Genomic DNA, 115,343 nt, shown 5'->3' on the forward strand with positions numbered 1-115,343 from the left:
GTTCTTTTTCTCAGACTCATTGTTATCAGCAACAAACGTTTTTAGAGAGTATAGCTATCTTGTAAAAAAAGTAGTGTTTAATGTGCAGATTTTGCCAACATCAAAGATTCTTTCAAACTTATATACACATTTATTTTTTATTATGATTGGTTTTGGTATTACCTCGCTAAGTGGTATTTACCCCACATTACAAAGTTTACAGTTGATTTATTATCTGTTCTGTCTGATTATTTTCTTGACAGGTGTGACCTGGCTTACTTCATCTACACAGCCATTTTTGCCAGATATCATGCAATTCATCAATGTAGCAATGCAAACGATCATGTGGACTCTGCCCATTTTATGGCAGCCTTCAGGTTGGATCGAAAAAGTATTGAAATTGAACCCACTGTATTACATTATTCAAGGCTATCGTGATTCATTTACTGGTGGCGCTTGGTTCTGGGAACATTGGCAGTATGGCTTATATTTCTGGGGTTTTACAATTGTTCTTTTATTAATTGGTTCAACTGTATTTAGACGTTTGAAACCACATTTTTCTGATGTACTATAACATAGCACTGAAATAAAATTAATTGTGGATTGATAAGCACAAGGAGAGTAAACAATGTCAGATTATGCAATCGATATACAGAATATAACAAAAACATATAATATGTACAAAAAACCTTCTGATCGTTTTAAAGAAGCGCTGAATCCAATGAAAAAAACGTATCATGATCTTTTTTATGCCTTAAAAGATGTCACAATGCAAATTGAAAAAGGAGAAATGATCGGCTTTGTTGGAGAAAATGGTTCTGGTAAATCAACGATCCTTAAAATCATTACGGGTGTTTTGACTCCAACTTCAGGTTCAATGACAATAGACGGAAAAATTTCTGCATTATTAGAGTTAGGCTCGGGTTTTAATCCAGAATACTCTGGTTATGAAAACATTTTTCTAAACGGAATGGTTCTTGGTTTTTCCAGAGAAGAAATGGAAGAGCGCGTAGACGAAGTCATCAAGTTTGCTGATATTGGTGATCATTTATATCAACCTGTAAAAACATATTCTAGTGGGATGTTTGTTCGCTTGGCTTTTGCAGTAGCAATCAATGTCGATCCTGATATTTTGATTGTTGACGAGGCTTTAGCAGTTGGCGATTTAGAATTCCAACTGAAATGTATGGAGAAATTTACTGAAATCAAAAATTCTGGTAAGACGATTCTTTTTGTTTCCCATGATGTTAACTCTGTTCGTCGTTTTTGTGACCGGACATTCTGGTTGAAAAATGGCGAAGTCGTAGAGTATGGTGATACGATGGATGTTACCACAAATTACGAAAACTTTTTAAAGAAAAAATCGATCAAAACAGTTGATCGTGAAAAAACAATTCAAAATGAAGAAACTGTCCCTGATATTATTGAGGTCGATAAAGCGACATTATTAAATTATGCACTGGAACCATTAGAGATCGTTACACAAGATGAAAAGGTCATTGTTAAATTGGAGTACACGGTTAAGAACGATACAATAAAATCACCTGTTTGTGGGGTTGCGATCAGAACAGTTGATAATAATTATGTGTGCGGACTAAACACATTGCTAGATAGTGTTAAAATCCCTTGGAAAAAAGGTAAAAATGTCTTTTACTTGGAATATGGGAAAATGTCTCTATTAACAGGGGAATATTACTTTGATATTGCATTCTTTGAAGAACACGCCACAGTACCGTTGGTCTATAAAACGAAATACCTGAACATGTTTATCAGTGGGCGCTATGCAGGAGAAGGCATTGTCATTTTAGATCATGAATGGAAGGACACTGTTGAAGATGAAATATGATTTTAAAATGGAAGTTGATAAGGGTACCAGTGTTGGTAAAATCGTTGCCCAAATTAAAGAGAATAGCCGAGTATTAGAATTTGGACCTGGAAATGGTCGGATGACAAAATATTTGATGGAAGAAAAAAATTGCTATGTAGCAATCGTTGAGCTAGATAAAGAGTTATATGAACACGTTAGCGAGTTTTCTAATGACGGATTCTATGGAAATATCGATGAAGAAGCTTGGACGAAACATTTTGAAGGTCAAACTTTTGATTATATTATTTTTGCGGATGTGTTAGAGCATTTGATGAATCCAAAGAATGCATTGATGAAAGTCAAACCTTTCTTAAGTGCAGAAGGTCAAATCTTGATCACTTTCCCGAATATTGCTCATAATTCTGTTTTGATCGATCTTTTCAATAATAAGTTGGATTGGCGCGAAACAGGGTTGCTAGATGCAACACACAAATCCTTCTTTGTTCAAAGCGGTTTTGAAAAACTTTTTGAAGAAATTGGTCTATTTATTGCTAAAGAAGATTTTACGATCAACGAAGTTGGGTATAATGAACTGGAATCTAACTATGAAGACTTGCCGGTGGAAGTTCGTGCTGCATTCAAAGCACGCCCATTTGGGGAAGTCTATCAGTATTTTTACGCACTTTCTGCTGAAGTTGTAGAAAATCCAATTCGTACAATACCTGAAAACTCAAGTTTCAGAAAAAATATTCATTTCTTATATGATTGTGGCGAGGAAGACCAAAAAGAATTCGATGTTCAGTTGAATAATGTGTCGGGTGAAAATAAAACATTTACGATCGATATACCTGAAAACATTAAATTATTGAAAATTTTTCCAAGTTTAACAGGTGTAGTAGTCAATGTAGATTTGACCGTTGATGGAGAGACCATTCAACCCAGTGCAACAAATGCCGTTTACAATAAAGAGGCACGGTATTTCTTTTCCGATGATCAAGTGCCTGTTATGGAAATAAACGACCAAAAGATTGCTGGTAAAACGATAACAATCACAGTTGATTACAAGTACGAAGGCAATTTTTCGGACACGATTCATGGGTTGATCGATTATGCAATTGCACAGCAAGCAGAGATTGAGCAGTCAAAAAATACGGAATTAATGGTGAGCGAAAAGCAAATGACAAACTATAAAAAAGTAACAATCAGTAAATTTGATTCACTTGTTTCACTTAATATTGATGACATCGTTCGTCATGTTGAAGAGAAAAAGACTGTAATTCGTGGCTGGGCGTATTCTAAAGAAGATAAGTTACCAATCAACTTTAAAGTGTCAGCTGAATTAACTGTTGAGTATTCTGTAACAAGAGAATACCGTCGAGATGTTATTGATATGTTTGAGCTAAAGGGGGATCAAGAATATGGTTTTGTGATTGAAGTCTTAGATTCAGAAGATCAACCAAACTATATCTTGAATATTTCTGCAAATAATGGACGAAAATTGCAATACCGTTTAGAAAAACCAAATATGATTCAACCAGGCAATAAAATTCAACGAGCAATGCGTTCTGTTCAGACAAGAGGACTTATTGGTTCAATGAAATGGTACTTCAAACGTCAAGAACAACAGGAAACGCCAGTTGATCCATCAGCAATTTTAGAAGAAATCAAAACATTTACTTTCCAACCTAAAATTTCTGTAGCTGTTCCAGTTTACAATGTCGAAGAAAAATGGTTAGATGCTTGTGTCTCTTCACTTCAAAATCAGTACTATGAAAACTGGGAGTTATGTTTAGCGGATGATGCGTCACCAAGCGCCTACATCAAACCAATGCTAAAAAAATATGCAGATGCAGATGATCGGATCAAAGTCATTTACCGCGAAGAAAATGGACATATTTCAGAAGCGACAAATTCAGCTTTAACGATCGCAACTGGTGATTATATCGGTTTTATGGATAACGATGATGAATTAGCGCCGCAAGCGTTATATGAAGTTGTCAAAGCGTTGAATGAAGATCAAACAATCGATTTTATTTATACGGATGAAGACAAAGTCACTGAGAGTGGTAAACGATTCAACGCATTTTATAAATCAAAATGGAATTCCGAATTGATCTTAAATCACAATTACATTACTCATTTTGTAGTAGTGAAGCGTTCATTACTAGAAAAAACGGGTGGGTTAAAGACTGAATTTAACGGTGCTCAAGACTATGATTTTGTTTTACGTGCGACCGAAAATGCAGAAAATATTGCTCATATCCCAGGTATGATGTATCATTGGCGCGCGATTGAATCTTCAACAGCTTTGAATCCTGAAAGTAAAGGATATGCTTATGTTGCTGGACAACGTGCAGTACAAGCAGCAATGGATCGTCGTAATATTAAAGCAACGGTTGAAATAGCGGAGTTTTATGGTTCATATAAAATCAATTATATCTACGAAACAACACCTAAAGTATCTATCGTGATTACGAATGACACTGCTGATATCAATGATTATTTGAAGAAATTGTTAGAAAAAACCATTTATGAGAATTACGATATTGTGTTACCAAAGCAAATGAAAGAAAATGTTCATTCAACTAGTAATAAACTTGTTTATAGTGACGGACAAACAAGGGATGAATTAGTTCAAGCAAGTACAGGCGAATATACGATTCTTTTAGATGCGGGGCTAGTACCAACGAAAAGCAATTGGCTGGTTGAGATGATGAACATGATCCAACAACCAACAGCAGGAATTGTCACAGGTCGAATTGTTGATTCTCGTTATCGTATTGAAAATATCGGCATGTCTATTGACGTAGAGAAAAAACGATTAGTTTATCCAGAACAAGGTACGCCAGGTAAGAGCTTAGGGTATTATTACCGTATTGTGTTACCAAGAAACGTTCAGGCAGTCTCTGAAAGCTGTATGATCTTCAGAAAAGCTGATTACCTTGCTGTTTCTGGTATCAATGAAGAATTAGGCCAAGACTTTATGGGTGCGGACTTATCCTTGAAAGTTGCGAAACAACTAGATAAAAAAATTGTTTATTGTTCTTATGCGATCTTTAAAGCAGAAGAAAAAAAACAGACGAATGATAAAAAAGGTAATTTTAAATCATTGACTGATAAATGGTCGGAACAAGATTTAATAGATGTTTATAAAAATCCAAGACATCAATAAGATCAGACCTTTCATTATAAAAAACACCATTATTCATGTAACTTTAGTTGCATTGAGATAATGGTCATTGGACCTCTAAATATAAGGAGCGCAAAACATGAGCGATGAGATAAAAATCATTATTGATAGCATCTATCGGGAGAAACAATCCAATAACTTAACGATAACTGGCTGGGCTTTGAATACAAATTCAAAGTCCGCACCAGTTATTTCAATCAACAATCAAGAACAAGTCACATTTTATGATATCAAACGAGTTTTAAGAGAAGATGTTAATCAGATCTATGAGGTAGATACTACAGTTTTAGCTGGATTTGAAATAAAGCTAGAAGGGATCCAAAAGAAAACGAAATTGGAAGTGCTTTTTACTTCAGAGTCCGGCCAAGCAAGTAAATCAGAATGGATCGATTTAGCGAAAAAACATCCTCTGATTCCTGGTACTGAAGATAAGCTAGCAAGATTGATGATTAAAGTACATAAAGGTGTCAGCTACTTAAAAAGAAATGGGCTCAAAAGCACGATTCAACGTGTAAAGATCGAAAAAATCAGAAATCAGTCTTCTTATCCAAGTTGGTTAGAAAGAACAGAGCACTTTGATTTTGATCAAATAAAATCAAAAATCAATGCATTTCAATATCAACCTAAAATTTCGATTGCAATGCCTGTTTATAATGTTGAGGAAAAATGGTTACGTCGCTGTATTGATTCTATTTTGATTCAAGATTATCAAAACTGGGAACTATGTATGGCTGATGATGCTTCTACGGATCCTAAAGTAAAAGAACTTTTGACTGAGTATAGTCAATTGGATGAACGGATCAAAGTTGTTTTTAGACCGTCTAATGGACATATCAGCGAAGCAACAAACTCTGCCTTAGCATTAGCGACAGGAGAATTTGTGGCGTTACTAGATAATGATGATGAGCTGCCAAGAATTGCTTTTTATGAAGTGGTCAAGGCTTTAAACCAAAATGCTGAATTGGATTTGATTTATAGTGATGAAGATAAGATCGATATGGAGGGAAACCGTTCTGATCCTGCCTTTAAGCCAGATTGGTCACCAGATTTACTATTAGGAACGAACTATATTTCTCATCTTGGCGTATATCGAACAACGATTCTTAATGAAATCGGCGGTTTTAGAAAGGGCTATGAGGGTTCTCAAGATTATGATCTAGTTCTTCGTTTTACTGAAAAGACAACAAGCGAACGGATCAAACACATTCCGAAAGTTTTATATCACTGGCGGATGTTGCCGACATCAACAGCAGTTGATCAATCGTCAAAAGGATATGCATTTGAAGCGGGATTAAGAGCGGTTCAAGATGCTTTAGTCCGTCGTGGGATCAAAGGTCATGCAACTCATGGGCGAGCGAACGGCTTATATGATGTTTATTACGATATTGAATCAGAAGAATTGGTTTCGATCATTATTCCGACTAAAAATGGCTATAAAGATGTTAAACGTTGTGTGACTTCGATTATTGAAAAAACAACGTATAAGAATTATGAAATCATTATTGCTGATAATGGCAGTACGGATGAAAAAATGAAAGAACTCTATGATTCATTTAAACAACAACTTAACGAGCGGTTTCAAGTAGTTGTGATCGATATTCCATTTAACTTTTCTAAAATCAATAATATTGCTACTAAAAAAGCAAAAGGAACCTATCTGTTGTTCTTAAATAATGATACTGAAGTAATCAATGGTGATTGGCTAAAATTAATGGTTTCATTTGGTCAGCAAGAACGAATTGGTTGTGTGGGAGCAAAATTATTGTATCCAAACAATACAATTCAACATGCAGGTGTGATTTTAGGCTTAGGCGGTATTGCCGGACATGGACATTATGGTTATCCCCATGGAGACTTAGGGTATTTTGGTAAATTAGCTTTGAATGTTGATTATCTAGCAGTGACAGCTGCATGTCTATTGATGAAAAAACAAGATTTTGAGGCAGTTTCGGGTTTTGATGAAGACTTTACCGTGGCCTTTAATGATGTCGATCTTTGTCTAAAAGTTAAAGCATTGGGACGCGATAACGTCTGGCTTCATGAAGCCGAACTTTATCATTTTGAATCTCAAACAAGAGGGTATGATGATAAAGGCAAAAAGAAAAAACGGTTTGAAAAAGAAAAAGTGATGATGGAAAACAAATGGGCTACTTTGATTGAAGATGATCCGTTTTATAATCCTAATTTGACGAGAGAAATACCTAATTTTTCATATAGAGACTAGCAAAAACTAGCTTGTCTTTTGTGATGTTTTGAATGGAGTATGTTATGGAGAGTCGTATAATAAATCAAACAAATACTACGCAAAAAAAACTAGCTTTGTTTATAGATCAGATAATTCGAGCTCGATTTTGGATTGCAATAGCTGTTTTTATTTTTATGCTTGTTTTTAAATTACATGGAAGCTCATTAAATATGTGGGATACTTATGTTTCAGATAAAACAGGTGATAATAGTGGATTGATTGCTGGAAAACCAAGAGCTGTTAGATCTGATGAATGGCTCGTTCAGACGCCGTTTAGTTTATCTCAGACACAAACAGGCTTGAAACAGCATAATGAAGTGATTACGATCGATGGGCAAGATATGATCGTTGGCTATAATTCTGCAGCAATTGATGTAGCGACGATTGCTAAACCTTTTTCGTGGGGGTATGTCCTACTAGGAAAAGAATATGGGCTTTCTTGGGTATGGGGGATTAAATTAATTGGAATGATCCTATTTTCATTTGAAATCGGATTGATTTTGACTAAGAGAAATAAGTATTTAGCTTTACTCGCAAGTCTTTGGATTCCTTTTTCTTCAGCAATTCAATGGTGGTTTGTCTCGCCAGTCGGGGATTTGATCTTTTTTACATTAGGATTTTTAGTAGGTATATATAATTATTTTTATTATCATAAAAGTAAGGGAAGGCGGTTGTTCTTCTCACTACTTGCTACAATCTCTATTTCGGGGTTTGTGCTTGTTTTATATCCAGCTTTGCAAGTTCCGTTGGGATATCTTATTTTGATTCTTTTAATTGGGTTCTTTTTTGAGTTTTATAAAAAAGTTAAATTGGATAAGTTTGATGCTTTATTCATTGGTGGAGCTATTACGGCAACATGTCTAATTATTGGCATTTCAATCTACTCATCATGGGAATCGTTGCTTTTAGTGATGAATACAGTTTATCCCGGGAAAAGAGTGAGTGTTGGCGGCGATTTTCCTAGGAAAGATATTTTGTTATTTTTAACCAATTGGAAAATGCCATTTATGGATGTTACTTATACAAATAGTTCAGAATTAAGTAGTTTTTATCATTTATTTTTTGTTTTTTTACCAATGGCGCCGATTATTTTCTTTAAGAAAATAAGAGAAAATCTTTATGGTTTTTTACTTTTTTTCTATTGTGTATTTAGTTTATTATGGATGAGTTTTAGTTTTCCTTCGATCCTTGCTAAAATTACGTTATGGTCCTATGTTCCTTCTGTACGGGTGATTGTCTCTTTTGGATTTGCTTCGGTATTATTGAGTTTATGGTTTATACAATACCTTTGGGAAAAAGAGTCATTTAAATCTTTACTAATAGGAAGTGTACTATTTTTCAATTTAGCATTGTATTTCTTTGCACTTTATACAGGTAATTTACGCTTATACATCAGTAAGTGGGCAATCATAGTTATTTTACTTTTAGCCGCTTTTTTAATTATTGCACTCTTTAAAAAATGGAAAGTAAGTTTCTGTTTTGTTTTGGCAGGGATAGTATTGATAACAGGGACTCCTGTTAATCCATTAGCACAAGGTGTAGCGCCTGTTTATGAAAAGAAAATTGCGCATGAAATTCAACAAATTGAGAAAAAAGATCCAGGTCAATTATGGGCAGGTGAACGTTTGATGTATGGGTATCTTCCTATGTTAGGTGTTCATACATTTAATGGTATTGCTTTTACGCCTAATTTAGATTCTTGGAAAATCTTAGATCCTGATAAAAAGAATGAGGATGTTTATAACCGATATGCCCATATCAACGTTGAAATCACTAATAATGAGCCAACGTTACAATTACTACAGTCAGATGCAATTGTTGCAAGATTGAATCCACAGGTAATCAAAGAATATGGCATAAAATATTTGATTACCTATAAAGAAATACAAGATCTTTCAACCTCGGATGTAAGATTTGTTCAGCTGTATGGACCGGACAAGGATGGCGCGTTTATTTATAAAGCACGCTATTAAGAAGTAGAACTAAATAGGAAGAGGCTAGAAAATGGACAAACGATTAAATAGGGTAAGCAACATGATATTATTAGCAACGATTGCGGGTTCATACTTAATGTGGGTAGTTGGAATCGATACAACATTAACATCGTTTATGTATAGTAATAGCTTGTACCTCCTAATAGTTGCAATTGGGCTGATCTTATTTTTAAATATAAAAAAAATGGAAAAGAACGACTGGGTTACTATTGGGTTTGCAGTTGGCATTTTTGTCTTTTACACGCTAACTTCTTCTATCAGGCATAGTAATCGATTTATCAATGCGGGGCTTCCTATGATTATACTGCTGGTTCTTTGTTTTAAACTTTGTACATTTGATAAACTAGATAAAAAAATTCTACTAGGTATCACTGGTATTTCTCTAACATCGATATTGTTTAGATTATTGGTAGAATTGCCTAAATTGGTTCCTCTAAATATGATCGGAAAAACTAACAATAAAATCGAAGCCATTTGGATCAATACGAATACTATCGGAGCTGCTATTTTGTTTTCTGTACTTATGGTAACGGTATTGATTAAAGCAACTACGACTGGGTACTATAAATTGCTTGTTGTACCAATTTATAGTGCTGGACTGATTGGCATTTGGGCTGTTGAGTCAAAAACATCACTGATGGTGTTGATCTTGTTTATTTTGATTGATAACTTAATCCCGAAAACGTTTCTTCAGAAAAATAAATGGTGGGTTATGCTATTTTCAGGAATGTTTTTACTTGCCCCTGTAATTTTTTACTACTGTGCTCAATCAGAATCGCTAAATCTATTTACGGGTAGAGAACGGATTTGGAATGAATTTTTTACTAAATGGTTTTCTGATAAACAACATATGTGGATTGGGATGGAGCCGTTTACGGCGTCTTGGAAAGCATTAGGAACGCATAATAGCTTTTTAAATATGTTAGCTAATTATGGTATTATAGGCTACGTGCTTATTGTTGGCTTCTTCTCTTATGAATTGGTTCGACTGATGTTGTCTAAAAAAGTATACTCAAAACTACAAGTAAGTTTATTGCTAGCATTTCTAATTATATGGGTTCATTCATTTATGGAAGACATTATGACAGCATACCATTGGATGCCAGTAGTCTATAGTTTTATAGGAATCGCTTTACAAGACTCTAATGACTCATTACAACTAGAAAAAAAATAAATTTAAAGATGAAATAGACAGTTTTCCATTCTTTTCAATTGAAGAGAATGGAACTTGTTTTGTAGTGAGAGTTTTTTTTTGCTGGTTAATATGGTAATATGATTGTTGAAACTTGCGTATTCGAGTTTAATATTGTTGATTTACTGGGTTTAATGTAGATCTTTTTTTTTAGGAAGGAAGAATAGAATGTCATCAAAGAATGAATGGAATAATGCAAAACGAATTGCGATTATTATTGTGGATGTTTTGGTCTTCAATTTTTCAGTATTAGTTGGATTTTGGATTAAATTTGGATTTAATATTCCTTCATATAATTTCGTCTCATATGAAAAGTCTGCTATTTACATTTCGCTATTTTTTATTTTTTTGAATTTGTTATTAGGTGCATACGTTTTTTATAATCGTACAATCAATGACATTATCTTCGTAACAGTTATTGGGCAGTTTTTAACAATTCTATTTATAATGACCATAACATTTGCTGGTCGTTGGTTTACTTTTCCCAGATCAGTATTAGTTTATACATTTATTGTAAGTATTTTATTGCTGAGTCTTTGGAGGATTCTAGTCTACTTTTTATATTTGAAAGTTAGTTCGATAAAGAAAGTAGTTATACTAGGTACAGAAGAAAGTGTTGTCTCTGCTGCTCAAAATTTTGTTAGTCATAAGAATAAAAAACATCAAGTTACGACTGTGATTATTGATCATTACTATGAAAATTTAACGAAGTTACTAGATCAAATAGATATTGTTTATATTTCGAGTCACATTGATGAAAACGAAAAATTTGAAATTTACAAACTAGTAACGAAGGCAGAAAAAAAACTATTTTTAAATACTAGCTTTGAAAACTTGATTATGTTGAAACCTAATATGATGAATTTTGAAGATGAAAGTATTATTGAAGTTTCTGACTTCCGAATTAAAGGTGAGGATAATTTCATCAAACGTTTATTTGATATTATGTTATCTTTTGTTTTATTAGTGATTGCATCTCCTTTGATGTTGATAGCTGCGATTCTTGTGAAAGTAACATCCCGTGGACCTGTTATTTATAAACAAACTAGAATTACATTAAATCAAAAAGAATTCCCTATTTTAAAATTTAGAACAATGTCTGCAACAGCAGAAGCAAAATCAGGTCCAGTGTTGTCTACAAATAATGACAGTCGTGTCACTGCCGTTGGTAAATATTTAAGAGCATTAAGGATAGATGAATTGCCTCAGTTGATCAATGTGATTCGTGGGGATATGGCTATCGTTGGACCAAGACCGGAAAGACCTTTTTTCGTTGATCAATTTAATAGTGAAAATCCACAATACTATTTAAGACACAACGTTAGAGCAGGAATTACAGGATATGCTCAAGTGTATGGAAAATATGCTTCTGATTATAATAGTAAGTTGAATTTTGATTTATTATATATAAAAAACTACTCTTTGATGCTAGACCTAAAAATACTACTTCAAACAATCAAAATATTATTTGATAAGGTATCTTCTCAAGGGGTAGAAGAAGTTGAGCGCAGCAAAAAAGACTTTTCCTTTTTTAGTGAAAATAATATCGATGTATTTAAATGAAACGAGTGAAAAAAATGCAAACAATAGCTGTTAGTGTATTAATGTCGATTTATATAAAAGAGAAGCCAGAATACTTTATTCAAGCTATGGAAAGTACTATTGTACAGACTGCTCAACCAGAAGAAATCCTTTTAGTTAAGGATGGCCCATTAACGGATGAGTTGGATGGAATTATTCAGACTTATCAAGAGAAGTTGGGGAATCAATTAACGGTGATTTCCTTGGAAAAAAATCAGGGACTTGGAATTGCTTTGGCTATTGGTGTAGAAAAATGTAGAAATTCTTTGATTGCTCGAATGGATACAGATGATATTATGGTAAAAAAGCGATTGGAAATACAATATCAAGAGTTTTTGAAGAACAATGATTTAACTATCCTAGGTTCCAATATCATCGAATTCGAAGGAACTCCAGATAATGAACTTGCGAGAAAAAGTATGCCTGAAAGTGATGAGCAGGTTAGAAAATTTTCAACCAGAAGAAATCCATTTAACCATATGACTGTAATGTTCAAAAAACAAGCTGTGATCGAAGCAGGGAACTATCTACCATTACCTGGTTTTGAGGATTACTATTTATGGGTAAGGCTTTTGAAAAGAGGGAATCAAGGGCAAAACTTGCCTGAATATCTAGTTTATGCTAGAACTGGGTTAGATATGTACAATAGAAGGGGCGGCTTAAAATACCTTCTGCCAGGGATAGAGGCTAGAAGGAAAATTTATCAGGATGGGCTAGGAAGCTTGGGTGATTTTTTAACAGTTTCAGTATTTCACACGGTTATTTGTATCATGCCAAATAAATTACGTGGATTAATCTATAAGAGAATGCTTAGAAAGTAGCATTCTCTTATAGATTTTTTTAGTATCAAATTAATGATATAGTTGTATTACCTGTATCTTACTAATTATGTATACAACTTGAAAATTGACGTTAATTTAATACAGAGATATGATCTGTCAATCTGTTTAAAGTAGGTCTAGCTTTTCATATTAATGTATTGAAATAACACATGTGAGAAAAATTAACGATTATTGCAGAGCTGAATGTAGCAATTTATAGTGCAAAAGTGCTAAAAATGATGGTCAAGTTGCAAGTTTTCATATTTAAATTCTCATTAATTTTGTGTGAAAATGGGATCAGTTTCAGAAGTAGGCAACAGTATATATCAAAATAGAAGGAATTAACTTTTATATTCTCAAATCTAGAAAATAACAGAGCTACTTTACAGTTATATTAAGATAGTTGGCAAGTTATTGAAACTTACTAATAGATATGAGAGAATGAACAAGGTGTAATTTGTAAAAATTCAGGCGTATTGAGGAGCTTAGAGTTAAAGCATGAATGATATAGAAAATACAGAGCAGATTAAAAAGATTCAGCAAATCAATTTGGAAATGGCTAAATATTTTGTAGGATTTTGTGAAAAATATCAGTTACTTTGCTATTTCTGTGGCGGTGGCTGTATCGGAACAGTTAGAGATGCAGGATTCATACCGTGGGATGATGATTTAGATTTTTTTATGCCACGTAAAGATTATGAAAAGCTATATGATTTGTGGACAGAACATGCTGATATAGAAAAATATTCGATTTTGAGACCTTCAAAAGCGTTTATTGATCATAATTCATTTACAACGATTCGAGCGAATCATACGACGTTTATTAAACCTTATCAACAACATTTGGACATCCCACATGGGTTGCCTATTGATATCTTCCCCTTAGATGGTGCACCACATTCAGCAATTAAAAGAAAAGTCCAAAAAACTTGGGCACTTATTTATGCATTATTTTGCTCACAAGTTGTTCCAGAAAAACATGGGGGCATAATGGCATTAGGTAGTAAAGTATTGTTGAAGTTGATTCCTACCAAAAAAGGTCGTTTTATTATTTGGTCATTTGCCAAGAAACAAATGTCTAAGTATGATTTTGATACTTGTGACTATGTCACTGAACTTTGTGTTGGGCCTAGGTACATGGGAAATATATATAAGAAAAAAGATTTTGCTAGAGCTGAGTATCTCCCATTTGAAGATACATATATGCCTGTACCAGTAGGGTATGATAATTATCTAACTCAAGTCTTTGACAATTATATGGAATTGCCAGATGAAAAAGATCAAGTTTCTCATCATGAAGCAGTTTTGATCGATACTGAGCACACGTATAAAAATTATAAAGGAACACACTATTGCACGGAAAGTTTGAAGGAGGAAATATAAATGATTACAGCATTGATTATTGCCGGTGGAGTGGGCAAAAGAATGGGGCAAGATATTCCAAAACAATTCATTATTGTAGAAGATAAACCGATTATTATTTATACTTTGGAATCTTTTCAAAAACATCCGATGGTCGATAGAATTTTGGTTGTTTGTAAAAAGGGCTGGGAAGATACATTACTTGCTTATGCAAAAGAGTACCATATCGATAAATTAGCATGGATTATTGAAGGTGGTAATAGTGGTCAAGAGTCTATCAGGAATGGTGTCGATTTTCTTAAAGAACACTCAAAAGCAGAAGATACGGTCGTTATTCACGATGGGATTAGACCATTGGTGGATGAAATTGTTTTATCAGATGTTATTGTAAAATGCAAAGAGTATGGTAACGCAGTAACCTCATTGCCATATAATGAACAAATTTTTGTTAAAGAAACAGAAGGAACAACAAAACAATATATTAATAGAGAAACATTACGTAGAGTATCTACACCACAAGCATACCAATTTGATAAACTTGTTTGGGCTTACGAGAAGGCTTTTAGAGAAGAAATTGGTATTTCAGAGTCATCATATACAAATACTATGATGGTCGATCTTGGAGAAACTCTTTATTTTGCCGTGGGGTCTGATAAAAATATTAAATTAACTACACAAGATGACCTACAACTATTTAAGGGATATCTTCGAATGAAAGAGGAATAGGAGAAAAATATGTTTTCAAAAAATGCTTATTACCAAGCCGATATTGAAAAAATTGTTTCTGCAGGAATTGATTGGAAAAAGCTTCAAGGTAAATCTTTTTTAGTTATTGGTGCATCTGGGATGATAGGAACCTTTTTGATTGATTGTTTGATGAAACAAAACATCGAAGAGAATTCTAACATCTCGATTTTTGCTATGGGTAGAAATGGTCAAAAGTTAGAAGAACGGTACTTAGATTACAAAGAACATCAGAATTTTCATATTTACGTTGGCGATGTGACTGAGCCAATAGAGCTTAGCCGAACAATTGATTATATAATTCATGGAGCAAGTAATACACATCCAAAAGCTTATTCGAATGATCCTATCGGTACTATTATGACAAGTATTCAAGGAACTCAACAAGTTCTTGAATTTGCTAAAAATACCGAAGCTAGTAGAGTTCTATTTTTATCTACGGTTGAAATCTATGGCGAAAATAGAGGAGATATCGATGCGTTTACAGAAGAGTATTGTGGATATATCGACTCTAACACCTTGAGAGCCGGTTATCCAGAAGGAAAGCGTGCAAGTGAAGCATTGTGTCAAGCTTACATTAAACAATATAATATCGACATCGTTATTCCTCGGTTAAGTCGTATTTTTGGACCTACTATGTTGACTGGTGACTCAAAAGCGTCTTCTCAATTTATTATGAATGCAGTTAATCAAGAAGATATCGTCTTGAAAAGTGAAGGAAATCAATATTTTTCGTATTGTTATGTCGCTGATGCGGTACATGGAATGCTTTATCTATTATTGAATGGCCAAAAAGGAGAAGCTTATAATATTGCAAATCCTGCATTCAATCTGACATTGAAAGAACTCGCAACGAAGCTTGCTGATTTGTCAGGGACAAAACTGATTTTTGATCTTCCAGATCAAGAAGAAGCATTGGGGTATTCTAAAGCTACAAAAGCACTTTTAGATATTTCTAAAAGTGAGAATATAGGTTGGCATCCACTTTATGAATTAGAACAAGGGTTGGAACATACAATTAAAATTATAAGAAATGAGCGAGTATAGCATGTGTATGATTAGCATTATAGTGCCAGTGTATAATGTGGAAAAATACTTGCATAAATGTGTGGATTCCATATTAAGCCAAACGTTTTCTGATATTGAAGTTATTTTAGTCGATGATGGATCGACCGATAAAAGTGGTGAGATTTGTGATCAATATGTAGTAAAAGATCAACGAATTCGAGTTATTCACAAAAAAAATGGCGGTTTAAGTTCAGCTAGAAATATTGGATTAGATATAGCCGTTGGAAGATATATAGGATTTGTTGATAGTGATGATTATATAGCAAATGATATGTATGAGATTTTGTATGATCAGTTGATTGAAAGTAATGCGGATTTATCCTGTGTAGGAATGATTGATGTATATGAGAATAGAACCTCAGAGCTAAAACAAAATAAAATAATTGAGTTAGTAGATCAAAAACAGGCTATAAAATTAGTAGTTGATGGCAAAGATATATTTGCTTATGCAGTAAATAAGTTGTATAAAAGAGACTTATTTAACGATATACGATATCCAGAAGGAAAAATAGTAGAGGATGCTTTTATCATTATTGATTTATTATTGCTGTGCGAAAGAATAGTTATAAATTCTGAACAGAAATATTTCTATTATAGAAGAAATGATAGTATCACGGGAGCATCATTCTCGGGAAAAAATTTAGATATAATTGAAGCTTGGACTAGAAATGAAAAATTAGTTAATAGTTATTTTTTAGATCTAGAGAATGAAACACATAGGCGACTTTGTTGGGCATATTTTTTTGTTTTAGATAAAATCGTAATAGCAAATCAAGAAAATGTATATCCAGGAACAAATGAAATTATACAATTTTTGAAAGAAAACAAATCTTTTATTTTAAAATATCCTGGATTTACTAAGTCAAGAAAAATAGCTATCATTTGCTTGTCTATTAACTTAAAGTTATATAAATACTTAGCAGTTAAACAAGAAGAAATATTAAATAGAAAACATCAATAATGTACAATTATACGTTTAGAAGGGAAAGAACTTGATGAAGAAAAGTCGTATGGAATATTCGGTGTTAAATTCATCTATTTCAACAGTAATATTTGTATTGAAATTGCTGATTCAATTTATTACACGGACTTATTTTATTAGGTATTTAGGTGTTGAATATTTGGGGCTAAACGGACTGTTCTCTAATATTCTTAGCTTACTTTCCTTAGCTGAGTTAGGTATTGGAACTTCTATTATCTATTCATTATATAAACCGTTAGCGATAGAAGACAAACCGCAGATTAAAGCTCTAATGAAATTGTACGAAAAAGCTTATAATTGGATTGGCCTGATTGTTGCTGTGGCTGGGATGGCTGTAGTTCCATTTTTACATAACATGGTTAATACAACGGATCATTTAGGGAATATTACGCTGATTTACCTTCTTTTTCTGTCAAATTCAGTTTTAAGTTACTTTTTTACCTATAAGCGATCATTAATTATTGCGGATCAAAGATCTTACATAGTAAATATTAATGATTTTATATTTGTAGTGATTACTAATATTGTGCAAATTGTATCACTGTATTTTTATCAAAACTTTATTTTGTATTTATTGATTCAAATCATTTTTACACTTGCTAGCAATATTAGTATTTCACTTAAAGTTTCTAAAGACTATCCTTATTTGAAAGAGCAAGAAAAGGCTATACTTTCCACTGAGACTAAAACTCAAATTAAAAAGAATGTTATTGGTAATTTGAGTTCTAAAATTGGTGGGGTTGTTGTTATGGGAACAGATAACATAATGATTTCATATTTTGTTGGCCTTGCATCAGTTGGTCTATATTCAAATTATTTAATGATTGTCAATAGTGTACAAAACTTATGCAAGCAAGTGACAAATTCAATTACTGCCAGTGTAGGAAATTATGTTGTAGAAGGGGATAGAAAAAAACTTTTAAGCTTATTTAAGCAACATTTGTTTGTTAACTATACATTGATATATTTTTCTACAATCGTATTGTCGGCTGTTCTTAATTCCTTTATTCACTGGTGGTTAGGAGATAAGTACTTATTATCAATGGTTACGAGTGGTTTAATTATTTTTAACTTGATTATACAAATGTTTAGAAATACTAGTTTTGTATTTATTGATGCATTTGGTTTGTATTGGAATCAGAGATGGAAGGCAGTAATTGAAGCATTAATTAATTTAGTACTATCTTTAATTCTTTTAAATGTTTTTCATTTGGGGATAAACGGTGTATTGATTGGTACAATCGTTTCATCATTATGTTATGTTATGTGGTATGAAGCATACGTAATATTTAAATATGGATTAAAAGCTTCTATGAAGATATTTATTCAATTGTTTTTCTCGTATTTATTATTTTTACTGTTTGTAATTGGAATTGTAGTTTATCTGCAAAAATTTATCTTAATAACTGGTTTGATTGGTATTTTTGTTAAAGCCTTTTTGGCTGTAATTATTGGATTAGTTTTATTTATGTTAAGATATAGAACAAATGAAGAGTGGCTATACTTATTGGGTATAATAAAACGTTTGTTTCTAAGAAGAAGGTAGGATATTTTTATGAATATTTGTATTGTTGGTCCATCATTTGGGTATGGTGGCGCCAATATGGTGGCATCTAGGATCGGTAAGGAATTAAGTAGGTACCATAATGTCTATTATTATAGCTTTCGCTTCGAAGGAAATTATTTAGATATTCCAGAAGAATCTTTATTCTTCTATAAGAAAAAGAGAAATGGAGTAATTGAGAAAGCTAAGAAGGCCTGGGAGTTACTAAGGAATTCAGGAGAATTTACACCAGATAAATATGTGAAGGCAGAAATTTCTTATTTGAGTAATCTAATAAGTGAGAAAAAAATTGATTTTGTTATTTTAAATTCATTTAACTCTGCAACCCTTTTTGCTAAGGCTTTAAAAGAAAGATTTCCTGATATTCCAGTTGTTTCTTGGATGCATGAATCAGTAGAACATAGTTTTAACATTTTAACAAAAAGATATCCGAAAGCTTTTATTGATGGTATTAGATGTTCTGATACAATAGTCTGTTTAACGAAACAAGATTATGAAAAATTTACTCAATACAATGATAATGTAGAAATCATCTATAATCCTGTATCATTTGAAAATGAAGAAGTCTCAGATTTAACTACAGATACTATTTCCTTTGTGACTAGATTAGATATCAAGACTAAAGGTTTAGATGTTTTGGTCAAGGTTGCAAACCGTTTACCAAAAAAATGGTCGATTGAGCTTGCCGCAAATTCAAGAGATAATCAATTGCAGTTATTTCAGAAATTATTAGATAAAGAAAACACTGAGAATAATATTCATTTTGTAGGGCCAAAGAAAGGTCAAGAATTAATAAATCACTACTTGAATAGTTCCATTTTTATCTCAACATCAAGATTTGAAGCTTTGCCGCTAGTATTTTTAGAGGCTATGTCATGTGGATTACCTATTGTTTCTTTTGATCATAGTGGAGCAAAAGAAATCTTAGGTAATGGTAAGTATGGTATCTTGGTACCTAGAATGGATGACGAAAAGATGGCTTTAGAAATAGAAAGATTAATAAAAAATACATCATTAAGACAAGAATATCAACAATTATCATTGGAACGAGCTGAGGACTTTAGACTTGATAAGATCCTAAATCAATGGTTAACTTTAATTGAAAACAGAGGAGAAAAAAATGGAATACACCTTAGAAAAACTGAACAAGATTAATCACTATAGAGTAATATATTTGTTTATATATTTTATTGCATTATTAGTTCGCTCAGTCAACGCTTATAGTTTGCTACCATCTAAGATTGATAGTTTAGTATTTTCAGTTTTAGCCTTCATTGGAGTTATGTTTATCTGCAGTGACTTCTTATTAAAAATAAAAAATAAAGAAACAATAGAATATAATCGATTGTTAATCGCTTTTTTACTTATTTTTTTACTATCAAGTATTGTCAATATGAAATATGGGCTAGGAAGTAACTTAAAGTTGTTAGCTTGGAATGCAATTTTAATTTTTAACGTTTATGAGTTTTCAAAACAAAATGTTGAATTAACTTTCTTCTATTCAATAATAGAGCGTATACTGATTGTTTGGTTATTTTTGATGAGTTTGATTTCTATAGTTATGTATTTTATCCAATTCGGATTTGTTCGCTATGGGGATGGTGTCTTAGATAGACTTAGAATTGGCTTCTTAGAATCAAGACTTTTTGGTGTTTTCGGAGATCCCAACTACGGAGCTGTGATGGCGCTAATTGCAATTATTTTTTCTATATACTATCTTATTGAAAAAAAAGCGACAACACTAGTTATTCAACTATTCTTGATCTTCAGTGTTCTTTTACAGGTTGCATATATTATTTTATCTGGATCAAGAGCAGGCTTACTGACAAGCTATACAGTATTTTTTATGGCTGCATTTATTTTCTTGATGAAAAATAAAAAAATGGGTATTAAAAATATTTTTCTTAAAGTTATAGTGTCTATCGTAGTCTCGACCATCGCTTGTGCAATAATCTTTTTTGGTGTAACAGCATTTAAACTTTTGCTAGAAAAGTTACCAGTTCTTTTAGGAACACCAAAAAACATTAGTGAAAATAGAATTAGTTTAATGAGAGACGATGTACAAAGTAACTCCGATATTTCTAATATGAGATTTTCGATTTGGAAGAGTGCATTTGAGACCTTTAAAACAACTTGGCTTTTTGGAACATCTCCCAGAAATTTAGTTGCATATGCCACTGAAGTATTACCAAATACATTTATCGCACAAAGAAAATTTGTTGCTCATAATACTTATCTAAATATTTTAGTTTCAACGGGAGTTCTAGGGGCACTCTCTATGTTTACTTTCTTTATTCAAAAGGCATTTTATGTTGTAAAAGAGCTTTTTACAAACGATGATCTGAACTCTTCGTATTTTTTACCGTATACATTAGCAATTATCTCACTAGGGATTTCAGGATTTTTTGTCAATGAAATCATTTTAGTTAATACGGTTGGAGCATTTATCTTTTGGTTATGTTTAGGAAGACTAAGTGGCTTTTTAAATAAAAGATAGACAAAAATGATGGAGGAAAATAAAATGGAAAGCTTAGAATTGAAGCAAGTAAAGCAAATAGCACTAGATATACTTATCTATATTGATAAAATTTGTAAAGAAAATGATTTAAACTATGCTATTTTTTATGGAACGTTACTAGGTGCTGTGCGTCATAAGGGATTTATTCCTTGGGATGATGATATTGATATAGTTATGTTGAGACCTGACTATGATAAATTAATTGAGATCTTGTCAAAAAAGGATGACTATCTACTTTTAAATCCTTTAACTAGAGAAAATTATCGTTATACGTTTTCTAAGCTAGTAGATAAAGATACAAAATTGGTTTCTTCACAATATTATAATGGTGAAGATCCCGATTTAGGTATTTTTGTAGATATATTCCCTCTGGATGGTTTACCAAATGATCCAGCCTTGATTGAAGAATATGGGAATGAAATGGAAATGTACAGAGTTAATTTTATGGATACTTTAGGTAATACCTATGCACGTTCATTTACGAAATGGAAAAGTCTGGTTAAAAGAGTAATGAGAAAACCTCGCCAAATGAAATTGTTGAAACAAGGTAATTTCAATTATTGGAGAAAAAAATATGATGACTCTTCATTAAGATACCCGATCGAATCAAGTCAGAAGTGTGGGCATCTAGAATATATTTTGTTTAAGCGTGGTGTATTTCCGACAGCTTGGTTTTCTGATTTTATAGAGATTGAATTTGAAGGATATAGATTTCAAACAATTAAAAATTTTGATGATTTTTTATCCCTTTGTTATGGCGACTATATGAAGTTACCACCAATTGATGAGCAGCAGTCAAATCATTTATATAAAGCTTATTACAAGTAACCATAAGTGGAATAAAGCGAACTGAGAAGTTTGATTTTTTCGGTAGTAACAATATCATGTCAGCAGTTATTCTATTGCTGTTAATAATAGCGACTAATATGCTCTACAATAGTAATAAGAAAATACAATCAGAAAATATTGAAGGGAAAGAAAAGATGAAGCGAATAATATTAATTAATTGTCTATTTCTGTCGGCTCTTAGCCTGAGCGGACAGACAGTTGCTAGCGCAGAGAGTGAAAGTAGGAACCAAAAAGATAAAATAGTAGATGAGAGTTCATACAAAGCTGAGACTGAAAGTCAATATGATTCGACCATGGAAAGCTCTTCTAGTGAAAGTCATGAAGAATCAACTCAAGAAAGTGTAGAACCTACAAGCCAATCTTCTGATATGACTTCAGAAACTGAAGAGACAAGAGAAGTAATAACGAATGAAAATAATCATCAAAAAGGAGAGTTTGCTTTTAAAGATCCTTCTTCTAGAAGCAAAAGAAGCGTAGCACCTGATGATGTTTTCGCAGATAATATGAATCTTCCAGGAAAAACATTTATTGACGTATCAAGTCATAACGGAAACATATCAGTTGCAGAATTTCAAACAATTCGGAGTTATGGGGTTATTGCAGTTGCCGTTAAACTGTCTGAAGGTACAGGGTATATTAACGATTACGCAATGGGACAAATTGCGAATGCTAAGGCTGCTGGATTACAAGTATTTGCCTATCACTTTAGTCGATACAGATCAGAAGCAGAAGCACGTGCAGAAGCAACTTATTTTGTTAATGCAGCTAAAAGTTTTGGTTTACCAAGTAATACAATAATGATTAATGATGCAGAAGCGCCAGATTTAACTGATTTCGGAAGAAATGCACATAATAATTCTTTAGTTTTTAATCGACGATTAAAGGAGCTAGGGTATTCAAATGATGCTTTGTATGTTGGGAAATGGTGGATAACAAATGGTTATATCAATACGAATGAATTTGAAAAAAGTCGAGTTTGGGTTGCACAATATCCTTATACACCAACCGCGGATATGACTTGGAATAATGATCATGGGGCATGGCAATGGTCATCACAAATGTACTTTCCAAAATTAGCTAACTATCAACAACGCCCTTTTGATATGTCAGTAGCCTACTCTTCATTTTATGGAAGCACTGGTATTGATTACAGTCAATATTTTACTGAGAATCCCGCAAAAGTTATTTTACGTGGCAACGATTTTTATTATTCTGATACAGATTTTAAGAATAAAGTTGGCTCAGTCTCAAGTAATACGCCTATAGATGTTTTGGCTATTGAATATTCAAGTTCAGGTGTTCCACGTCTAAAAACAGTAAATGGATACATAACTGCAAATAAAAAATATGCTGTAAAAGTTTCTAGTGAACTACATAATTACTTTACAGAAAATCCAACAAAAATTATTTTACGCGGTGATGATTTTTATTATTCAGATGTTAACTTTAATAATCGCTTAACGAAAGAAAGTAGGAATAAAGTAATTGATGTTGTAGGTATAGAGTATTCCGATAGCGGGATTCCTCGTTTAAAGACAGTGAATGGCTATCTAACTGCAAATAAAAGATATGTTACTAGAGTAGCTGACAATATAAATGATTATTTTGTAACAGCCTCAAAAAGAGTTGTCTTAAAAGGGAACGACTTTTATTTTGCAGATGTAGATTTTACTAAAAGAAATGAAACAGCTAATGCCAATGAACAAATAGAAGTTTCAGGTATAGAATATTCAACTAATGGGATTCCAAGATTTAAAACAACTAAAGGCTATATTACGGCTAATAAAAAGTATGCTATTCAAATTGTGGATAATTTCTCAGATTATTTCTCTGAAAATCCTAGTAAAGTAGTACTTCGTGGAGATGATTTTTATTATCAAGATGCAGATTTTACTACAAAATTAGGTAAAATGAAAAAACAAACAATGATAGATGTAAATGGCATAGAATATTCAAGCAATGGCTATCCTCGATTAAAACTGGAAAAAGGGTTAATTACAGCCAATAAAAAATATGTTATAAAAGTAGCTGATAATATAAATGAGTATTTCACAGAAAACGTGAAAAAAGTTAAGTTGAACGGAAATGATTATTTTTATAATGATGTGAATTTTAAAGAAAAAGCTGGATCTCTTTCAAAAAATCAAGTTATTGATGTTATTGGAATAGAATACTCAGATACAGGGATATCTAGATTAAAAACGAGCCATGGTTATATTACAGCAAAAAAAATATACGTTACATTGGTGGCGTAATAGATTAAAAAAGAGGTATATTAAATGAAACGCATTCTAATCACTGGTGGTGCTGGATTTATTGGCTCTACCTTAGCAAATTTTTATAGCAAAGAACATAAAGTTACTGTCATTGATGACTTGTCAATGGGGAGTATAAGTAATTTAGATTCATCTGCTAATCTTTGTTTTATAGAAGGTAGTGTAACGGATCGTGAATTGATGGAAAAAGTACTAAGCAAGACCCAGTTTGATTATATTTTTCATTTAGCTGCAATTGCAAGTGTAGCAGATTCAGTAGCACGCCCGTTAGAAACACACCAAATAAACTTTGATAGTGTTTTCCAATTGTTAGAATTAGTAAAAAATAATCAATTTGAATTAAAACGCTTATTATTTGCTTCATCTGCTGCTGTTTATGGAGATGAACCCACCTTACCAAAACAAGAAGAATCTGTTATTAGACCATTGACACCTTATGCAATCGATAAGTTTGCAGCAGAAAAATATGTGGTTGATTACTATCATTTATATGGTGTTCCAACAAGTGCTGTACGTTTCTTTAATGTTTATGGTCCTAAACAAAATCCTGAGTCACCTTACTCTGGTGTTATTTCAATTATGATGGATCGCTACAAAAAGTTATTAAATAAAGAAGCTATAGATTTTACTGTATTTGGAGATGGAACACAGTCGAGAGATTTTGTGTTTATTGAAGATGTCATTCAAGCATTAGACCTTATTGCAACTTCACAAGATTCATTAGGAGAAGTGTATAATATTGGTACTGGCAAGGCAATCAATTTGAACGAACTAGTTTCTATTGTAGATAACTTTTTAGGTATTAATTTACCAATTTGTTATGAAGATGAACGTTCTGGAGATATTAAACATTCCCTTGCGGATATTTCTAAAGTAACAGAAATAGGGTACGAACCTAACTATACAGTTAAAACTGGACTTGAAAAATACGTTTCTTATGAACTTAATAACCTTAACGGAGAAGATTCGAAGAAATAGGTTTAACTAATTAAATAGAACAGTGAAACAGGCGAGATGAGTAATTCTCGTCTGTTTTTTTAGAGTTATTTTAGAGCCGTTAAAAATTATTTAATTGTTTGATACTCGTTCCTATGAATGATACAATGATTTCGATTGGAGGTATACGTATGACTCAAATAATCGCCCATCGTGGCAGTAAAGGAACGCATCCAGAAAATACTTTAGCCGCGTTTAAAGAAGCTGTTCACGTTGGATCTGACGGCATTGAATTAGATGTTCAGTTATCAAAAGATCATCATCTGATCGTAATCCATGATGAGACCGTTGATCGCACTACGAATGGACATGGAGCAATTGCCCAGCTAACATTGGCAAAGCTGAAACAGCTTGATGCCGGTGGCTGGTTTAAAGAAAATCCGATGTTTCAAGAAATTCCAACTTTAGAGGAAGTAGTAAATTTACTTAAACAAGAAAACTTTACAGGTTTGTTGAATATTGAAATCAAAACAGATAAGATACATTATGAAGGGATTGAACAAATGATTGTTCAGCTCATGAAAAATCAGAATTGGCCCTTTGACTATATGTATTCAAGCTTTCATTTTGAAAGTCTGGAAAAAGTCTGGGTAATAGAAAAAAATAAAAAAATTGCTTCAGTCTTTGAAATTTCTGATGCAGATGCAAAACGTGCATTACAATCCGCCTTTATCGAAGGGATACATCCCAAAATCGATTGGGTATTGAAACATATAGATGATCTAATTGATTTTCCAAAAGCGATTCGTCCTTGGACTGTCAATCAGGAAGAACAAATGAAGCTGTGCTTTAGTCATAGCTTGGCTGGAATCCATACTGATTATCCAGAAAAAGCATTACAAATTCGTCAATCGATAGAAAATAAGGGATGAACAAATTGAAAAAAGTATTAGTTATTGTAGGGCCAACTGCTGTTGGGAAAACGGCTCTAAGTATAAAATTAGCAAAAAGTTTAAATGGAGAAATAATCAGTGGAGATTCGATGCAGGTTTACAAACATTTAAATATAGGGACAGCCAAAGTAACAGAAGAAGAGCGAGCTGGGATTGTCCACCATCTGATTGATTGTAGAGAATTAACTGAGACATACTCTGTGGCAGATTTTCAGAAGGAAGGTCGTCAAGCCATCGATACGATTACTGCAAAAGGTAAGTTGCCAATCGTTGTGGGCGGTACAGGGCTTTATATCCAAGCACTATTATATGACTTTGAGTTAGGTGCTAAAGATGAATCGACAGAAATCCGTGAAAAATATCAACAGTTGGCTGAAACATACGGGAATCAGCGTTTATGGGAAGTATTGAAAGAAAAAGATGAGCTAGCTGCTGAAACGATCCATTTTAATAATCAGAAAAAAGTTATCCGAGCGTTAGAAGTCTTTGATAAAACGGGGCATAGTATTTTGGCACCTAAGGAAAAACCTGAACGCTTGTATGATTATTATCTGATTGGATTAGAAACGGATCGAGCGCATCTATATGATAGAATCAACGCACGAGTTGATTTAATGCTTCATCAAGGTTTGCTGGAGGAGGCGGAATTATTATATAAAAACCAACCTCAGCAATCGATTCAAGGAATTGGGTATAAAGAGTTTTTTCCTTATTTTGCAGGAGAAGAAACGTTAGAACAAGTAACGGAACAAGTTAAGCAAAATTCAAGAAGATATGCGAAAAGACAACTGACTTGGTTTAGAAATCGCATGAAGACTAGCTGGTGGGATTTGGTGCAAGCACCTGAAACTATTTTAGAATTAGAAAAAGAAATAGTCGCCTGGCTGGAATCTTCGGAAGGATAAAAAATGGATAAAATAGCAGAAAAGGTCATTTTGGTTGGCGTTGAAACAGAAGGAAATTATACGCGATTCGAAGCGTCCATGAAAGAATTAAAAAATTTAACGAAGACCGCACAAGGCGAAGTCGTATTTTCATTAACCCAAAAACGACCTCGGGTAGACTCACAGACCGTGATCGGTAAAGGAAAAGTAGAAGAACTCGTTCAACTGATTGATGCATATGAAGCAGATATTGTCATTTTTAATCATGAGTTGACACCAAGACAAAATCAGTTGATCGTTGAAGCTGTAGGCATAAAAGTAATCGATCGAGTCCAGCTGATTTTAGATATTTTTGCGATGCGGGCCCGTTCGAAAGAAGGCAAATTACAAGTTGAGTTAGCTCAGTTAAATTATTTGCTGCCACGATTGATTGGGCAAGGGAAACAATTGTCTCGACTTGGTGGTGGAATCGGTACAAGAGGTCCTGGGGAAACGAAACTCGAATCAGATCGTCGACATATTCGCAATAAAATCATCGCAATCAAACGTGAACTAAAAGAAGTGACAGCCCATCGGGAGCGAAGCCGACAAAAACGTCAAGCATCTGATATTTTTCAAATTGGTTTGATTGGCTATACAAATGCAGGGAAATCAACCATTTTAAACCTGCTGACAACAGCTGGCGCCTACTCAGAAGATCAATTATTCGCAACGTTGGATCCTCTAACGAAAAAATGGCAACTTCCCCAGGGAATGATCGTAACCTTAACAGATACCGTTGGATTTATTCAAGATCTGCCAACACAGTTGATCGAAGCGTTTCAATCAACCTTGGAAGAAAGCCGTAATATGGATCTGTTACTGCATGTCGTTGACGCAAGTGCAGAGGATCGTTTACAGCATGAACAAACAGTTGTTGCATTACTGAATGATTTAGCGTTAGAAAAAGTTCCTGTTTTGACGGTTTACAATAAGAGTGATCAAATTGATGATGCTGATTTTGTTCCAACGTTGTTCCCTAATGTCTTAGTTTCAGCCAAAAGTACTTTAGGAAAAGAACAACTGACAAGGGCTGTTAGAGAGATGATGATGGAATTGTTAGTACCATATGAGTTTGAAATCCCTTCAAGTCAAGGACAGCAGCTAAGTGAAATGACTCGTCATACATTGCTTTTATCAGAAACGTTTGAAGAAGCTGAAAATGCGTATCATGTTAAAGGGTTTGCTAAAAAAAATTCTAAGTGGGTAAGAGCGTTGGAAGAATAAATGCTTGGAAGTATTCAAGACTAATAAACTTCATAACTTAGTATGGTTTTTTTTATTATGGAATGATACACTAAACAGAAAATGATAAGTTTAAGGCGGTATTTTGATTTGCAAAAGTTTATAAAAAATAATTATGTGTTTTATGTTGGCTTGTTTGTTTTGGCAGTTATATATCTTTCAAATTTCGATGTAGATTTGAGTTCAGATGACGGTTGGTTTATGACAGTACCTAGAGAGTATAGTTTTTTAGGATTTCTTCAATGGCGCTACTATCATTGGTCTGCACGACTGTTTCCAGAAGCGATGTTGTATCTGATATTTTTAGTTCCTCTAATTGTCCATCATTTAATCAGTGCTTGTGCTTGGCTGCTATATAGCTATTCTCTCGTCCGAATAGTTGTAGGAACTATTAATCGAAAGAATTTTTTAGTGGCTTTTTTATCACTTGGATTTATGAATATTTTGGTCATGAAGGATTCAATTTTTTGGATTACAGGAGCTATTAATTATCTTTGGCCGTTAGCGTTAGGTTTATTTGCTATGATTCCTTATGCAGATAGTTTTTTTAGAAATAAAAAAACAGCTATCTGGTTATATTTAGTTCCAGCCTTTATTTTCTCTTTTTCAAATGAACAGTTGATAGCATGTGTTATTGGTGTTGTTTTGATTTATCATGGCACTATGTTGGTCATGAAGAGAAAGGAAAATTATTTTCTATATATCCCAACGGCATTTTTTGTTACCGGGTTTAGTTTTATGTTTCTAGCGCCTGGAAATAAGGGGAGGATGCAGCAGGAAATCGGGATGTGGATGCCTGATTTCAAAGAGTTATCTCTGTCTTCTAGAATTTTACGAGGTAGTTCATGGTTGTTTGAAGGTTGGCAGACGAAATTGTTATTGCTGTTTATCGTTATACTGGTGATTTCCCTTTTTATCGATTCTTCAAAACTGCTAGCTAAAATCACTACAGGATATACTGTGGTTTTAGGGCTGCTACTGTATAATTTTCCTAATAAATTAACTAATTTTAAACTTATAAATGAAAGTGGCTGGATTGGCCAATTGAAGTCAGGCAACATTCTGAATGGGACTGTTATAGGTGCAATCTTACCTTATCTATTGTGGACTGGATTCTTTGCTTTGGTTATTGGATTTTCTTTATCAATTGCGAAGCAAAAGGTTTTTATAGGGTTAAGTTATAGCGCCTCATTATTATCCTCGATGTTAATGTGGTTTTCACCAACGATGTATGCATCTGGTGCTAGAGTGTTTATGTGTTCCTCAGTTTTTCTACTGATTATTCTATTTCTACTTTATCAGCAATTTAGAGCGGTCAATGAGGAAAATAAAAATAAACAACTATTGTTTTACGCTTGTTTTATACCGGGGATAAACTTATTTTCAGTGCTTTTTTTAAGGTGAATGAACAGTTAGTCTATCACTTGGTGAAAAATGGTACTTAAGGAAGAAACATTTATCTATGGTTTCAGAAGGTAAGGCAAAAGTATTTTTTACTTTTACCTTACTTTCTTTTATTTTAATACAAATTAGATGAAAAAGACTTATTATAAAGGATTTACTGTGTTTTTTTAGTTTTATGTCAGAAAACCTAACATAAATCATTGACAATAGAAAAAAGTCTTGCTATCCTATATCTAATCTATTAGCTAAGTAGGCTAGCTTCGTGAAAAAAAGAGAAAATCAGTCTGTGGGAAAAAGCGCCTTAAACCTATTTTCTTATTTTTCGATCGAAATTGAACGAGCCTGTTACACATTTAAACAAAGAGAGGGGGGTGGATATGAGAGAGAAGGAACTGAGAAGATCAATGTCGGTTTTTCCAATTGGTACAGTCATGAAATTGACTGATTTATCAGCACGTCAAATCCGATATTATGAAGAGCAGGATTTGATTCATCCAGAAAGAAGCGAAGGAAACCGTCGCATGTATTCACTAAATGATATTGATGTCTTATTGGAAATCAAAGATTATTTATCAGATGGTCTAAACATGGCAGGGATCAAACGCGTCTATGAAATGAAGTTGGAAGAACAAATGCATGCGCAAGAATCAACCAAACCGCTAACGGATGAAGATGTTCGGAAAATTTTATATGACGAACTTATTTCTCAAGGTGGACTTACTCAACAAAATCCATTCCAATCCAGAGGACCAAAATTGTAATAGTTGAGATTCATACAAAAAATGAAGGACGTGAAGGAATAATATGACAACGAAACAAAACACAGTAGAAGATATCAAACGAATTGCCAAAGAAGAGAATGTTCGATTTTTACGATTAATGTTTACAGATATTATGGGAACAATCAAAAATGTGGAAGTTCCAGTGAGCCAATTAGACAAAGTATTAAGTAACAAAATGATGTTTGATGGGTCTTCTATTGAAGGTTTTGTGAGAATTGAAGAGAGTGACATGTATCTGTATCCAGACGTATCAACATGGATGATTTTTCCATGGGAAAGTGATCACGGGAAGGTTGCACGTCTGATTTGTGATATTTATAATCCGAGTGGCGCTCCGTTTGCAGGAGATCCTCGTGGAAATTTAAAACGAGCACTTGCAGATATGGAAGAACTTGGTTTTACTTCATTTAATCTTGGACCTGAACCAGAATTTTTCTTGTTCAAATTAGATGATGATGGGAAAATCACAACAGATTTAAATGATCGAGGCGGTTACTTCGACTTTGCCCCAACCGATCTTGGCGAAAATTGCCGTAGAGATATCGTTCTTGAGCTAGAAAGCTTAGGCTTTGAAGTGGAAGCGTCTCATCATGAAGTAGCACCGGGGCAACACGAGATCGATTTTAAATATACAGATGTTGTTGAAGCGTGTGACAATATTCAAACGTTTAAATTAGTGGTTAAAACAATCGCTAGAAAACATGGACTACACGCAACATTCATGCCAAAACCTTTATATGGAATCAATGGTTCAGGCATGCATTGCAACATGTCATTATTCAAAGGAAACGAAAATGTTTTCTTTGATGAAAATGGTCCAATGCAACTAAGTCAAACTGCATATCATTTCCTTGGTGGATTGTTGAAACACGCACGCGCTTATACAGCAGTTTGTAATCCAACCGTCAATTCTTATAAACGTTTGGTACCTGGTTACGAAGCGCCAGTATATGTTGCTTGGAGCGGGCGTAATCGTTCACCACTAGTACGTGTTCCAGAATCACGTGGACTTTCAACTCGTTTAGAATTACGTTCAGTTGATCCTTCAGCAAATCCATATTTAACGATGGCAACTTTGTTACAAGCGGGGTTAGATGGTATCAGAAATGAGATCGAACCCCCAAAGGCTGTGGATCGTAACATTTATGTGATGAATGAGGAAGAGCGAAAAGAAGCACAAATTCATGATTTACCTTCAACACTGCATAATGCTATTAAAGAATTACGCAAAGATGACATAATGGTCAATGCATTAGGAGAACATATTTTTGTAAACTTTGTTGAAGCCAAACGCATGGAGTGGGCTGCTTTCCGTCAAACCGTTTCTGAATGGGAAAGAGAACAATATTTAGAGCTGTATTAATCATTGAGTGGCTAAACCAGAAATTGGTTTAGCCGCTTTTTTATAGAGATCAATCAGTTAAAGTCAAAAAAGTGTGCTATAATTATAAATGAGAATCATTATCAATTAAACTTGAAAAGGAGAGAAACTCATGATTGTTCAAACTGTTGCATTTGTAATAAAAAAAGAGGGTAGAGAAAGATTTGAAGGCAAAACAAGTAAAGATGTTGCTTCGATGCTAGAATTTCCTGGTTGTTTATCAAGTGAATGTTGGTTTTCGGAGGATAAGGATACCTGTGAGTTTATGTTAGTTTCCAAATGGGAAAGTAAAAAAGATTTTCAAAATTGGCTAAAACGCCCAGAACACTTGCAGGAACATCGTGATGCACATAAAAACAAAGAGACCAAGTCGTCCATTGTTTTAGAAAAAACGAGAAAAAGCTATGAAGTTTCGGCTTAAAAATAGTAGGAACCTGAAACAAAAAATTGTTTTGGTTTTTTTTATATTCCTGAATTGTTCAAATAAATGTGATTTTAATCAAAAAGCGGGTATAGTAGAATTCAAATGAACGATAAGGAGAAAAGATATGCAGGATTCAAAATTCTCTTCGATGACTCTTAAAAAAATAGAAAACGTTCAGCAACAAGGCTGGGATGATGCTGCTCTTGCTATCTACATAAAAAAAAGAGAAGTAAATGCATTAGAAGCTGATCAAGCAATTTTTTTAATTGGTTCTGAGCTCTATACAGAAATGTTCGATCAAAGTCAGCTTTCGGCTCATGTCAAAGTAATGTTAGTGATTAACCATTTGGGTGGCTATCAAGATGAATTAGGTGATTTGCAATTTACAGCTTCAGAATATAATTTTTGTGATCAAATGCCGCCAGGGGCACCTTTTTTAGATAGCTATGCCAAGGCTGTTCAGTGTGCTTATCCGAACGGTCTGTTCATTGCTTCGACAGATAAAAAATTATCAAAAATAGCACTCAAAAAGAAATACGCAAAAGAAACAAAAATCCATCAGTTCAGAAATCAACTAGATAAATCTAATGTTCAGTATGTGGAAAACTATAAAGTCAGACATGGTTTGAAAAATGATGAAACAGCCATCAAAATGATTCTTGGGGATAACTGGCTGTATGCGGATCCTCAATATCATAATCGGGCCCATTTAGGCAGTGATATCATGATAGATGATCTTACAAAAGGAAGAAGAAGCTTAGCTAAAAAAGGTTTAATCAAGAAAATCAGAAATCATGGTTTTTACCGCAAAATTTTATCTACAGATTATCATAGTGAGTTTATCATGGATGAGCAAGGCCGACTCTTAAGTCAATGGACTAAACAAATAAAATCAAAAGCTCAACTTGAAAGTGCGATCGTCAATGGCGAATCGTTTAACTACGGAGAACGACCGGGGCTAGATCAATATCAGACACACGATAAACTTGATGGAAAACCGCCAAGATATTTTGACACAACTAAGCGAAATGAACTGAAACAAGATTGGCTCTCACCGATAGATGATTGGTTTTACCAGCTAGTTAGAAGATTATCAGAAAAAGGATTGAAGTATCAAAAAAGAACAAGGAATAAACGTTAAGGTTAGAATCCAATCTTTTATTTTTCACAAAAAATCTTTTTAAACTAAAGAGAGAAAGCTAAATAATAAATAAGTTTGTGAAATATTTTCACAAACTGTTTTAAATTTGAACGGCTTCCGTTATAATGGAGAAGAATATGCGTGCAACTATTCTACTTTTAGATAGAAGGATGATGACGATTATAATGAGAAAAATGAAGACGATGGATGGAAATACAGCAGCCGCATACATCTCCTATGCGTTTACTGAATTAGCCGCTATTTATCCAATTACACCCAGCTCAACAATGGCTGAACTTGTTGATCAGTGGTCAGCAGAAGGCAAACAAAATATTTTTGGACAACCTGTTAAAATCGTGGAAATGCAATCAGAAGCAGGTGCTGCTGGCGTTGTCCATGGATCACTAAAAACGGGTGCGTTAACGACTACATATACTGCTTCACAAGGTTTACTATTGATGATTCCAAATATGTATAAGATTGCCGGTGAACTGTTGCCGTCAGTCTTTCATGTTGCTAGCCGAGCTGTGACGACCAATGCTTTAAACATTTTTGGTGATCATGGAGATGTAATGGCGGCCCGTCAGACTGGTTTTGCTATGTTAAGTGAAAGCAGTGTACAAGAAGTGATGGATTTATCTGCAGTTGCTCATTTAGCTTCGCTGGAGTCTAGCGTTCCCTTTATCAACTTCTTTGATGGGTTTCGGACAAGTCATGAAATTCAAAAAATCGAAGTATTGGAGTACGACGAACTAGCACCATTAGTAGACCAAGAAAAATTAGCCAACTTCCGCAGTAGAAGTATGAATCCAAATCATCCTTCAGTTAGTGGTACAAACCAAAATCCAGATATCCATTTTCAACAACGTGAAACAATCAATAGCTATTACGAACAAATTCCAGCTATTGTGAAAAAATACATGAATGAAATCAACGAACTTAGAGGAACAAACTACGATCTAGTGACATATTATGGAGCTGAAGATGCAGAAGAAGTGATTGTTTCAATGGGATCTGCGGCTCAAGCGATCGAACAGACAATTGATTACTTAACAAAACAAGGCAGAAAAGTCGGCTTCTTAAATATCCACTTATATCGCCCGTTTCCTATTGAAAACTTTTTAGAGAAAATTCCTAAAACAGTTAAAGCAATCGGTGTAATGGATCGAACCAAAGAACCAGGAGCTGGCGGAGAGCCTTTACTTTTAGATGTTCAAAGTGCGATGTATGAATCAGAGCTGCGCCCAATGATTATTGGGGGACGTTATGGACTAGGCTCAAAAGATGTTTTACCAAATCAAATCGTTGCAATCTATGATGAGTTATTAAAAGATAAAAAAGCAGCAAAATCTCGTTTTACGATCGGGATCGTAGATGATGTTACTTATACATCACTTGATTGCGGTGAAGCGTTAGATTTAACCAATCCTAAAACGTATCAAGCAAAATTCTGGGGCTTTGGCTCCGATGGGACAGTTGGTGCAAATAAATCAGCAATCAAAATCATTGGTGATCATACTGATAAGTATGCCCAAGGCTTCTTTTATTACGACTCTAAAAAATCAGGTGGGTTAACCGTCTCTCACTTGCGTTTTGGTGAAACACCGATTCGTTCAACCTATTTGATTGAACATGCCGATTTTGTTGCGTGTCATACAGCAGCGTATTTAAATACGTATGATTTAGTAAAAGGCTTGAAAAAAGGCGGTACTTTTTTACTTAATACCGTTTGGAATGATGAACAATTAGAACGATTCTTACCGACTAAATTGAAACGTTATTTAGCTGAGAATGAGATTGAATTTTATACGATCAATGCTGTTAAACTAGCAAGTGAAGTTGGTTTAGGTGGACGGATCAATACGGCAATGGAAACGGCATTCTTCAAATTAGCAGATATCATGCCGTTTGATGAAGTCTTGCCGATCTTAAAAGAAGAAGCATTTAAAAGCTATGCTAGAAAATCGATGTCTGTTGTCGAAAAAAATGTTCAAGCCATTGACCGTACTGTGGAACTGTTGCATAAAGTTGAGGTTCCAACTGCTTGGAAAACGATTGAAGTAAAACCGAAAATTCGCCAAGCAAACGTAACAGATTATGTCCATGAAATCGTAGAACCGATCAATCGTCAAGAAGGCAATGAACTTGCTGTTAGTGCGTTTATTAAAAATGATATGACAGATGGACGGATGCCACTAGGAACAACGGCTGTGGAAAAACGCGGGATCGCTGTTGAAGTACCGGAATGGAATAGTGATCGTTGTACGATGTGTAATGAATGTGCATTTGTTTGTCCGCATGCGGCTATTCGACCATTTTTAGTAGATGACGAAGAAATGGAAGAATCACCAGCTGGCTATATTGTTAGAGAAATGCGTGGAGCACATGGCTTGAAATACCGCATTCAAGTTTCTGTGGAAGACTGTACTGGCTGTGGACTTTGTGTGGATGCTTGTCCAGCTAAAGGCAAAGCCCTAGTCATGAAACCATACGAAGAACAAAAAGAACAAGCTATGAACTGGGCCTTTTCTATGACGTTGAAACAAAAAGAAAATCCAGCAAAACCAAACACAGTTTTAGGAACACAATTCAATAAACCTTTATTAGAATTTTCGGGTGCTTGTTCTGGTTGTGGTGAAACACCTTATGTGAAACTATTGACTCAAATGTTTGGTGATCGCATGATGATTGCAAACGCAACCGGCTGTTCTTCCATCTGGGGTGGGGCGGCACCAGTCGCACCTTATACAACCAATGATGCAGGTCAAGGACCAGCTTGGTCTAACTCATTGCTAGAGGATAATGCAGAATTTGGTTATGGAATGCTTTTAGCCAGTCAAACACGTCGTGAACATTTAGCAATGAAGATGAGTGAAGCCATGGAAGATGTTTCACCTGAATTGAAATTGTTGATGGAAGACTGGATCAATCATATGCACACAGGTGAAGGAACACAACAGCGTGCAGCAAAACTAAAAGCTGCTTTGCTTGCTGAAAAAACTGGGCAACCTTTATTAGAAGCAATCTATGCAGATAATGATTTATTTGTAAAAAACAGTCAATGGATGATTGGTGGAGACGGCTGGGCTTATGATATTGGCTATGGTGGGATCGATCATGTGCTTGCTAGCGGGGCAGATGTGAATATGCTTGTTTTAGATAATGAAGTCTATTCTAATACAGGTGGGCAGACATCAAAAGCCACACCAGCATCTGCAATTGCTAAATTTTCGGCTAGTGGGAAATATGTTTCTAAAAAAGACTTAGGAATGATGGCAATGACTTACGGGAATGTCTATGTAGCTCAAATTGCCTCAGGTGCTAATCAAATGCAGACTATCAAAGCTTTTGAAGAAGCAGAACGGTTCCCAGGTCCATCAATTATCATCGCCTATACACCATGTATCACTCATGGCCTAGCCGGTGGTATGAGTAAGACTCTGGAAGAAGCAAAAGAAGCAGTTCATTCTGGTTATTGGTCCTTATATCGCTATAATCCAGAGTTGAGAGAATCAGGAAAAAATCCAATGACTTTAGACTACAAAAAACCGAATTTTGAAGAGATGCAAAGTTTTATGCGCAAACAAGTTCGCTTTTCTTCATTAGAATCTACACAGCCAGCGTTCGCAGGTAAACTTTTTGAGAAAACGGTCGATGATGCCAAAAATCGTTTTTACAATTATGCTCGTATGGCTGGTCAAGAGGAAAAAATTCGGGCAAAATTAGAAAAAACAACGGATGAATCCGTTACTGAAAAAGCACCTCGCGTGAAGAAAGAGCGCGTAACTGATCCGGAAGCTGAAGCAAAAAGAGCGGCGAGAAGAGCAGAGCGTGCGGCAAAACGCGGAAAAATAGAAGAATAAATAATGGATTTGATTTAGAATGGAAGAATTTAGGCAGCTAAGTCTAATTCTTTCATTTTTTTTAGTTAAATTTTTCTATCGATTGCGCTCATCCTGTAACCAAGTAAAAGATTATGGTATACTAATTAAGAAATCTTCAGAGAGAAGTGAGGTTTATGATGTCTTTTCAACTTAGTCAATTATTTGATTTAAATTATTGGCGGCAATTGATCTCATCAGATTTCTTGTCGCGTGATTATATTATTAATGTTATCGATATTCTGGTAGTCTGGTATCTTGTCTACAAGTTGATCATGCTGGTTAAAGGAACGAAAGCGGTTCAGTTGTTAAAAGGGGTCGCTGTGTTCATTGTGATTCGAATATTGAGTGAAATTATTGGACTACATACGTTATCTTGGTTGATGAATCAAGTCATCATGTATGGTGTTATCGCAGCAGTAGTGATTTTTCAGCCGGAAGTTCGGCGAGGCTTGGAACATCTTGGTAGGAGCTCATTTTTCCGTACGAGTAAATCTGAGCAACAGGAAGATGAAAAAATGGTACTTGCGTTTGATAGGGCAATTCAATACATGTCAAAACGAAAAATAGGTGCCTTGATCACGGTAGAACGAAATACAGGCTTAGATGAATATATCGAAACTGGAATCGATTTGGATGCGGATATTTCAGGGGAATTACTGATCAATATCTTTATTCCAAATACACCGTTACATGATGGCGCTGTGATCGTCAAACAAGGGAAAATTGCTGTAGCAAGTGCTTATCTGCCTCTATCTGAAAGTAATCTGATTCCCAAAGAATTTGGTACTCGCCATAGAGCAGCGGTTGGGATCAGTGAGGTTAGTGATGCTGTGACCATTATCGTGTCGGAAGAGACCGGGGATGTTAGCTTAACCTTGAACAATGATTTGATTTCTAGACTCAGCCGAGAAGAATACTTAAAAATACTTAGAGCAGAATTAGTACCTAAAGAAGAAGGCAAAGATAAAAAGAACCTTTTGCAGCACTTTCTTGAAGGTGTATCGAAAGGGGCGAAAAAGAAATGAAAAAGCCCTCCCAAAGTAATTGGTTTTCGAGTTTATTAGCCTTATTGTTTGCCTTGTTGTTGTTTTTTAATGCCAATGCATCTGGGAGCATGTCCAATGTGTCTGGTACAAATCAAATCTACGATGAAATGCTTTATAATATTCCAGTTCAAGTAGAGTATGATCAAGATAAGTATTTTGTTTCTGGCTATGAAGAAACGGTTAATGTTCATTTGAGCAGTGCCAATCGAATTCAACTGAATTTGGAATCGAATGAAGATACTAGAAATTTCCAAGTGGTCGCTGATTTGACTAAAACACCACTAGGGACTTCTGAGATTCAATTAAGAGTCAAAGGCTTGAGTACGGCTGTGAAAGCTGAAATCGAACCAAAAACAATTACTGTAACAGTAGAGAAAAAAGTAACAAAATCATTTAGTGTAGAAGCACAAATACCAGAAACAATCGAAGCAGAAGGTTATAAAGTGGGAAAAGTAGCTGTAAGTCCTAAAACGGTCGAGATCACGACCGGAGAAGAGACTGCTAAAGCAATCAACCGTGTAGTGGCACCGTTATCCAATGTTAAACAATCAGTTGATACGATCAAACAAACAGTGAATGTTCAAGCACTTGATAGTAAAGGACAAGTATTAAGTATTGAAAACCCGGCACCGCAAGTCAAAGTGGTTGTTGATTTATCACTACCATCAAAAGAAGTCGGTCTAACAATTAGTGCCACTGGTTCACCACCGTCTAGCGTTGAGCATTATACTTTTACTCTTTCAGAGCAAAAAGTTGAAATCAGAGGAACAAAATCTGTTTTGGATGCGATCAATACAATAGAGCTACCCGTTGATGTCAGTAATATAAAGTCATCAATGAAAAAAACAATAAAGATCCCAACAAATGCTGATTATATTGTTTCTCCTGAGGAAGTAGAAGTAACAATCAATCCAGTTTTTGTAGGAACCAATACTAGTTTTTCTGAAACAAGCGGAGGACAAAGTTCAACAACAGCAAGTTCAAGTCAAATGATACCGAATCCTTTGCCGTCAAGTGAAAGCCCAGCAAGTTCGTCCAGTACATCGAGCACATCAAGTTCGACTAGTAGTGAAAGTACTGTGGCAAATGATATAGAAAACGGGAGTAGTTCAGAGCCAGTGAATTAAGTTGATTGATTAAAAAATTAGGATTCTTTTGAAGTTGATTCAATAGAGTACTTGAGACTGTTTAGTAAGTAGAAGGAGAGTTATAATGGGTAAATATTTTGGAACAGATGGTGTTAGAGGCATTGCCAATAAAGAATTAACACCAGAATTAGCATTTAAATTAGGCCGCTTTGGCGGATATGTTTTAAGCCAGCATGAAGATTCAACTCGTCGACCAAGAGTATTGGTCGGTCGTGATACAAGGATTTCAGGACAATTATTAGAACAGGCTTTAATTTCAGGTTTGTTATCTGTTGGGATCGAAGTGTTCCAATTAGGGGTAATCTCAACGCCAGGTGTAGCTTATTTAACAAGACTGCAAAAAGCATCAGCAGGAGTTATGATCTCAGCTTCTCATAATCCAGCAGAAGATAATGGTATCAAGTTTTTCGGTTCAGATGGGTTTAAATTGGTCGATGATCAAGAGCTTGAAATCGAAGCATTACTAGATGCCGAAGAAGATAACTTACCGCGACCTTCAGCAGAAGGTTTAGGATCACTGGATGAATTTCCAGAAGGACTACTAAAATATTCGCAGTTTTTAGTTCAGACAATTCCAGATGACTTGGCTGGTTTGACTGTTTGTATCGATGCAGCAAATGGTGCAACTGCAACGTCTGTCAATCGTTTATTCGCAGATTTGGAAACTGATTTTTATACTATGGGGACAAGCCCAAATGGTTTAAATATCAATGACGGTGTAGGCTCAACACATCCTGAAACATTAGCGGAAATGGTTGTTGAAAAAGGGGCAGACGTAGGTTTGGCTTTTGATGGCGATGGTGATCGAATCATTGCAGTTGATGAATTAGGTAATATCGTTGATGGCGACAAGATCATGTTTATTTGTGCGAAGTATCTTGCTGAAAAGAACCGTTTGAAAAAAGATACGATCGTTACAACTGTCATGAGTAATTTAGGCTTCCATAAAGCTGTTGAAGCTGCTGGAATGAAAGATGTGATTACTCAAGTTGGTGATCGTTATGTTGTTGAAGAGATGCGTAAAAATGACTATAATTTTGGTGGAGAGCAATCAGGTCATATGATTTTCCTTGATTACAATACAACCGGGGATGGCATGCTTTCAGGTATTCAATTATTAAATGTGATGAAACAAACTGGTAAAAAACTATCAGAGCTTGCTTCTGAGGTAACTGTTTACCCACAAAAACTGGTGAATATCAGAGTAACAGATAAACATGGTGCGATGGATGTGCCAGCAATCAAAGAAATCGTTGAATTGATGGAAACAGAAATGAATGGCGATGGTCGTATTTTAGTTCGTCCTTCTGGGACTGAGCCATTATTACGCGTGATGGCTGAAGCACCAACGCAAGAGAAAGTTGATTATTATGTGGATAAAATCGCTACTGTTGTAAAAGCAGAAATTGGCGTAGGCTAATCAATAGTTAAAGAGATAGGCTAAGATATGGCTCAGAGAGTGATACCTTAGCCTATCTTATTTGTTTAAAAAAAAAACGAATAATAAAGGATTTATTTTAGTAAACGTTCGATAACCTTATTGACAGAATAAACAGAAAAAGGTACTATGTTTGAGAATTGATAAGAAAGAGTCCTTTGCTTTCAATCAATTCTTTGAATAAAAAATTGAGGTATGAGACTACTCTAGAGAGGGGCAATTTAATGGGGAATTATTTAGTATTACAAACAGATTTTGGACTTGGTGATGGAGCTGTCAGTGCAATGTATGGTGTTGCTCACATGGTAAGTGATGATATTACCATTGGTGATTTGACCCATGAGATCCCTCCTTATGATATTTGGGCGGCATCGTATCGTTTGTATCAAACGGTAAAATATTGGCCGCAGGAAACCGTTTTTGTTTCTGTTGTTGATCCTGGTGTGGGCAGCACGAGACGAAGTATCGTAGCAAAAACAATTTCTGGACATTATATCATCACACCAGATAATGGGTCGTTAACGCACATCGCTCATTATCAAGGCATCAAAGAGATTCGGGCAATTGATGAAGTAACCAGTCGTTTGCCACATTCAGAAGAAAGCCACACCTTTCACGGTAGAGATATCTATGCGTATAATGGGGCACGTTTAGCGAGTGGAAAAATTTCTTTTGAAGAGCTAGGAAATATTGTTGCCAACGATTCTATCCAAGCATTGCCTTTGATTGAAGCCAAGCATAGCGAGCATATCTTAGAAGGCAGTATTGATGTTTTAGATATTCGCTTCGGTTCTTTGTGGACAAATATTCCTTTAGCGTTTATGAAAGAAGAAGAAATCACTCATGATGATCAACTACAAGTTACGATTTATCATCAAGGGAAAAAAGTTTACCAAAACATTATGAAGTTTGCAAAATCTTTTGCAGATGTGAATATTGGGGAACCTTTAGTTTATGTTAACTCATTGGTCAATATTGGTGTGGCAGTCAATCAAGATTCATTTTCAAAACTGTATCATATCGGAACGGGGACCGATTGGACCATCCAGTTAAGAAAAGCACCAAAAATTATTTTTGAATAGGAGTGGGGATAAATGAAAAAAGATTTTTCAGTAAAAACAATCGTCGCAATTGGGATTGGATCAGCAGTATTTGTTATTTTAGGTCGTTTTGTTGTGATTCCAACCGGATTTCCTAACACAAACTTAGAAACAGCTTATCCATTTTTGGCATTAATTTCTGTTATTTTTGGACCTGTAGCAGGCGGCTTGATTGGTTTGATCGGTCATACGTTAAAAGATTTTACAACATATGGCAGTGCATGGTGGAGTTGGATCATCTGTTCTGGTATTATAGGGGTAATCTATGGTTTAGCTGGAAGAAAAATCGATCTTCAACATGGTGAATTCAATAAAAAAGACATTATTTATTTTAATATTTATCAAGTAATTGGAAATGCGGTTGTTTGGGGACTGATTGCACCGACCTTGGATGTGTTGATTTACAGTGAGCCAGCAAGTAAGGTCTATACGCAGGGTGTGATTGCTGTAGTCTTGAACATCATCGCTGTTGGAATCATTGGAACCTTATTGATGGCAGCTTATGCGGCAACTCGCACAAAAAAAGGTAGTTTAACAAAAGATTGATTATATAGTAAAATGAAATTAGCATAAATATAATTTCTGAAATAAAATTAAGGGCGAGAAAAAGCAAGCTTGATTTTTTAAGTTTAGTCCTTTTCTTGTCCTTTTTACATAGAATAAAGGAGCGGCATCGATGAAAAAACCACTGATAATATTTGACGATTTTACTTTTCAATATCATAGTCAGGCTGAACCAACATTACATAATATTGATTTAACGATTTATGAAGGGGAAAAAGTCCTTGTCGTTGGTCCAAGCGGCAGTGGCAAATCAACTTTTGCTCAATGCATCAACGGCTTGATTCCCTATAGCTATGAAGGGGAAATAAGCGGATCTGTCAAAATAGGCGACAAAGACTTAACCAAGACTAGCTTATTTGATTTATCATTTGATGTTGGAACAGTATTGCAAGATACAGATGGTCAATTTATCGGGTTAACAGTAGGAGAAGATGTTGCATTTGCTTTAGAAAATGATGAAGTTTCACAAATGAAGATGCATGAAGAAGTCGATCATTGGACTAAAATAGTCGGCTTAAATGACTTTTTACATCATCGACCGCAAGATTTATCTGGTGGTCAAAAGCAACGAGTATCAATGGCAGGTGTTTTGATTGATGAAGCACCAATTTTATTGTTTGATGAGCCGTTAGCAAATCTTGATCCTAAAGCAGGAAAAGAAACGATTGCTTTGATAGAAGAGATCCATCAAAAGACCAAAACGACTATTTTGATTATTGAACATCGCTTAGAAGATGTTTTGTATCGTTCGGTTGACCGTGTGATTGTTTTTAATGAGGGAAGAGTGGTAGCAGATTTACCAGCTGATGACTTATTAAAAACAGAGATTCTAACTGAACAAGGAATTCGAGAGCCACTCTATATAACTGCAATGAAATATGCTGGTGTAGACTTAGAAACGGTTGAACAGCTGTCTAACATTGAAAAAGTTCAAGCACCAAATTTAAAAGAGCAAATGGAAAACTGGATGACCAAACAAACCAGATTTTCAGAGCAAAAAAACTTACCAGCATTATTAGAATTAGAAAAGGTGACGTACCAATATAATCGAAATAATCAGTATGTTTTAAATGAAGTTTCAGTTGCGTTTAATCGTGGAGAAATGCTTAGTATTGTTGGGAAAAATGGCGCTGGTAAATCTACCTTGAGTAAAGCTATTTGCGGATTTGTTACACCTCAATCGGGCAAAATGAGCTGGTCAGGTACCGATTTTACACTGTTTTCTATCAAAGAACGTGCGGATAAAATTGGCTTTGTTATGCAAAATCCAAATCAGATGATTTCTAAGAAAATGATTTTTGAAGAGGTTGCTCTAGGGTTGACATTAAAAGGAGTCTCAGAAGCTGAAATCAATGAGCGAGTTGAAAAAGTCTTGAGAATCTGTGGGCTACATTCGTTTCGTCATTGGCCAATTTCGGCGCTGAGCTTTGGGCAAAAAAAACGCGTTACGATTGCGGCGATTTTAGTTTTAGAACCTGAAATGATCATATTGGATGAGCCGACTGCAGGACAAGATTTTAAACATTATACTGAAATGATGACATTTTTAGAAGAGCTGAATCAAATGGGCGTCACGATTGCAATGATTACTCATGACATGCATCTGATGCTGGAGTATACAGATCGAGCGTTGGTATTATATGATGGTAAAATTATCGCTGATACAACACCAGTAAAGGTTTTAACAGATTCTGAGTTAGTAGAACGAGCTTCTTTAAAAGAAACAAGTTTATTTACTTTTGCCCAACATTTAGGGTTGGATGATCCGTTTTTATTTACAGAAAACTTTATGACGTATGATCAGGAGGTGCGTTTGAAATGAATGAACATCAGATGTTAGGCTACATTCCTGATAAGACAGTTATTCATAAGTTAAATGGAACAGCTAAACTGATTTTTCTGATTCTATTATCGATTGCTTGTATGACAACCTATGATACCCGATTTTTGATAGGTATGACCTTATTTTCACTGGTTTTATTTAAGCTATCAAATATCAAGTGGCATCAAATTTCCTTCGTTGTAAAATTTATTTTTGTTTTTTCATTATTGAATATCATTGCAGTTTACCTGTTTGCACCAGAATACGGAGTAGAATTATATCAGTCTAGAGCGGTTATTTGGGAAGGGATTGGGCGATTTACCCTGACGCAAGAGCAATTATTTTATGAGTTCAATCTAGTTCTAAAATATTTTTGTACGATTCCGTTAGTCTTGATTTTTCTGTTAACAACGAACCCAAGTGAGTTTGCTTCTAGCTTAAATCGAATCGGGGTTAGTTATAAAATAAGTTATGCTGTAGCTTTGGCAATTCGTTACATTCCAGATATTCAAGAAGATTTTGTCAATATCTCTCTGGCGCAACAAGCTCGTGGTTTTGAGATGTCTAAAAAAGGGAAACTTATGCAACGAATCAAAGGAACGGCTCAGATTGTTTTTCCTCTGATCCTTTCAAGTCTAGATCGTATTGAGACGATTAGTACAGCAATGGAGTTGCGGCGCTTTGGTGAAAAGAAAAAAAGAACCTGGTATGCACAACAACCATTTCATATTTCTGATTTTATCGTTATAGGGTTAGCTATTGTACTGACGATGGTCAGTTTTGCCTTATTCAAAGTAAATAGTGGGAGATTTTATAATCCGTTTAACTAATATTTTTTAGAGCCTGGGACATAACTCAAAAAGTTATGTTTCAGGCTCTTCGTATCCGAATAAATGGTGGGAGCAGAAGCAACCCCTTCGGAAATAAGCTGAAATTCACAAAAATTTGAAGTGCAATTTTCGTGAATTCCTTCTTATTTCTCGGGGGTAAACACTCCTGTCCCAACCTCTTTCTATTTCTTGTTTCTGACTAGACCAATTCCTTTTTCATATAAAAGTATTGACAGGTATATTCTTTATATTGTATTATTAGTGCAGTTTCTATTTGAAGTTTTGAAAAGGAGGTTAGTTATACCAATAATGGAATAGCGCCAGGCCTGATTCATCAGGTGACGAGGAGAGAGCTTATCGAAAGATTCGGCGGATGGCTCTAGGGACTGCACTCTACAAGTTGGACATAAAACATAATTGCAACGTTATAACAAAATGCCAACTACGCAGAATAGAAACCAACAAGAAACAAATCAAGAAAAGAGCAGAGACGGATAAAAAAATAGAGAGTGGTTTTAACAGGAAACGACTTAATACTTATATTTTATCCGCCAATTCCTTTTTTCTTGGTCAATGATTTAAGAAAACCGAGAAAGTAGGAAATAGATAATATGTGTGGAATTGTAGGAATTATTGGAAAAGACAATGCGACTGATATCTTAGTTCAAGGATTAGAAAAGTTAGAATACCGTGGTTACGACTCAGCAGGTATTTTTGTAACTGGAAAAAATCAAGACGATCATTTAGTAAAATCATTAGGTCGAATCGCCGATCTACAAAACAAGATCAGTCCAGAAGTTCAAGGAACTGTGGGGATCGGACACACGCGTTGGGCTACGCATGGCAAACCGAGTGAAAGAAATGCACACCCACATACATCAAGCAATCATCAGTTTATTTTAGTACACAATGGTGTGATCGAAAATTTTGAAGAAATAAAACAGGAATTTCTTCAAAATACTCCACTAGAAGGTGAAACAGATACTGAAATTGCCGTACATTTGATTGAATATTTTGCAGAATCTGGAATGACAACAAAAGAAGCCTTTAAAAAGGCACTGAATGTGATTAAAGGTTCGTATGCATTTGCATTGATTGATAAGAATGATCCAGACACGATTTATGTAGCAAAAAATAAAAGTCCATTATTAATTGGATTGGGCGATGATTTTAATGTAATCTGCAGTGATGCGATGGCAATGCTAGCTGAAACAAACCATTTTGTGGAAATTGCTGATGGGGAAACGGTCATTGTTAAAGCGGACAAAATCGAGATCGAAGATCAAAAAGGCAATTTGGTTTACCGTGAATCCTATGAAGCACAACTAGATTTAAGTGATATCGAAAAAGGAGCATACCCTTATTACATGTTGAAAGAAATCGATGACCAGCCAGCTGTTATGCGTCGAATCGTACAGGAATATACAGATACTCTTGGACGAACTGTGATCGATGAAGAAATCATTAAACAAATAACTGCTAGCGATCGTATTTATGTCATCGCATGCGGAACTAGCTATAATGCTGGCTGGGTGGGAAAAGCGATTCTCGAAAAAATGACGAACATTCCAGTTGAAGTGCATCTTTCAAGTGAGTTTGGCTATAATATGCCATTATTATCAGACAATCCATTTTTTATTTTCTTGAGTCAAAGTGGAGAAACAGCGGATAGTCGCCAAGTATTGGTGCAAACTAGTGAGTTAGGGTTACCGTCGCTTACACTAACAAATGTAGCTGGCTCTACTTTATCTAGAGAAGCCGATTACACGTTATTACTTCATGCAGGACCAGAAATTGCGGTTGCGTCAACAAAAGCTTATACGGCACAAATTGCAGTTTTAGCAGTGCTTGCTAAAGCCGTTGGCGATAGCAAAGCAAACCCGTCCTCACTTGATTTTGATATTGCTCATGAATTAAGTGTGATTGCTACAGTTATAGAATCGATCATTGCTGAAAAGATGACAATTAGTCAATTGGTAGAAGACTATTTAGCGACTACAAGAAATGCGTTTTATATCGGGCGTGGTGTAGATTACTATGTATCGATGGAAGCATCATTGAAGCTAAAAGAAATCTCATATATCCAAGCAGAAGGTTTTGCTGCTGGAGAATTAAAACATGGAACGATTGCGTTGATTGAAGAGATGACACCCGTTTTTGGCGTGATCACAGATAAAAAAACAGCGGCACATACACGTGGAAATTTAAAAGAAGTTGAAAGTCGTGGTGCTCGCAACTTTGTTATTGCTCTGTCATCATTGGCAAAAGAAACGGATCAATTCATTATACCAGATGTGCATCCATTATTGACCGCTTTAGTGAGTATCATTCCAACGCAATTGATTGCTTATTTTGCAACATTGCAAAGAGGCTATGACGTAGATAAGCCTCGTAATTTAGCCAAAAGTGTAACGGTCGAATAAAATAAAACAACAGCTGAACTTATTCTTTGGGAATAAACTCAGCTGTTGCTTTATTTTATCGGTATTGTCACGTCAAATGTTGTTCCAGTCTCTTTATCACTACGAACACTGAGTAAAAAGTGATGACGTTCAGCGATTTCCTTAGCAATTGCCAAACCCAATCCGGTACCGTCTAGTTGCTCCTTAGAACGTGCTTGGTGGAAGCGTTGAAAGATCTCTTTTTGTTCCTTTGGAGAAATATAGGAACCTGGATTATGAACACTGATGTTGATCGTATCATTTACTTTGTTCGCTTGAATCTCAATAATTGCTTTAGGTGGTGCAAACTTAATGGCATTTTCTATCAAAATAACAAACAGCTGTCGAATTCGACCATAGTCACCATTGACAACAACGGGTTCTTCTAAAGAGGTTTTAAAACACAATTGTTGTTCTTTTGGTGAAGTTTTCAAGCGGAGACTCCTCAAACTGTCTGATAAAACATCATTGATTGCAATAGGCTCCATTGTAATCGTAAATTCTGGATTTTCTAACCGAGATAATTCTAGCAAATCATTGATCAAGCGCTCTAATACGATTGATTCTGCTAATAATTGTTGGTGATATTGCTCGATCTTTTCTGGTTGCTGGATCAACCATCATTTAAGGATTCGAGTGAGCCGCGAATGATCGTTACTGGCGTTCGCAATTCGTGAGAAATCGTGGATAAAAAATTTTTTTGTGCTTGTTCACGATTTTCCCGCTGAAATTTCGCTTCTGCTAAACGATTTTTTTTAATAGTCAATTTTTCGCTCAATTGACCTATTTTATCTTTAGTCTGGATGTCTAACGATTCTTCATAATTTTCTACAACAAGCTCTTCTGTAAAATGACTCATTTTATTGATCGGGGCGATGAATTTTTTTGATAATAAAATAGAGAGTAACAGTCCGATGTTCCAAGCAATCAAAATACTGATAAAGAGCAATAAATACCCCTGATTCTCTTCTTTATGAACGCTGGAGACTGCTGAATGAAGTAAAACCACAGCTAAAACAGTGCCATCGTTATTCGTGACAGGAGCACCGACTGTTACGGTTGGTTTTCCAATAAAATGACTAAAAGCATTACTAGTCGTTGTTTTTCCAGCATAAACTCTTTTGATGACATTTTGCGCATTCTCAGGTAACTTACTATATTCTTTATTGTGCATACCATGACCGACGGTAATCGTATCAGCATTTTCATCAACTATCCAAATATCATCCAGTGCTAACTGATCCATGAAATTAAGGAAAGAAGAATACCCCATCCCCATCTTAATGGAAGAACCAGATCCCATCATGCCATTCATAGATGAGTTACTTTCATTTGTAGTTTCTTGTTCGTCAAAATAGTGGCTTAAAGTCTCGGCGATAACTGTTGCTCGGCGTGTCATTTCTTCTGTATGGATCGTGATCGTTTGTTTAGAAAATAAAGTACTAAATGCTACACCAATTACTAATGAAAAAAGCAACAGCGTTAGAGAAAAATAAAGAATAAGTTTTCTAGTCAGCTTGTTTTTCATTTGTTACCCTCAAACTTATACCCTTGGCCCTAAACCGTCGCAATTTTCCAATTTGGATGCGAGAATTCGTCTAGTTTGGCGCGCAATCGTTTAATATGAGTATCAACCGTTCTTGCATCGCCAAAGTAATCGATGCCCCATAAACTATCCAATAAGTTATCTCGAGAAAAAACTTTTTCTGGATTGGCTAAGAGTAGCCATAAAAGCTCTAATTCTCTTTTTGTTAAAATAATTTCTTGAGTGGCGATCGCTACTTTTTTTTCTTCCAGATAAACAGTCAAATTATCATAAGTCAAATGATCCATAGTATGCTGATTTTCTTCTGTTCGTTCAATTCGTCTTAAAATTGCTCGGATTCGTGCCATCACTTCACTTTGGGAAAATGGTTTCACAATATAATCATCGGCGCCAATATCTAACCCCATGATGCGATGATAGTCTTCTCCTTTGGCTGTGATCATGATGATTGGGACATTTGATGTTGCACGTATCGTTTTGCAAACACCAAATCCGTCGATTTTTGGTAGCATGACATCTAATAAAATCAATTCAATCGCATGGCTAGAAAATGCATCTAAGGCTGCTTGACCATTGTCAGCTATAATTGGATTAAATCCTTCTTTTAAAACATATTCTTTGAGTACTTCTGTAATTTGTAAATGATCATCAACGATCAAAATATTTTTCATGAGAGGACCTCCTAGATTCTTCTTTTATTATAGACAATAATTACGCGTTTAGGGAATTTATTTTCGACACATATTTGACACAATTATTTATTAGACTCAAGTCAAGTTATTCAGTTAGAGCTGGACCAACGTGTCACATTTTTAATCAAGGAGGAATCAGAACATGAAAAAGAAGATGATTAGTGGATTATTTGTAGGCTTATTGATAGGTACAATGGGATTTGTCACAGTGAGTGAAGCCGTAGGGCAAGGTGAAGAGGATCGTATGGATTCTTATGAAATGAAGTCTAGACATGTAAGACATCGAGAGGTCATGAATAATCAATTGACCGATGAGAAGAAACAAGATCAAGTAATGTCAGAAGATGAGTATTATGGTAGAAGACAAAATCGTGATCAAAATCATATGAGGAAAACAAGAGGTAGACATCAGAGTAGAATGAATGGTTCTTGTTTGTAAAATTATAAAAATAGATAAATAAAAAAATATTCCCCCATCAGAGAGATGGAGGGAACACAAATCAAATTACACACAACCATAAAATACCATACTTCCTAATAATTCTCAAGAATTTCGATGTTTAGGAAAAAAAATGAGAATTTCTTATAAAGAAGGGATATTCTATAAATAATATGGTTGTTTTCCTAATGAAACAAGGAGTATAAATATATAATAAAAACATTGCTCACATAAAAGGAGCAATGTTTTTTGAACTGTTTATAAAACTCGTACAGCAAAGTCTGGAGCATAGGAAGCAACTGTTGCGACTTGGACAACGTCGCCAGGAACGGGTGCATGGATATAAGAACCATCGCCTGTTGAAATTCCTACGTGATAGGTCCCACCGTGACTTCCCCAAAAGACTAAGTCGCCAGCTTGAGCTTCTGCAACTGAAATTGTCGTTCCAGCAGATTCTTGATCAACGGTTGTACGACCTAAAGCATGCCCAGCAGCAGCAAAAGCAACTTGAACTAAACCAGAACAGTCGAAGGAATCAGGACCCGCAGCACCATATACATAAGGTTTACCTAAATGTGTTTTGGCCGAGTTAATAACCATTGAACGAGCATCTGTTTTTTTTGCTTGTTCTTCCTGTTGTTTTTTAGCCTGAGTGATTTTTTCTGTTAATTGGGATTCTTGTTTAACTGTTTCAGCCTGTTTTTTTGTAATGTCTTCTGTATTTGTTTTTAAGAGAGCTTGTTGTTGTTTTAATTCAGTTAATTGTTCTTTTTTCTCAACTATCGGGTTATTTTGGATAGGAACAGGTGAAAAAGTTGTTGTGAGTGTTACGTTCTGATCTTTAGTTGATTTTGTTGTTTCAGAGATGGCTGTAACAGATTCAATTTCTTCTAGCTGTTCAAGACTGATTTGGATTTTTTTCATTTTTTGCTCTAAGTTAGAAAGCTGAATCGTTTGTTTGCTTTTTTTATCTGAAAAATATTGTTTATCCACTTTTAACTGGGATAGTTTTTGTGAAGCTTCTGTAATGATTTTATCTGGGGGAGTTGGCTGTGTAGAGGTTGCAAAAGCTTGATTACCTATTACTAAACTAGCAGCAACGGTCAAGCCGCTTAAAAATAATTTGGTTATAATTATCTGTGTTTTCAAAAAAACGCTCCTCAAGTATTTATGTTAGTTGATCTATTTTTATAACTAAAGTGTATTCATTTTATTATTTTAAGACCAGTTAATATTTAAACACAGCTTCTTTATAATGTCTGTAAAAGATAGGTTAAATATTTGTTTCTTGGGTTACAAAAAAAGATCATTTATTTCAAAATGACGAATCATTGTAATATAGCTGAGGTTAGATTTATAGACTATCTTTTTTTCTGATTTTGATTTAAACTAGTGAAGAACGGAGGAGCGGTAATGAAAAAAGAATCAGTATTTGAGGTAACACATCAGTCAATTTTAGAAACTGCGAAGGATCTTTTTTTAACGAACGGATACAAAAATACTTCTACTCGTGATATTGCTAAAGCTGCAAATATTACACAACCAGCATTGTATTATCATTTTTCTAATAAAGAAATTCTATTTATTGAGATTAATAAACAAATTGGTATTCAGTTAAAAAGTGCAATCGAACAGATTCATGAAGAACAAGATACCATCGAAAATCAATTGATTAAATGCACCAATGCTCTGTTAACTGTCTATCATAGAGATATTTTTTCTTTTATCCATCAAAGTGCAGCAGAAATGGAACAAGCAAATAAACAGCAGCTATTTTATATATTGAATGATTATTATCTAGTTCCATTACAGACTATTTTTGAATCGAGTCAAGAGCCATTAAACAGCAGTGTGTCTTCAAAAAAGGCAGCTCAATTTTATCTGATGAGTTTGTCATTGTTATTTTCAACGATTCATCAGCTTTCTACAGAAAAAGAGCGCTCAGCGCAAATTTCTGAGTTAATGGATATGGTATTACATGGTGTTTTATCTTGAGGAATTAAATTGTTTTTTTATCATATGATAAAAAACGTTGTTTAATTCTTTTTTTCGTGTTAAAATTTTTATCAAGTGATAAAAAAACTGTTTATTTTTTTAGCTGTTTTTTTATCGATTGATAAAAAAGAGGTGGAATCAATGTTTTTAGGTTTAGAAGAAATGAAGTATTTTAAGCTTAGGTATACGTTAGTGGTTGGTGTCATTGTGTTAGTTGCTTATGTTGCATTTATGTTGTCGGGGTTAGCTAATGGACTTGCCCAAGGGGTTCGTCAAGGCGTAGATCAGTGGGAGGCAACAAGTATTATTCTATCTGGCGATGCTAACAAAAGCTTGAACGCATCAAGTTTAGTAATGGATGATTTAACACACGTAAAGGCTCAAAATGTAGAACCGCTTGGACAATATGCTGGAGCGTTAAACAAGGTTGGTAAAAACAAAGAAGCCGACAAAATCAATATTTCTCTTTTTGGCGTAGCTGAGAATAGTTCAATCAAACCTAAATTGGTTGAAGGGCGTTACTTTGAAAATGCTGGAGAAATTATTATTCCACAAAATTTAGTGGATAAAGGAATCAAACTGGGCGATGCTGTAAAAATCGGAAAACTTGATAAAGAGTTGAAGGTGGTTGGGATTACGAAACAAAATAGTTTCAGTATTGTTCCGTTAATTTATACATCCCTTGATCAATGGCAAGAGCTTAAATTTAGTAAAATCATCGAAGGTGCTCAAGCACCAATCAATGGCATCGTTGTTCGTAAAACGCCAACAAATAAGATCAAACTAGAAACAACTGATGATCATTTGGTAAAATACGGTATTGAAGAATTTATTCAAAAACTACCTGGATACAGCGAACAGAACCTGACACTCAATGCGATGATCTATTTCTTATTTGTCATCACCGCTGCGATTATTGGTATCTTTATCTATGTAATGACCTTGCAAAAAACGAGTTTATTTGGTGTTATGAAAGCACAAGGAATTTCAAATGGTTATATTATTAAATCAATCATTGCTCAAACCTTTATTTTAGGTGTGATTGGCGTTTTGATCGGTGTCATCTTGACGTTATTGACAAACCTTGTCTTACCATCTGCTATACCGTTTGAATTGGATAGTACAAACTTACTCGTTTACAGTATCGTATTGATTATCGTTGCGGTCTTAGGCGGCGTTTTCTCCATTCGGACAGTGACACATGTCGATCCAATGAAAGCGATAGGAGGCTAAGAAAATGACTGATATTTTAGTAATGGATGATATTCGGAAAACATTTGGAAAAGGTCATGCAAAAGTGGAAGCGTTGAAAGGAATCAATTTAAGTGTTAAAGCTGGAGAATTTGTCAGTATTATTGGTCCCTCTGGCTCTGGAAAAAGTACATTCTTAACCATTGCAGGCGGACTACAGTCACCTACAACAGGCAAGATCGTGATTAACGGAAAAGATTTTACTCATCTGAGTGAGAAGAAACGCTCACGATTACGTTTTGAAGAAATTGGCTTTATTTTACAGGCATCTAATTTGATTCCATTTTTAACTGTAGGAAATCAATTTACACTAGTCGATAAAATCGAAAAGAAAAAAACAGAGACTCAGCGCATCAATGACTTATTAGCTTCTTTGGATATTGCTGATTTGATCAATAAATTTCCAAGAGATCTTTCGGGCGGTGAACGTCAACGAGTAGCAATTGCTCGAGCATTGTTTAACGAACCGAGTTTGATTTTAGCGGATGAACCAACTGCTAGCTTAGACACAGAACACGCATATGAAGTGGTAAAAATTTTAGCAAAAGAAGCACATGAAAAGCAAAAAGCAACGATCATGGTCACACACGATCCAAGAATGATTGAGTGGAGCGATAGTGTTTACCGTATTGAAGATGGCAACTTGATAAAAGAGTAAAAAAAAGAAGAAGGGAAATAAACAAAAAAAGTTTATTTTCCTTCTTCTTAATTTAAAGTGTTATAAAATATGATTTTAGGTTATGATAATAGAGGAGAAAAGTAAATGGGTGGAAATACATGCAGTTGGCTAAAAAATAAAACTATACAGAAGAAAGTGAGGCAGTACAATGGATAATCGAGTAGAGGTAATGACGTTTTCGCAATTGAGGCAATTTGTAGCAGAGTTGGATGCAAATAGCGCAATTAAGGATGATACCAAAGTATTTATTGATACTGGGTGGGATAGTGTTCAAGAAGTTGAACCAAATGCTTTTCATGTTGAAGAAATTATGGAATTTAAAGTACAAGATGAGCTGACAAAAGACTTTTATGTTGGGTATACTTTGAGCGAAAAAGCAGAACGAATGCAAGCTCAGGGTCAACCAGAAACAGCTGTCATCATCAGAAATTTATATTAACAGTCAGTTGTTTTAATAGGGTTTGTTAAGAAAATTTTTTCCTTTTTAAACGATACACACTATTTCTTTTGTTAATAGGGTTTATGTAGATAAATACTATGTTATAAGAAATAATTATTAGGAAGGTGGTGTTTCTTTTGACAAATAAAATTCCATTTCCAAAGAACTATGAACGATTTATTGAGCTAGGACAAGAAGCGGCCAAAGAAAATAATTTACTCGAAGCAGTATACTATTATGAGCAGGCATATGCCATTCGGCAAGACTTTCCACTAAATTTGGTATTGGTAAATATGTATTTAGAAACAGGTGAAAATGAGCAAGCATTATCTTTAGCATCAGAAATGAAAGAAAAATATTTTGCTTACTTAGATTATCTAGAACTCTATATTCAAATTTTAATTCAGAATCACCTATTCATTCAAGCACATAGCATTATCAATGAGCGAATTTTGATGGAACAAAGTGGTGAAATGAGAAAATTGATTTCTTTGAAGAAAAAAATTCGTCATGTTGAGCTTATGTATCGGCAGTTTGAGGTTAGTAAAATCAAAGAATTAAAAGAAGAGTTAGAAGATCTTAATACACAGAACTACTATGAACAATTGGGGTTAGTCAAAAAAGCGGGTCAACTACCTCAAGATGAATTTATTGCGATTGGTAAAAAAATTTTATTGGATGAGCGAATACATAATTTAGTTCGGTCTTGGATTCTTGAAGAACTTGTAAGTCTCCATGTTAAAGAAGAAATTGAATTTCTGTGGAGAGATAATAAGAAATATACCGTTATTCCAGCCTCGATAGGCGGACCGTTGGACTGTGCTGCATATCAAAGGATTTTATTATTTTTAGAAAAAGAGTTGATCAATGATGATCTTATTTTGCTCGTAGATGTCTTAGAAGAAATCAGATTGCATTTTGCCTTATTATATCCTTTGGCAGATGACATTATCGAAAATCCCAAATTATGGGCAATTAGTTATATTATTTCATATAATCATTCGATTGCTCAAAAATTTCAAATAGATGGAAAGCGCACAGAAATCGAAAAAATTCAGAAAATCCAAAGCAAGATCCGTTTTGAATTGGAGACGATGGTTTTATAAAGTTGAAAAAGGAGGCGAAACAAAGCGGATCTTCAGTTTTGTTCGTTCTCCTTTTTTAGCAGAAATTAGATATATAGTCACGGTTTAGATTTGTGGGTCAGAAATAATAGCAGAATGAATGAGAGTAAGTAATATAGAAAAATTCCTCCTTGAATAAAAGTGATGACTAAAAATAAAAGCGGATAATCAATCGTTGTGAGCTGGTTAAAATAACGAGTGAGAAAAAATTCTGTGAGCGCTAAAAAAATGGAAAGAACCAAAAGTCTCATGTGACGCTGACTCAATACTATCAACTGCCTAACTATAATATTTTCGAAAACTTATAATAACATAAAAAACAATGTTTTTTTATCAAGTTTTAATGTAAATCGATAGATAAATGAGAAAATATATTGACTGTTAGGAAATACATTCTTATTGTGAAAAAACTTAAATTAAATAAAAAAACATTACAAAAATTGTAATGTTGGAGTGGAAAATATCTTAATGATCAAATAAGTTATGACTACATCTGATTTTAAATTATGCTATAATTCTTTATATAGCACTTTATTAATAAGTAAAATGACGCGCCCTGAGGGAATCGAACCCCCGTCTCAAGAACCGGAATCTTACGTGATATCCACTACACTAAGGGCGCAAGCACGTTTACTAGTTTAGCTGATAATTTGATAAATTACAAGGGGAAGGACCAAAAAAATGAAATTTGAACAACATTTATCACAACAACAAAAACAAGTCCAAAAACTTGCAATGACCCAACAATTACAGCAATCGATACAGATTTTACAATACAATTCAGAGGAACTTTTTGCATATATAGAGGCCAAAGCATTAGAAAACCCATTGATCGATATTCAAGCAGAAACAAACTATAGTGATTTTTCGAGTGTGGGCAGTCGCACATACACAAATGAAGAAAACAATTATTTGAATCAGATTCCTGATAACCATACTTCGCTTTTTGAATATTTGATCGATCAGATCCATTTGAATTATCGTGATACTTATTTACGAACGCTAGTATTGTTTTTAGTTGAATATATTGATTTAAATGGGTACTTGATGATCGACTTAGATGAGGCGAGTTTAAAAACAGGCGCAACGGCAATTGAAATGCTTGATGCTTTAACCCTGATCCAACAGTTGGATCCAGCGGGTGTTGGTGCCAGAGATTTGCGTGAGTGTCTATTGTTACAAGTTGAGCGAGATGATACAGCACCAGAGCTAGCCTATATTGTCATTGAAGAAGAATTTGATCATTTGGCGAATCGAAAATGGGGACTGATTGCCAAAAAATTTGATGTTGCATTATCAGAAATCCAAACGATTTTCGATTACATTCAGACTTTAACACCCGCACCGGGCAGTATTTTTGAATCGACATCAGGCTTATATATTCGTCCAGATTTGACCGTAAGAATCAAAGAAAATCAATTAACGGTTCTTTCTAATAAAACGGGTACGCCAACACTTCAATTTCAGCAAGCGTACTTTGAACGGATGGAAGCGACAGACGATAAAGAAGTGCAAGAGTATATTAAGGAAAAGAAAAATGAATTTGAATGGTTGTCAAAAACGATTGTTCAACGTGGAGATACGATTTTAAGAGTGGGTACAGAGATCGTCCAACGTCAGCAAGAGTTCTTTTTTAAAGAAGATCGTCCATTGAAACCGATGACATTAAAGGAAATTGCAGAAGTTTTAGAGATTCATGAGTCTACAGTTAGTCGTACAGTGAATGGTAAATATTTAGAAACAGAGTTCGGCGTTTTTGAGCTTCGTTCTTTTTTCTCACATGGTCTGTCAAATGATAGTACAGGAGAAGAAACATCAACTAGCAGTATCAAAAAACAACTACAATCTTTAGTAGATAATGAAAACAAAGCTAAACCACTCTCTGATCAAAAACTAGTAGATTTATTAAAAGAGCAAGAAATCGAAATTTCTCGCCGAACGGTTACCAAATACCGAGAAGCTTTAGGTATTCCTGCTTCGTCTAAACGAAAACGATATGATGATTAAAAAAGTGAGGCTAGGACAGAAGCGTTTAATCCCGAGAAATAAGAAGGAATTCATGAAAATTGCTTTCCAAATTTTTGTGAATTTCGGCTTATTTCCGAAGGGATTGCTTCTGCTCCCGCCGTTTATCCGTATTTAGGGTGTGAAACAAAAGTGTTTTTTACTTTTGTCCCACACCCACTTTTTTTGCATGGATCAAGGCTGCCAGATTAAGTGTTCAGAAGGTAATCCTTCTTCGATTCCTTGCCAGACAGAGACAAAGTGATTTTTTTCTAAAAGGTGTTTTGATGCACCATTTTTAGGGTCGATTATAGCGTAAATAGTAGCTTGCGATAGCTGCTCTGATTGTCTTACTAAGTTTAACAAATGAGTTATTATTTTTGTCGCATAACCTTTTCCCCAGTGTTCAGGTAAAATCATGTAACCGATCTCGATTTTATTTCCTCCATCCCAAGACAATTTACCAAAGCCGATATAAGTAGCTTGATCAAAGATTTTATAGTAGCCTGTTTGATCATGATGGCTGGCATTATATGCTAAGATTTTTTTGAAGTTCTCAATCGCTTCATTTTCTGGTTCTGTTTTTTCAGTAATATAACGCATGACACGGATATCTTGAGTCAGAATAGAGTAAAGCTGCTGGTCATTTTTTTGATAGAATTCAACATTTAATTTTTTATGAGTGGGCATTTATTTTCACCTGTTTTCTACAAAGTGTAGCTGATCAATTTAAATAAAAAAAACTATATCCCTTATTAGCTAAAGGTATAGTTTTTTAAGAGCCACCTGACGGATTCGAACCGTCGACCCCCACCTTACCATGGTGGTGCTCTACCAGCTGAGCTAAGGCGGCAATAATAGTAATACAGATAACAGATTACCGTAGAAAGTAAGGTTTGTCAATAGATTTCCGTTTGTGAGAGTGATTGACATCGTTTCATAAATTGTTATATAACTATTAGTTGATTTTATCCTTTATTAGTAAAAATTTTATTGACACTAGTCAACAATTCTTGCTAAACTGAAACAAAGGGGAGATGATAAATATGTTTATTGTTTGGGGTAGTAAAGGATTTGAACAAGATTTAGGGGATACGGTGATTCAATGTGACTGTAGCCATTGTAACAACGAAGTGGTTATGCAAGGAAAACAAATCGGACGAAAATTCACGTTATTTTGGATTCCGCTTTTTACAACATCATCTAGTCATTATCTACTATGTCCAATTTGCGGATATGGTAAAGAGTTATCTAAGGATGTTTTGACGCAATACCTAGTTAGTACTGCTGAAACAATCACCGAATAAAAAAATTAAAAAAAGGTTTGACATGGAATTTATTTTCCAGTAGAATACAACGTAACAACAAATGAATAACAGTCCGTTGAAGAGAAGAGTAAATTTGGACGTGCTTCACAAGAGAGTCTCGGTTGGTGAAAAGAGATAAGCGCATAAGAATTGAAGATGGCCTCATGAGGACAAGCTGTTGATAAGTAAGCAGCTTCGGGAAAGCTCCCGTTATCAAAGCGACAAGTTATAAGACTTGGTCTAAGAAAAGTAATGAGGATTACTTTTAAAAAAAAGGTGGTACCGCGATTATTCGCCCTTTACTAGCATAAGCTGGTAGAGGGCTTTTTGTATGTTGAATAATACAAGACTGACGAAGGAAGTATTGATCCTTCAAACAACTAAATCAAATAAATAAAGCAATGAGATGGAAAGTACAGATGAAACGATATCTAACAGAGAGCTTGGGTAGCTGAAAACAAGCGGTAAACGACATCTAGAAAATGGCCATTGAGCAGCGCTTCGAGTGAATCATTCATAAGACAGCGACGGATGTACCCGTTATAGTACTAGAGTATAAGTGATCACGGATCGCTGTACTTGATGAGGATATCTATGTGAGTGGATATCAAATAGAGGTGGTAGCACGCAAAAGCGTCCTCAAATGCATAGTTTTATACATTTGAGGATGCTTTTTTCTTTTTATAACTAACCATAATGGAGGGATGATAAGATGAAGAAAAAGTTAATCAGTCTAGTGTTGATCGTAACAGGGATTGTTGGAATTGCAGCGTGTGGTAAGAATGATAAGGTAGCATCAGATCAAGACAAAGCAGCACCAATTGTTCGAGTTGGAACCTCACCTGGTCCGTATAGCGAATTATTCTTAGAAGCGGTTAAACCGATTCTAGAAAAGGAAGGCTATCAAATAGAACAAACTGAATTTACAGAATTGATTCAAGCTGACGTAGCATTAACAGAAGGGGCCATTGATTTAAATGTAGATCAGCACACCGCTTATCTAAACAATTTTAACGAGAATAAAGGAACACACTTAGTGGGAATCACACCAATTCCTACTGTCCCGACCGGGCTGTTTCCAGGAAAGAAACGTACATTAAATGATATAAAAACAGGAGACAAAATCGGGATTCCAGATGATGCTTCAAATACAGCACGAGCGTTTAACCTACTGCAAAAAGCTGGCTGGATCGAATTAAAAGCAGGTGTTGATCCAGTTAAAGCGACTAAAGAAGATATTGTGAGCAATCCAAAAAATCTGGAACTGATTCAAATGTCATCCGCTCAAATACCTCGAAGTTTAGCAGATTTAGATTTTGCTGTAATACCAGGAAGTATTGTTTATAGTGCCAAGCTAGATCCTAAAGATAGTTTACTCTCAGAAGATGTGTTAAAAGAATACGAATTAGTTGCAACAATTGATGAAAAAAATTCAAAAAGCGACTGGGCCCAAGCGGTGATAAAAGCGTATCATTCCGATGCGTTTAAAAAATATTTGAACGAACATAATCAAGGGAATTATTGGTTTATTCCAAAAGAACTACAGGAGGAACAAAAATGATCGAATTAAAAAATATAGATGTCACTTTTTATCAAAAAAAACAGCAAATCGATGCAGTAAGAAATGTCACCTTAACCATTGAAAAAGAAGATGTATTCGGAATTGTCGGTTATTCAGGAGCTGGCAAAAGTACCTTGGTGCGGGTAATCAACTTACTGCAGCGACCAACATCGGGTGAAGTCATTATCAACAATCAAAATATTTTAGGCTTTTCACCGAAAGAACTAAGAGCACAACGTAAAAAAATCGGGATGATTTTCCAGCACTTTAATCTGATGAAGGAGCGAACGATTTTTGCTAATGTTGATTTTTCACTAAAGTATTCTGGTTTATCCAAAGAACAGCGAAAAGAAAAAATCGAGCGTTTGCTTGATCTAGTAGGTCTTTCAGAGAAAAAAGATGCCTACCCTAGCCAGTTATCTGGTGGACAGAAGCAGCGCGTAGCGATTGCTAGAGCTTTAGCAAATGATCCAGAAATTTTATTGTGCGATGAAGCAACGAGTGCATTAGATCCAAAAACGACGATTCAGATTTTAGAGTTATTAAAGAAATTAAATAAAGAACTCGGCTTAACAATTGTTTTGATCACGCATGAAATGCAAGTCGTAAAAGAAATTTGTAACAAAGTAGCTGTGATGGAAGATGGACAAGTGATTGAACAAAATGATATTGTTTCGATTTTCAGCCAACCAAAAGAAGCCTTGACGAAGGACTTTATCCGAACAGCGACACATATTGACCAAGCCTTGGAGACGATTATTCAACATCCTAGTTTGACTGATTTGGGTGGGAATGAAGTGTTGGTAGAAATTTCTTATGTAGGGGAACAAACGAGTGAACCATTGATTGCACAGCTGTATAGCAAATACCATGTTGTGACGAATATTTTGTACGGTAATGTAGAAATCTTGCAGCAAGTGCCAATTGGCAATTTGATCGTGATTCTTTCGGGAGAAGAAACACAACGAGAAAAAGCAATAGACTTTTTACAACAACAAGGGGTAAAAATCAAAATCTTGAAAACAAGTGAATCAAAAGAAAATGTTATCCCATTACATGTTATCTAAAGTGAGAAAGTAGAAGGAGTGACTTATATGCAGGAATTTTTACAACAGTATTTTCCAAATGTCCTATTACTAAAACAGGAATTTATTGATAGCACGATCGAAACATTATATATGGTCTTTTGGACAGCCATTATCGCAGGAATTTTAGGCACATTACTTGGGGTTGTGTTAGTAGCAACAGGGCCTGAGGGGATTTTAAAAAACAGTGTGCTTTATAATATTTTAGAAAAAATCATCAATGTTTGTAGATCCATCCCTTTTATCATCATGCTGGCATTGATTCAGCCGATCACTCGTTTTTTAACAGGAACAACGATTGGGACAACGGCGGCTTTAGTGCCACTGGTGATAGGAGTGATTCCATTTTTTGCACGTCAGATTGAAAATGCGTTATTAGAAGTTGATCCAGGTGTTGTTGAAGCAGCAGAATCAATGGGAACTAGTCCTTTAGGAATTATTTTTAGAGTGTATTTAATTGAAGGATTACCAAGTATCATTCGAGTGTCATCCGTTACAATCATCAATTTGATTGGTTTGACCGCAATGGCTGGTGCAATTGGTGCAGGTGGCTTAGGTAACTTAGCAATCACCAGAGGCTATAATCGTTTTCAGACAGATGTTACGATCGTTGCAACACTGATCATCTTAGTGTTCGTTTTTGCTAGTCAGTTTATCAGTAATACATTGATCAAGAGAACATCACATTAAAAAAACAAATAGGAGAAATGAGGAAAATTAAATGAAAAAGACAATTAAAATTATCGGATTAGCGTTAACAATTGGGTTTGTATTAGCAGGATGTTCTGCTGGAAGTGCTAAAAGCGACAAGAATGAAGTGGTTAAATTAGGCGTAGTGGGTGCTAACAATGAAGTTTTAGAATCAGTTAAAGAACGTCTAAAAGATGAAGGCATCGATTTACAGCTTGTAGAGTTTTCTGATTATACCCAACCGAATGCGGCATTAGCCGAAAAAGAGATCGACTTAAATTCGTTCCAACATCAAATTTTCTTGGATAACTATAATGCAGAACACAAAACAGATCTTGTGTCGATCGGAAATACGGTTAGTGCACCATTAGGGATTTATTCATCTAAAATTAAAGATGTCAAAGAATTAAAAACGGGTGCTGAAATCGCAATTCCAAATGATGCTACAAATGGTGGACGGGCATTATTGCTATTACAAAGTGCTGGGTTGATCAAAGTAGATCCTGCTAAGAAACAAACTCCGACAGTAAGTGATGTCACTGAAAACAAATTAAACTTAAAAATCACAGAATTAGATGCTTCTCAAACAGCTAGAGCGTTGCAAGATATTGATGCTTCTGTGATCAATAGCGGAATGGCTGTCGATGCTGGGTTTGTCCCAACGAAAGATGCGATTTTCTTAGAGCCTGTGGATGAAACATCAAAACCGTATGTCAATATCATTGTTGCTCGTGAAGCGGACAAAGACAATAAAACGTACAATAAAGTAGTTGACACGTATCAACAAGAAGAAACGAAAAAAGTGATCGAAGAAACATCAAAAGGATCAAGTATCCCAGCTTGGGAAACATTTGGTAGAAAATAAGAGGAGGACGAATCAATGACGACAGTGACAAAACAATCGATTCAAGAAGAAATTCAACAAAATGCTGATGAAGTGATCGCACTTAGACGTCACTTTCATCAATATCCAGAAGCTAGTTTGAAAGAATTTGAAACAATCAAACGAATCAAAGAAGAGCTAAACAAGCTGACTATTCCTTTTGAAGCAGTCGGTGAAACTGGTGTATTGGCTACGATAAAAGGAGAAAAAGGTTCTGGTAAGACAATCATTTTAAGAGCGGATATTGATGCGTTAGAATTAGAAGATGCCACAGGCAAAGCCTATCAATCTAAAAATCCCGGATTAAATCATGCTTGTGGTCATGACGGACATGCTGCAGCGTTATTGGGAGCAGCTAAAGTGTTGAAAAGCCATGAAGCAGATTTTGCTGGTACAATCCAATTAGCCTTTCAACCTGCCGAGGAAATCGGAGCTGGGGCTTGTCAGTTTGTCGATGGCGGCTTTGTCGAGAACATCGATCAGGTTTTTGGGATCCACTTAGATTCAAGCGTTCCTGTCGGGAAATTGGTAGCAACGAAAGGTGCCACAAATGCTTCTTGTGATATTTTTAAAATTGAAGTGGAAGGACTCAGCAGTCATGTAGCGCAGCCAAATGTGGGACGAGATGCTGTTTTGGCCGCTGCAAGTATTGTTGTCGAGTTACAGAAAATCGCTGCAAGAGAAGTTAGCCCATTAGATCCAGTTGTAGTCGGAATTGGTGTACTGGATGCTGGAACGAGATATAATATTGTTGCGAATCATGCGAGAATTGAAGGAACGGTGCGAGCATTCAGCCATGAAACGCGGGCCTTTGTCTTACAGCGTGTCGAAGAAATCGCCAATCAAATTGCTGAAGCACATCGCACAAAAATTGCCTCATTCCATATTCATGATGCAGCAGGTCCTTTGATCAATGATGATACAGCAACTGAACTAGCACAGGCAGTCGCTGCTGAAATTGTTGGCAAAGAAAACGTTGTGACAGATCATACCAAGAGTCTAGGCGCAGATGATTTTGCTGACTTTTTACTTAAAGCACCCGGTGTTTATGGACGTGTTGGTACACGAAATTTAGAGAATCCAGCAACGCAATATGGCCATCATCATGAAAAGTTTGATATTGATGAAACAGGCTTGGCTTTGGCAACAGAATTTCATGTTCGCTATGCATTGACGTATTTAAATTCGATTGATTAATCATGAATAAAAGCATACGGCTTGAAGTTTAATAGCGAACTTCAAGCTGTATGCTTTTTTATTTTTACTTGAAAGAAAAGAACTTACTTAGTAATATTCTTGCTTTTCAAAGCAATTATGGTAAACTATTTTTGTAAAGAAAGGTGATTAAGAATGTTTTTTCTTTCAGATAAATTTGTGAAAAGAAGCAGCTCCCAACATATGAATGTGATGAAGCATTGTTGTGGAGCCTAATAGAATGAACGCTTCATCGTCTAAATGTATACTAAATTTTTTGTGGCTAAGATGTAGTCTTATTTAGTTTTACTTTTGACGATGATCATGATTTTTATAGCGCTGATCAAAGGACAACGTGTTTCGTACGTTGTCCTTTGTTGATACTAACAAGGGATAAGTAGGTGGACCTATTTGATCGCTTGTTTTTTTGTCTGAATAAACAAAGACCTTTCAAATCAACGTGCGAGAACGTTGTGTAAAGCAATGTTAATTTTTGAAGAAAAACAAATGATTACTGCAATTTACAATAAACTAGAAGCAAAGACAGTGAAAAACACCTTTGCGAGAATGGAAAAGAGGACGTAAACATGAGTTTATTAACAATCGAACACCTAACCCAACGTTTTGGTGAAAAAATTCTGTATGAAGATGCATCACTTCGTGTCAATAAAGGGGACCACATGGGTCTAACTGGACAAAATGGCGTAGGAAAATCAACCTTAGTCAAAATTTTAACAGGTGAAATTTTAGCTGATGATGGTAGTATTACGTGGCAAAACAAAACCAAAATCGGTTATTTGGACCAGTATGTGGAAGTAATCGGAAATAGTACGATCAATGCGTTTTTACACCAAGCATACACGCCACTATATGAAATCGAAAATAAAATCAATGAATTATATGCAAAATATAGTAAGACCGGTGAAGATAAATTACTAGAACGAGCAGGAAATTTACAAACACAGTTAGACGAAAGTGATTTTTATCAAATTGATACGATCATCAATGATTTGGCTAATGGTCTAGGAATAGAAGCAATTGGCTTAGATCGACCAATGAATGAACTAAGTGGAGGGCAAAGATCAAAGGTCATTCTAGCAAAACTTCTTTTAGAAGAGCCGGATGTTTTATTATTGGATGAACCAACAAACTATTTGGATGATATGCATATTCAATGGCTCATCAATTACTTGAACAATTTTAATGGCACGTTTATTTTGGTTTCTCATGATTACCATTTTTTAAATGCTGTCACAAATTGTATTTGCGATATTGAATTTGGTAAATTGACAAGATATACAGGAAATGTTGAAAAATCTTTTGCACAAAAGGAACAAAACAAAGAAAGTTACTTAAAACAATATCATGCGCAACAAGCAAAAATTGAAAAAGCCGAAGCGTATATTCGTAAATACAAAGCTGGAAATCGTGCTACCATGGCGAAAAGTCGCCAGAAACAATTGGATCGAGTGGAGCGAATGGCTCCTCCAGGCAGCTTGATGAAACCACAAATCCAATTTCCGTATCAACCGATCGTGGCAAGCTTGGCTTTGATTACAGATGAATTAGTCATTGGGTACACGAAGCCATTACTAGCACCAATCAATCTGTCTGTTCATAGTGGTGAAAAAGTAGCAATCAAAGGGTTTAACGGTATTGGAAAATCAACATTAATTAAAACATTAACAGGCAAGATCAACCCAATTAATGGTGAATATCAATATCCAGCCAATACTAAAATTGCTTATTTTTCCCAAGATTTGACGTGGGAAAATGATTACTTGACGCCACTTACTTATTTAAGTGATTGTTCCCCTAAAAAAACAGTCAAAGAAATTAGGACTTACCTAGCTAAATGTGGTTTACCAGATAAGCTGGTGAATCAGCATTTACGTTTATTAAGTGGGGGAGAGCAGACAAAAGTAAAACTCTGTGAGCTAACCATGGATTCAAGTAACCTTATTTTCTTGGATGAACCAACAAATCACATTGATGCGGTTGCCAAAGAAAGCTTACGTCAAGCGATCCAGCAATTTCAAGGTACGATCGTGATTGTTTCTCATGAGGAGGAATTTTATACAGATATTACAGATCGTGTGATCGATATTGAGGAAATGATTTAATTAAAAAATAGCTTCTGACATGTTTTAATCTGTCAGAAGCTATTTTCTATTTCATCAATCCATCATGGATCTTATCTAAATTCCATTTCATCATAGCGAAATAACTATCACCATCTTCACCTTTTTTCGCAATGGAGTCAGTGAAAATCGTGCTATAAATCGGTAAATCAGTTTCTTTTGAAACTCTTTCCATACTACGTTTGTCGACGCTTGTTTCAACAAATAAAACAGGAACTTTTGTTTTATGGATTTGATCGATGATTTGTTTCATTTGATCAGGCGTTCCTTGGCTTTCAGTATTGATTTCCCAAATGTAAGCAGCAGTTAATCCATATGCTTTAGAGAAATATTTAAAAGCACCTTCACTGGTGACCAGTAATTTTTGGTTGTCTGGAATATCAGCAAATTTTTCTTTTGCTTCTTTGTCTAAAGTTGAGAGTTTATCAATATATTCTTTGGCATTTTTTTCGTATGTTTCTTTATTTTTAGGATCTTTTTTACTCAATGTATCTCGAATCGATTCAACATAAGAAATGCCATTTTGAATATCTAACCAAGCATGTGGATCTTGTTCATTTTCTTGTCCGGCACTGGTTAAATACATCGGTTTGACATTTTTACTAACTGAGAAGAAGTCTTGATCTTCTTTTTTCTTGGCTGTTTCCATTAATTTATTGAACCAGCCATTTCCGCCGGTCTCTAAGTTTAAACCATTAAAGAATAAAACGTCAGCTTCCGAAGCTTTAGCAACATCTTCTGGTAGTGGCTCATATTCATGGGGATCGGTTCCAACAGGGACGATACTGTGCAAATTGACTAAGTCTTTTCCGACATTATCCACCATATCAGCAAGAATCGAGTTTGTCGCAACAACATTGATCTTTTCTTGGTCTGATGTACTAGCAGATTTAGATTGACAAGCAGCAAGTAAAAAGAGACTGGCTAAAGCAGTGATAAAAAGTATTTTTTTCTTCATAAGATTGGTTCCTCCGTTTTCTGTTTATTGACAAAAAATAATCCTTTTCTTGGTGAAAATAGAAATGCTAAAATGAAAAACGCTGCTGCTGTTAAAACGATTGTTGCGCCAGAGGCTAAGTTATAGGAATAACTAAAAAATAACCCGATGATCGAACTTAATATGCCAAAGAGAGACGCTAAAGCAATCATCGAAGGCAAATGATTTGTCAGTAGGTAAGCTGTGGCCGCTGGTGTGATCAACATTGCAATCACCAAAATCGTTCCGACTGTTTGTAAGGATGAAACAGCAACTAAGGTTAATAAAAACATCAAAGCATAATGGAAAAATTGAACATTTAAGCCGTAAGCTTGAGCCATGGTTGGATCAAAAGAAGTAATTTGTAACTCTTTGTAGAATAATCCGACAAAGATCAGTACAATAACGCCAACGACTGCCGTAATTAAAATATCTGAATCGCGAACGGCTAAAACATTTCCGAATAAAATGTGATAAAGGTCAGTTGAACTTTTGGCGAATGAAATCATGATAATACCTAATGCAAAAAATGAACTGAAGACAACGCCAATAGCAGTGTCATTTTTTAACTGACTTTTTTGCGTAATAAAGCCGATTAATAATGCAGCTAAAATCCCAAAAATCGAAGCACCGAAAATATAGTTAACACCAAACATATAAGAGGCAGCCACTCCAGGCAATACAGCATGAGAAATCGCATCGCCCATCAAAGACATTCCTCGTAATACAATAAATGAACCAATGATTCCCGAAACCAATCCAACAATGATCGACGTAATCAACGCGTTTTGTAAAAATTGGTAACGAACCAAACCATCAACAAAATTTGCAATCATGCATCAGCCACTCCTTTGATTATAATATCGCCCATTGTTTCACCATAAGCCAATTGAATATTTTTGTTTGTAAAGGTTGTTACAACTGGCCCACATGCGATGAGTTCTTTCTTTAAAATGATCACATCGTCAAAATAATGTGCGACTTTGTGAAGATCATGATGGACGATCACGATTGTTTTTCCGGCATCCTTTAACTGTTTAAGAATATCCATGATGACCTTCTCACTGGTCATATCGATCCCTACGAAAGGTTCATCTAAAACGATAACATCTGCTTCTTGAGCCAGCACACGGGCAATAAACACTCGCTGTAGCTGTCCACCTGACAGCTCACCGATCTGACGTTTAGCAAAAGCTTCTAGTTGCACTGTTTTGAGAGCCTTCATTGCCTGCTCTTTTTCTTGCTTTTTGGGACGCTTCATAATACCCAATTTTGGGTAAGTTCCTAAAAGAACAACTTCCAAGACGTTGATTGGAAAAGAAAGATCCAATGCACTACGCTGTTCCACGTAAGCAATTCGCTTCTTTTGAGAATCGATAGACTGCTCTCCTAGAGAAACTGTTCTGGTATCTGCTTTGAGTAAGCCGAGCATTCCTTTTAAAAAAGTTGATTTTCCTGCACCATTGGGACCGATGATCCCAGTGATTTTTCCTGCAGGAATTTGTAGTGAAATATCAATCAAAGCTTTTTGGCCTTGATAACTAACAGTTAACTGCTTAACTGTAATGTTATTATTATTTATAGACATAAAAAAACCTCCTTTTTAGGTTTGCCTTAAAATGAGTATAAGATAAAGTTAAATTAAAATCAACCAATTTTTTAGGTTTGCCTAAAAAAAGTAAAAAGCTAGAAAACATTCAATGTTTTCTAGCTTTTTACTTATAGTTATTTACTTTGATAAGGACCTAGTAAATTAAAAATGGAGCTTGCTAGTTCTTCGTGGCTAGTACGTTTAGAACTTTGATTTGAAAGCAGAAGTACGACATTCTGTCTATTTTTAGAAATCAGTGCAGTTGATTCAAAACCTGCTTCAGATCCATGTCCTTTAATGTAATCAGGGAAATTATAAAGACCACCCATATATTTTTTAAAGGTATCTGGGGTCCAGAGTTTATCAATTGTTTTTTGATCGATAATGTTCCCTTCAAGTAAATTTGAATAAAATAAGTAAAGGTCTCCAACGGTCATGCCAATATTTCCAGTTCCAACTTCTTGGGCAAACAGTAAATGATTGTCGTTAATTTCGGATGCAACACCTGTTTCATCTGGTTTTTTATAGGCATAAGTTCGATTAAGTGAGCTTAGGAAGTCATCGTAAAAAAATGTATTTGATAAATGGAGCTGTTGGATAAATGTTTGTTCAAACAAGGTTCGATAAGAAGTATTCGTTAATTTTTCTAAGATACCTGCTAGAATACGATAATTGACTGCCTCGTATTTGTATTTACCATAAGTACCCATTGCAGCGTTTGAAATTGAAAAACGAAGAAAATCATCATCAGACATTGCAACAGTAGGTTGTTCTTTTTGATACAATCCAGAACACATGGAGAGTAATTGGCGAATGGTTATTTTAAAGCTATCGGTTATATTTGGATAGAACTTATCTAAGGTATCATCTAAAGAGATTTTTTTTGCTTGAACTTGTTGCAAAATCAAAACAGCTGTCATCGCTTTTTGAATGGAACCAATTTGAAAATTGGATTGAGATGTATTTGGTAAGTTCTTGGCAACATTTGCCTGTCCAAACCCTTTTTGCAAAATAATTTGTCCGTTGTGGATAATTAAAGCAGTTCCAACAAATTGGTTGTCTGTTAAGGTTTGATCGAACTCTTTAGCAAAATCTGAGTCAGGTTGAACTTCTTGTTTGAAATTTTCTGCATGGTCTGCGTCTTTTGTAAGAGCAATAGGTGATCGTGTTGTTTCTGTTGTCGACCTAGTTGGATTTTGTTGAGAAATAGGATTATTATGAAAAAATAATAGATAGGTTTCCAAGCCAATAAGTATAGCCAAAATCAACATAACGATTGCGGGTATCCAAGGACTACTTTTTCTATGATGTTTTTTGTGACGCATAAGTCGATCACCTCCGATTATTCTTTATTTTACTGATACAAAAAAGAATCGCAAGGTGATTCTAAGGGATTTAACGAACAGTTTTGTAAGCACGAAATTTCTTCCCTTAATCTTCTCAATATTTTCAATTATTTGTCACAAGAAAGAAAAAGATCCATGATTTTTTACTGAATCAGTGGTAGAATAGAACTTGAAGTTTTTTAAGTATAAGAATTGAAAAAAACTAGATCACGGAGGAAATCATGACCCAAAAATACCAAGACAAAACATTACGAATCTTTAGTTTGAATGCCAATCGTCCTTTAGCAGAGAAAATTGCTGAAGTTGTCGGGACTGAACTGGGAAAAAGTACGGTGCGCCAATTTAGTGATGGAGAGATTCAAATCAATATTGAAGAGAGTATTCGTGGGGACCATGTTTTTCTTGTTCAGTCGACCAACCTTCCAGTTAATGACAATTTAATGGAATTGTTGATCATGATTGATGCATTAAAACGAGCAAGTGCTAAAACAATCAATGTGGTATTACCTTATTATGGCTACGCGAGACAAGACCGTACAGCTAAACCGAGAGAACCAATCACAGCAAAATTAGTCGCTAATTTGTTAGAAGAAGCAGGCGCTACACGTGTATTGACACTGGATTTACATACAGTTCAAGTACAAGGATTTTTTGATATTCCAGTGGATAATCTATTCACGATGCCGCTATTTGCACATCATTATCGTCAGCAGCAGTTGACAGGAGAAGAGATTGTGGTAGTTTCTCCTAAAAATAGTGGTGTACAGCGTGCGAGAAGTTTGTCTGAATATTTAGATGCGACGCTTGCAATTATTGACCAAGATGAAGTAGATGGTGTACGCTCAGGTTATGTGATTGGTGAAGTCAAAGGCAAAACGTGTATCTTAGTAGATGACATTTTAAATTCCGGCAGTACCATGGCAACAGCTGCGGAGATTTTAAAAGAAAATGGCGCAAAATGTATTTATGCGTGTGCTTCACATGGTTTATTATCTAAAGGAGCAAAAGCGATATTAGATGCCTCACCAATTGAACAAATTTGTGTGACGGACTCTGTCTTTATTTCTGAAGAACGTAAGCCAGTTGCCTTGAATATTGTTTCTTGTGGGGAACTAATGGGAGAAGCTGTGAAACGAATTCACGAAAATACACCAATGAGCCCGCTATTTCGTTTAGAAGAAAAATAATAACGATCTGCTTAAATCAAGAAAGAAGTTCAGCCATTATTTTAGACTGGACTTCTTTTTATCGTTTAGATTGATCGAATAAAAGAAGGGAGTTACGTCTGTGAATGAACAGAAAAAAGGTGTTTTATTAGGATTTATTGCGTATGTATTTTGGGGGATCATTCCAATTTATTGGAAATTACTGCCGACAGTTGATTCGCTTGATATCTTGTGCTATCGGATCGTTTGGTCATTTTTATTTATGATCGTCTATATTATGGTGACTAAAAGATGGGCATTGTTTTTAGCGGAGGTCAAAACGGTACTGAAAGACAAGAAAAAATTATTTGCTATTATTTGTGCGGCTATTTTGATTTCTATCAATTGGTTTACGTTTATTTATACTGTTAGCCAAGGACATGTTACCCAAGCAAGTTTAGGCTATTATATGAATCCCTTAGTCAATGTCCTGTTGGCAATGTTGATTTTGAAAGAAAAATTGAGTCGTTCAGGAATGATTGCTTGTGCTTTAGCATTAGCTGGCGTAGTCTTATTAACGATTCAAACTGGAGAAATTCCTTTAGCCCCTTTAGTTATGGCTGTGACATTCAGCTTTTACGGCTTGATTAAAAAAGGTGTCACCGTAAGTTCATATACTGGTTTGACGATCGAGACTTTTGTCATTTTACCTGTTGCGTTGATTTATTTAGTCTTCTTTTCACGACAAGGATTTATGAATTATGAAGCGTCTACTAATTTATTATTGATGGGGGCAGGCGTTGTTACAGCAATCCCACTATTACTTTTTGCACAAGCAGCGAAACGAATTTCTTATATCATCCTGGGTTTTATTCAATATGTGGGACCGACCTTGATGCTAATTTCAGCACTATTTTTATACCATGAACCTTATTCAGCCGACCAATTTATCGCATTTGGCTTTATTTGGGCGGGGATCGCGGTCTTTACGTATGGCAATATTTATACTTATCGAAAAGAAAAACGGTTCGCAAAATAAGCGATAGAAGAAGCAATCTTTGAGTAAGATTTTCAGTTATGTTAAACTAAATCCATTAAAAATGATTCAGAAAGGACGAGTTCAGTGGACCCCATTTATTTAGATCACGCAGCAACTACGCCATCACATCCGGCAGTTATTGACATAATGGCCAATGAAATGGCTAATACATTTGGTAATCCGTCCAGTATTCATACATTTGGTAGACAAGCACATCGTAAGTTAGAAGACATTAGACAAGTGATCGCAGCTAGTCTGAATGTATTACCTCATGAAATTATCTTTAATAGCGGCGGTACAGAAGGAGACAATACAGCCATCATTGAAACGGCACTTTCTAAAAAAGAACAAGGTATGCATCTGATTACAACAATGATCGAGCATCCAGCAGTGTTAGAAACAATGAAGTATTTGGAAAAAATGGGTTTTGAAGTAACCTATCTGCCCGTTGATAAGAATGGGGAACTGGCTATTGCAGATTTTGAGAAAGCCTTGCGGGATGACACGATTTTGGTTTCAGTAATGTATGGAAACAATGAAATTGGGAATATATTACCAATCAAAGAAATCGGAGCCTTATTAAAAACGCATCCAGCCGTATTTCATACAGATGCTGTCCAAGCCTATGGGTCTGAACTAATTTCACCTCATGAAATTGGGATAGATTTATTAAGTATTTCCGCTCATAAAATCAACGGACCAAAAGGTGTTGGCTTTCTGTTTAAAAATGATGCAATCTCTTTACCAGCCTTTTTACATGGTGGGGAGCAAGAAGAAAAACGTCGAGCAGGGACAGAAAACTTAGCGGGAATTGCTGGGATGGGGGAAGCTGTTGCGCTTTTGACCGAAAGTGAGAAAGAACAGCGGCATAAGAAATATGCTGAATACCAACAACTGATTTTAACTCATTTGAATGAAAATAAAATTGCTTACGAAATCAACGGTAATCCTGAAAATAAATTAGCCCATATTTTAAACTTACGCTTTCCGGGAGTATCAAGTGACTTATTATTGATGCACTTGGATCTTCAAGGAATTGCCATTTCAACAGGTTCAGCTTGTACGGCAGGAACAGTAGAGCCGTCTCATGTTTTAGAGGCGCTGTATGGCAAGAATCATCCGGCAATCAAAGAATCTGTCCGAATCAGTTTTGGATTAGGCAATGATTGCGAACAAATCCAACGATTTTCAGCAATATTAAGTGAAACGATTCAAAAAATCAAGCAGTAATCAAAGAAAAGTAGGAATAGAACTAGTAAAAAGAAAGCCTACCAACTATAATAAAAGAGACAATAAATAAAGAGGTGGAAAAATGGCATTTAAAGAAAAAGCGACAGTAGAAGGTTGTACAGTATTTTATAAAGTAAATGAACAAGCTAAAAAATATACATTGAAAGATAATGGTTTTACTGAAACAAATTCAGGGAATTTTCAGTTTATTCGTCCCTTGGATGCAACGCCCCAAAGTAAAGAAGGTTTCAAATTAAAAATTACGATCGCTGAAGATTTAAAAACATTGAAAATGTCTGTAACAACAGCTAACGGATTAAAAGCAATGAATATCTTCAAAAATGAAACTCATGCAATGAGTCAAGAAAAATTTTATTTCTTGATGGATGGTATGATTAGCCGTGGTGTGTTAGAGAAGGCATAAACTGAGGCATATTAAAATAAGACAAGATCTATGCAGATCGAGTCTTATTTTTTTCTTCTATATTAGAGAAATATGTACTAAGAAAGCAGTCGTTTCCTCTCAATACCTTTACTTCTTCCAAAATACTAGTATAATAAGTATCACTGAAAAGTTACGACCTTCAAATCGTAGATGAGTTCAGAATCTAAATTGAAATGATGGTGATCAAATGACAGATAACAGCAAAACTCGTGTCGTTGTAGGCATGAGCGGAGGTGTAGATTCTTCTGTTACCGCGTTGCTTTTAAAAGAGCAAGGCTATGATGTCGTAGGCATCTTTATGAAAAATTGGGATGACACGGATGAAAATGGTGTCTGTACAGCTACGGAAGACTACAAAGATGTAGCAAAAGTTGCCGATCAAATCGGTATTCCTTATTATTCAGTCAACTTTGAAAAGGAATATTGGGATCGGGTATTTGAATATTTTCTGGCAGAATATCGCTCAGGCCGTACGCCGAACCCTGATGTGATGTGCAACAAGGAAATCAAATTTAAAGCCTTTCTAGATTATGCGATGCAACTTGGGGCAGATTATGTCGCAACTGGACATTATGCTCAAGTCGAACGAAAAGAAGATGGCACTGTACGTATGTTGCGTGGAGTGGATAATAATAAAGACCAAACATATTTCTTGAGTCAATTGTCTCAAGCACAATTAGCTAAAACAATGTTCCCGTTAGGTGGCATGGAAAAACCGGAAGTTCGCGCAATCGCTGAAAGAGCCAATTTAGCAACAGCTAAGAAAAAAGACTCAACAGGGATTTGTTTTATTGGAGAAAAGAACTTCAAGCAATTTCTAAGCAACTATTTACCAGCTAAAAAAGGGAATATGGTGACATTAGATGGTGAAATCAAAGGTCAACATGACGGGTTGATGTATTATACGATCGGTCAACGCCAAGGTTTAGGTATCGGCGGCGGCAAAGGCTCACAAGAACCTTGGTTTGTCGTGGGAAAAGATTTAGCGACGAATACATTGTATGTTGGGCAAGGTTTTCATCATGAACAATTATATGCGACACATTTAGATGCAAGTGAAATTCATTTCACTGTTGATACAGAAATGCCAAAACCTTTTGAATGTACAGCAAAATTCCGTTACCGCCAAGATGACATTCCTGTTAAGGTGGTGTTAACAGGTGACGGAACCAAGGCTAAAGTAATTTTCTCAGAACCTGTTCGAGCAATTACTCCAGGGCAAGCTGTTGTCTTTTATGATGGTATGGAATGCCTTGGTGGTGGCTTGATCGATCAAGCTTACCAAGAAGAAAAAGTATTACAATATATCTAAAAAAAGAGGCTGGGACAGGAGTGTTTAACCCCGAGAAATAAGAGGGAATTCACGAAAATTGCTCTTCAAATTTTTGTGAATTTCAGCTTATTTCCGAAGGGGTTGCTTCTGCTCCCGCCGTTTATTCGCATTTAGGGTGTGAAACAAAAGTGCTTTTTACTTTTGTCCCATACCCTTTTTTTGATTACTGTTTTGAATATAAGCTCTAGATTCTGGTGAAATTACTAGGTAAACCATTGAACCTAACTCAACCACACGAAATGCCAACATGATCATTTTTGGAAATAGGCTGACCATCATTGGGGGATAAAAGTACATTAAAAAAATAAACGGAATGAAGAGTACAGAAACAAAGTAACCTTTTTTACCGCCTGTCATTAGACCGGCAATCACAATAATATAGACAAGAAAAACAAAAATCTGATACCATACATCAGAGCCGAAGCTACCTTTTCCTTCGACAACAGTCTTTAAGGCTATGATCAGCGAAATGATGAGTAAAATATTATTATATAATAATAAATAAATAGCGATTGAATTCCAAAATACTGGTTTTTTCATGATAAAAAATGTTCCTTTCTGTTCTTTACATAGTTTAGCAAATACGCATTCTATACGCAATCAAATAAATAGAAAACCAAGTTTATTCTCTAGTCTATTTCAATTTATGGTAAAATTAAACGAATGAACGTTTAGACAAAAAACTAATTCACAAGCACTTAAGTTGAAAGTTTTACTCTAAGTGACTAGAATAGCACTTGTAGAAAGAATTGGAGTGATCGATCAATGTACCAAGTTGTTACCATGTATGGCGATAATGAGCCTTGGTGGTTTTTTGAAGATTGGCAGGAAGATATTGAAGAAAATAAAACATTTGATTCTTTGGAAGAGGCTGAACGTTACTACATAAAAAAATGGCAAGAACTTTCTTCAACATATGAATACATAAATACAAAAGTTAATTATTTAGCGGCCTTCTGGAACGCGGGGGATGAACGCTGGTGTGAGGAATGTGATGAGGATCTGCAGCAATATAAGGGACTTGCTTTGTTGAAAGATTTGCAAGCTGTAACTTTTGAGAGCGGTGATGATTTTCATGAACGTCATAATGATTGTGCTAAGGCGAAATGTTGTAAATCAAGTCTTGTTTAAACTGAATCAAAAAGATAGAGCACAGATAATTTGATTATCGTGTGCTCTATCTTTTTTTCTCTACATAGGTTTGTTTAGTCTTTACAAACCCATTTACCGTCCTCCATGTTGCAAGAACCACTTTCTGAATCATTTGCTTCAATCAGCGGCGCTTCTTTTTCTTTGATGGTTTGAAGTGCTTGAATGATCTGTTCTAATGGCTGTGCTCCATTGATCAAATATTTTCCATTCACGATCAATGCTGGAACGCCAGTCAATTGATACGCATTTGCAATGCGGAAATCATCTTCAACAAGTGCTAATGTTGCTGGATCCACAAAAGCTTGTTGCCAGTCTTCAAAATCAACCGAACTTTGTTTAACAATCGATTCGATTACAGCTAGATCGCCAATATTTCGACTCTCAACAAAAAGAGCTTTTTGAAGTGCATCAAACACTTCCCAATAGCCCAACTCTTCAGATACAACACCAGCTGCTTTAGCAGCAAGTAACCCATTCATAGAAGTGGGGAAAAGAAAATCAGCGGCTTTCATTCCTTCGATATTAAATCGATGAAGATCATCATTTTGATTGGCATGAACCCAGTGTGTTAAAATTTCATTTTTAGCATTTTCTCTAGAACCAAACATCTGCTCGTGATCAGCCTCTTCTCTAGCGAGGGCAAAAGAGCGATGAATAATCTTTATTTCTGGTAATTCTTTTTGAACTTGCCTCATCCGATAAGACATCGGAAAACAAAAGCTACAGACGACGTCGTGAAAAAATTCAATTGTGATCATAATTTCTCCTTGATAAAAGTGTTTTTTTGCTTACTTATTGTAAGTATATAGCTTAGCAATTAGGAATTCAATTAAAATGCTTCAGTAAGAGGCGCACAGTATAGACCAAATGTGGTAGAATCAACTTACTGATATTTTAACCATTAACCCAATTTACATAAGGAAATACAGAAAGTGAGTGAACCAAATGGCAAATAAACAACTAATTATTGCTGAAAAACCTAGTGTTGCCAAAGATTTAAGTAAAGTACTAGGGGCAAATCAAAAAAATAAAAGTTACTACGAAGGTCCGACAGTCATTGTTACTTGGGCATTAGGTCATCTTTTAGGTTTAAAAATGCCGGAAGATATCAATAAAGAATGGCAATCATGGCAAATGGAGACTCTGCCTATGGTACCAAAAAAATTAGGTATCAAACCGTTACCAAAAACAGGACACCAGTTAAAAGCAATCAAACAATTAGCAAATCGTAAAGATGTTACAGAAGCGGTGATTGCAACGGATGCTGGACGTGAAGGCGAGCTAGTTGCTCGCTGGATTTTAGAATATGTCAACTTTAATAAACCCGTCAAACGTCTATGGATTTCTTCACAAACTGATAAAGCAATCAAAGATGGTTTCAAGAAATTACGACCAGCAAAAGAATACGACAATCTATATTATTCAGCATTAGCGCGTGCTAAAGCGGATTGGCTAGTTGGTCTAAATGTTACACGTGCATTGACCGTAAAATATCAAGATAGCTTATCAGCAGGAAGAGTACAAACGCCAACGCTATCTCTAGTCCGTCAACAAGAAAAGAAAATTGAAAGCTTTAGACCCCAAACTTATTTTTCAGTAGAGCTGCAAGTTCAAAAAGAAAAAGCAAAACTAGTTCAAAGCAATCCGTACGCATTTAAAGAACGGAACGATGTTGAAACATTCGTGAAAAAACTCAGCGAAGGAAAAGGCAAAGTAACGGATATTCAAGAAAAAACGAAAACAGAACAAGCACCACTGCCTTATGATTTAACAGAAATTCAAAAGGAAGCTAACCAACGCTATCAATTTTCTGCAAAGAAAACACTATCGCTAGTTCAAAGTCTCTATGAGTTCCATAAAATCGTAACGTATCCAAGAACCGATAGTAAATATTTAACGACAGATATGAAAGCAACGATGAAGGAACGGTTGCAAGCAGTAAGTGATTTTGCACCAGAAGTCAAAACCTACATCAAAGATGGTGGGCAAGTTAAATTGACGAAGGTTTTCCAGAATGAGAAAGTGACAGATCACCATGCACTGATTCCTACTGAACAACGTCCACGTTATGAGAAATTAAGTGGAGATGAACAAAAAATCTACAACATGATCGTGACTCGCTTCCTCGGCATGTTTGCTGAATCGCATCGGACGAAACAAACAAAAGTAACTGTAAGCTTTGGCAAAGAACAATTTATCTTCCGTCAAAGTAAAGTCGAAGTAGCTGGTTGGAAACAAGAAAAAGAAGACGTGGTTCCGTCTGTTGACTGGACATTAGGAATGGTGATTCCACCAAATTTCACTATTAATAAAGAACTAACTGCACCACCAAAACCATTGACTGAAGGAACTCTTTTAGGGCTGATGGAAAAATACAGCTTAGGAACTCCTGCCACACGTGCAGAAATCATTGAAAAACTGATCAAGTCAGAGTTGATGGAACGCAATACCAACGGCTTAAATGTATCACCAAAAGGTAAACAACTACTTGAACTAGTCAACCCATCATTGGTAACCCCAGAGCTAACAGAAAAATGGGAAAAAACATTAGAAGCAATCGCCAAAGGCAAACAAAGCAGTACTGTTTTCCTAAAAGAAATCGAGCAAGACACTAAAAAACTTGTCAACGAGATCAAACAAAGTGAAAGCAAATACCAAGATTTTTCAATCACACAAAAGAAATGCCCAGAATGTGGTTCAAACTTACGTGAGAAAAATACCAAAGACGGTAAAATCTATGTATGTTCTAATAAAGATTGCAGCTACCGTCGCAGAAAAGATCCTAAAGTTTCAAACCACCGTTGCTCTCAATGCCATCGTAAAATGGAAATTATTGATGGGAAAAATGGTGCTTACTTTAAATGTAAATACTGTTCAATTACTGAAAAAATGCAAGACAAAAAAGAACGCAATAAAAAACTGACTAAACATGAAGAACGTAAGTTAATGAAGAAATATTCGCAAAAAGAAGAACCAGAAGAAAGTGCTCTAGCACAAGCGTTAAAAGCAGCGATGAAACAAGACTGATCCTCGTTAACTAAGGAATATATGTTAAACGTAATAAAAAAGCATTCTACTTGCCTGACTAAAGAGAGTATCTTCAGTTGGGATAAAGTGGAATGTTTTTTAATTATGTGAAAAGAATCATAAATAATTGATCGAATAGTTCTTTTTAATCTACTTTATATATGTAATTTATATCGGAAAGAAAATAATTAATGTATAAACACCTTGTTAAAGCGTTTTGTTTTGTTATATAATAATATTGTTAACATAAAGGAGGAATTTTTTTGAAAAAGAGTAAAATGAATTTGATAACAGGAGTTTTTGTTTTAGGCGTAATTATAAGTTTCGGTGTTTTCAGCCAAGGAACTTTAGCAAATGAGAAAAAAATATACGTCTCAGATGATTGGTTAAGAAAAAGTATGGTCGATCAAATTGAAGAACCGGTAGAAAATGAATTGCCGACAGCTCAACAAATGAGTGAAATTAAAGAGATAAGTGGCACTGATAATGGATCTATAGAAGGAGTTCAATATGCAATAAATGCTGAAAAAATACAAATTAGTGGTTTAGGAATCACTGATTTTCGTCCTATTTCTGGTATGAATAACTTGAAAGAATATCATGCGTATTCTTCATTGATACAAGGGGATGAAGAACAAGTACTAAATATTACCCCTTTTGGTGAATTACAAAATCTTGAAAATTTATATTTTGGTTATGCAAATATCCGCGATTTTAGCATGTTATCAGAATTACCTAAACTAAAATCTATTCAAGCATTTGGGGGGATGAATGTGAATTTGCCAACCATTTATGTGGATAAATCAACTAAAAAATTCGTGATGGAACATCCTGTGAAATACTCTAAACAATTTGATGGTAAAAGAACAGTTAGTGGCTCTACAGATAAACAAGGTGTAACGATAGAACCAGTTATTGAAAATAATGCTGTTATTATAAATAATCTGGATGAAAGTATTTCTAAAGTATATTTATCTTTTGAAGCCTCATCTAAAGATAATGATATAAGTAATGGTTTTTTTGCTTCATTTAGTTGTGAGATACCAATTGTTTGGTATTGAAAAATAGAAGATTTATTAAATAACCAGAGAGCACTCTCTGGTTATTTTTTTGAAAAAATGATTGGTATATAAGTTGTATATTGAATATTTTTATGGATATTAGATTAAACTCAACTAGTTGATAAATAGAATTAGATTTCATGTTACAATTTAATTGACGGTGAAAATAGATAATTAATTTTTGAGAGGAAGGTGTTCATTGTGAAGAATAATATTGAAGTAATACAACAGCAAGCTGAACTAGACGCTAAATTCATGAAACAAGCCCTAAAACTTGCTAAAGACGCTAGCAATAATGGAAATGAACCATTTGGAGCCGTACTTGTCAAAAACGATAAAGTTATTTTAACTGGTGAAAATCAGATCCACACGGAAAGTGATCCCACCTATCACGCAGAATTAGGCATTATTCGTGATTTTTGTACGAGTCAAAAAATAACAGATTTATCAGAATATACCCTGTATACAAGTTGTGAACCCTGTTGTATGTGCGCTGGAGCTATGGTATGGAGCAATTTAGATAGAATGGTTTATGGTTTGGGGCATGATGAATTAGCTGAGATCGCCGGTTTTAATATTATGATTGGCAGTGAAGAGATTTTTTCAAAAAGTCCGAATAGACCTGAAGTTGCCAAAGGTGTTCTAAAAGAGGCGGCAGTGCCAGTGTATGTTGATTATTTTCAAAGATAAAGTATGAGGTGAGTCAAAAGATGAGGAAAAATGAATATCTAGCTTTAGTTGCAATGGAAGAGTGTGCAGAGATCCAACAAGCATTGTCAAAGGCGATCAGATTCGGTTTTGATGATCATCCCCCTTCAAGAGCTGATGAAACGAATGAAGAACAACTGTTGACAGAATTCTATCAATTGACTGCAATGATTGAAGAAATGCAGAATAAGGGGATTATTGCAGGCTTTACTCAAAAAAAAATAGAGAAAGTGAAGCACGATAAGATTGAGAAGGTATATAAATATATGGATTATTCAAAGGAAAAAGGGCTGTTAGAATAAATGTTTAATTTAAAATTGCTTTAGATAATAAACGTAAAAACAGTTCTATTGTAATAATAGATGTATTGGGGTGTTGTTGGTGGGAAAAAAGATATGGATTATTTTACTATTGATTCTTATTGTTGCTTACACTGTATCCATAAGTGGTAAAAAAGGATCAACAGAAAATGCTGTTATGACAGTTGAAAAGTCTGAAAAGTTTAAAAATACCGAAATTGAAACGGCGATTGATCGTGTGAAGAAAGAGTTTAAAGGATTTACTAACTGTGAAATGACCAAAATTTACTATGATGAAGAAAAATCGAATATGGAAATCAATTATTATTTAACAGAGAATCAAGAAAATAAAAGTGTAAAAAATGCAGACAAAAAAATTTTTATTGTCTTGTATTCTGATTTTGAGGTTAGAGAGGAAAATAATCAAAATTCTGGTTTTATGCCAGGCTCTCATCACAAAAATTGGATGTGGTTATTAAAAAAAGATGAATTTTGGAAGTCTTGGAAAGTCGTAACTTTTGGAGTTTAAGCTAGTGCTCATTCGATACATAATAATGATTTGTGCTTTAACGTATATATTTTTAATTCAGCCCTAAACTAAAATTTTAAAGTAAAAAAACACTTTGGGTGAAGTATTTTTTTTATATTCTGTCATTTAAACTCATTTTTCTTATTTTTCGCCTAGACTAAAGGAATAATTTAATGAAAATGGGCGGAAACATTTGTATTTTGCAATAAAAGGAGTATACTCTAAATTGGAATCATTCTAAATTTAATAAAAAGAGTTTCCACACAGATATTGTCTTTAGGTTTATTTTATTCTGGGTTTTGATTCATTTTGGCAGCACCAACCAACTGCGCAAATGAATAATTATGTTGAATGAAATTAGCTTATTCTTTTTGTGGAGACAGTAAAAACAAGGGGGATTATTGATGTTTGATATAGTAACATTAGCAAGATTCCAATTTGCAATGACGACAGTCTTTCATTACTTCTTCGTACCGTTTTCAATAGGATTAGCACTTGTAGTAGCAGTCATGGAAACGATGTATGTCGTGAAAAAAGATGAACGTTATCGCAAAATGGCGAAGTTTTGGGGCAACATTTTTCTATTAAGTTTTGCAGTCGGAGTTGTAACAGGAATTATTCAAGAATTCCAGTTCGGGATGAACTGGTCAGATTATTCACGCTTTGTTGGAGATATTTTTGGTGCTCCACTGGCAATTGAAGCATTACTTGCATTCTTTTTAGAATCAACATTTTTAGGTTTATGGATTTTTACTTGGGATAAAGTAAATCCTAAACTTCATTTAACATTTATTTGGTTGGTCGTATTTGGTTCAATGATGTCGGCTTTTTGGATTTTAGCTGCAAACAGCTTTATGCAACATCCAGTGGGCTATACATTAAACAATGGTCGTGCAGAATTGATAGACTTTGGTGCAGTTATTGGTAATCCAAAAGTTTGGTATGAGTTTACACACGTCTTGTCTGGCGCAATTGTAATGGGCGGAATGATCGTTGCAGGTCTTGCTGCGTTCCAAATTTTGAAAAAACGTGATATTAGTTTCCATAAAGTATCTATGCGGATTGGTTTATGGATTGCTTTGTTTGGCTCTCTATCTGTTTTATTTACAGGTGACTTACAAATGAAAGCTTTGATCAATGATCAACCAATGAAATTTGCGGCAATGGAAGGGGATTATGAAGATTCTGGTGATCCTGCTGCTTGGACATTGATCGCATGGGCGGATGAAGCGCAACATAAACAAGTCTTTGGGATTCAAATTCCTTATATGTTAAGTATTCTTTCTTATAATAGTCTATCTGGTTCCGTTGATGGAATGGATACAGTCAATGAACGTTTGAAAGAACAGTATGGTGATGATAAAAATTATTATCCACCAGTTAATACATTATTCTGGAGTTTTAGAGTGATGGCTGGATTTGGTGCATTAATGCTACTAGTTTCATCTTTAGGTCTATTCTTTAGTCGTAAGAAAAAACCTTCACTTTATGAAAAACGCTGGATGGTTTGGATCGTGGCATTATGTACGTTTGCACCATTCTTAGCAAATACAACAGGTTGGTTGATCACTGAACTTGGTCGTTATCCTTGGACTGTTTATGGTCTATTTACGATTGAAGATAGTGTATCACCTAACGTATCTGTAGCGTCATTATTAACATCGAATATTATTTACTTTATTCTTTTTGCAGGTCTAGGTTCAGTAATGGTTTACTTGGTTACGGTTGAACTTAAAAAAGGACCGGATTATGAAGAAAAGAAATTAGCAGAGGCGAATTCTACTGATGTAGATCCATTTGATAAGGAGGTCTTTGGCGAATGAGTACGTTGCAATTGCTTTGGTTTGTCTTAATTGGTATTTTATTCTCAGGCTTCTTCTTCTTAGAAGGTTTTGACTTTGGCGTGGGGATGTCGGTTCAAACATTGGCTCATGATGAAGAAGAAAAAGAACAAATCATCCAAACGATTGGACCGGTTTGGGATGGTAATGAAGTCTGGTTATTAACAGCAGGTGGGGCGATGTTTGCATCTTTCCCATACTGGTATGCTTCATTGTTTAGCGGGTTTTACTTGATTTTATTTATCATTTTAGTTGGTTTGATCATTCGCGGTGTGTCATTTGAATTTCGTCACCGGATGCCAGATGGTAAACGCCGTAGACTGTGGAACTGGACATTATCGATCGGTAGTTTTATCGTACCGTTTTTCTTCGGTGTTCTATTCATTGATTTAATTCAAGGAATGCCGCTTGACGTAGACGGGAATATGATGGCGTCATTTACAGATTATATTAATGTGTTTTCTGTGGTTGGTGGCGTTGCATTGTCTTTATTATGCTACTTACATGGTTTAAATTATATTGCCTTAAAAACAGAAGGGCCAGTCAGAGAACGTGCACGTAACTATGCGTCATTCTTCTATTGGATTTTATATGTGGGCTTAGTTGTGTTTGCAGCGTTGTTGTACTTCAAAACAGATTTCTTTGATAATCATTTTGTCGTGACGTTATTATTAGTGGTAGGAATCGTTGCCTTAACAGTGGTTGCCAATGTGAGTGTCTTTAAGAAAAAAGAAATGTTGGCGTTTCTTGCTAGTGGCTTAACGTTGATTCTTTTAGTGGCGTTATTATTTAGTGGCTTGTTCCCACGTGTCATGATTGGGAGTGAGGGGTACTATGATATCTTGATCAAAGATGCTTCAAGTTCTCCATATACTTTGAAAACAATGACATGGTTATCATTAACGATTTTACCATTCGTATTAGCTTATACAGGCTGGTCTTATTATGTCTTTAGAAAACGTATCAAACATCCAGCAATTGCTGCTGCGGGGTATGAAGGATGATCGATAAAGCCATCTTAAAAATGCCAAAAATCAAAAATATCATGATCTTGCTTGCAGGTTTTTCTTTCCTGCAAGCAGTATTTATTATAGGACAAGCATTTTATTTATCTAAAGCCGTTGTTGGATTATGGGAAGGTGGTCAGTTAAGTGACCAGCTGTTGAATATTTTGGTGTTCTTTTTGTTTTATACTGGCAGACATGTGGTGACCTATCTGCGTGAAAAAATGTTGGATACCTTTAGTTATGATCGTTCCCGTGAATTAAGAGAAGCTTTACTCCAAAAGGTTTTCCGTTTAGGACCGACTGTAGTTCAAAAAAATGGTACGGGAAATATGATCACTATGGGGCTTGAAGGAATCAGTCAGGCAGAAAATTATTTACATTTGATCCTGATGAAAATTATGAACATGATGATTATTCCGTGGATCATTTTGATTTTTGTTTTTACCTTAGATGTTCGTTCAGGGGTTGTTCTATTAGTTGTTTTTCCAATGATCATTATTTTTATGATCATTCTGGGTTATGCAGCTCAAAGTAAAGCAGATAAACAATACAAAGCTTTTCAGATTTTATCTAATCACTTCATTGATTCGTTGCGAGGTCTAGATACGTTGAAACTGTTTGGCTTGAGCAAAAAGTATGCAGGCAGTATTTATAATACGAGTGAACGGTTTAGAGAAGCAACGATGAGTACCTTGAAAATTGCGATTTTATCAACATTTGCTTTGGATTTTTTTACAACATTATCAGTCGCAGTTGTAGCAGTATTTCTAGGGTTAAGTTTGTTGGAAGGGGGGATTTTACTTTTCCCAGCCTTGACGACCTTGATCTTAGCACCAGAATTCTTTTTGCCTGTTCGTGATTTTGCTAGTGATTATCATGCAACATTAGATGGAAAAAATTCATTTCAGGCAATTCAAGCTGTGTTAGATTTACCAGAAATGACTGAAACGGATCGGCTTTCTTTAAGCGATTGGACAGCTTTGAGTGAATTAGCTGTTGAACAGTTGACCTTTCAATATGAAGAAGCTACCCAACCAGCGTTAAAAGGGTTAGACTTTGCTGCAAAAGGGTATCAAAAAATTGGGATCATTGGGGCCAGCGGTTCTGGAAAATCAACACTGATTAATGTATTGAGTGGTTTTTTAGAGCCAGATGCTGAAATAACAACAATTGAAGTTGATGGACAAAAGCTTCCGCACTTTTTACAAAAAGAGTGGCAGAAGCAAGTTCTGTATATTCCTCAATCACCCTATATTTTCCAGGATACATTAGCGAATAATGTTCGTTTTTATACACCAGAAGCGACGGATGAAGATGTCTTAGCTGCAGTTCAGCTAGTAGGGTTAGAAAACCTTGTAACGGAGCTTATAGAGGGTTTAAACACGGTGATCGGTGAAAGTGGGCGAATGTTAAGCGGTGGTCAAGCTCAGCGTGTAGCGCTTGCTAGAGCCTTTTTAGATCAGACACGTCGCGTTCTATTATTTGATGAACCAACTGCTCACTTAGATATTGAAACTGAAGTAGAATTAAAAACAAAAATGTTACCATTGATGAATGATCATCTTGTCTTTTTTGCCACTCATCGATTACATTGGATGGCGGAAATGGATTATATTTTGGTCATGGATAAAGGTCAAATCGTTGAAGCAGGAACATTAGCTGAATTGACAGAGAAAAATGGTTATTACGTGAAACTAGTCAATCAAATGAGGGGGACAGAATAATGGAAAATACCCCAACAAATAAAGAATTATATGAAAAAGATCAATGGGTCAAACCGTTTTTGAAAAAGTATAAAGGGTTATTATACTTAGCGTTGATTTTAGGTTTTTTAACTTTTTTTAGTGCCGGCGCTTTGATGTTCAATTCAGGTTATTTAATTAGCCGAGCAGCATCATTGCCAGAGAATATTTTGATGATTTATATTCCTATTGTATTGACACGTGCTTTTGGGATCAGTCGTCCAGTTTTTCGTTATATTGAGCGTTTAGTTAGTCATAACTGGGTCTTGAAAATGACTTCTGACTTGCGTTTGAAGCTTTATATGGTCTTAGAAAAAGATGCGATTTTCTTTAAATCAAAATATCAAACTGGAGATATTTTAGGGTTGTTATCAGAAGATATCAATCATCTACAGAATTTATATTTACGCACGATTTTCCCAACCGTAATTGCTTGGTTGTTATATATTTTTATTATTATTGGACTTGGTTTGTTTTCATGGTGGTTTGGCTTATGCATGCTGTTGATGTTAGGCGTTGTTATTTTTCTACTACCTTTAATCTCAGTTTTAGTCAATGGTGCCAGACAAGAGAGGCAAAAAGTCTCTAAAAATGAATTATACAAGACATTGACAGATAATATTTTGGGTGTTTCTGATTGGGTATTTAGCCAACGTGGTCAGGAATTTGTCCATTCATATGAACAGCAAGAAGCAAAACTACGTCAGTTGGATGAACAAATCAAACGCTTTAATCGTTTTCGTGATTTCCTATTACAAGTGGCCTTTGGTGTGATTACTATTGCCATTTTAGCTTGGACTAGTGTTCGTTTTCCAGGAAATCACGGTGGTGCGGCAAACTGGATCGCCGCTTTTACGTTGACGGTTTTCCCGTTGATCGATGCTTTTGCACCGCTACCTGATGCAGCGCAAGAAACAAATATTTATAAAGATTCCATCAAACGATTGAATGATTTACCAGAACCAGAAGAAGCAGTATCACGACCTAAAGAAGTAACGATCGATAATACAGAAATCAAGATCAGTGACCTATCTTTTGCTTATGAAGGAACATCTAAACAAGTTTTAAAAGACTTAAATCTGACAATCCATTCAAAAGAGAAATTAGCAATTTTGGGGCGTAGTGGTTCTGGGAAAAGTACATTAGCAACGTTGATTCGTGGAGATTTACAGCCAAATAAAGGGACGATCACATTAGGTGGAATGTCAACTAGTGAATTTGGCGATCAAATCACAAAATCAATCGGAGTGATTCATCAAGCGCCTTATCTCTTTAGGACAACGATTCTAAATAATGTCCGAATCGGGCGAGAAGAAGCTTCTGAGGAAGAGGTTTGGCAAGTGTTAGAGCAGGTTGGGCTAAAGGAAATGATCCAAGGGCTGCCTGAAGGTTTATTGACAATGGTTGATGAAGCTGGATTACGTTTTTCTGGTGGTGAACGTCATCGTTTAGCTTTAGCACGTATTTTACTTCAAGATACACCTATTGTATTGTTAGATGAACCAACCACTGGATTAGATCCAATTACAGAACAACAATTATTGGATACATTTTTTGAGACACTAGAAGATAAAACGATTATCTGGATCACCCATCACCTACAAGGAGTCCACATGATGGATCGAGTGATTTTCATTGAAGATGGTCAATTAGAAATGAGCGGTTCTCCGCAAGAGTTATTGGCTACCAATCAACATTATCAACAGTTGTATGCAATTGATCGCGGAATGAATCAACGATGAGTATATAAAACATCTGAGGCAAAACTCTAAGAGCTTTGCCTCAACTGTTTTAAAAATGACTATCATGTTAAAATGACCGTTGTAGCAATAATTCAGTCAATAAAGTCAGCTGTTCTTTCCCTAAACAATCAGGCAGTTTTTGGATATCAGTCAACGCTTTTTCTGTCACACGTTTGGCAAATGCTTTGGCTTCGTTCACACCGTCTAGTTCATGAACTAGTTGTGCTGTTTCGATTGCTTGTTCTGCTGTGATATCTGCACCTTTTTCTAGATAATAAGCAAAGCGTTCGGGTGCTTTTCTCATGGCAAAGATCAAAGGTAACGTATAGACACCTTGCGCTAAATCTTCTAAAACGGGCTTTTTCAAGGTTTTTTCATCAGCGGTGTAATCTAAGATATCATCGTAAACTTGAAAAGCAATCCCGATATGACGACCGATACGGGCTGCTAACCGTTGAACTTCTGCTGACGCAACACCAAAGTGAGCACCTTCTAAACAGCTTAGTGAAAACAACTCAGCTGTTTTCCCATTGACGCTGCGCAAATAATCAAAGACGGTCATGTTCTGTTTATAACGGGTATGCATTTGATCTAATTCACCCAAAAGCAGCCGTTTCATAGCAGAAGCATTTGTATGTAAGAAATCAGAACCGTTCATTGTTTCAGCAAGTAACTCAAAGAATTCTGTAAATAATAAATCGCCTGTATAAACAGCGATATCTTTGCCATAGCGAGCTTGAATCGTGATGGCTCCTCGGCGTAGTGGTGAATCATCGATAATATCATCGTGAACAAGGGTTGCCATATGCAGGATTTCAATGGAAGCAGCGATTTTGATCAATTGTTGCTGATCTTGTTTTTGTTCATCACCGATTTGAGCAAATAGAAAAAAGAACGCTGGGCGTAATAATTTTCCACCTGAATAGGTTAATTCGATCAAAGCTGTTTCGATTTCTTTGTTTCTTATTTTAACTTGGCGTCTGATCAGTTCGCACGTTTCATTCAATTGTTGTTGGATAATCGGAAATTCTTTCCAAAAGTCATTCATAACACAATAGTCCTTTCAGTAATTCAATACTATTGATTGTATACGATGTAGGTCGAGAAACACAAGTAAATTATTCCGTGAGCATAAAACTAAATATTGTAAGGAGAGAAGAGTATAATTTGAATAGAGAAGTATTTTTTGAATTAGTTGAGCTAAAAGCAAAGACAGCCAGTGTTTTACCCTTTCTTTTAGGCATTTGTTTCAGTTGGTATCATTATGGAAGTGTCCATTTAGGTTTTGTTCTTATTTATTTTATTGCGATGTTCATTTTCAATATGGCTGTTGATATATTAGATAACTATAATGACTACCATCATGCTAAAGAAGGGCATGATTATAAAGATAAAACGAATATTATCGGACGTGAGCATTTATCGTTGTCGATGATTCGTCGCTGGATCATTTGGATGGTGGCGATCTCCGCGTTGATCGGAATCGGTCTTTCACTGTTTGTCGGTTGGCCTCTGTTATGGATGGGGCTGTATTGTTATTTGATCGGGATCTTCTATTCTTCTGGTCCTAAACCGTTATCTAGTTTGCCTTTGGGAGAAGTTTTCTCGGGCTTTACGATGGGCTTTATGATCATGTTGATTTGCGTTTATATCAATACATTTGATTCTTTTCAATGGACAGCAGAGAATATCGGCAGGATTTTCTTGGTGTCATTGCCTAACACTTGCTTGATTGCTAATTTAATGTTAGCTAACAACATCTGTGATCTAGAAGAAGATGAAACAAATCAGCGTTTTACGTTAGTTCATTATTTAGGGAAAAAAACGGCACTCCAGTTGTTTGTCGGATTGATTATGATTGCCTTTATATCGATCATTTTAAGTGTTGTATTGGGTTTAGCACCTATGACCATGTTATTGACGCTGTTGGTCCTACCCTTTATTTGGAAGCAAACGAAGCTATTCTTAAATGAACAAGTCAAAACGAAAACATTTATTTGCGCAGTCAGGATTTTAGCTGTCGGTGCACTTGCACAAGTTGTATTTTTTGCCATAGGATTGTGGCTTAAATAATAAAATAAAAAGGTTAAGAGGGGATTTAAATGAGTAAGCACGTCGTTATTTTAGGCGCTGGCTATGCCGGATTAAGAGCGCTACATGAATTACAAAGAGGCAATACTGATCTGAAAATCACATTGGTCGATCAAAATGATTACCACTTTGAAGCAACGGATATCCATGAAGTTGCAGCAGGAATCCAAACATCGGAAAGAATTACGTATCCAATCAAAGATGTTGTAAAAACTGCTTGCACAACATTTGTACAAGGTAGAGTGGAAACAATCGATAGTGAAAACCAATTGGTTCATTTGAAGGATCAAGAAGCCCTTTCTTATGATTATTTGATTGTGGCACTAGGCTATGAATCAGAATCTTTCGGGATTCCAGGTGTAGAAGAATTTTCATTAAAAATGGTCGACATTCCAACGTCAGAAAAAGTTTATCAACATTTAACTGAGCAAATGGAAGCCTATAAAGAAACCAAAGACGAAAACTGTTTGAAAATCGTGGTCTGCGGTGCCGGTTTTACTGGGATCGAGTTACTAGGTTCATTGCATGAAGGCAAGAAAAAGCTAGCTGAAATTGCTGGTGTTGAACCTGATAAAATCCAATTGTACTGTGTTGAAGCGGTGACGCGTTTATTACCAATGTTTAGCGAAAAACTCGGTGGTTACGGTATCGATCATTTGAAAAAATGGGGTGTCAATTTCTTAGTTGGCAAACCGATCAAAGAGATCAAACAAGATACAGTTGTTTATTTAGATAATCAAGAAACGAACGAATTAAACGAACTACAAGCAAAAACAATTATTTGGACGACAGGCGTTAGCGGCAGTCATGTAGTAGGTGATTCTGGTTTTGCAGCCAAACGTGGACGCGTGATGGTTCAAGCGGACTTAACAGATGCTGATCATAATAATGTTTATATTATTGGTGATTGTTCTGCTGTTATGGATAAAGAATCAAATCGACCTTATCCAACAACTGCACAAATTTCACTTAAAATGGGTGAACATGCAGGGAAAAACATCAAAGCACAATTAAAAGGTGAACCAACAAAAGAATTTACCTTTAAATCATTAGGCTCAGTTGCTTCAATTGGTAATAGTCATGCCTTTGGTGAGGTTGGAAAAATCGAAGTCAAAGGATATCCTGCTTCTGTTATCAAAAAAGCTATCATGGATCGTTCATTATTTGAAACAGGTGGTATTAAAGAAATGTTAGCTAAAGGTCGTTTTGACTTTTACCGTTAACAGATTAAAATAGTAATCAGTGCTTTGAAGGATTCATAGTAGAGCGTTGTGTGGAAATGACAGAAAGTCAACGGCTGATGGAAGTTGATCAAAACAACGACTTGAATTACAAATCTGGAGCAAATGTTCGATTCGGGTGAGATCCGTTAGCGTCTTTTGAGAGGAAATTATTTTTTAATTTCAATTTGGGTGGTACCGCGTGTAGATTGAGGCCGAGACAAAAGTATTCAGCTCCTTATTTCCGAAGGAGCTGATTTTTTCTCACCGTTATACGTCCCTGACAGTCTTTTTCAGATTGTCAGGGATTTTTTTGTATTCAACAATCAAATTTATAAAAAGAATGAGGAACGTAAATGAAGAAAGAATTGAGTGTTAAAGAAGCATTAGTTGTGTTTTTGTCATTATTATTGATTATTAGTATTTGTGTGATTGGCGTTGGCATGAGCCCAATTTTTCCTGTATTATGTGCGTTAGGTTTATTGATTGGCTGGAGTAAGTGGCGTGGTGCTTCTTGGGACAAAATCCATGAAGGAATTATTGAAGGCGTAAAAACAGGGATTGTTCCCATGGTCATTTTCATATTGATCGGAGCTCTGATTGCAGTTTGGATTGCAAGTGGTGTAATTCCAACGATGATGTTTGCAGGATTTTCAGTTATCAGCACTAAAATCTTTTTACCTTCGGCTTTTGTTAGCTGTGCAGTTGTGGGGATTTCAATCGGAAGTGCCTTTACAACAGTTTCAACAATTGGTTTAGCCTTGATGGGAATGGGGATCTCGATGGGCTTCAACTCTGCTATTTTGGCAGGAGCGATTATTTCAGGGGCAGTCTTTGGGGATAAAATGTCTCCGCTATCGGATACGACCAATTTAGCTTCAGCTGTAGCGGGAGCAGATCTATTTAAGCATATTCGAAATATGATGTGGACGACCGTACCAGCGTTTATTATTTCGTTTATTTTATACGCAGTAATTGGGTTTCAAACAAAAATTGGACAGACTGATTTAGAAACCAAACAGTTTTTAGCCGTTTTACAAGAGAATTTTGCAATTAGTTGGTGGGCAATTTTACCGATTTTATTACTGGTGGTGTGTTCAATCAAACGAGTGCCCGCAATTGCATCATTATTAGTGACAATTTTAGTGTCTAGTGTGATGTATATAATTCAAACACAAAATGTTGACTTGAAACAGTTAAGCACGATTATTGAAAATGGGTTTGTCTCAGAAACTGGTATGGAGCAAATCGATGCGTTGTTGACTAGAGGTGGGATCCAAAGTATGATGTGGTCAGTTTCATTGATTCTTTTAACGTTGTCGTTAGGTGGTTTATTAATGAAGATGGATGTGATGACTGTACTGATGGCCCCGCTTGCGCATAAATTAAAATCAACCGGTAGTTTAGTTGCGGCAACAGTGTTTAGTGGAGCGTTAGCTAATTTGATGATTGGTGAGCAGTACTTATCGATTATTCTGCCAGGACGGGCCTTTAAAGAAAGTTATGATCAAGCAGAACTCGCCCCAGAAGTGTTGTCTAGAGCGTTAGAAGATTCTGGTACTGTACTGAATTCACTGATTCCTTGGGGGGTAAGTGGCGTGTTTATGGCAAGTACGTTACAAGTATCTACATTAGCATACGCACCCTTTAGTTTCTTTATCTTATTGTGTCCGATTTTGTCGATTCTTTCAGGAATGACAGGCATCGGCATCCAAAGACGAGCGATGAGTAAATAAAGAATTCTACTGAAAATCATTAAAATTTTAAGAGAAACAATGGGGGTACTTTTGTTCGGCTCGATTTTTAGGTATAATGGATATTGATTGAAAAGAGGGATGTTACATGGCACAAAAAAGGAAAAGTGCAAAAAAGAAAAAAACAAAAAAGCAACAACAGCAACAAGAACATCTTAATTTCATTTTTCTCGGTATCTTTTTTATCTTCTTCGGATTATTTGGACTATTAAAATTAGGATTTCTTGGCACATTGATCGCCAATGGTTTACGTGTAGTAATAGGAAATACATTTTCAGTAGCAGCATTATTACTGATGCTTTATGGCCTGTCACTCGTTATTTTTGGGAAAGAGTTTCCCATAAAAAAAAGCCGGGCAATGATTGGCGGAGTATTTGTTTATTTAGGTATTTTGTTATTGCTACATGCATACATGTTTCGTAGTGTAGGGACCCAAACACCTGATATTATGGGAACGACATGGGAATTTCTTAGAATGGATCTAAAGGCAAGTACTGTTGCTCAAAATGTCGGTGGCGGTATGATTGGTGCAGCTCTGTATAGTCTAACGTTTTTTTTAGTGGCTCAGTTTGGTAGCTATTTGATTGCCGGGTTACTGATTGCGATTGGTGTCTTTTTAATGAGTATGCTTGATTTTCAACAAGTGATGAATGGTTTGCAGATCATTCGAGAAAAACTTAGTAGTTTAACGGCTAGAAGTGCAGAACGTCAAGCTGAAAAAGAAACGAAGCGTGCAGAAAAACGTGCAGCTAAACAAGCAGAGATGGAGCAACGTGCGCAAGAACGTCTAAAAAATGATGTGCGTGAATTAACACCTGGTGAAAAACTAGCGCAAGAAGCATGGGAACAAGAAGAAAAAGACCTTCAGGAACCAGAACAATTAACCTTGGTGCCAATCGATAGCTTCCAAAGTCAAACAGAAGCTCAGGCAGTTCAAGCAAAACCAATGGCCGAGCCGGAGCTTGACGAAGGCGGCGAATTAGAATTTGAAATTTCAGAAGAAGCGGAAGATCGTGATTACGAATTGCCGCCTTCAACGTTGTTGGATTCAATTCCTGCAGCTGATCAAAGTGGTGAGTATCAGAAAATCGAAAAAAATATTGGCGTTCTGGAACAAACCTTTAAGAGTTTCGGTGTAGATGCCAAGGTTGTCAAAGCAAGCCTAGGACCTGCTGTCACAAAGTTTGAGATTCAACCAGCTGTAGGGGTTAAAGTTAGTAAAGTCGTTAGTCTAACAGATGATATCGCCTTAGCACTTGCTGCGAAAGATGTACGGATGGAAGCACCGATTCCAGGGAAATCATTGATTGGGATCGAAGTGCCAAACAGCACTGTCAGCACTGTTTCATTCAGAGATATTATTGAAGCTGCACCAAGTCATCCAGATAAACTATTGGAAGTTCCACTTGGACGAGATATTTCTGGTATGGTTCAATCAGCTGATTTAGCTAAAATGCCGCATTTACTGATTGCTGGATCAACAGGTAGTGGGAAATCAGTTGCGATCAATGGCATTATTTCCAGTATTCTTATGAGAGCAAAACCTCATGAAGTAAAACTGATGATGATCGATCCGAAAATGGTTGAGTTGAATGTCTACAACGGGATTCCTCATCTATTAACACCAGTTGTTACAAATCCAAGAAAAGCTGCCCAAGCTTTGCAAAAAGTCGTTCAAGAGATGGAATTTCGTTATGAAAAATTTGCAGCGGCTGGTGTCCGGAATATTTCTGGATATAATGAATTAGTCATTCAGCGAAACCTTGAAGACGGTGAGAATCGTCCAATATTACCATTTATTGTTGTTATTGTTGATGAGTTAGCTGATTTGATGATGGTTGCCAGTAATGAAGTGGAAGATGCGATCATTCGTTTAGCACAAATGGCAAGGGCTGCTGGTATCCATATGATTTTAGCAACTCAAAGGCCTAGTGTGGATGTTATCACAGGAATCATCAAAGCCAATGTTCCTTCACGAATGGCCTTTGCCGTTTCAAGTGGAACGGATTCACGAACGATCATCGATAGTAACGGTGCCGAAAAACTTTTGGGTCGTGGTGATATGTTGTTCTTACCGATGGGAGAGAATAAACCAATCCGTGTTCAAGGAGCCTTTATTTCAGATCATGAAGTGGAACGGGTTGTGGCTTTTGTTACAGAGCAGCAAGAAGCTGATTACCAAGAAAATATGATGCCAACAGAAGAAGAAACAACAAGTGGCGGATCTGGAGATGCACCTCAAGACGAATTATATGAAGAGGCTAAGGCGTTGGTCGTAGAAATGCAGACCGCAAGTATTTCCCTACTGCAAAGACGCTTTAGAATCGGATATAATCGGGCAGCACGCTTAGTTGATGAATTAGAAGAGCATGGTGTGATTGGACCGTCTGAAGGGAGTAAGCCAAGAAAAGTCTTTCTTGAGCCTGTACCACATGATGGACCGATGGATCAGGGATCAGAATAATAAAAAGGAGGTTGGGACAGGAGTGTTTAACCCCGAGAAATAAGCTGAACTTCACGAAAATTGCACTTCAAATTTTTGTGAAGTTCAGCTTATTTCCGAAGGGGTTGCTTCTGCTCCCACCGTTTATTCGGATACGAAGAGCCTGAAACATAACTTTTTGAGTTATGTCCCAGGCTCTTTTTATTAAGTTTCTAAGATAGAGTAGATTATGAGCGTTACTTTTCTAAAGAGGTTTTCGATAAATGGATTCTTTGGTATAATGTACGAAATACTAGCAGGAAATCAGATGCTAAGTTGAATTAAATCAGAAATACGATTAGAATTAGAGTAATCTAAACAAGCATAAATAAAATTGAAATGAAATGATAAACTAAATAAAAAATATAAGGATGGATAATATGAGAAGAAAAAGCGTACTCTATTTAGACGTTGCAGAGCAAATCAAGGCAGATATCATGGATGGTACTTATCCTGTAGGATCATTGTTACCAACAGAGGCGGAACTTGAGCAACTATTTGATGTGAGTAAAATCACCGTTCGCCGTGCTATTGAATTATTATCATCAGAAGAATTAGTGGAGAAAAAAAGCGGCAAAGGAACGACTGTTTTAAGTAACCGTCCTTACAATAAATTATCAAAAGCCGGAACCTTTACAGAGTATTTAAATGATTCAGGACAAAAGGTAGCTAAGAAAATTTTAAACATAGAAAAAGTAGCATTAGCACCAGGTTCTGCAGTGCATCAATCGTTAGGTGAAAAAGCAGTGAAAGTCTCTCGGTTATATACCTTAGATGATCAACCTTATATTTATTTTAACTACTTCTTACCAACAAGCTTAGCTGATGTTCCATTAGAAGATTTTGAGAATGAATCATTGTATCGTTTGATGGATCAACATGGCATTGAGATCATGAAGTTTGAAGACAGCTTTCAAACTGTAGAATTAACCCCTGAACAACAAGAAATTTTAGCGACATCGGAAAAAAATGGACTTAAAAGAATTCGTAAATCGGTTGGTCTTTCTGGAAAAATCGTTGAATTTTCTGAAGCAATCTATAATACAGCTCTTTATCCATATGTAATTGAATATGAAGCGTGAATCAAATAACAAGTTACTTACAAAAGTGTAAGTAACTTGTTATTTTTTTCTATGGTATGTTAGTTAGAATTAGAATAGACTAGCATAGTAGAGAAAAGGAGCGATAATAATGTTACAAGTAGAAAATTTATCGAAAACATATGGACAAGAAATTAAATATGAAGCGTTAAAAGGGTTAAATTTAACCGTAAATGATAGTGAATTTATTGGAATCATGGGACCTTCTGGTAGTGGGAAAAGTACTTTCTTGAATCTTTTAGCAACGATTGACCAACCAACTTCAGGTCATATTCTAATGAACGGAAAAGATCCGAATCAACTAAATCAAGAAGAAATTGCTAAATTTAGACGAAGAGAATTAGGCTTTATCTTCCAGAGCTTTAACTTGATGCCAACGTTAACAGTTGAAGAAAACATTGTTTTACCATTAACTTTAGATGGTGAAAAAATCTCAATCATGAAAACACAACTAAACCTATTAGCAAAACGTTTAGGTATTGCTAGTTTATTGAAAAAACGAATTGCCGAAATTTCGGGAGGACAAGCGCAACGTGTTGCTGTAGCTCGTGCGATGATTCATCAACCACAACTCCTATTGGCGGATGAACCGACAGGAAACTTAGATACAAAATCATCAAAAGATGTTATGCAGCTATTACAACAATTAAATGAAGATGAAAAAGCCACGATTTTAATGGTTACACATGATCCACTAGCTGCAAGCTATTGTAAACGAATCGTCTTTATCAAAGATGGTGAATTGATCGATGAAATCCGCCATAATGGCAATCAAAAGATGTTTTACGATGAAATTATGGTAAAACTATCTGAGATTGAAGGTGTTGATAATGAGTTTTAGTCAATTTGTTATTCGCAATACCTTAAGAAATAAGCATCTTTATATGGCTTATTTTCTGAGTACGCTCTTTTCAGTAATGGTGTTCTTTACATTTACAGTTTTTGCATTTCATCCAGCATTATCAAATGGCTTAAATAAAAATGCTCAAATTGGCATGTTGGCCGCTGCAATCATTATTTACGGTTTTGCCTTTTTCTTTGTTCTATATTCAATGGATGTCTTTATCCAATCAAGGAAAAAAGAGTTTGGCTTATTGATGATTCAAGGAATGAGCCCAAAGCAGCTGAAAAAAATGGTCTTTATCGAAAATTTAGTCATTGGTTTTTTTGCTACGATCATGGGAAGCATTGCTGGAATTGGTTTTTCACAAGTGATTTTATGGTTAAGTAATAAATTGATGCATGTCAATTTTGGGTTCTATTTTCCCTTACAAGCACTTGTTTTGACCGTAATTTCATTTGCAGTATTATTTTTAGCTATTTCATTTTTTATTCAATTCCGATTGCCAAAATTAAGTTTACAAGAATTGTTGAAAGCAGGAGACCTTGGTAAAGGGACGATCAAAAGCTCTCCGATTAAAACCATTTTAGCGATCTTATTGATTGGTGTAGGCTATGCGATTGCTTTATTAGTCAAAGGAATGTTAGTACCGATGGTTATGATTCCAGTAATCTTTTTAGTCGTTGCTGGGACTCGATTCTTATTTAATCAATTAAGCGTTTCAGTAATTGAACGATTGAAAAAGAAACAAAGTATTTTTTGGAAAAAAACGAATATGGTTGTTTTTTCAGATTTAGCATTTCGTATGAAAGATAATGCCCGCTCGTTTTTCTTAGTATCAATCATTTCAACAGTGGCCTTTGCTGCGATTGGTACATTATATGGCTTTCAAAATATGATTCTAGATGGTATGAATGAAATTCCGTATGAATTCCAAGTTACAGGAACTGCTGAAGAGACAGCTTCAGTTCAACAAGAATTTTCTCAATTGTTGGCGGATAAAGGGATTCAAGTCGACGAAGGAAAACTGACAACTTATACAAATGCTGATCATGTTAACTTTGTTAAAGAGTCTGAGTATAATCACCTTGCGGAGTTGGTTAAAAAGCCAACAATCCAGACAGAAGGAAAAGCTGTCCAATTGCTTCCAACTAATATGGTGGGCATGAAAGAAACAACACTTAATGAAGTAGCACTACCAAACGAGACGATATTGCCAGTTATTAAAACGGAAAAAACGAATGTTGTTTCAGCTTATGGAACAACTATACTGGTACCGGATAATAGTGAGCTACAAAATTTAGAAAGTACCACTACAACTGTTTGGCAACCAAAAAATGCTAATTATGATGAACTGGTTTCGATTGGTAAATTCCAGGAAAAAAACGTAGCATTAATGGCTAAGAGTTATTCACAACAAACAATTACAGATGAATATGCACCAATTTTATTTGTCGGAATTTTTATCGGTATTGTTTTCTTTGTATCAGCTGGAAGTTTCCTATATTTCAGATTGTATAGCGATATGGATGTGGATGTAGAGAAATTCAAGATGATTTACAAAATGGGGTTAACGAAGAAAGAGTTGAAGAAGATGATTTATCAACAGGTTGGAATCTTATTCTTTACACCGATCATTGTTTCGGTGATCCATGGTGCAGTCGCACTAACGGCGATGTATCACATGTTTAATCAAGGAATGCAAGTAGCAGGATGGCAAGTGTTAGGAGTGTTTATCCTGATTCAAATTGGGTATTACCTAATTGCTCGTGTTTTCTATTTCAAAAAAGTTTATCGCTTAGTTCAAATATAATAAAAATCGATACAAAACAGAACACGTTTTGTATCGATTTTTATATTGTTTTTTGAATTTTTTGGAGTATACGTTAATAATGGTAGGCGTAAAATCAAAGGGATAAGAAAAGTCTAATTTGATGGACTAAACCAGATAACATATAGACAAATCGGGCACAATACGTTATAGTATGAAGCGAATGTTTAGAAGAAATGAGGAAGACAACTAGTGGAAAAAGCATCCATTTATGGTTTAACAAAAGAAGAACTGATCGCATGGTTTATCGAACATGACGAAAGAAAGTTCCGTGCCACCCAAGTTTGGGAATGGCTTTATATCAAACGTGTTATGGCATTTAGCGAAATGACAAATTTATCAAAAGATGTAATTGAATTATTAGAAGAAAACTTTATCATTAATCCGTTGCGTCAAGTCATCATCCAAGAAGCCAAAGATGGCACAGTGAAGTATCTCTTTGAATTACCAGATAAGAATATGATTGAAACGGTCTTAATGCGTCAAGAATATGGAATGTCTGTTTGTGTGACGACTCAAGTAGGGTGTAACATTGGCTGTACTTTCTGTGCAAGTGGTTTATTAAAAAAACAACGTGATTTAACAGCAGGGGAAATTGTTGCGCAAATCATGCTAGTTCAACATTATTTTGATGAACGCGGACAAGGAGAACGAGTAAGCCATATTGTTGTGATGGGGATCGGTGAACCATTTGATAACTATGATAACTTAATGAATTTCCTACATACGATCAATGATCCAAAAGGTTTAGCTATTGGAGCACGTCATATTACGGTTTCAACAAGTGGTTTAGTGCCGAAGATCAAAGAGTTTGCAAATAATGGTCTGCAAGTCAATCTAGCCATTTCGCTACATGCACCAAATAATGATGTTCGGACATCGATCATGCGCATCAACCGCAGTTTCCCAATTGAGAAATTAATGGGTGCTGTTGATGAATACTTGGAAAAAACAAATCGCCGGATCACGTTTGAATATATCATGTTGAGCAATGTAAATGACCGCCCAGAACATGCTCAGCAATTAGCTGACTTGTTGAAAGACAAGAAGAAGTTAACCTTTGTTAACTTGATTCCATATAATCCAGTTAGTGAACATGATCAATATAGCCGTAGTGAAAAAGCGGACGTATTGAAATTCTATGATATTTTAAAGAAAAATGGCGTTAATTGTGTAATCAGAAAAGAATATGGTACAGATATCGATGCAGCTTGCGGACAATTAAGAAGTAAACAAATCAAAAAAGCTGGAAAAAGTGTTTAATTCTTGAGAAAGTTAGGAATTGGAGCTGGGAATGATCTTTATTCCCTGATTCAATTATCTACTTTCCTAAAGAATTGCTTTTTTAAGCTAGACGAAAAAAGCTGGAAAAAGTGTTTAATTCTTAAGAAAAGTTGATAGAACTTATAATGAAAAAATTCCTGATAAAGCCGAAATGGTTTATCAGGAATTTTTTATTTTACATTTATAATACTAAATCCATAATCGATAATATGTTCCTCTAAATAACGTAAATATTCTTCGCCCATCGGAGATAGTGGCATCTGAGCCGGATGGATCCAGCCGATTTCCATCGTTTCATCTACTTCTAAAGGCAAGGCAACAATATTTTCATCATTTAATTCTCGGCTTAAGACACCAGAGCTGATTGTGTAGCCATCCACCCCAATCAGAAAGTTAAATAACGTTGCCCGATCACTGACGCGGATGCTTTTTTTATGATAGCGAGTACTTAATATCTCTTCTGAAAAGTGGAAAGAATTAAATTGACCTTGTTCAAACGAAAGATAGGGAAAGTCTTCTAGATCGGCTAAGGTAACTGATTTTTTCCCAACTAAAGGATTTTTTTTACTAATAAAAACATGTGGATGAGCTGTAAATAAAGGATGAAACACAAGTTTTTTTTCTTTTAATAATTTACGAATCACTTTTTCATTAAATGTATTTAAATACAAGATACCTAATTCGCTTTGAAACGTGCTGACATCTTCGATAATATTATTAGTTTGAGTTTCCCGAAAAGTAAATTCATATTCATTTTGTTCATAAGATTTGATCAATTGGACGAAGGCATGGACTGCAAAGGCATAATGTTGTGCAGAAACAGAAAATAATCTACGACGAGTCTCTGTTCCTTTGTATTTTTCTTCCATCAAGTCGACTTGCTCCAAGATTTGGCGGGCATAGGACAAAAACTCTGTGCCTTCCGTGGTAAGAACCATGCCTTTTTGAGTCCGCTGAAAAATTTGAATATTCATTTCCTGCTCTAATTCTCTGATAGCAGTGGAAAGACTTGGTTGAGTGATAAAAAGATGTTTGGCTGCTTCATTGACAGAACCTAATTCAACGACTTTTACAATATAATCTAATTGCTTGATCCGCATGATACGATCCTCCTTTTATTTAAAGCGCTTGCTCCTAGTGATAAAACAAATGATGTTGAACGCTTAGACTTCAACTTGAATCACTTGAACACCTTGCTTCTCGATTTCTCGAAGCACTTCTGGTGAGGCGAATGTATCGGTGATCAAATAGTTGATATCTTTAATAGTACCGCTCGTAAAATTAGATGAAAAACCAATTTTACGATAATCTGCAACGACGACTACTAAACCATTTGTACGTTCGATAATCAGTGAATTGATTTTAGACTCGTGTAAGACGGGTGTTGTGATGCCATTTTCAACACTAAGACCTGAACAACCGATGATTGAAATGTCAGAGGACATCTTTGAAAATGAATCAATAGCAATGTCCCCAACTAAGGCTTCCTTTGGAAAACGAATTTCGCCACCAGACAAAATTACGGTGGCATTTGGATTATGGTCCAAATTAGCGACTTTGACATTGTTAGTCACAATCGTTACACGTTTTTCTCCTAAATGTTTTAAGGAAGATAATGCAGTCGAGCCTGTATTGATAAACAAGGTATTGCCTTCTTTAACAAACTCTCCAGCCTTTTTTGCAATAGCATCTTTTAAGACTTCGATCTCTTCATTATAATCTTCTGTTCCAGTTTTTTGAACGATTTGGGCCTTTCCATGGGCTCGTTGAACTAACCCCATTTTTTCTAAAGCAGTCAGGTCGCGGCGAACCGTGATTTCTGAAACTGCTAATTCATGACTGATTTCTTTCACCAGTAAACTAGTTTCATTATGCAGCAAATCCAATAGTTTATCACGACGATTTTTAATTGTTTGGTGTGAGCTTTTCATGTAATTTCCTCCCCTCTAGATCATCTGTGCGACAGCGAGTGTGTTTCCTATTCTTTTTGCCTCTTTTAACACACGATAGCCTTCTGATGTTTCATTTAGTTTAAGTAGAGATTGGCCTTTTAGATATAAAAGATAGGTCATTTCCCGATTATTTAAACGGTTCTTATCAATTAAAGCCAATTCACTTAAGCATTTTTTATTTCGGTTTTGATAGAAATATCTTATTCCAATGATTTCATGCCAAGAAAACAAGCCGCTCATTTGTTTCTTTTTAGCATTTTTCAGTTTCAATAAGTGTTCTAGGCAAGTAGTTAAATTTTCTTCATCTTTTAAAAAAAAATAGCAATACATTTGCGTATGATAATAAATGAAGAGGTAATCCAATGTGGAATGAAAGAAATGCTGATTTTTATGTAAATGCTCTAGGCAAACTTCGTAATTTCCTTCATCCAATAAAAGAAGACTGTCAAAAATAATAATAGACTGTTTAAAGCCATTAAACAAATCTTTTTTCTTTAAGGTTCCTTTTAAAGCAATGGCTTTTTGTAAATCACATTCGACCGTCAAAGCATAAATCATTTTTTCATATAGATTTTTTAAATACTCAAAAAGAATAACGATACTTAAGACAATAACACCCAGACAGCCAAAAATAAGCTTTGCGCCTAATTCTTGAGAACTAGTGACTAGATAATAAATATAGAACGCAAACAATACATAAGCAGCCCATAGGAAGCCTTTTTTCCAAAAGTAAATACTTTTCCAAACTAAATTCTTCATCTTTCTCACCTCATCGCAACTATATCATAAAAGATGTGATATGAACATAAAAAAAGAAGCTATAATCCTGTATAATTTCTTTTTAAATGTAAACGTTCTTAAAATGGTTAAAACGATCGTATAAACAGATTGAAAACGGTTAAAAATATTGTAGAATAAAAAGTGTAATCGAGATTGAGAAAATGTGGAGGGATCGTATGGCAACAATTCATGATGTGACAAAAGAAAGTTGGATTTTAAGCACTTTTCCTGAATGGGGAACTTACTTGAATGAGGAGATCGAACAGGAAGAAGTCAAGGCAGGAACCGTTTCTATGTGGTGGTTAGGCTGTACAGGGATTTGGTTGAAGTCACATGAAGGGACGAACATTTTATGTGACCTTTGGTGCGGAACTGGAAAACGAACACATGGCAATGGCAAAATGAAAAAAGGGCATCAAATGATGCGGATGAGTGGATGTGAGAACATGCAACCTAATCTTAGAACTCAGCCCTTTGTGATCGATCCATTTGCGGTCAAAGACGTCGATGCGTTGGTCGTGACTCATATTCATTCGGATCATTTAGATATCAATACAGCTGCGGCCGTCCATCAAAATTGTCCGAAGGCACGGTTTATTGGACCGAAAGAAGTGGTAAATACATGGTTAAAATGGGGCATTCCAGAAGAGAAAACCACAATCGTAAAACCTGGTGATCGTCTATCGATCAATGATGTGGATATTGTTGCTCTAGAAGCGTTTGATAGAACAGCTCTGGTAACTTGTGAGGATCCTGAAGTAATACTGAAAGGCAAATTACCTCAAGATATGGATGAAATCGCTGTCAATTATTTATTTGAAACAAGTGGTGGCAATATCTATCATGCAGGAGATTCACATTATTCTAATCTTTTTGCTAAACATGGGAATGAGCACAAAATCGATGTTTGTTTAGGCGCATATGGCGAAAATCCACGTGGGATCACGGATAAAGTTACGTCAGTTGATATGCTACGAATGGCAGAATCTTTAAATGCCAATGTGGTGATACCAGTTCATTATGATATTTGGGCAAACTTTATGGCGGATCCAAAGGAAATAACAGAAATCTGGAAGTTTAAAAAAGATCGCTTGGATTATCAATTTAAACCATTTATTTGGCAAGTTGGTGGGAAATTTACCTATCCAAACGACAAAGATAAACTTGAATTTAATTTCTACCGTGGGTTTGATGATGTCTTTACAAGGGACAATGATACACCGTTTCCATCATTTTTATAAGAAGGAGGAGAGCGAATGCTAAAGTATTTTTATGATAATGGATTGATCCAATTTTGTACCGATACTCCTGATAATTGGCAAGATGCGATTATTTTAAGCTGTCAGACACTATTGGAAAAAGGCATCATTACACAACAGTACATTGATGAAATCGTAGAATGTGTTCAAAAATATGGTCCCTATATCGTGATCGTACCAGGTGTTGCTATGCCGCATTCTTCAGAAGATAGTCAAGGTGTCTTAGGAACGGCGATTTCATTTACAAAAATGAGTCAAGATGTCGTTTTTGAAGAGAATAACGCTGAAAAGAATGCACGTTTATTTTTCACTTTAGCTGCTAAAAATAGCGAAGAGCATGTAGAAAATATCTCAAATCTATCTGAGATGTTGATGACTGATGGGGTGATCGAAGCATTGATGGATGTCGAGAATATGGAGGATTACGAAAAAGTGATGGCAACTTTTGACGTATAGAAAGAAGGGGAGTAAATGACACAAGTATTGGATTTTCTCATGGAAATTTGGGATTATTTCGCTGCAAATATCTTGACGCAGCCGGCATTTTTAATTGGGTTTATTGTTCTATTGGGCTATGTTTTACTTAAAAAACCGTTATATGAAAGTATTGCGGGCTTTTTAAAAGCAACGGTTGGTTATTTGATCTTGACGGTTGGATCGGGCGGTTTGGTGAATAATTTTCGACCAATTTTAGTGGGGTTAAAGGAACGCTTTAATTTAGATGCAATGGTCATTGATCCTTACTTTGGTCAAAATGCTGTTACAGCAGGTATTGAAGAAACTTTTGGACGAACATTCAGTGATACGATGATTTTATTATTGATTGCCTTTGTCATGAATATTTTATTAGTCCGTTTTAAGAAGTATACAAAGCTGCGAGCTGTTTTTACAACAGGGAATGTTCAAATTCAACAGGCGGCAACAGCGTTTTGGATTTTACTTTTCTGTTTTCCTGATTTAGGTCAGATTCAAATATTGTTGATCATGGGACTTATTTTAGGTTGTTATTGGGCTGTTGGATCGAATTTAACCGTTGATATCACGCAAGATTTAACAGAAGGAGCAGGTTTTGCAATTGCCCATCAACAGATGTTTGGGGTATACATTTTTGCTCGACTATCTGAAAAAATGAAAAAAAATAAAAATAATCGAAAGCTAGAAGATGTACAGTTGCCAGGCTTCTTATCGATCTTCAATGAAAATATGGTTGCTACTTCCATTTTGATGCTCTTCTTTTTTGGAATCATTTTAGTTGTATTAGGACCAGCCTATCTGATCGAGGCAGGATTTATGGAGCAAGGGCAAAGTTTCTTTTTCTATATTTTACAAACAGCTTTATATTTTGCAGTTTATCTTGCTATTTTACAATTAGGTGTCCGAACCTTCGTTTCAGAATTGACAGAATCATTCCAAGGTATTTCCAATACATTGTTGCCGGGTGCTGTACCAGGTATCGATGTTGCTGCGACCTTTGGTTTTGGTTCACCGAACGCTGTAACGATTGGCTTTTTATTTGGTGCCCTAGGACAATTTATCACGATTGGTTTACTGATTTTAGTTAAATCACCAGTTATCGTGATTGCAGGATTTATTCCGTTATTTTTTGACAATGCTGTAATTGCGGTTTATGCAAATAATCGTGGCGGGTTTAAAGCAGCCTGTATCTTCCCGTTTATTTCAGGTGTGATCCAAGTTTTAGGTTCTGCTTTGATAGCGGCATTTATCGGATTGTCTCAGTATGGTGGGTACATTGGTATGTTTGACTGGGCAACAGTTTGGCCGATAATGACGATTCTAATGAAGTATTTAGGTTATTTTGGAGTCGCTTTAGTAGTGATTTTACTATTGGCAATTCCACAATTGCAATATCGGGCAAATCCGGAAGGCTACTTCTTGATTGCTGAAGATTATGATGAATATGTAAAAAAAATGGCGGCAAAAAACGCTTAATTCTTAATAATATGATTGGAGGAATTTAAAATGAGAGTATTAGTATCATGTGCAAATGGATCAGGAACCAGTTTAATGATGAAAAAAAGTGTGGAGAAAGCATTGAAAGAACTAGGATTTAACATTACCAATATTCACCATTGTGCTATTTCTGAAGGGAAAAGCACAGCAGGACAATATGACGTTGTCTTTTGTCCAATGAATTTTTTAAATATGTTTGAAGCTGCTAAGAAAAAAGGCATTACTGTAGTAGGTGTGAAAAATGTAATGTCTGCTAAAGAAATCAGTGAGCGTGTTCAAGAAACAGATTTAGCGGCTAAATTTAAATAATTATGGCAAAATTATGAGATTGGGACAGAAGTGTTTAACTCCGAGAGATAAGAAGGAGTTGCTTCTGCTCCCACCGTTTATTCGGATACGAAGAGCCTGAAACATAACTGTTTGAGTTATGTCCCAGGCTCTCATGATAAATGAAAGCAGGGAGAAAATGAAATGAGTAGACCTAATTTACAAGTAGCTTTAGACCATTCGGATTTACCTAGTGCGATCAAAGATGTGGTAGCTGTTGGTGAAATTGTTGATATTGTAGAAGTTGGCACAATTCTTTGTTTACAAGCAGGAGAGCAAGCTGTTCGTTGCATTCGTGCCTTGTATCCCGATAAGAAAGTTGTTGCTGATACGAAATGTGCAGATGCTGGCGGAACCGTTGCTAAAAATTGCCGCGAAGCTGGAGCAGACTGGATGACTGTCATTTGCTGTGCAACGATTCCAACGATGGAAGCTGCAGCAAAAGAAGTGGAAGAAGTTCAAGTTGAACTATATGGAGACTGGACCTATGACCAGGCCCAAAAATGGTTAGATGCAGGCATTTCTCAAGCAATTTATCATCAAAGCCGAGACGCTCTTTTAGCAGGTGAAACGTGGGGAGAGAAAGATCTGGCCAAGGTAGCAAAACTAATTGAAATGGGCTTTAGAGTTTCTGTTACTGGAGGCTTGGATATTGAAACATTAACCTTATTCAAAGATCTTGAAGTCTATACCTTTATTACGGGGCGAGGCATTACGGCTTCTGCTGATCCAAAACAGGCAGCCAAAAATTTTCAAGCTGAAATCAAACGTATCTGGGGGTGAGATAGGTGACTACATTAGGGATCTACGAAAAAGCACTTCCTAAAAATATTAGTTGGAAAGAACGTTTGTTACTTGCAAAAAAGCTAGGTTTTGATTTTGTTGAAATGTCGATTGATGAAACAGATGAGCGACTTGATCGGTTGGACTGGACTCGTGAAGAACGTAAAGAAATCAGAGAAGCCATTTATGAGACAAATGTAAAAATTTTATCGATTTGTTTAAGCGGACACAGACGTTTTCCTTTTGGTTCAGAGGATGCTAAAGTACGAGCAAAAGCTTTGGTATTGATGGAAAAAGCGCTAAATTTAGCATCGGATTTAGGGGTACGTACAATCCAATTAGCCGGTTATGATGTATATTACGAAGAGAAAACAGTGAGATCAAGGGAATATTTTATTGAAAATTTAAAGCAGGCTGTAGCAATGGCAGCATCCAAGGAAATTGTCTTATCTATTGAGATTATGGACGATCCGTTCATAAATTCCATCTCCAAATTTTTAAAGATCAAAGAACAAATTCGTTCCCCCTATTTACAAGTATACCCCGACCTTGGCAATCTATCAGCGTGGCCGGGAAATGATGTTGGCTATGAACTAGAAATTGGAATCGATCAAATTTCTGCGATTCATCTAAAAGATACATTAGCCGTGACAGATCAGTTTGCTGGGAAATTTAAAGAAGTGCCATTTGGCAATGGCTGTGTAGATTTCTTGGGATGTCTCAAAACATTGAAACGGTTGGAATATCATGGTCCATTCTTAATTGAAATGTGGAGTGAAAATAGCGACACTCCTGAAAAAGAAATAGAAGAAGCAAAAGCATTTTTATGGCCATATTTAAAGGAGGCAGGCTATATTGACAACTGAACAATTGATTCAAGAAATGAAAGAAAGGGTTTTTGCTGCAAATCTGGAGCTACCTGATGCTGGATTGGTCAAGCTTACTTGGGGAAATGTGAGTGAGATCAATCGAGAGGCTGGGGTGATCGTAATCAAACCGAGTGGAGTTTCTTATAGTACGATGAAGTCGGGTGATATGGTCGTGACTGACTTGAATGGAGAGACAATAGAGGCAGGATTAAAGCCGTCATCTGATTTAGCGACCCATGTAGAATTATACAAAGCGTTTAAAGAAATTGGTTCAGTGGTACATACACATTCAAAATATGCAGTAATGTGGGCACAAGCAGGTCGTGAAATTCCTGCATACGGAACCACTCATGCTGATACTTTTTATGGTGGGGTGCCTTGTACTCGTCAATTAACACCAGAAGAAGTTACGTCAGCCTATGAACTTGAGACTGGGAAAGTGATTGTAGAAGCCTTCAAAGAAAAAGCAATCGATCCTTTGGCTGTTCCAGGAGTGTTAGTGTACGGTCATGGACCATTTACATGGGGACCAACGCCGCAAAAAGCTGTAGAAAACAGCATTGTTTTAGATGAAATAGCACAAATGGCGAGTATGACAGAAGTTGTGAATGAAGCTATTCAGCCAATTCCACAATATCTTTTAGATAAACATTTTTTTAGAAAACACGGTTCAAACGCTTATTATGGGCAAAATTAGAGCTAAATTTCTTTCAATTAAAAGTATAGATAAAGCTTGATAAAGGCTTATCTATACTTTTTTCTTTGTAATGACTAGGAAAGACTTGAATTTAACTTCAGAAAAGCTATACTAGAAAAATAACTTGATAGATAGAGAGGGGATAGGCATGGAAGAGAATAATTTAAAGCGTGAGATTTCTTTATTTGGCGCTTTTTCAACAGTTATGGGGACTGTTATTGGAGCAGGAGTATTTTTTAAAACAGCAAGTGTAGTCAGTTTTGCTCAGTCTCCGAGTCTAACGATTTTTGCTTGGATTTTAGGAGGTATACTGACATTGTGTGCAGGGTTAACTAGTGCAGAGTTAGCCACAGCAATTCCAAAAACTGGCGGGGCCGTCAAATATATTGAGTATACTTATGGAAAGTTACCAGGATTTTTATTGGGATGGGCACAAAGTGTGATCTACTTTCCCGCAAATATTGCAGCACTATCAATTATTTTTGGTACTCAGTTTATTCACTTATTCCATTTATCAAACGATTTTTTACTACCAATAGCATTTGCAACTGGATTAAGTGTGACTGTGGTCAATTTATTGGGAACAAAAACAGCGGCAAGTATGCAATCATTTACATTAATTATTAAGATGATCCCAATTGCTTTGATCGTGCTGGTAGGACTATTCATGCCAGCAAATGTGGAGGTCTCATTATTTCCTGTCAAACCTAGCGGAGATAGTAGTTTTATTCAAGCACTTAGTGGTTCTTTGTTGGCAACAATGTTTGCATACGATGGTTGGTTAGGCGTAGGAGCTGTAGCTGGAGAAATGAAACGACCAGAAAAAGATTTACCGAAAGCAATCTTTTTGGGGTTGACGTTTATTACAATCGTTTATGTTTTAATCAATTTTGTTTTCTTAAAAACATTACCGATTGAGCAACTTTCAGGCAATCTCAATGCTGCATCAGAAGCTTCAAACCAAATTTTTGGTTCGATTGGCGGTAAATTAGTGACAATCGGTATTTTAATTTCTGTTTACGGCGCATTGAATGGATATACGATGACAGGAATTCGAGTTCCATATGCGTTGGCATTGGAAGGGATGATCCCTTTCAGTCAACAATTTCAAAAATTATCGAAGAAGTTTGTGGTTCCTTATATGGCAGGAATTTTTCAATTTAGTATTGCGGCTATCATGATGTCTATAGGTAGTTTTGATTTATTGACTGATATGCTGGTTTTTGTTATGTGGCTGTTTAGTTTATTGATATTTGTGGCTGTATTGATTTTAAGAAAAAAAGAGCCTGAACTTAATCGACCTTATCGAGTCCCGTTTTATCCCATCATTCCAATCATCGCAATTTTAGGTGGAGCGTTTATTTTGATTACTACATTGTTTACACAAACCATTTTGGCTAGTATTGGGATCGGGATTACATTGCTAGGAATTCCAGTTTATCTGATAAATCAAAAAATAAATAGACGAAAGATCAAATAAGGGAGAAGTATTGTCAAAAAGTTAACACTTTATACTAAGAGATTGAGAAAAATAAACTAAAATATTTGATATAATAGAGTTGATCTAAGTCTTTGTCATTAGATAAAGCAAGTGCTCCTACTCAACCCTTTTGAGTGGGAGTAACTTTTTCTCAAAAATTTTAATAAAATTAACAATTTCTGAAAGTTATTCTGATCGTTTTTTTAGTATAATGGATATATCAAAACGATAAACTATTTTGGGGAAGATAGTGCATCAGAACTCTTGGTAAAGCTGTAGTGTTGATTTTTCAACGTTTACAGCTTTATTTTTTTACGTTAAAGATTAGAAATGGATCATCTATTTTTAAGTTCTATTGATTTGATCCAAAATAATTAGGTAAAGTTGAATTAGAAAAGCTTGAATGAAAAACGTAATAACTAAGATGATTTTTAAAACTAAGACAAAACAACCTGTTTTGTTTTAGTTTTTTTTCGCTATTTTTTTATTTAATTGCGTATATTTACTGTAAGGAGGGACGAAAATGGATATTAAAGAACTTTCTCTAAATTTGATTAAGTGGGGTGTTGCTGAATGTTTGCAAGATATCTATATTTTACCTATTGAAAATAAGGTTCAGATCTTTACCAGAAAAGGAAAAAAACGGGTAGTTTTTCAAGAACTGGATGAAAGTAACAGTGAAAAATTGATTTTTCATTTTAAATTTATCGGTGGTATGGACGTTGGTGAAAAGAGAAAAGCGCAGGTGGGTGCCGCAACTTACATGATCAACAAAGAGGCAATACGACTGCGCTTATCGACGGTTGGTGATTTTAGACAGAGGGAAAGTTTAGTCATTCGTTTTTTACATGTTTTTGGCAATAGTCGTGAGAATTATTTTTTACCTCAACAATTAGTAATGGTTAGAAATCAGGTTAAACGTCGTGGCTTACACTTGTTTTGTGGTCCTGTTGGCTCAGGCAAGACAACCTTGATGTACAAACTAGCAAAAGAAACGGACCAGTTTCAACAAGTGATTACGATTGAAGACCCTGTTGAAATCGAAGAAGAGACTTTTTTACAACTACAGACAAATTCTAAAATCGATTTGACCTATGATGTATTGATCAAGGCCTGTTTACGTCACCGCCCAGACATTTTAATTATTGGGGAAATTAGAGATGGCCTTACTGCACAGGCTGCAATCAGAGCGGCACTTACAGGGCATACCGTGTTTGCAACGATCCATGCAAGAAGTATTAGCGGAGTGTATGAACGGCTAGCTGAATTAGGTGTTCAACAAAGAGAGGTGTCAGAATGTTTAGCAAGCATTATTTATCAACGATTATTACCGTTTCGGACGACAAAGGATGAAGAAATTAGTGGATTACTTATGGACTATAACTTTTCTAGAAAAATGGTTTCTAAGTGGTCGCAAGAATTAAGAAAGGTTTGGGCATATGGCTTTATTGATAATCAAACATTTGAAGAAGAAAAAGAAGATTAATTTGTCAAAAAAAGAGCAGCAAACGTTTATTCAGTTACTTGCAGATTTATTAAGTAATGGTTTCACGATCAAAGAAAGCTTGCTGTTTATGAAAAAATCTCGTTCTGTTCAAAAAGATAGCATTGATTTTCTGTTAGATTTTATGGAGCGGGGAGATCCGTTACACAATGGGTTGGCTGAATTGGGGTTTCCAGGGACAATTATTACGCAGATTGAATTTGCTCAGACGCATGGTGATTTAGTAGGAACACTAAAAGAAATTAAACAGTATTTGAAAATTATGGAGAAACAACGACAAAATTTTTATAAAGTAATCAGCTATCCGGTGCTACTTTTACTTTTTTTAACAGTTGTTTTGATTAGTATTCGTCAAATTTTATTACCTCAATTGATGGCAAATGGAACGATTCAAGCGAATAATATTGGAATCCTCTTCATTCAACAAAGTCCGTATTTTATCCTTTCTTTTTTATTCAGTATTGTAGTTCTGATTGTCTTGATTCGTTGGTTTTTTAGGAAAAAAACTTATTTACAGAAGGCTGTATACATTTCTAAATTACCTGTTTTAGGGATCTTTTATAGAGAATACACTTCAGCTTTTTTTGCGCTTGAATGGGGGAAGTTATTTTCTCAAGGTTTAGAAATCAAAACGGTTATTCACTTGATGCAAATCATTGACCAACGCTCTCTTATGAGTGAACTTTCTGAAAAAATTGAAGAACAATCAATGTTGGGACAAACATTTTATGAGCAACTACCAAGATTACCGTTTTTTTCGCCAGAATTGTCTTTGATTATTCAGCAAGGACAAGTGAAAGGAAACTTAGGGAAAGAATTGATTTTGTATAGTGAAATTTGTTGGCGACATTTCTTCAAGCGGATAGAAAAGCTGATTCAGTGGATACAACCAATCATATTTTTAGTGGTTGCTTTACTAGTTGTAAGTATTTATGCCGCAATGCTATTGCCAATTTATGGTGGAATGGAGGAGTTTTTATGAAGCGAAAAAAAATGAAATATGGAGGCTTTACCTTATTAGAAATGCTAGTTGTATTATTGATAATTTCTGTTTTGATTCTACTATTTGTACCCAACCTGGCTAAACATAAAGAAGGTGTGGATAAAAAAGGCAATGAGGCAATAGTCAAAATAGTAGAGACTCAAATTGATCTTTACACGATGGAAAAAAATCAAACACCAACGATAGAACAGCTGTTGAATGAACAATATATCACACAAGAGCAATATGATAAATACCAGGCTAGTAAAAAATGACTCTAAACAGGCGAGATGGTTTTACGTTGATTGAATCGTTGTTGGTTTTGTTTATTTGTACGATGTTTATATTGCTACCAACACTTGCTATAAAGAAAACACAGCAAGTATTGGCGGTTGAACATTTTTTATCCTCATTTGAGAAAAAAATGTTGTTTACCCAACAAATGGCGGTTGTCAAGATGACAGACACACAAATCGTATTTTTTAAACAGAAGCAGCAAATCAAGTTTCTTCTAGATAAAAGCAATGAGCCAACTAATGATGCTATTCTAAATGTTCCAACAGCATTAAAAGCGGCTGGACCAGACAAGATCATTTTTAAAAATGGCTCAGGAAATAATGGTAAACTAGCAAAATTTTCTTTTTTATGGGTAGAAAAAAATCAAATGATCGAATTCCAATTTCAATTGGGGAGTGGCCGGTATGTTAAAAAAATCAAGCAGTTATAAAGGCTATATTTTACTTGAAAGTTTAGTTGCACTGGGTCTGTTATGCATAATAGTTGGGAGCTATATTTCGTTAAATACACTGTTGCTTAGAAAAAACAAACAAGCGACAGAACAATTGCTGATGCACCGTATACTATATGAAGAAATGAAGAGTTATGAGAATTATGGAGAGCAGTCTATTCAAGGTGAGCATGTATCAAATAACAGCTATCAGGTGCGCTTTGATAAGCGGAATAATAAATTGGTTGAAGTGGAGATCACAAATGGAAAAGAGGGCTTTATACTTAAGCAAGAATAATAGACAACATAAGTTTTCAGGTTTTACGTTAATAGAATGTTTACTCGCTCTATTGTTATTATCGATTATTTGTCTGCTTTTTTCTGCCTCTATCAAAAATGCTGTTGTCGTGACAACTCGTTTAAAAAGTGAAAGAGAAAAAGAATGGCAAATATTTATGATTCAGCTAGAAAATGAAGTGAAAAATTGTCATTACGAAAAGACCCAAGCAAATAAAATTATACTAACAAATAC

The 115,343-nt window shown here is 35.4% G+C and carries 101 protein-coding genes, 2 tRNA genes and 2 other annotated features (2 of these 105 cut by a window edge); of the genes, 86 read left to right on the top strand and 17 right to left on the bottom strand.

The window, feature by feature from the left end; all coding sequences use genetic code 11:
- The 35 genes from A5866_RS15185 to glmS all read left to right on the top strand — a co-directional run.
- Positions 1-553, top strand: the 3' portion of a protein-coding gene (locus A5866_RS15185) for an ABC transporter permease (RefSeq protein WP_086444935.1). The gene continues 242 nt to the left of window position 1, outside the view; the window shows 553 of its 795 coding nt (coding positions 243-795); its start codon lies beyond the left edge, outside the window; it ends in the stop codon at positions 551-553.
- A gap of 54 nt (positions 554-607) precedes the next feature.
- Positions 608-1,825, top strand: a complete 1,218-nt coding sequence (locus tag A5866_RS15190; protein WP_086444934.1) for an ABC transporter ATP-binding protein — start codon at positions 608-610, stop codon at positions 1,823-1,825.
- Positions 1,815-4,958: a glycosyltransferase gene (locus tag A5866_RS15195; RefSeq protein WP_086444933.1), complete on the top strand. Its 3,144-nt coding sequence runs from the start codon at positions 1,815-1,817 to the stop codon at positions 4,956-4,958. Before A5866_RS15190 ends, A5866_RS15195 begins: the two co-directional genes overlap by 11 nt.
- A 97-nt stretch (positions 4,959-5,055) precedes the next feature.
- Entirely contained in the window at positions 5,056-7,200 is a 2,145-nt protein-coding gene (locus tag A5866_RS15200) for a glycosyltransferase family 2 protein (RefSeq protein WP_086444932.1), read from the top strand.
- Positions 7,201-7,232: 32 nt separating this feature from the next.
- Positions 7,233-9,194, top strand: a complete 1,962-nt coding sequence (locus A5866_RS15205; RefSeq protein WP_422389663.1) for a DUF7657 domain-containing protein — start codon at positions 7,233-7,235, stop codon at positions 9,192-9,194.
- A gap of 31 nt (positions 9,195-9,225) precedes the next feature.
- The gene (locus A5866_RS15210; protein WP_086444931.1) at positions 9,226-10,389 is read left to right on the top strand and encodes an EpaQ family protein; all 1,164 of its coding nucleotides are present in this window, start codon (positions 9,226-9,228) and stop codon (positions 10,387-10,389) included.
- A 186-nt stretch (positions 10,390-10,575) separates the two neighbouring features.
- Positions 10,576-11,970 carry a sugar transferase gene (locus tag A5866_RS15215; RefSeq protein WP_086444930.1) on the top strand — a complete coding sequence of 465 codons (1,395 nt, stop codon included), beginning with the start codon at positions 10,576-10,578 and terminating at the stop codon, positions 11,968-11,970.
- A gap of 14 nt (positions 11,971-11,984) precedes the next feature.
- The gene (locus tag A5866_RS15220; protein WP_086445542.1) at positions 11,985-12,809 is read left to right on the top strand and encodes a glycosyltransferase; all 825 of its coding nucleotides are present in this window, start codon (positions 11,985-11,987) and stop codon (positions 12,807-12,809) included.
- A gap of 498 nt (positions 12,810-13,307) precedes the next feature.
- Positions 13,308-14,192 carry a LicD family protein gene (locus tag A5866_RS15225; RefSeq protein ID WP_086444929.1) on the top strand — a complete coding sequence of 295 codons (885 nt, stop codon included), beginning with the start codon at positions 13,308-13,310 and terminating at the stop codon, positions 14,190-14,192.
- A complete protein-coding gene (locus A5866_RS15230; protein ID WP_086444928.1) occupies positions 14,193-14,897 on the top strand; it encodes an IspD/TarI family cytidylyltransferase in 705 nt (234 codons plus the stop codon).
- A 9-nt stretch (positions 14,898-14,906) separates the two neighbouring features.
- Positions 14,907-15,962: an NAD-dependent epimerase/dehydratase family protein gene (locus tag A5866_RS15235; RefSeq protein ID WP_086444927.1), complete on the top strand. Its 1,056-nt coding sequence runs from the start codon at positions 14,907-14,909 to the stop codon at positions 15,960-15,962.
- A gap of 1 nt (position 15,963) precedes the next feature.
- Positions 15,964-16,944 (top strand): glycosyltransferase family 2 protein, encoded by a 981-nt coding sequence (locus A5866_RS15240; protein WP_339099687.1) that lies wholly within the window; start codon positions 15,964-15,966, stop codon positions 16,942-16,944.
- A gap of 34 nt (positions 16,945-16,978) precedes the next feature.
- On the top strand, positions 16,979-18,511 hold the full coding sequence (locus tag A5866_RS15245; RefSeq protein WP_339099688.1) for a transporter: 1,533 nt from the start codon (positions 16,979-16,981) through the stop codon (positions 18,509-18,511).
- A gap of 9 nt (positions 18,512-18,520) precedes the next feature.
- Positions 18,521-19,684, top strand: coding sequence for a glycosyltransferase (locus A5866_RS15250; RefSeq protein WP_086444923.1), 1,164 nt, complete (start codon positions 18,521-18,523; stop codon positions 19,682-19,684).
- Positions 19,650-21,026 carry an O-antigen ligase family protein gene (locus tag A5866_RS15255; RefSeq protein WP_086444922.1) on the top strand — a complete coding sequence of 459 codons (1,377 nt, stop codon included), beginning with the start codon at positions 19,650-19,652 and terminating at the stop codon, positions 21,024-21,026. Before A5866_RS15250 ends, A5866_RS15255 begins: the two co-directional genes overlap by 35 nt.
- A gap of 24 nt (positions 21,027-21,050) precedes the next feature.
- The gene (locus A5866_RS15260) at positions 21,051-21,875 is read left to right on the top strand and encodes a LicD family protein (RefSeq protein WP_254907589.1); all 825 of its coding nucleotides are present in this window, start codon (positions 21,051-21,053) and stop codon (positions 21,873-21,875) included.
- A gap of 56 nt (positions 21,876-21,931) precedes the next feature.
- Positions 21,932-24,151: a DUF5776 domain-containing protein gene (locus A5866_RS15265; RefSeq protein WP_254907588.1), complete on the top strand. Its 2,220-nt coding sequence runs from the start codon at positions 21,932-21,934 to the stop codon at positions 24,149-24,151.
- A 24-nt stretch (positions 24,152-24,175) separates the two neighbouring features.
- Positions 24,176-25,150, top strand: coding sequence for an NAD-dependent epimerase/dehydratase family protein (locus A5866_RS15270; RefSeq protein WP_086444919.1), 975 nt, complete (start codon positions 24,176-24,178; stop codon positions 25,148-25,150).
- Between the two features lie 149 nt (positions 25,151-25,299).
- Positions 25,300-26,040 carry a glycerophosphodiester phosphodiesterase gene (locus A5866_RS15275; protein ID WP_086444918.1) on the top strand — a complete coding sequence of 247 codons (741 nt, stop codon included), beginning with the start codon at positions 25,300-25,302 and terminating at the stop codon, positions 26,038-26,040.
- A gap of 5 nt (positions 26,041-26,045) precedes the next feature.
- A complete protein-coding gene (gene miaA / locus A5866_RS15280; RefSeq protein WP_176271338.1) occupies positions 26,046-26,966 on the top strand; it encodes a tRNA (adenosine(37)-N6)-dimethylallyltransferase MiaA in 921 nt (306 codons plus the stop codon).
- A 3-nt stretch (positions 26,967-26,969) separates the two neighbouring features.
- Positions 26,970-28,211, top strand: a complete 1,242-nt coding sequence (gene hflX, locus A5866_RS15285) for a GTPase HflX (RefSeq protein ID WP_086444917.1) — start codon at positions 26,970-26,972, stop codon at positions 28,209-28,211.
- Between the two features lie 108 nt (positions 28,212-28,319).
- On the top strand, positions 28,320-29,633 hold the full coding sequence (locus A5866_RS15290; protein ID WP_086444916.1) for a DUF6056 family protein: 1,314 nt from the start codon (positions 28,320-28,322) through the stop codon (positions 29,631-29,633).
- Positions 29,634-30,010: 377 nt separating this feature from the next.
- On the top strand, positions 30,011-30,394 hold the full coding sequence (locus tag A5866_RS15295) for a MerR family transcriptional regulator (RefSeq protein WP_086280397.1): 384 nt from the start codon (positions 30,011-30,013) through the stop codon (positions 30,392-30,394).
- Positions 30,395-30,437: 43 nt separating this feature from the next.
- Complete coding sequence (gene glnA, locus A5866_RS15300; RefSeq protein WP_086444915.1) at positions 30,438-31,778, top strand: type I glutamate--ammonia ligase; 1,341 nt, start codon at positions 30,438-30,440, stop codon at positions 31,776-31,778.
- Positions 31,779-31,908: 130 nt separating this feature from the next.
- On the top strand, positions 31,909-32,217 hold the full coding sequence (locus A5866_RS15305) for an antibiotic biosynthesis monooxygenase family protein (protein WP_086444914.1): 309 nt from the start codon (positions 31,909-31,911) through the stop codon (positions 32,215-32,217).
- Between the two features lie 127 nt (positions 32,218-32,344).
- Positions 32,345-33,361 carry a DUF3114 domain-containing protein gene (locus A5866_RS15310; protein WP_086444913.1) on the top strand — a complete coding sequence of 339 codons (1,017 nt, stop codon included), beginning with the start codon at positions 32,345-32,347 and terminating at the stop codon, positions 33,359-33,361.
- A 185-nt stretch (positions 33,362-33,546) separates the two neighbouring features.
- Positions 33,547-37,224, top strand: a complete 3,678-nt coding sequence (gene nifJ / locus A5866_RS15315) for a pyruvate:ferredoxin (flavodoxin) oxidoreductase (RefSeq protein WP_086445578.1) — start codon at positions 33,547-33,549, stop codon at positions 37,222-37,224.
- 158 nt (positions 37,225-37,382) lie between these two features.
- Complete coding sequence (gene cdaA / locus A5866_RS15320; protein WP_339099689.1) at positions 37,383-38,270, top strand: diadenylate cyclase CdaA; 888 nt, start codon at positions 37,383-37,385, stop codon at positions 38,268-38,270.
- Positions 38,267-39,418, top strand: a complete 1,152-nt coding sequence (locus A5866_RS15325; RefSeq protein ID WP_086444911.1) for a CdaR family protein — start codon at positions 38,267-38,269, stop codon at positions 39,416-39,418. The genes cdaA and A5866_RS15325 overlap by 4 nt, the downstream gene beginning before the upstream one ends.
- A gap of 85 nt (positions 39,419-39,503) precedes the next feature.
- A complete protein-coding gene (gene glmM, locus A5866_RS15330) occupies positions 39,504-40,859 on the top strand; it encodes a phosphoglucosamine mutase (protein WP_086444910.1) in 1,356 nt (451 codons plus the stop codon).
- Between the two features lie 242 nt (positions 40,860-41,101).
- Entirely contained in the window at positions 41,102-41,959 is an 858-nt protein-coding gene (locus A5866_RS15335) for an SAM hydrolase/SAM-dependent halogenase family protein (protein ID WP_086444909.1), read from the top strand.
- A 12-nt stretch (positions 41,960-41,971) separates the two neighbouring features.
- A complete protein-coding gene (locus A5866_RS15340) occupies positions 41,972-42,523 on the top strand; it encodes an ECF-type riboflavin transporter substrate-binding protein (RefSeq protein WP_086280414.1) in 552 nt (183 codons plus the stop codon).
- Between the two features lie 130 nt (positions 42,524-42,653).
- Positions 42,654-44,363, top strand: coding sequence for an ABC transporter ATP-binding protein (locus A5866_RS15345; RefSeq protein WP_086444908.1), 1,710 nt, complete (start codon positions 42,654-42,656; stop codon positions 44,361-44,363).
- Positions 44,360-45,193 carry an energy-coupling factor transporter transmembrane component T family protein gene (locus A5866_RS15350; RefSeq protein ID WP_086280420.1) on the top strand — a complete coding sequence of 278 codons (834 nt, stop codon included), beginning with the start codon at positions 44,360-44,362 and terminating at the stop codon, positions 45,191-45,193. The genes A5866_RS15345 and A5866_RS15350 overlap by 4 nt, the downstream gene beginning before the upstream one ends.
- Before the next feature lie 611 nt (positions 45,194-45,804).
- Entirely contained in the window at positions 45,805-47,616 is a 1,812-nt protein-coding gene (gene glmS / locus A5866_RS15355; protein ID WP_086444907.1) for a glutamine--fructose-6-phosphate transaminase (isomerizing), read from the top strand.
- Positions 47,617-47,666: 50 nt separating this feature from the next.
- Here the strand turns inward: glmS and A5866_RS15360 are convergent, their stop codons facing one another.
- The 3 genes from A5866_RS15360 to A5866_RS15370 are packed head-to-tail and all read right to left on the bottom strand — an operon-like array spanning position 47,667 to position 49,851.
- Positions 47,667-48,251, bottom strand: a complete 585-nt coding sequence (locus tag A5866_RS15360) for a sensor histidine kinase (protein WP_254907587.1) — start codon at positions 48,249-48,251, stop codon at positions 47,667-47,669.
- Positions 48,248-49,162, bottom strand: a complete 915-nt coding sequence (locus tag A5866_RS15365) for a histidine kinase dimerization/phospho-acceptor domain-containing protein (protein ID WP_254907586.1) — start codon at positions 49,160-49,162, stop codon at positions 48,248-48,250. Before A5866_RS15365 ends, A5866_RS15360 begins: the two co-directional genes overlap by 4 nt.
- Before the next feature lie 29 nt (positions 49,163-49,191).
- A complete protein-coding gene (locus A5866_RS15370) occupies positions 49,192-49,851 on the bottom strand; it encodes a response regulator transcription factor (protein ID WP_086444906.1) in 660 nt (219 codons plus the stop codon).
- Positions 49,852-50,014: 163 nt separating this feature from the next.
- On the opposite strand from A5866_RS15370, the gene A5866_RS15375 reads away from it, so the two are divergent.
- Positions 50,015-50,311, top strand: a complete 297-nt coding sequence (locus A5866_RS15375) for a hypothetical protein (RefSeq protein ID WP_086444905.1) — start codon at positions 50,015-50,017, stop codon at positions 50,309-50,311.
- A gap of 258 nt (positions 50,312-50,569) precedes the next feature.
- Here A5866_RS15375 and A5866_RS15380 read toward each other — a convergent pair whose 3' ends face one another.
- On the bottom strand, positions 50,570-51,460 hold the full coding sequence (locus A5866_RS15380; RefSeq protein WP_086444904.1) for a C40 family peptidase: 891 nt from the start codon (positions 51,458-51,460) through the stop codon (positions 50,570-50,572).
- Positions 51,461-51,724: 264 nt separating this feature from the next.
- On the opposite strand from A5866_RS15380, the gene A5866_RS15385 reads away from it, so the two are divergent.
- From A5866_RS15385 to A5866_RS15405, 5 genes are all read left to right on the top strand, one after another.
- Positions 51,725-52,306, top strand: a complete 582-nt coding sequence (locus A5866_RS15385) for a TetR/AcrR family transcriptional regulator (protein WP_086280436.1) — start codon at positions 51,725-51,727, stop codon at positions 52,304-52,306.
- Between the two features lie 141 nt (positions 52,307-52,447).
- Complete coding sequence (locus A5866_RS15390) at positions 52,448-53,539, top strand: ABC transporter permease (RefSeq protein WP_086444903.1); 1,092 nt, start codon at positions 52,448-52,450, stop codon at positions 53,537-53,539.
- 4 nt (positions 53,540-53,543) lie between these two features.
- Positions 53,544-54,215 carry an ABC transporter ATP-binding protein gene (locus A5866_RS15395; protein WP_086280442.1) on the top strand — a complete coding sequence of 224 codons (672 nt, stop codon included), beginning with the start codon at positions 53,544-53,546 and terminating at the stop codon, positions 54,213-54,215.
- A 169-nt stretch (positions 54,216-54,384) separates the two neighbouring features.
- Positions 54,385-54,675 carry a hypothetical protein gene (locus A5866_RS15400; protein ID WP_086444902.1) on the top strand — a complete coding sequence of 97 codons (291 nt, stop codon included), beginning with the start codon at positions 54,385-54,387 and terminating at the stop codon, positions 54,673-54,675.
- Between the two features lie 128 nt (positions 54,676-54,803).
- The gene (locus A5866_RS15405; protein WP_339099690.1) at positions 54,804-55,781 is read left to right on the top strand and encodes a hypothetical protein; all 978 of its coding nucleotides are present in this window, start codon (positions 54,804-54,806) and stop codon (positions 55,779-55,781) included.
- A 568-nt stretch (positions 55,782-56,349) separates the two neighbouring features.
- On the opposite strand, the gene A5866_RS15410 is transcribed toward A5866_RS15405, so the two are convergent.
- Positions 56,350-56,421, bottom strand: a tRNA-Arg gene (locus A5866_RS15410).
- A gap of 59 nt (positions 56,422-56,480) precedes the next feature.
- Between A5866_RS15410 and rpoN the strand changes: the two genes are divergently transcribed.
- The gene (rpoN, locus tag A5866_RS15415) at positions 56,481-57,806 is read left to right on the top strand and encodes an RNA polymerase factor sigma-54 (protein WP_086444900.1); all 1,326 of its coding nucleotides are present in this window, start codon (positions 56,481-56,483) and stop codon (positions 57,804-57,806) included.
- Positions 57,807-57,998: 192 nt separating this feature from the next.
- On the opposite strand, the gene A5866_RS15420 is transcribed toward rpoN, so the two are convergent.
- Both A5866_RS15420 and A5866_RS15425 read right to left on the bottom strand, forming a co-directional pair.
- Entirely contained in the window at positions 57,999-58,493 is a 495-nt protein-coding gene (locus A5866_RS15420) for a GNAT family N-acetyltransferase (protein WP_086280455.1), read from the bottom strand.
- Between the two features lie 90 nt (positions 58,494-58,583).
- Positions 58,584-58,656: transfer RNA gene (locus tag A5866_RS15425), tRNA-Thr, on the bottom strand.
- A gap of 193 nt (positions 58,657-58,849) precedes the next feature.
- On the opposite strand from A5866_RS15425, the gene A5866_RS15430 reads away from it, so the two are divergent.
- From A5866_RS15430 to A5866_RS15460, 7 genes are all read left to right on the top strand, one after another.
- Entirely contained in the window at positions 58,850-59,110 is a 261-nt protein-coding gene (locus A5866_RS15430) for a zinc-ribbon domain-containing protein (RefSeq protein WP_086280457.1), read from the top strand.
- Positions 59,111-59,177: 67 nt separating this feature from the next.
- Positions 59,178-59,413, top strand: a binding site (T-box leader).
- Positions 59,414-59,502: 89 nt separating this feature from the next.
- Positions 59,503-59,754 (top strand) — a binding site (T-box leader).
- Between the two features lie 68 nt (positions 59,755-59,822).
- Entirely contained in the window at positions 59,823-60,671 is an 849-nt protein-coding gene (locus tag A5866_RS15435; protein WP_086444899.1) for a MetQ/NlpA family ABC transporter substrate-binding protein, read from the top strand.
- Entirely contained in the window at positions 60,668-61,738 is a 1,071-nt protein-coding gene (locus tag A5866_RS15440) for a methionine ABC transporter ATP-binding protein (protein WP_086280465.1), read from the top strand. The genes A5866_RS15435 and A5866_RS15440 overlap by 4 nt, the downstream gene beginning before the upstream one ends.
- A gap of 27 nt (positions 61,739-61,765) precedes the next feature.
- Complete coding sequence (locus A5866_RS15445) at positions 61,766-62,446, top strand: methionine ABC transporter permease (protein ID WP_086280468.1); 681 nt, start codon at positions 61,766-61,768, stop codon at positions 62,444-62,446.
- 31 nt (positions 62,447-62,477) lie between these two features.
- Positions 62,478-63,311 carry a MetQ/NlpA family ABC transporter substrate-binding protein gene (locus A5866_RS15450; RefSeq protein WP_086280471.1) on the top strand — a complete coding sequence of 278 codons (834 nt, stop codon included), beginning with the start codon at positions 62,478-62,480 and terminating at the stop codon, positions 63,309-63,311.
- Positions 63,312-63,326: 15 nt separating this feature from the next.
- Positions 63,327-64,526, top strand: coding sequence for an amidohydrolase (locus A5866_RS15455; RefSeq protein ID WP_086280474.1), 1,200 nt, complete (start codon positions 63,327-63,329; stop codon positions 64,524-64,526).
- 584 nt (positions 64,527-65,110) lie between these two features.
- Positions 65,111-66,646: an ABC-F family ATP-binding cassette domain-containing protein gene (locus A5866_RS15460; RefSeq protein WP_086280477.1), complete on the top strand. Its 1,536-nt coding sequence runs from the start codon at positions 65,111-65,113 to the stop codon at positions 66,644-66,646.
- A 46-nt stretch (positions 66,647-66,692) separates the two neighbouring features.
- Here A5866_RS15460 and A5866_RS15465 read toward each other — a convergent pair whose 3' ends face one another.
- The 4 genes from A5866_RS15465 to A5866_RS15480 form a co-directional block, all read right to left on the bottom strand.
- Positions 66,693-67,622, bottom strand: coding sequence for a metal ABC transporter substrate-binding protein (locus A5866_RS15465; protein WP_086280480.1), 930 nt, complete (start codon positions 67,620-67,622; stop codon positions 66,693-66,695).
- On the bottom strand, positions 67,619-68,476 hold the full coding sequence (locus tag A5866_RS15470) for a metal ABC transporter permease (RefSeq protein WP_086280483.1): 858 nt from the start codon (positions 68,474-68,476) through the stop codon (positions 67,619-67,621). The genes A5866_RS15465 and A5866_RS15470 overlap by 4 nt, the downstream gene beginning before the upstream one ends.
- The gene (locus A5866_RS15475; protein WP_086280485.1) at positions 68,473-69,228 is read right to left on the bottom strand and encodes a metal ABC transporter ATP-binding protein; all 756 of its coding nucleotides are present in this window, start codon (positions 69,226-69,228) and stop codon (positions 68,473-68,475) included. The genes A5866_RS15470 and A5866_RS15475 overlap by 4 nt, the downstream gene beginning before the upstream one ends.
- A gap of 137 nt (positions 69,229-69,365) precedes the next feature.
- A complete protein-coding gene (locus tag A5866_RS15480; RefSeq protein ID WP_086444897.1) occupies positions 69,366-70,556 on the bottom strand; it encodes a serine hydrolase domain-containing protein in 1,191 nt (396 codons plus the stop codon).
- 242 nt (positions 70,557-70,798) lie between these two features.
- Between A5866_RS15480 and A5866_RS15485 the strand changes: the two genes are divergently transcribed.
- From A5866_RS15485 to mnmA, 5 genes are all read left to right on the top strand, one after another.
- Positions 70,799-71,764: a ribose-phosphate diphosphokinase gene (locus A5866_RS15485; protein ID WP_086444896.1), complete on the top strand. Its 966-nt coding sequence runs from the start codon at positions 70,799-70,801 to the stop codon at positions 71,762-71,764.
- 100 nt (positions 71,765-71,864) lie between these two features.
- Positions 71,865-72,761, top strand: coding sequence for an EamA family transporter RarD (gene rarD, locus A5866_RS15490; RefSeq protein ID WP_086444895.1), 897 nt, complete (start codon positions 71,865-71,867; stop codon positions 72,759-72,761).
- An 84-nt stretch (positions 72,762-72,845) separates the two neighbouring features.
- The gene (locus A5866_RS15495; RefSeq protein ID WP_086444894.1) at positions 72,846-73,991 is read left to right on the top strand and encodes a cysteine desulfurase family protein; all 1,146 of its coding nucleotides are present in this window, start codon (positions 72,846-72,848) and stop codon (positions 73,989-73,991) included.
- An 82-nt stretch (positions 73,992-74,073) separates the two neighbouring features.
- Positions 74,074-74,415, top strand: a complete 342-nt coding sequence (locus A5866_RS15500; RefSeq protein WP_086280500.1) for a DUF1831 domain-containing protein — start codon at positions 74,074-74,076, stop codon at positions 74,413-74,415.
- A 208-nt stretch (positions 74,416-74,623) separates the two neighbouring features.
- Positions 74,624-75,748: a tRNA 2-thiouridine(34) synthase MnmA gene (gene mnmA / locus A5866_RS15505; protein ID WP_086444893.1), complete on the top strand. Its 1,125-nt coding sequence runs from the start codon at positions 74,624-74,626 to the stop codon at positions 75,746-75,748.
- A gap of 156 nt (positions 75,749-75,904) precedes the next feature.
- On the opposite strand, the gene A5866_RS15510 is transcribed toward mnmA, so the two are convergent.
- Positions 75,905-76,309: a hypothetical protein gene (locus A5866_RS15510; protein ID WP_086444892.1), complete on the bottom strand. Its 405-nt coding sequence runs from the start codon at positions 76,307-76,309 to the stop codon at positions 75,905-75,907.
- Between the two features lie 225 nt (positions 76,310-76,534).
- On the opposite strand from A5866_RS15510, the gene A5866_RS15515 reads away from it, so the two are divergent.
- The gene (locus tag A5866_RS15515) at positions 76,535-76,900 is read left to right on the top strand and encodes a DUF1033 family protein (RefSeq protein WP_086280506.1); all 366 of its coding nucleotides are present in this window, start codon (positions 76,535-76,537) and stop codon (positions 76,898-76,900) included.
- 74 nt (positions 76,901-76,974) lie between these two features.
- Here the strand turns inward: A5866_RS15515 and A5866_RS15520 are convergent, their stop codons facing one another.
- Entirely contained in the window at positions 76,975-77,679 is a 705-nt protein-coding gene (locus tag A5866_RS15520) for a DsbA family oxidoreductase (RefSeq protein WP_086280508.1), read from the bottom strand.
- Positions 77,680-77,866: 187 nt separating this feature from the next.
- On the opposite strand from A5866_RS15520, the gene A5866_RS15525 reads away from it, so the two are divergent.
- From A5866_RS15525 to cydC, 9 genes are all read left to right on the top strand, one after another.
- Positions 77,867-79,948: a DNA topoisomerase III gene (locus A5866_RS15525; protein ID WP_086444891.1), complete on the top strand. Its 2,082-nt coding sequence runs from the start codon at positions 77,867-77,869 to the stop codon at positions 79,946-79,948.
- Between the two features lie 263 nt (positions 79,949-80,211).
- Entirely contained in the window at positions 80,212-81,009 is a 798-nt protein-coding gene (locus tag A5866_RS15530; protein ID WP_086444890.1) for a hypothetical protein, read from the top strand.
- Positions 81,010-81,210: 201 nt separating this feature from the next.
- Positions 81,211-81,699, top strand: coding sequence for a nucleoside deaminase (locus A5866_RS15535; RefSeq protein ID WP_254907583.1), 489 nt, complete (start codon positions 81,211-81,213; stop codon positions 81,697-81,699).
- Positions 81,700-81,719: 20 nt separating this feature from the next.
- The gene (locus tag A5866_RS15540) at positions 81,720-82,019 is read left to right on the top strand and encodes a hypothetical protein (RefSeq protein WP_086353014.1); all 300 of its coding nucleotides are present in this window, start codon (positions 81,720-81,722) and stop codon (positions 82,017-82,019) included.
- Positions 82,020-82,098: 79 nt separating this feature from the next.
- Positions 82,099-82,545 (top strand): hypothetical protein, encoded by a 447-nt coding sequence (locus A5866_RS15545; RefSeq protein WP_086280517.1) that lies wholly within the window; start codon positions 82,099-82,101, stop codon positions 82,543-82,545.
- Between the two features lie 404 nt (positions 82,546-82,949).
- The gene (locus A5866_RS15550; RefSeq protein WP_086280520.1) at positions 82,950-84,368 is read left to right on the top strand and encodes a cytochrome ubiquinol oxidase subunit I; all 1,419 of its coding nucleotides are present in this window, start codon (positions 82,950-82,952) and stop codon (positions 84,366-84,368) included.
- Positions 84,365-85,390, top strand: a complete 1,026-nt coding sequence (cydB, locus tag A5866_RS15555; RefSeq protein WP_086280523.1) for a cytochrome d ubiquinol oxidase subunit II — start codon at positions 84,365-84,367, stop codon at positions 85,388-85,390. The genes A5866_RS15550 and cydB overlap by 4 nt, the downstream gene beginning before the upstream one ends.
- Positions 85,387-87,117: a thiol reductant ABC exporter subunit CydD gene (gene cydD / locus A5866_RS15560; RefSeq protein ID WP_086280525.1), complete on the top strand. Its 1,731-nt coding sequence runs from the start codon at positions 85,387-85,389 to the stop codon at positions 87,115-87,117. Before cydB ends, cydD begins: the two co-directional genes overlap by 4 nt.
- Positions 87,117-88,877, top strand: a complete 1,761-nt coding sequence (gene cydC / locus A5866_RS15565) for a thiol reductant ABC exporter subunit CydC (RefSeq protein ID WP_176332586.1) — start codon at positions 87,117-87,119, stop codon at positions 88,875-88,877. The genes cydD and cydC overlap by 1 nt, the downstream gene beginning before the upstream one ends.
- Before the next feature lie 67 nt (positions 88,878-88,944).
- Here cydC and A5866_RS15570 read toward each other — a convergent pair whose 3' ends face one another.
- Positions 88,945-89,925 carry a polyprenyl synthetase family protein gene (locus A5866_RS15570; RefSeq protein ID WP_086444888.1) on the bottom strand — a complete coding sequence of 327 codons (981 nt, stop codon included), beginning with the start codon at positions 89,923-89,925 and terminating at the stop codon, positions 88,945-88,947.
- A 119-nt stretch (positions 89,926-90,044) separates the two neighbouring features.
- Between A5866_RS15570 and A5866_RS15575 the strand changes: the two genes are divergently transcribed.
- The 8 genes from A5866_RS15575 (at position 90,045) to rlmN (ending at position 101,459) form a co-directional block, all read left to right on the top strand.
- Positions 90,045-90,950: a prenyltransferase gene (locus A5866_RS15575; RefSeq protein ID WP_086280533.1), complete on the top strand. Its 906-nt coding sequence runs from the start codon at positions 90,045-90,047 to the stop codon at positions 90,948-90,950.
- Between the two features lie 29 nt (positions 90,951-90,979).
- Positions 90,980-92,191, top strand: coding sequence for an NAD(P)/FAD-dependent oxidoreductase (locus A5866_RS15580; protein WP_086280536.1), 1,212 nt, complete (start codon positions 90,980-90,982; stop codon positions 92,189-92,191).
- A 353-nt stretch (positions 92,192-92,544) separates the two neighbouring features.
- The gene (nhaC, locus tag A5866_RS15585; protein ID WP_086444887.1) at positions 92,545-93,924 is read left to right on the top strand and encodes a Na+/H+ antiporter NhaC; all 1,380 of its coding nucleotides are present in this window, start codon (positions 92,545-92,547) and stop codon (positions 93,922-93,924) included.
- A 106-nt stretch (positions 93,925-94,030) separates the two neighbouring features.
- Positions 94,031-96,406 (top strand): DNA translocase FtsK, encoded by a 2,376-nt coding sequence (locus A5866_RS15590; protein WP_086444886.1) that lies wholly within the window; start codon positions 94,031-94,033, stop codon positions 96,404-96,406.
- A 398-nt stretch (positions 96,407-96,804) separates the two neighbouring features.
- Positions 96,805-97,506, top strand: a complete 702-nt coding sequence (locus A5866_RS15595) for a GntR family transcriptional regulator (protein WP_086444885.1) — start codon at positions 96,805-96,807, stop codon at positions 97,504-97,506.
- A 109-nt stretch (positions 97,507-97,615) separates the two neighbouring features.
- Positions 97,616-98,365: an ABC transporter ATP-binding protein gene (locus tag A5866_RS15600; RefSeq protein ID WP_086280549.1), complete on the top strand. Its 750-nt coding sequence runs from the start codon at positions 97,616-97,618 to the stop codon at positions 98,363-98,365.
- Positions 98,355-100,178: an ABC transporter permease gene (locus A5866_RS15605; protein ID WP_086280552.1), complete on the top strand. Its 1,824-nt coding sequence runs from the start codon at positions 98,355-98,357 to the stop codon at positions 100,176-100,178. Before A5866_RS15600 ends, A5866_RS15605 begins: the two co-directional genes overlap by 11 nt.
- 210 nt (positions 100,179-100,388) lie before the next feature.
- The gene (rlmN, locus tag A5866_RS15610) at positions 100,389-101,459 is read left to right on the top strand and encodes a 23S rRNA (adenine(2503)-C(2))-methyltransferase RlmN (protein WP_086280555.1); all 1,071 of its coding nucleotides are present in this window, start codon (positions 100,389-100,391) and stop codon (positions 101,457-101,459) included.
- 191 nt (positions 101,460-101,650) lie between these two features.
- Here rlmN and A5866_RS15615 read toward each other — a convergent pair whose 3' ends face one another.
- From A5866_RS15615 to A5866_RS15625, 3 genes are all read right to left on the bottom strand, one after another.
- Positions 101,651-102,580, bottom strand: coding sequence for a LysR family transcriptional regulator (locus tag A5866_RS15615; RefSeq protein ID WP_086280557.1), 930 nt, complete (start codon positions 102,578-102,580; stop codon positions 101,651-101,653).
- A 63-nt stretch (positions 102,581-102,643) separates the two neighbouring features.
- Positions 102,644-103,411 (bottom strand): DeoR/GlpR family DNA-binding transcription regulator, encoded by a 768-nt coding sequence (locus A5866_RS15620; RefSeq protein ID WP_086280559.1) that lies wholly within the window; start codon positions 103,409-103,411, stop codon positions 102,644-102,646.
- Positions 103,412-103,426: 15 nt separating this feature from the next.
- Positions 103,427-104,191 (bottom strand): hypothetical protein, encoded by a 765-nt coding sequence (locus A5866_RS15625; protein WP_086280561.1) that lies wholly within the window; start codon positions 104,189-104,191, stop codon positions 103,427-103,429.
- A gap of 197 nt (positions 104,192-104,388) precedes the next feature.
- On the opposite strand from A5866_RS15625, the gene ulaG reads away from it, so the two are divergent.
- From ulaG to comGF, 14 genes are all read left to right on the top strand, one after another.
- Complete coding sequence (ulaG, locus tag A5866_RS15630; protein ID WP_086444884.1) at positions 104,389-105,453, top strand: L-ascorbate 6-phosphate lactonase; 1,065 nt, start codon at positions 104,389-104,391, stop codon at positions 105,451-105,453.
- Between the two features lie 15 nt (positions 105,454-105,468).
- Positions 105,469-105,927, top strand: coding sequence for a PTS sugar transporter subunit IIA (locus A5866_RS15635; protein ID WP_086280566.1), 459 nt, complete (start codon positions 105,469-105,471; stop codon positions 105,925-105,927).
- 15 nt (positions 105,928-105,942) lie between these two features.
- The gene (locus A5866_RS15640; RefSeq protein WP_086280568.1) at positions 105,943-107,421 is read left to right on the top strand and encodes a PTS ascorbate transporter subunit IIC; all 1,479 of its coding nucleotides are present in this window, start codon (positions 105,943-105,945) and stop codon (positions 107,419-107,421) included.
- 30 nt (positions 107,422-107,451) lie between these two features.
- On the top strand, positions 107,452-107,751 hold the full coding sequence (locus tag A5866_RS15645; RefSeq protein WP_086280571.1) for a PTS sugar transporter subunit IIB: 300 nt from the start codon (positions 107,452-107,454) through the stop codon (positions 107,749-107,751).
- 162 nt (positions 107,752-107,913) lie between these two features.
- The gene (locus A5866_RS15650) at positions 107,914-108,552 is read left to right on the top strand and encodes a 3-keto-L-gulonate-6-phosphate decarboxylase UlaD (protein WP_086280574.1); all 639 of its coding nucleotides are present in this window, start codon (positions 107,914-107,916) and stop codon (positions 108,550-108,552) included.
- A gap of 5 nt (positions 108,553-108,557) precedes the next feature.
- Positions 108,558-109,418, top strand: a complete 861-nt coding sequence (locus A5866_RS15655) for an L-ribulose-5-phosphate 3-epimerase (RefSeq protein WP_086280577.1) — start codon at positions 108,558-108,560, stop codon at positions 109,416-109,418.
- Positions 109,408-110,118 (top strand): L-ribulose-5-phosphate 4-epimerase, encoded by a 711-nt coding sequence (locus A5866_RS15660; protein ID WP_086280580.1) that lies wholly within the window; start codon positions 109,408-109,410, stop codon positions 110,116-110,118. The genes A5866_RS15655 and A5866_RS15660 overlap by 11 nt, the downstream gene beginning before the upstream one ends.
- Positions 110,119-110,266: 148 nt before the next feature.
- Entirely contained in the window at positions 110,267-111,598 is a 1,332-nt protein-coding gene (locus tag A5866_RS15665; protein WP_086444883.1) for an APC family permease, read from the top strand.
- A 523-nt stretch (positions 111,599-112,121) separates the two neighbouring features.
- Positions 112,122-113,084 (top strand): competence type IV pilus ATPase ComGA, encoded by a 963-nt coding sequence (gene comGA, locus A5866_RS15670; RefSeq protein ID WP_086444882.1) that lies wholly within the window; start codon positions 112,122-112,124, stop codon positions 113,082-113,084.
- Entirely contained in the window at positions 113,038-114,084 is a 1,047-nt protein-coding gene (gene comGB, locus A5866_RS15675) for a competence type IV pilus assembly protein ComGB (protein ID WP_086444881.1), read from the top strand. Before comGA ends, comGB begins: the two co-directional genes overlap by 47 nt.
- Positions 114,081-114,359 (top strand): competence type IV pilus major pilin ComGC, encoded by a 279-nt coding sequence (gene comGC, locus A5866_RS15680; RefSeq protein WP_086280593.1) that lies wholly within the window; start codon positions 114,081-114,083, stop codon positions 114,357-114,359. Before comGB ends, comGC begins: the two co-directional genes overlap by 4 nt.
- Positions 114,356-114,811 (top strand): competence type IV pilus minor pilin ComGD, encoded by a 456-nt coding sequence (comGD, locus tag A5866_RS15685; protein ID WP_086444880.1) that lies wholly within the window; start codon positions 114,356-114,358, stop codon positions 114,809-114,811. Before comGC ends, comGD begins: the two co-directional genes overlap by 4 nt.
- Positions 114,786-115,109: a competence type IV pilus minor pilin ComGE gene (gene comGE, locus A5866_RS15690; RefSeq protein ID WP_086280601.1), complete on the top strand. Its 324-nt coding sequence runs from the start codon at positions 114,786-114,788 to the stop codon at positions 115,107-115,109. The genes comGD and comGE overlap by 26 nt, the downstream gene beginning before the upstream one ends.
- A protein-coding gene (gene comGF, locus A5866_RS15695) for a competence type IV pilus minor pilin ComGF (RefSeq protein WP_086280604.1) crosses the window boundary here: on the top strand, positions 115,075-115,343 show its 5' portion. Its footprint extends 205 nt past the window's final position; only the first 269 of its 474 coding nucleotides appear in the window; its start codon is at positions 115,075-115,077; its stop codon lies off the right edge, out of view. Before comGE ends, comGF begins: the two co-directional genes overlap by 35 nt.

Source organism: Enterococcus sp. 12C11_DIV0727 (assembly GCF_002148425.2).
Lineage (GTDB): Bacteria > Bacillota > Bacilli > Lactobacillales > Enterococcaceae > Enterococcus_L > Enterococcus_L lemimoniae.

Coding starts and splice junctions, on each gene's coding strand:
- A5866_RS15190 (WP_086444934.1), top strand. CDS start 608: ATGTCAGATTATGCAATCGATATACAGAATATAACAAAAACATATAAT.
- A5866_RS15195 (WP_086444933.1), top strand. CDS start 1,815: ATGAAATATGATTTTAAAATGGAAGTTGATAAGGGTACCAGTGTTGGT.
- A5866_RS15200 (WP_086444932.1), top strand. CDS start 5,056: ATGAGCGATGAGATAAAAATCATTATTGATAGCATCTATCGGGAGAAA.
- A5866_RS15205 (WP_422389663.1), top strand. CDS start 7,233: ATGGAGTATGTTATGGAGAGTCGTATAATAAATCAAACAAATACTACG.
- A5866_RS15210 (WP_086444931.1), top strand. CDS start 9,226: ATGGACAAACGATTAAATAGGGTAAGCAACATGATATTATTAGCAACG.
- A5866_RS15215 (WP_086444930.1), top strand. CDS start 10,576: ATGTCATCAAAGAATGAATGGAATAATGCAAAACGAATTGCGATTATT.
- A5866_RS15220 (WP_086445542.1), top strand. CDS start 11,985: ATGCAAACAATAGCTGTTAGTGTATTAATGTCGATTTATATAAAAGAG.
- A5866_RS15225 (WP_086444929.1), top strand. CDS start 13,308: ATGAATGATATAGAAAATACAGAGCAGATTAAAAAGATTCAGCAAATC.
- A5866_RS15230 (WP_086444928.1), top strand. CDS start 14,193: ATGATTACAGCATTGATTATTGCCGGTGGAGTGGGCAAAAGAATGGGG.
- A5866_RS15235 (WP_086444927.1), top strand. CDS start 14,907: ATGTTTTCAAAAAATGCTTATTACCAAGCCGATATTGAAAAAATTGTT.
- A5866_RS15240 (WP_339099687.1), top strand. CDS start 15,964: ATGTGTATGATTAGCATTATAGTGCCAGTGTATAATGTGGAAAAATAC.
- A5866_RS15245 (WP_339099688.1), top strand. CDS start 16,979: ATGAAGAAAAGTCGTATGGAATATTCGGTGTTAAATTCATCTATTTCA.
- A5866_RS15250 (WP_086444923.1), top strand. CDS start 18,521: ATGAATATTTGTATTGTTGGTCCATCATTTGGGTATGGTGGCGCCAAT.
- A5866_RS15255 (WP_086444922.1), top strand. CDS start 19,650: ATGGAATACACCTTAGAAAAACTGAACAAGATTAATCACTATAGAGTA.
- A5866_RS15260 (WP_254907589.1), top strand. CDS start 21,051: ATGGAAAGCTTAGAATTGAAGCAAGTAAAGCAAATAGCACTAGATATA.
- A5866_RS15265 (WP_254907588.1), top strand. CDS start 21,932: ATGTCAGCAGTTATTCTATTGCTGTTAATAATAGCGACTAATATGCTC.
- A5866_RS15270 (WP_086444919.1), top strand. CDS start 24,176: ATGAAACGCATTCTAATCACTGGTGGTGCTGGATTTATTGGCTCTACC.
- A5866_RS15275 (WP_086444918.1), top strand. CDS start 25,300: ATGACTCAAATAATCGCCCATCGTGGCAGTAAAGGAACGCATCCAGAA.
- hflX (WP_086444917.1), top strand. CDS start 26,970: ATGGATAAAATAGCAGAAAAGGTCATTTTGGTTGGCGTTGAAACAGAA.
- A5866_RS15295 (WP_086280397.1), top strand. CDS start 30,011: ATGAGAGAGAAGGAACTGAGAAGATCAATGTCGGTTTTTCCAATTGGT.
- glnA (WP_086444915.1), top strand. CDS start 30,438: ATGACAACGAAACAAAACACAGTAGAAGATATCAAACGAATTGCCAAA.
- A5866_RS15305 (WP_086444914.1), top strand. CDS start 31,909: ATGATTGTTCAAACTGTTGCATTTGTAATAAAAAAAGAGGGTAGAGAA.
- A5866_RS15310 (WP_086444913.1), top strand. CDS start 32,345: ATGCAGGATTCAAAATTCTCTTCGATGACTCTTAAAAAAATAGAAAAC.
- nifJ (WP_086445578.1), top strand. CDS start 33,547: ATGAGAAAAATGAAGACGATGGATGGAAATACAGCAGCCGCATACATC.
- cdaA (WP_339099689.1), top strand. CDS start 37,383: ATGTCTTTTCAACTTAGTCAATTATTTGATTTAAATTATTGGCGGCAA.
- A5866_RS15325 (WP_086444911.1), top strand. CDS start 38,267: ATGAAAAAGCCCTCCCAAAGTAATTGGTTTTCGAGTTTATTAGCCTTA.
- glmM (WP_086444910.1), top strand. CDS start 39,504: ATGGGTAAATATTTTGGAACAGATGGTGTTAGAGGCATTGCCAATAAA.
- A5866_RS15335 (WP_086444909.1), top strand. CDS start 41,102: ATGGGGAATTATTTAGTATTACAAACAGATTTTGGACTTGGTGATGGA.
- A5866_RS15340 (WP_086280414.1), top strand. CDS start 41,972: ATGAAAAAAGATTTTTCAGTAAAAACAATCGTCGCAATTGGGATTGGA.
- A5866_RS15345 (WP_086444908.1), top strand. CDS start 42,654: ATGAAAAAACCACTGATAATATTTGACGATTTTACTTTTCAATATCAT.
- A5866_RS15350 (WP_086280420.1), top strand. CDS start 44,360: ATGAATGAACATCAGATGTTAGGCTACATTCCTGATAAGACAGTTATT.
- glmS (WP_086444907.1), top strand. CDS start 45,805: ATGTGTGGAATTGTAGGAATTATTGGAAAAGACAATGCGACTGATATC.
- A5866_RS15365 (WP_254907586.1), bottom strand. CDS start 49,162: ATGAAAAACAAGCTGACTAGAAAACTTATTCTTTATTTTTCTCTAACG.
- A5866_RS15370 (WP_086444906.1), bottom strand. CDS start 49,851: ATGAAAAATATTTTGATCGTTGATGATCATTTACAAATTACAGAAGTA.
- A5866_RS15375 (WP_086444905.1), top strand. CDS start 50,015: ATGAAAAAGAAGATGATTAGTGGATTATTTGTAGGCTTATTGATAGGT.
- A5866_RS15385 (WP_086280436.1), top strand. CDS start 51,725: ATGAAAAAAGAATCAGTATTTGAGGTAACACATCAGTCAATTTTAGAA.
- A5866_RS15390 (WP_086444903.1), top strand. CDS start 52,448: ATGTTTTTAGGTTTAGAAGAAATGAAGTATTTTAAGCTTAGGTATACG.
- A5866_RS15395 (WP_086280442.1), top strand. CDS start 53,544: ATGACTGATATTTTAGTAATGGATGATATTCGGAAAACATTTGGAAAA.
- A5866_RS15400 (WP_086444902.1), top strand. CDS start 54,385: ATGGATAATCGAGTAGAGGTAATGACGTTTTCGCAATTGAGGCAATTT.
- rpoN (WP_086444900.1), top strand. CDS start 56,481: ATGAAATTTGAACAACATTTATCACAACAACAAAAACAAGTCCAAAAA.
- A5866_RS15420 (WP_086280455.1), bottom strand. CDS start 58,493: ATGCCCACTCATAAAAAATTAAATGTTGAATTCTATCAAAAAAATGAC.
- A5866_RS15430 (WP_086280457.1), top strand. CDS start 58,850: ATGTTTATTGTTTGGGGTAGTAAAGGATTTGAACAAGATTTAGGGGAT.
- A5866_RS15435 (WP_086444899.1), top strand. CDS start 59,823: ATGAAGAAAAAGTTAATCAGTCTAGTGTTGATCGTAACAGGGATTGTT.
- A5866_RS15440 (WP_086280465.1), top strand. CDS start 60,668: ATGATCGAATTAAAAAATATAGATGTCACTTTTTATCAAAAAAAACAG.
- A5866_RS15445 (WP_086280468.1), top strand. CDS start 61,766: ATGCAGGAATTTTTACAACAGTATTTTCCAAATGTCCTATTACTAAAA.
- A5866_RS15450 (WP_086280471.1), top strand. CDS start 62,478: ATGAAAAAGACAATTAAAATTATCGGATTAGCGTTAACAATTGGGTTT.
- A5866_RS15455 (WP_086280474.1), top strand. CDS start 63,327: ATGACGACAGTGACAAAACAATCGATTCAAGAAGAAATTCAACAAAAT.
- A5866_RS15460 (WP_086280477.1), top strand. CDS start 65,111: ATGAGTTTATTAACAATCGAACACCTAACCCAACGTTTTGGTGAAAAA.
- A5866_RS15465 (WP_086280480.1), bottom strand. CDS start 67,622: ATGAAGAAAAAAATACTTTTTATCACTGCTTTAGCCAGTCTCTTTTTA.
- A5866_RS15470 (WP_086280483.1), bottom strand. CDS start 68,476: ATGATTGCAAATTTTGTTGATGGTTTGGTTCGTTACCAATTTTTACAA.
- A5866_RS15475 (WP_086280485.1), bottom strand. CDS start 69,228: ATGTCTATAAATAATAATAACATTACAGTTAAGCAGTTAACTGTTAGT.
- A5866_RS15480 (WP_086444897.1), bottom strand. CDS start 70,556: ATGCGTCACAAAAAACATCATAGAAAAAGTAGTCCTTGGATACCCGCA.
- A5866_RS15485 (WP_086444896.1), top strand. CDS start 70,799: ATGACCCAAAAATACCAAGACAAAACATTACGAATCTTTAGTTTGAAT.
- A5866_RS15500 (WP_086280500.1), top strand. CDS start 74,074: ATGGCATTTAAAGAAAAAGCGACAGTAGAAGGTTGTACAGTATTTTAT.
- mnmA (WP_086444893.1), top strand. CDS start 74,624: ATGACAGATAACAGCAAAACTCGTGTCGTTGTAGGCATGAGCGGAGGT.
- A5866_RS15510 (WP_086444892.1), bottom strand. CDS start 76,309: ATGAAAAAACCAGTATTTTGGAATTCAATCGCTATTTATTTATTATTA.
- A5866_RS15515 (WP_086280506.1), top strand. CDS start 76,535: ATGTACCAAGTTGTTACCATGTATGGCGATAATGAGCCTTGGTGGTTT.
- A5866_RS15520 (WP_086280508.1), bottom strand. CDS start 77,679: ATGATCACAATTGAATTTTTTCACGACGTCGTCTGTAGCTTTTGTTTT.
- A5866_RS15525 (WP_086444891.1), top strand. CDS start 77,867: ATGGCAAATAAACAACTAATTATTGCTGAAAAACCTAGTGTTGCCAAA.
- A5866_RS15540 (WP_086353014.1), top strand. CDS start 81,720: ATGAGGAAAAATGAATATCTAGCTTTAGTTGCAATGGAAGAGTGTGCA.
- A5866_RS15550 (WP_086280520.1), top strand. CDS start 82,950: ATGTTTGATATAGTAACATTAGCAAGATTCCAATTTGCAATGACGACA.
- cydB (WP_086280523.1), top strand. CDS start 84,365: ATGAGTACGTTGCAATTGCTTTGGTTTGTCTTAATTGGTATTTTATTC.
- cydD (WP_086280525.1), top strand. CDS start 85,387: ATGATCGATAAAGCCATCTTAAAAATGCCAAAAATCAAAAATATCATG.
- cydC (WP_176332586.1), top strand. CDS start 87,117: ATGGAAAATACCCCAACAAATAAAGAATTATATGAAAAAGATCAATGG.
- A5866_RS15570 (WP_086444888.1), bottom strand. CDS start 89,925: ATGAATGACTTTTGGAAAGAATTTCCGATTATCCAACAACAATTGAAT.
- A5866_RS15580 (WP_086280536.1), top strand. CDS start 90,980: ATGAGTAAGCACGTCGTTATTTTAGGCGCTGGCTATGCCGGATTAAGA.
- nhaC (WP_086444887.1), top strand. CDS start 92,545: ATGAAGAAAGAATTGAGTGTTAAAGAAGCATTAGTTGTGTTTTTGTCA.
- A5866_RS15590 (WP_086444886.1), top strand. CDS start 94,031: ATGGCACAAAAAAGGAAAAGTGCAAAAAAGAAAAAAACAAAAAAGCAA.
- A5866_RS15595 (WP_086444885.1), top strand. CDS start 96,805: ATGAGAAGAAAAAGCGTACTCTATTTAGACGTTGCAGAGCAAATCAAG.
- A5866_RS15600 (WP_086280549.1), top strand. CDS start 97,616: ATGTTACAAGTAGAAAATTTATCGAAAACATATGGACAAGAAATTAAA.
- A5866_RS15605 (WP_086280552.1), top strand. CDS start 98,355: ATGAGTTTTAGTCAATTTGTTATTCGCAATACCTTAAGAAATAAGCAT.
- A5866_RS15615 (WP_086280557.1), bottom strand. CDS start 102,580: ATGCGGATCAAGCAATTAGATTATATTGTAAAAGTCGTTGAATTAGGT.
- A5866_RS15620 (WP_086280559.1), bottom strand. CDS start 103,411: ATGAAAAGCTCACACCAAACAATTAAAAATCGTCGTGATAAACTATTG.
- A5866_RS15625 (WP_086280561.1), bottom strand. CDS start 104,191: ATGAAGAATTTAGTTTGGAAAAGTATTTACTTTTGGAAAAAAGGCTTC.
- ulaG (WP_086444884.1), top strand. CDS start 104,389: ATGGCAACAATTCATGATGTGACAAAAGAAAGTTGGATTTTAAGCACT.
- A5866_RS15635 (WP_086280566.1), top strand. CDS start 105,469: ATGCTAAAGTATTTTTATGATAATGGATTGATCCAATTTTGTACCGAT.
- A5866_RS15640 (WP_086280568.1), top strand. CDS start 105,943: ATGACACAAGTATTGGATTTTCTCATGGAAATTTGGGATTATTTCGCT.
- A5866_RS15645 (WP_086280571.1), top strand. CDS start 107,452: ATGAGAGTATTAGTATCATGTGCAAATGGATCAGGAACCAGTTTAATG.
- A5866_RS15650 (WP_086280574.1), top strand. CDS start 107,914: ATGAGTAGACCTAATTTACAAGTAGCTTTAGACCATTCGGATTTACCT.
- A5866_RS15665 (WP_086444883.1), top strand. CDS start 110,267: ATGGAAGAGAATAATTTAAAGCGTGAGATTTCTTTATTTGGCGCTTTT.
- comGA (WP_086444882.1), top strand. CDS start 112,122: ATGGATATTAAAGAACTTTCTCTAAATTTGATTAAGTGGGGTGTTGCT.
- comGB (WP_086444881.1), top strand. CDS start 113,038: ATGGCTTTATTGATAATCAAACATTTGAAGAAGAAAAAGAAGATTAAT.
- comGC (WP_086280593.1), top strand. CDS start 114,081: ATGAAGCGAAAAAAAATGAAATATGGAGGCTTTACCTTATTAGAAATG.
- comGD (WP_086444880.1), top strand. CDS start 114,356: ATGACTCTAAACAGGCGAGATGGTTTTACGTTGATTGAATCGTTGTTG.
- comGE (WP_086280601.1), top strand. CDS start 114,786: ATGTTAAAAAAATCAAGCAGTTATAAAGGCTATATTTTACTTGAAAGT.